Below are 110,932 nucleotides of genomic sequence, written 5' to 3' on the forward strand. Positions count from 1 at the left end.
ACTGCGGCGTGGGCAGCGCGATCGTCGCCGAGGTGGCCCGCAAGGTGGAGGCGGCCGGCCGGGACCTGGCCGCCGTCTACATCGGCGCGATGTTCCCGTTCGCCCGTCCGAAGGGCCCGTTCGCCGCCGCGCGCAACCGGTTGGAGCAGCTCCGCAGCAACAAGCACTACGCGAGCTGGCTCAAGTCGATGGGCGTGGACACCGACGAGCTGGACCCGGAGCAGGCCGACCGGATCATCAGCAACATGCGGGCCGACTCCCGCGCCTCGGAGGAGTACTTCACCCGGCTGCTGGACCGGCAGGCGACGAAGCTGCGCGCGCCGATCATCTCGGTGGTCGGCTCCGAGGACCCGGTCACCGACTACTACCGCGAGCGGTACGCCGAGTGGCAGTTCCTCAGCGACACGCTGGGGTTGGTGGTGCTCGACCAGGCCGGGCACTTCTTCCTGAAGTACCGGGCCGAGGAGCTGGCCGAGATCGTCACCCGCGCGCATCCGGCGGTGGTGGCCGGTGACCTCACCGGACTGGATCCCACAGCCCGGGGCGAGGACGCCGGCTGGGCGGTGCACGACATGCTCCGGGTCGGCGCGGACCGCAAGCCGACCACCACGGTCAAGCCGAGCATGGGCCGGTTCCTGGCGGTCACGATCGGGCAGCTCGTCTCCAGCACCGGGTCGGCGCTGACCGCGTTCGCGTTGCCGATCTGGCTGTTCAACCGCACCGGCTCGGTGGCCGACCTCGGTCTGCTCTGGGCGTTGGCGCTGATCTGCGGCGTGCTCATGCTGCCGGTGGCCGGCGCGCTGGTCGACCGGGTCAGCCGGCGCCGGATCATGATGCTGGCGAGTTCCGTCGCCGGCTCGGTGCAACTGGTGCTGGCCGCCCTGCTGTGGACCGACAACCTGGTGCTCTGGCACATCTACCTGCTGGTGGCGTTCAGTTCGGTGGCCGGGTCGTTCCAACGGATCGCGTTCCAGTCGGCGGTGCCGCAGCTCGTGCCGAAGCGCTACCTCGGGCACGCGATGGGCATCACCCAGCTCTCCACCGGCGTTGCCACGCTGCTCATGCCGGCGTTCGCCGCCGGCCTGCTCGCCGCCATCGAACTCAAGGGCATCCTGATCGTCGACGTGGCCAGCTACGTGGTCGCGGTGCTCACGCTGGCCGTGGTCCGCTTCCCGGACCTGCTCGGCTGGCGCCCCCGGGAACGGCTGCTGGTGGCCATCGCGAACGGGATGCGCTACTCGTGGCAGCACCGCGGGTTCCGGCTGATGCTCGGCTACTTCGCGCTGGGCAACATCTTCCTGGCCCCGGCGCTGGTGCTCACCACCCCGCTGGTGCTGTCGTTCGGCAGCCCGACCCAGGTGGCGCAGGTCGCGCTCGCCGAGGCGGTGGGCGCGGTGCTCGGCGGCGTGCTGATGTCGCTGTGGGGCGGGCCGCGCAAGCGCCGGATGATCGGCGTGCTGATCGGCAACCTGGGCACCGCGATCGGCTGCGTGCTGATCGGGTTGGACGCCTCGATCGTGATGATCTGCGTGGGCTTCTGCTGGCTGGCCATGGCGATGACCACCGCGCAGTCGATCTACGCGACCATCGTCCAGGTGAAGGTGCCGCAGCGTTTCCACGGCCGGGTGTTCAGCCTGAACCAGACCATCTCGTGGTCCACGCTGCCGATCGGGTTCGCGCTGCTGGCGCCGGCCGCCACCGCGCTGTTCGAGCCGATGCTCGCCCCGGGCGGGTCGCTGGCCGGCAGCGTGGGCGCGGTGATCGGCACCGGTCCGGGCCGCGGCATCGGCTTCGCGTACGTCTGCTTCGGGGTGATCCTGATCCTGATCACCCTGGGCGGCTTCGGGATCCGGTTGCTGCGTCGCTTCGACCTGGAGGTCGAGGACTCCCTGCCGGACGACCTGATCGGCGCCCAGGAGCGGGAGAAGCGCCTGGCCGCCAAGGCGGAGACCCGGGAGCCCGTCCCGGCCTGACCGGGCCTGTTCCCGCCCTGTTGATCAAGGAGTTCGCGTCGGTTCCCGAGCCCGGGGCCGACGCGAACTCCTTGATCGTCGGGTCGTTCAGTTCAAGGCGATGTAGAGCCGCTCACCGGCGGGTTGGTAGCCGACGCGTTGGTACACCCGCCACGACTCCGCGCCGCCGGCCTCCAGCCAGGCGACCTCGGCGCCCGCGTCGAAGAGTCGCCGGGTCGTCTCGGCGGTGATCGCGCCGGCCAGCCCCCGGCGGCGGTAGGGCTCGCGGACGGCGATGCCGGCCACCTCGCTCACCCCGTCGGTGGGCCGGGCCGCCCCGCCGCCGCCCGCGCAGGCGCCGGACCCGGTGACCGCCATGACGGCCACGCCGCCGGCCTCCTGCTGGCGCCGGAGCCGGGCGACGTCCGCGGCGGAGGCCGCCGCGGCCTGGCCGAAGGCGTCGTTCTGCGCGCCGATCAGCGCGGCCCGCTGGCCGTCGTCGGCCGGTTCGATCAGTGCGACGTCGTCGGGCGTGGGTGGTGTCCGCAGGGTGTCCGGCACACAGAGCAGGTAGGTGTGCCGGGCTTCCGGGACGAACCCGGCGGCGAGCAGCAGCGACTCCAGGGCGGGGGCGCAACTGGCGACGTACTCCAGGCGGGGGCGACGACCCGCCGCCCGGAAGGCGTCGACCAGCGCGGTGACATCGGCCGCGGTGACGGCCTCGCCCGGACGCGGCGTGGCGTAGTTGATGTGCGGGCTGACCGTGGTCGGGTCGATACCCACCACGAACGGCCCGACTTCCAGGGCCGCGGGTCGCGTCGACAGGGTGGCGACGACGCTCTGTTGGACGCGAGCATCCATGATCAACGTAAAACCTCGATGCGGGAGAGAAACGACGGTGGACGGACACGCGTCGGACCGCCGAACCGTTGCCGTACGGCGCGACGGGTCATCCGTCACGCGGTCGACACTCAGGCGGCCGCTCGGCCTACCTGGATCACAGGCGTCATTCCCTCATGCGCAGTGCCACGCCGATCGCGTGGTCGGGGCAACGGTGCCGCAGCCGGCGGCGGCCTGTCAAGCCTCGGTCGGTGCGGGTGTCGGTGGGGGCTGGCATGGTGGAGGCATGTGCCGGAACATTCGCGTGCTCCACAACTTCGAGCCGCCCGCGACCGATGACGAGATCGAAGCCGCCGCCGTGCAGTACGTGCGCAAGGTCAGCGGCGCCACCCGGCCGTCCGCGGCCAACCAGGCCGCGTTCGACGAGGCGGTCCGTGCCGTCACGGCGGCCACCCGCACCCTGCTGGACAGCCTCGTGACGAATGCGCCGTCCCGGGACCGTGAGGTGGAGGCCGCGAAGGCCAGGGCGCGTGCCGCCGAGCGGTACGGACCCCGGACGGCGTCCTGAGCCGATCCGGCGCCCTCCGACCCGGGGGCCGCGGAACGCGACCCGTCGGCCCGGGGGAATGAGCCGCCCCCGTCAGGCGGCCTCGTCGGCGGGCACCTCCGCCGGGTCCGTGACCCACGCGGAGTAGACGGGCAGGGCGTGCCACGGGCCGCCGCCGGTGTCCGTGGCCACCGCCACCACCGCGTACGGGTGGCCGAAGCGCAGGTCGGCGACCCGGGCCACACCTTCCGGAGGCAGCCCGGCCACCATCCCGAACGCGGTCACCGCGGCGGCCTCGAAGCCGTAGCGGCCGAACCGGGCCACCGCCGACTGCGCCGCGGAGAACGGCGGCTCGGCCAACCCGAGCAGTCCCCCCAGCGCCCGCGCCGCCGCGTCGAAGCCGAACCCGGCCGACGTCAGGTCGTGCCGGCTCTCCGCCGCCCAGCACGGCAGCACGGCGGTGGCGCGCTCCTCCCGGCCGTCCCGGGCGAACGTCCGGGTCGGCTGTTCACGCACCGTCCAGAGCGGGCTCTCGCCCAGCGGCAGGTCGAACAACGACCGCTGCCCGGGCAGCGGCCCGTCCGGCGCGACGGCGGCGGTCACGGCCACCTGCTGCGCGGCGGCCAGCACCGCGTCGGACGGCACCTGCGGCGCGGCGGCCACGGACACCACAAGCATCCCGGCGCCGTCGTCGCCCGCGCGCGCCGGCGCCACGTGCACCGCGACGTCCCCGGCCCGCTCGGTGCCCACCACCGCGCAGCGGTGCCCGACCGGGGGCGTCCGCAGCACCTGCCGCAGCCGGCCGGCCCACGCGCTGCCCGCGCCCAGTTCCCCGGCCGGCGCCAGCTCGAACGGGTCGGCCCAGGACACCCGGGTGGCCAGCGCGCTCGCCAGGACGAGCAGCGTCTCCGGCGCGACGTCGACCGGGAACCGCTGCACCAGGCCGCCGGTGCGTTCCCGGGCCCACGCGTCCAGCGCCGCCTGGTCGGGCAGTGGTCCGCGCTCGGTCCGCCCGGGTAGCCCGGCCCGCCATTCGGTCAACTCCTCGAACGGCGTCCGCTCCCACAGCGCGGTGGCCGCGGCGACCATCGGGTGCGGCGCGCCCAGCAGCGCGCGGGCCGACGCGGCGGCGTCGTCCGGGTCGACCCCGAGGGCCTCGCCGAGCGTCGCCCGGGCCTGCCCGGTGGCGGCCGGACCGGTGAGCGCCAGCAGCAGCCAGGCGCCCAGCGGCGACGCGACGTGGTGGGTGTCGCCGGCGGCGGTGTGCAGCCGCTCGGCGTACCGGGCCAGGGGGGTGTGGAGTGGATTCACCCGTCCCACTCTGCCGGTTGCCGGGCCCGTCGGCACGCCGGCTCAGGACCACAGTTCGAACGGCTCGTCGATCTCCTCGCCGGCCAGGAACGTCGGCAGCAGCTCCGGCAGTCGGCCGGGATAGCAGCGTGGCCGCTCCGCGAGCACCTCGGCCACCGGCCACCAGCGGAATCCGAAGTAGTCCTCCACCTCGTAGTCCATCCGCTGGGCGCCGTCCACGTCCGGCCCCGGCCCGGGCAGCCGCACCGGCACCACCACCTCGTCCTGGAGGTGCCGGCGCTGCCGGTGCCGGAAACTGGCCCGCCGCCGCCAGGTGGGCGCGCCGATCTCCTCCGGCGCGACCACGATGCCCGTCTCCTCGCGCAGCTCGCGCACCGCCGCCTCCCGGTACGTCTCGCCCGGGTCCAGCCCACCGCCCGGCAGTTCCCACCACACGCCCAGGTCGGGATGCTCCGGGTCGCGGGTGTGGAACAGCAGCAGCCGGTCGGCGGTGTCGAGCACCACCAGCCGCACGGCGCGGCGCTCGAACAGCGGCAGATCGCGTGGCAGCTCCATGCCGGGCAGCGTAGACAGGGTCCCGCTCAGCGCCTCCGGGAGCGGAAGGGGACCCGGGTGGCGCGTGCCGCCACGGTTGGCGCGGCCTGTTCGGCGCCGCAACGGGGACAGCGCACGCGGACGCCGGGCGGCCGTTCCGGCGCGCGCAGGCGCTGGCCGCACCGGCAGGCGAACACCACCGACCGCACCATCCGCAGGTACTCCGCCCGGTCCCGCCGGGGCCACCGGCCGTGGCAGCGCCGGCACAGCCGCGGCGGAAAGCTGTGGTACCAGGCCATCGCGGCGGCGCCCGCGAGCATCACCGCCCCGGACACCGCGAGGCCCGGCGGCGCGGCCAGGGCCGGCAGCGCCGCCGCCGGGTCACCCGCCCACGCGGTACGCACCCCGACCGCGACCAGCAGCACGACCACGGGTACGCCGAGTACGGTCGCGGTGAATCCCCACCCGAACACGATCACGCCGAGCACGAACACCGTCGTGGCCCGCCGCGGCGCCCAGCGTGCCACGCCGTACCCACCGCAGCGCGGACAGTCCGGCGGGGCCGGGTGCGGCACGGACCGCAGCACCGTCGGGGCGAGCCACCCGAGAAGCAGCTTCAGCAGCTCCTCGGCCACCTTCGTGACAAGCGCCTGAAGGAATGCACCCACGGTCGTCCCCCTCACCCCTCTGCCATCGTGGCGACCGGAGGCGGGTGGACCGAGCGTGGCGCGTGACGGTCATCCGACACCGTCCGGATCTGGGAGGATGGCGGCCATGTCGCAACTGTTCGGGGAGACGGCCGGCACCTACCACGAGGCCCGACCGGGCTACCCGACCGCGCTCGCGGACGCGATCCGGGACTACCACGGCGGCGAACCCGGCACGCTTGTCGAGATCGGCGCCGGCACCGGGCTGGCCACCGCCGTGCTGCTCGGTCTCGGCGCGACCACGACCTGCGTCGAGCCGGACGCGCGGATGGCCGGCGTGCTCGCCGAGCGGTTCCCGGGCGTCCACGTGGTGACCGCGAGCTTCGAGCAGTGGCCCCCGCCGGCCGGCGGCGTCGACGTGCTGGCCTGCGCGATGGCCTGGCACTGGCTCGACCCGGCCACCCGCAACCGGCGCGCGCACGACGCGTTGCGTCCCGGCGGCACGCTCGCCGTCCTCAGCCACCGCTACGCCTACGTCGAGGCGGCGCAGGCCGAGGCGATCCGGGCCGCGTTCACCGCCGCCGACCCGGACGACCGGGGCGACCGGGCCGACGGCTGGTTCCACGACGACATCGCCGACAGCGGCTGCTTCACCGACCTGCGCCTGTCCCGGTTCCGCCGGTCGGTGCCGCTGGACACCGCCGCCTACCTGCGGCTTGTCGACACGTTCTCACCGCAGTTGCGCCGCCCGCCGGAGCTGCGCGAGCGGGTCCGCGCCGCGGTCGGCGCCGCGGTCGACGGCTTCGGCGGCACGGTCCTGCTGGACCTGCGCACCACGCTCGTCCTGGCCCGCCGCCCGGGCTGACCGCCCGCCGCCCGGACCGCGCGCCGGGGTGCCGCCGGTCCGGCCCGGACGGGTCAGTCGGCGTCGATCACGCGGGCCACCTCCGGCGGCAACGGGTACGGCCGTTCCGGCGGGAGCAGCGCCGCCGCGCCGGCCTCGTCGCCGGCGGTGAGCCGGCCGTGCACCGACCGGGCCAGCGCGGTGACGTCGGTGAGGCCGACCAGCCACTCGTCGACGTACCGCCGGACCGCCTCGCCGGAGAGTCCCACCTGCACCGACCGGTGGGCCAGCGGGGCCAGCCGCAGCGACCGTTCCGGGTCCCACTGCACGCGGACCGGGCTGGCCCGTAGAGCGCTACGCCAGGCGTCCCGGTGCGGGTGCAGCCGCGGGTCGTGGTCGCTGAGGCAGGCGTGCCGAAGCGCCCACTCGAAACCGGCGCGGCTGATCTCGACCGCGAGCACCCGTTCCTGGCCGGGCTTGAGCGCCCAGCCGCAGCGGTACATCATCCAGCGGAACGACGGCTTGATCCAGGTCATCCGCTCCCGCTTGAACGGCGGCACGAACCGGCCGGCGGCCAGCGCCGCGTCGGCGATCTCCGCCGGGTACGCCTGGTAGACGGTGACGGTGCCGTCGGTGAAGGCGGCCCGGATCTGGTGGCGGGGAACGGTCACCGCTGCATGGTGGCGAACCGGGCGGTGGGCCGCCACCGGTTTCCCCCGCGCGCCGACCCGCTAGGCTGCCGGCCGTGGCAGGTCTGTTGAGGAACGTGGCGTCCCGGCTGGGTCGGATCACCGGGGGCGCCGCCGCGCCGGCTCGCCCGGGTGGACCGATCCCGGCCCAGGTCGCGCGCCGGCGCCAGGTCAGCGCGTTGCAGCGCCGCGAGCTGTCGTACGCGCCGGAGCCGGACGGGCAGGCCGATCCCGGGGAGATCGTCTGGACCTGGGTGCCCTACGAGGACGACCCCCGGCAGGGCAAGGACCGGCCGGTGCTGGTGGTGGGCCGACAGAGCCGCACGCTGTTCGGCCTGATGTTGTCCAGTCAGGGCGAGCGGGACGGCCAGCGGCACTGGCTGTCGCTCGGCCCGGGGGAGTGGGACCGGGACCGACGGCCGAGCTGGGTCCGCCTGGACCGGGTGCTCACCATGCGCGAGGACAGCATCCGCCGGGAGGGCGCGGTGCTGGACCGGCCCCGGTTCGACCGGGTCGGCCAGGCGCTGCGCTCCGGCTACGGCTGGCGCTGAGCCACCCGGCCCGGATTCCACGCCCGCCCGGAGGACCGGCCGGCGCTGACCGTGGGGCGGGTCAGTGCTCGGCGACGAGTTGGCGTGGCGGGCGGACGGCGCCGAGCGTCTTCGCCTCGTACATGGCGGCGTCGGCGCGGCACAGCGCGTCCGCGAGCTGGGCGGGGCCGTGCACCGGGGCGAGCCCGACCGAGGCGGTGACCCGGATGCTGCGCCCGCCGAGCGGGATCGGCGCGGCCAGCGCCTCGCAGAGCCGGCGGGTGGCGTGCTCGATCCAGCGCCGGTCGGCGGTGGGGCTGGCCAGCAGGCCGGCGAACTCGTCACCGCCGAGTCGGGCCACCAGGTTGTTGCCGGCGAAGGCGGCCAGTCGTTGGGCCACGCTGACCAGCACCTGATCCCCGGCGGCGTGCCCGTAGCGGTCGTTGATCTGTTTGAAGCCGTTCAGGTCGAGCACCACCGCCACCAGGGGCTGCCCGGCGGGATCGGTGAGCAGGGTGGCGGCCAGCCGGAAGAAGGCGCGGCGGTTGGGCAGCCCGGTGAGCGGGTCGTGGCTGGCGGCGTGCCGCTCGGCGGCCAGCTCCGCCTGGAGCAGTTCCAGCTCGGCCTCGGCGCGTACGGCCCGGCGACGGAGCTGCCAGGCGGAGAGCAGCGCGCCGGCGGCGGAGATGCCGGAGGCGACGGTCATCGGATCCGGCACGCGCCCTCCTCACCAGTCCCCGGCCGCGCGCAGCGGCTTCCGAGGGCCGGGTTCAGGTCACCGAAAGTGAGCGACCCGGCACACCGTAGTTCGGTTATCATGCTCGCTGTCCATTGCAGATGCAATAGCAGATGCACGTGCATTCCAAACCTCAGTCGACAGACGTCGCCACCCACCGCACCTCCCCGCGGCCTCGGCTGGCTCTTCCCGAAGGACGCCCATGCAATCGCCCCCGAACGGCGTACCCGTGACCGAGTTGCCCCCGATGCAGTGGTTGAAGAGTCGCCGTAGCAATCCCAGCGGCAACTGCGTCGAGCTGGCCGAGCTGCCCGGCGGCAGCGGCATCGCGGTACGCAACTCCCGCCACCCCGACGGGCCGGCGTTGATCTACACCGTGGACGAGATCGAGGCGTTCGTGCTCGGCGCCCGGGACGGGGACTTCGACCACCTGATCCCGCCGTCCCGTAGGCGGGACTGATTCCGCCTTCTGGAGGAGTTCACCTCACTGTCGGTTCATGGCATGCTTACTCGTCGGCCGGGAGGGCACCCGGTCGGGAAGCAGCCGGGATGCGAGGGCGGTCAGGTGGTCACGGTGCCCGTCGAGGGTGGACCGACAAGTGGTCCCACGGTGCTGCGCATGCTGCTCGGCGCGCAGCTGCGCCGCCTGCGGGAGGGCGCCGGGGTGAGCCGGGAGGGCGCCGGCTGGGAGATCCGCTCCTCCGAGTCCAAGATCAGCCGGATGGAGCTGGGTCGGGTCGGCTTCAAGGAACGCGATGTCGCCGACCTGCTCACGCTCTACGGCGTCACCGCGCCGGACGAGCGCGCCGCGCTGCTCAAGCTGGCCCGGGACGCGAACAGCCCGGGCTGGTGGCACCGCTACGGCGACGTGCTGCCCGCCTGGTTCCAGTCCTACCTCGGGCTGGAGGCCGCCGCCGCGCTGATCCGCACGTACGAGGTGCAGTTCGTGCCGGGCCTGCTGCAGACCGCCGCGTACGCGCGGGAGGTGATCCTGCTCGGGCACCGCGGCGCCGCGCCGATGGAGCTGGACCGGCGCGTCGACCTGCGGATGGAGCGCCAGGAGCTGCTGCGTCGCGCCAACCCGCCGCAGCTGTGGGCGGTGCTGGACGAGGCGGTGCTGCGTCGGCCGATCGGCGGCGCCGCGGTGATGCGCGAGCAGCTGGACGCGCTGATCGAGGCGACCGCCGCGCCGCACGTGCGGCTCCAGATCGTCCCGTTCACCGCCGGCGGGCACGCGGCCGCCAGCGGCGCCTTCAGCATCCTGCGCTTCGGCGACGAGGACCTGCCGGACATCGTCTACATCGAGCAGTTGACCAGCGCCATCTACCTCGACAAGCGCGACGACCTCGACTACTACGCCGAGGCGATGGAGCGGCTGTGCGTCGAGGCCGCGCCGCCGGAGCGCACCCCGGAGCTGCTGGCCCGGGTCCGCGACGAGCTCTACCCGGCCTGACCCCCGCCCCGGCGGGCTATACCATGACCGGCGACCGGAGACAGTGGACGCACGTCCGCCCCGCAACGGTGGCGTGCGAGTCGTGGAGGCGGCCTTGACCAGCGAGACGAGCGGCACGGCGACCGAGCCGGGCCACCCGGCCGACCGGATCGACACCTCGGTGGCCCACCCGGCCCGGCGGTACAACTACTGGCTCGGCGGCAAGGACAACTTCCAGGCCGACCGGGAGTCCGGCGACGCGATGGCCGCCGCCTTCCCGACGATCCGGCTCAGCGCGCTGGAGAACCGGCGGTTCCTGCGGCGTGCGGTCCGGCACCTGGCCGCCGAGGCGGGCATCCGGCAGTTCCTCGACATCGGCACCGGCATCCCGACCGCGGACAACACGCACGAGGTGGCCCAGGCCGCCGACCCGCGCGCCCGGGTGGTCTACGTCGACAACGACCCGATCGTGCTGGCCCACGCCCGGGCGCTGCTCACCAGCTCACCCGAGGGCGCCACCGCCTACCTCGACGCGGACCTGCGCGACCCGGAGAAGATCCTCGCCCACCCCGACCTGCGCCGCACGCTGGACCTGTCCGAGCCGGTCGCGTTGATGCTCATCGCGGTGCTGCACTTCGTGCCGGACCCGGACGACCCCTACGGCACGGTCGCCCGGCTGCTGGACGCGCTGCCGGCCGGCAGCTACCTGGTCGCCTCGCACGCCACCCACGACCACCTGCCGGCCCCGCTCGCGAACGAGGCGAGGGCGGCGGCCCGGGGCGGCCCGCACGGCACCATCAACCTGCGTGGCCGGGACGAGTTCGTGCGCTTCTTCGACGGCCTCGACATGGTCGAGCCGGGCGTCTGCTCGGTGGCCGAGTGGCGCGCCGACGGCGAGCCCGAGCCGCGGCCCTCGGCGGCCGACGTCAGCATGTACGGCGGGGTGGCCCGCAAGCCCTGACCGACGCGCCGCCCGGCACGAGCCGGATGCGGGTTGGTGCGGCCCGGGGGTGGCCGGGCAGACTGGGGGATCATGTCGCCGTTCACGCCCGACCTCCGGCTGCACGACCGGTACGTCCTGCGCGAGCGCATCGGGCTCGGTGGGATGTCCGAGGTGTGGCGCGCCGACGACGAGGTGCTGCACCGCCCGGTCGCGGTCAAGGCGCTCGCCGGCCGGCTCGCCGCCGACCCGCAGCTGCGCGCCACCATCCAGCGCGAGGCCCGCGCCGCCGCGCGGCTCACCCACCCGCACGTGACCCAGGTGTACGACTACGGCGAGGCCACGCTGCCCGGCGGGGTGGTGACGCCGTACCTGGTGATGGAGCTGGTGGCCGGTCAGACACTTGCCGACCGGCTGGCCGGCGGGCCGCTGGCCTGGCCGGACGCGCTCCGGACGGCCGGGCAGGTGGCCGCCGCGCTGGCCGCCGCGCACCGGATCGGCGTGGTGCACCGGGACGTGAAGCCGGCCAACGTGATGCTCACCGAGACCGGCGCGAAGGTGCTCGACTTCGGCATCGCCGCGCCGGCCGGCCCGCACCAACCGGCTGCCGGGCCGGTCGGCGAACCGCTGGCCGGCACCCCGGCCTACTTCGCCCCGGAACGACTCGACCCCGGGCCCACCCATCCGGCCGGCGACGTGTACGCGCTCGGCGCGCTGCTCTACCGCAGCCTCACCGGCCGGCCCCCGCTGCCGGTGCGGACCTGGGACGACGTGGTCGACCTGCGGGACCGGCGTCCCCCGGTGCCGCCGCTGCGGGTGCCCGGGCTGCCCGCCGACGTCGCCGACCTGGTGCTGGCCTGCCTGGCCCTCGACCCGGCCCGGCGGCCCACCGCCGCCCGGCTCGCCGACCGGCTCGGCGCCGGGCGCCCGGTCGACCCGCCGACCGCGGTCCTGCCCACGGTGTCCCGGGTGGCGCACCCCGCCACGCTGATCGAGCGGCCCGCCGGGGCGGCCCGCCCAGCCCCGCCGACCCGCCCGGAGGTCCCGCCGAACCGGCTCACCGGCGTGCTGGTCGCCGGCGCGGTGGTGCTGTTGCTCGCGCTGGTCGGCGCGTTGGTCTTCGACAGCCGCTCCGGGACGCCGCGGGCCGCCACGCCGCCGGCCGTGGCCCCGCCGCCCGCGCCCGCGTCGAGCAGCGCCCGCCCGGCGCCGACGCGCGTACCGCCGTCGTCGGCGGCCGAGCCGGTCACCGCCCGACAGCTCGCGGACCGTTTCACCGCTCTGCTGGACCGTGCCGAGGCGGCCCGGCTGATCGACCGCAAGACCGCCGACGACCTGCGGAAGAAGGCCGCCGAACTGGACCGGGGCAAGCTCAAGGACCGCGCCAGGCGGGTCGAGGACCTGCACGAGCGGATCGAGGACGCGGCCGACGACGACAAGCTCGACGGTGCGACCGCCGCCGCGCTGCGCCGACTGCTCGACGCCTACGACCGGGTGCGTGGCGGCGGCTGACCGGCCGGCGTCGGATAATCCGGCCTGGTAACCGCGGTTCGGCCGTAACCGGTGCCGCTTTCCGTGGTCGCCGGCCGGGTCGCCCCGTACCGTGGTCGGATGATCGGAAACGCACAGCTGCTCGCCGGCCCCCGGGTGAGTGCCGCGCGGGCCGCGGAGCCGGCCGGCGAAGGACCCGTCGGCTGGGTCACCGGCCTGGTGGAACGCCTCGGCGGCCCCGGGGCCGGGCTCGCGGTGGCGCTGGAGAACCTGTTCCCGCCCATTCCCAGCGAGGTCATTCTGCCGCTGGCCGGGTTCACCGCCAGCCAGGGTCGGATGAGCCTGTTCGGCGCGATCGCCTGGACCACGCTCGGGTCGGTGCTGGGCGCGCTGGCGCTCTACTACGTCGGGGCGGCGCTCGGGCGGGACCGGATGCGCGCCCTGGCCGGCCGGCTGCCGCTGATCAAGCTGGCGGACGTGGACCGCACCGAGGCGTGGTTCCTGCGGCACGGCGTCAAGGCCGTGTTCTTCGGCCGGATGATCCCGATCTTCCGGAGCCTGATCTCGATCCCGGCCGGCGTGGAACGGATGCCGGTGCCGGTGTTCCTGCTCTTCACCGCGCTGGGCAGTCTGATCTGGAACACCGCGTTCGTGCTCGCCGGCTATCTGCTGGGCGAGAACTGGCACGTGGTCGAGGCGTACGTCGGCACGCTCCAGAACGTGGTCATCCTGGCGGTCGTGGGCGGCGTCGGCTGGTTCGTGGTGAGCCGGGTCCGCCGCAACCGCCGGTCCACACCGGACGCGCCGCCCCGGTCGGGCACGGTCTACCGGGGCGGCTGGTACGGCACCGACGACGATCAGCAGGCCGGGTAGAGGCGGCGGGTGCCGGTGCCGGCGGTCCAGGCGGCCGGGTCGCTGAACCGGCAGCCGAAGCCCGGCGCCGCCACCGCCCGGGGATCGGTGACCGGGTCGCCGGCCGGACGCTGGCCGGTGCGTACCCAGCGGGTCAGGTCGTCCCAGGCGGCGCCGGCCTCGGCGGGGCTGAACTCGCAGTGCTGCGTGCTCCGGACCGCGCGTTGCACAAGCAGCCGGGACCGGCCGTGCCGGGCCACGTCGCGGGCGTACGCCTGCTCCATCCGGAACGGCACGAAGAGGTCACCGAGGCCGTGCAGGCTGAGCACCGGCACGGTGGGGCGGCCGGCGATCCGGGGCACCTCGGTCAGACCGGGGGAGAGCCGCTGCCGGAGGTTCTCCGGCGCGACCCGCTGCACGGTCGCGTTCAGGTCCACCGGCTGGTTCGGGGCGTACCTGGTGAACAGGTTCGTGGCGAGCTGGCCGGGCCGCTGGGCGGGGGAGTCGCCGCCGTTGGTGGTGGCGATGCCGAACAGGAAGTCCTTCCACACCGCGAACGCCGCGTCGGCGCCCGGCCGGACGCCGCCGGAGCGGGCCACGGTGACCGCGCGCAGTTGCCTGCCGAGCGCGTTGGTGGTGTCCGGGCCGGTGGGCGTGAGGCCGGCCAGCCCGGTCGCCACCTGGATGCGGGGCACCGCGTTCGTCAGGTAGTCGGCCGGCGGCGGGTAGGCGCGCACGCCGGTCAGCGCCTGCGCGACCAGGTTGTAGTCCAGCAGGTAGTCGAACAGCTCCTGGTCGCCGAGCACCCCGCACATCGGCAGCGCGCCGGCGTAGTAGCCCGGGTACTGCTCCAGCGAGCGGCCGATGACGTGCCCGCCGAGGGAGACGCCGGCGATGAGCACCCGGTGCGGCCGTCGCACGGTGCGGGCGAACAGGTCGGCGAGGGCCCGGGTGCCGAGCACGCCGGAGCGGACGTCGTAGCCGTTGCGGTCGTACGAGGAGGACGCCCAGGCGTACCCCTGGGACAGCAGGCGCTGCCGCAGGTCGAACGCGGGCGGCTCGGGGGAGAGTTCGGTGCCCTGGCCGCGGTAGCCGTGCGCCCACATCACCAGGTCGCCGTTCCACTTCGCCGGGACCTCGACGACGTAGCCGGCGTGCGCGTGCACGCCCTGCCGGACGGTGGTGGCGGCGCCGTCCACGACCAGCGGCGGCAGCGGCGGGTTGACGATGGTGTAGCCGGGCAGCGGCTGGCTGCCGTCGTCGTGGCCGGCGGCGTGCGCGGGCGCCGCGCCGACCAGGCCGAGCGCGAGCGCGAGGGCGGCGCCGGCGGCGAGCAGCCGGCGGGTGGGTGAGGTCTGCATCGCTGCTCCCCGGGGACGGGTGCCGCCCCGGGGCGCGGGGCGGCGGGGCGGGACGGATGCCTACCGGCCGGTAGCGATCTGAACCTAGGCGGGGCGTCGAGGGCTGTCAATCGTTGACGGACCGGCCGCCGCCGGAATGAACCGTGGTGGAAACGGAGACGTATGACCCGGTGGGGACCGGCGAGAGGGGACGACCATGACGGCATCCGGGGACGACGCCGACCTGCCCGACACACGGTGGTCCGGCGCCGCCCGCTGGCTGTCCGCCGCCGCCGTGCTGGTGGTCGTGCTCGGCGCGGTGGCGGTCGCGGTGACGCTGTCCAATCCAGCCCGTCTCGGGGTGGTCTTCTCCGGCGGCCCGCCGCCCTCGCCGGCCGCCGACCCGGGTGGCTCCGGCGGTGTCGGCGGCGCCGAGGAGGCCGCCACCGAGACGCTCACCGCGCCGCGCGGGGACCGCAGGCGGGCCGACTTCGAGCTGGTCGACGGCCTGACCAGCTTCACGCTGCGGGCCGCCGACCTGGGCGACGACCTGTACCGGATCGGCGCGCCGGACGACGCCGGCGTGACGCCCCGCCCGCGGGTGGACGGCGACCGGGTCCGGCTGCGGATCGTCGAGAACGGCCGCGCCGGGCCGGCCGCCGTCGAGGTGGTGCTCAACGCCCGGCTGACCTGGCGGGTACGACTCGTCGGCGGCGTGCGTGAGCAGCGGCTCGACCTGGGCGCGGCCCGGCTCGTCGGGATCGAGCTGATCGGCGGCGCGTCGCGTACCCGATTGCGGTTGCCCCCGCTCGACGGCACGCTCACCGTGCGGATGACCGGCGGGGTCAGCGACCTGACGGTGACCGTGCCGGGCGGGCCGCCGGCCCGGGTGCGGGTGGCGTCCGGCGCCGGCTCGCTGGCCGTGTACGACGAGCGCCGCGCCGGCATCGCCGCCGGGGACGTGGTCAGCTCACCGGGCTGGGACCGGGCGGCGGACCGGCTCTACCTCGACCTGGTGGCCGGCGCGAACGCGGTGAGCGTCACCGCGGACTGAGCGTACAGTTCGGGCGGTGGACCGTACCGAATCCCTGCCCGCGCAGACGCTCCCACCCGGCGTCGGCGCCACCGACCCGGGCAGCGTGCTGCTGCCCGGCCACGACGTCCCGCTCGGCCGCTACACCACGGTGCGTCGGCTGCTGCCGCAGCGGCAGCGGCGGATGGTCGGCGCGTGGTGCTTCGTCGACCACTTCGGCCCGGACGACGTGGCGCAGCGGCCCGGCATGGAGGTGCCGCCGCACCCGCACACCGGCCTCCAGACCGTCACCTGGCTGCTCGACGGCGAGATCCTGCACCGGGACAGCCTCGGCAACGTGCAACCGATCCGCCCCGGCCAGCTCAACGTGATGACCTCGGGCCGGGGCATCGCCCACTCGGAGCGCTCACCGCTGGTCCACCCGCCGCTGATGCACGGCGTGCAGCTCTGGGTGGCGCTGCCCGACCCGGCCCGGGCCGGCGACCCGGGCTTCGCCCACCACGCCGAGCTGCCCCGGTGGCGCGACGGCGACCTGGAGCTGACGCTGCTCGTCGGGGAGTTCGGCGGGGAACGCTCACCGGCCGTCGCGCACACCCCGCTGCTCGGCGCGCAGCTCGAGGCGCGCGGTCCGGCGGCGACCACGCTGCGGTTGCGCCCCGACTTCGAGTACGGGCTGCTGGCGATGTCCGGCTCGGCCGAGGCCGACGACGTGGCGTTCGCCCCGGGGGCGCTGCTCTACCTGGGCGCCGGCCGGACGGCGCTGACGGTGCGCGCCGCGCCGGGCAGCCGGCTGCTGCTGCTCGGCGGCGCGCTGTTCGACGAGCCGCTGGTGATGTGGTGGAACTTCGTCGGCCGCTCGCACGAGGAGGTCGCCGCCGCGCGGGAGGACTGGATGGCCGGTCGCCGGTTCGGCACCGTGGCCGACGACGCCGCCCCTCCACTGCCCGCGCCCGAGCTGCCCACCATCCGGCTCAAGGCCCGCGACCGCAGCGGCGGCGTCCGCGGCTGAGGCACGTGCCGCCGGACACACTTTCCGGAATCTCACCCGTTCGGCTGATGGCCCGCCGTATGATGATCGTGGCAGTGATGCCCGCCCGGTTCGGGCGAACATCCACCGCCTGGTGATCGCGACCCGGTTCGGGCGCGCACCGTCAGGGCCAGGTGTTGCGTGGCGCCCCAGGTCGCGGTTCGTGACCCGGGGCGCCCGCCTGTCGCCGGACCCCGGTGCCCCGCCGCGCACGGCGTCGCGCCCGGCCGCGACGCGACCGGGCGGCGGCGGACGGGCTCAGATGCGGCGCACGTGCTGCGAGACGCGGGAATGGTCGTCCCGGGCCTGGGCGGCCCGCTGCGACCGGCCCACCTCGGGGGCCGCGTCGATGCCGGCCGACCGCGCCACCTCGGTGCCGTTGGCGTAGTCCACCGGCGGCAACGCGCGCAACGCCCGCAACACGTCGGGCGGCGCGCCCTCCCGTTCCGCCTCGCGGATGACGTCGTTCTTCCCGGCCGGGTAGTCCAGCGCGGACAGGTACTCAAGGACGTCCGAATAGCTCGCCATGGGTCGGGCTCCTCGCGCCAGTCGTCGGGGTCGTGACCGCGCGGCGGTTACCCGCAACGCGGCGGCTCACGCCCCGATCCCCCGCGTTTCCGTCGCGCCGGGACGGGTAGCCGCCCTGCGCGCACCGAAGGGGGTACCACCGATGGACCACCACACGTTCGTGGCCCGGGTCGCCGGACGCACCGGCACCGCCGAGGACCGGGCCGCGACGCTCACCGCCGCCACGCTGGGGACGCTGGCCGAGCGGCTGACCGGCGGCGAGGTGCTGGACCTCGCCGCGCAACTGCCGAAGCCGCTGCGGGGGGCGCTCAACCCGCAGCCGCACACCGAGGCGGCCGAACGGTTCGGGGCGGTCGAGTTCGTCGCCCGGGTCGCCCGCCGGGCCGGCTGCGACGAGAACACCGCCCGGGGCGCGGCGCGGGCGGTGTTCGCCACGCTGCGCGAGGCGATCAGCGGTGGCGAGTTCGCCGACGTGGTGGTGCAGTTGCCCCGGGACTACCGGGACCTGGTGGAGCCGGCGCTCGCGCCCGCCACCACCCGCCGGCGCTGACGCCGTCCGGCGCGCCGACGGGCGGCGGCGTCGTCCGGTCCCGGCGTTGGCCGGCGTTGGTCGACGCGGCAGCCCGCACCGAAGGTGGGTGTCGAGGTCCGCGGCGCTCGCTCAGCCGACCGCGCCGGCGGCGCGCAGCGCGGCGATCCGGGCGGCGTCCACGCCGGCGTCGGCCAGCACCTCGTCGGTGTGCTCGCCCGGTCGCGGCGGCGGGCGGCGGACCGCGGTCGGCGTGACCGAGAAGCGTGGCGCCGGGGCCGGCTGCACGACGCCGTCCGGCGCGACGAAGACGTCCCGGGCGGCCAGATGCGGATGCCGGGGCGCCTCCGCCCAGTCGAGCACCGGCGCCACGCAGGCGTCCGTGCCGGCCAGCAGCTCCGCCCACTCGTCCCGGGTCCGCGTCCGGAACAGCCGCGCCCAGGCCGCCCGCAACGCCGGCCAGTTCGCCGGGTCGTCGCGGTCCGGCGCGTCGTCGCCGTCCAGCGGGAAACCGGTGAGCCGGACCAGTTCGGCGTAGAACTGCGGCTCCAACGCGCCCACCGCCACGTAACGCCCGTCGGCGCACTCGTACGTGTCGTAGAACGGCGCGCCGCCGTCGAGCAGGTTCCCGCCCCGCGGGTCCTGCCAGAGGCCGAGGCCGCGCAGCGCGTGGATCTGGGTGGCCAGCACCGAGACTCCGTCCACGATGGCCGCGTCGACCACCTGGCCGGGCGCGCCGCCGCGTACCGCGTACACGGCCGCGACCACGCCCAGGGCCAGCATCATGCCGCCGCCGCCGAAGTCGCCGAGCAGGTTCATCGGCGGCACCGGACGCTCGCCGGCCCGGCCCACCCCGTGCAGCGCGCCGGTCAGCGCCAGGTAGTCGATGTCGTGGCCGGCGGTCCGGGCGAGCGGCCCGTCCTGCCCCCAGCCGGTCATCCGCCCGTACACCAGGCGCGGGTTGGCGGCGAGGCACTCCTGCGGGCCGAGACCGAGCCGCTCGGCCACCCCCGGCCGGAAACCCTCGACCAGCGCGTCCGCGCCGGCCACCAGCGACAGCAGCAGCTCCCGGCCGTCCGGGTGCTTGAGGTCCAGCGCGACCGAGCGCCGGTTGCGGTTCAGCAGGTCGCCGGGGAACGCGCCGAACCCGCCGCCGCCCACCCGGTCCACCCGGACCACGTCCGCGCCCAGGTCGGCAAGCATCATGGCGGCGAACGGCCCCGGGCCGATGCCGGCCAGCTCGATCACCCGTACGCCGGTCAGCGGTCCGGTGTTGGTCACCCGCGTCACCCTAGGGCTCCGGACCCCGGCACGCCACGGTCCCGACCGCCCGTACAGCGGTTGACCAGGGCAATCATCCGGGCCTCGACTTGGCGTCCGGCCTCCGGGTGGCCTAGCCTTGGAACCGCGAGGGGAGTACTTCCCACGAACCATTCCGGTCAGTACGGCGAGCCCCGGGGGCGAGCCTCGGGTGGTTGCCCACGAAATCGTGGGTGAAGGAGACCTCGAACATGACACGGTGTTCGAGGAGGCCCCATGACCGAAGTGTCCTACCTGTCCGCCGCCGGCCTGTCGTCGGTGGGCACGCCCACACTGTGGGCGGTGACGATCGCCGGCGTGCTGGCGCTGCTGGTGCTTGACTTCCTGGTCACCCGCAAGCCGCACGAGGTCTCCATCCGGGAGGCGCTCGGCTGGTCGGCCTTCTACATCGCCCTGCCGCTGGCGTTCGGCGCGTGGATCTGGTCCCGCTACGGCAGCCAGCAGGGCGTCGAGTACCTCACCGGTTACCTGGTCGAGAAGTCGCTCTCGGTCGACAACCTGTTCGTCTTCATGCTGCTGCTGGCCGCGTTCGCGGTGCCCGCCGTGCTCGCCCAGCGGGTGCTGCTCTACGGCATCGCCGGCGCGCTGGTGCTGCGCGCGATCTTCATCGCGCTCGGGGCCGCCGCCCTCCAGACGCTCGACTTCGCCTTCCTGCTCTTCGCGCTCATCCTGATCGCCACCGCGGTCAAGCTGCTGCGCGACGCCCTCTCCGGGCACGAGCAGGAGGTCGACATCAACAAGATGCGGTCCGTGCGGCTGCTGCGCAAGGTCATGCCGGTGGTGGAGGAGTACCACGGCACCCGGATGACCATCCGGCAGCACGGCCGGCGGGCGCTCACCCCGTTCGCGCTGGTCGTGGTCGCGGTGCTGGCCACCGACATCGTCTTCGCGGTCGACTCGGTGCCCGCCGTCTACGGCATCACCGAGGACCCGTACCTGGTCTTCGCCACCAACGCGTTCGCGCTGCTGGGCCTGCGCGCGCTCTACTTCGTGCTGCACGCGGCCCTCAGCCGGCTGGTGCACCTCAGCTACGGGCTCGCCGTCATCCTGGCGTTCATCGGGATCAAGCTCGGCCTGCACTGGGCGCACGGCATCTGGAAGGGCGTGCCGGAGATCCCGACGCTGGCCTCGCTCGGCGTGATCATCGGAGTCCTGGTGATCGTCACCATCACCAGCCTCCGCGCCACCCGGGGCAGCGGCGACGGCGAGCGCACCGTCGTGCACGAGACGCAGGGCGGGGGCCCCGCCTGACGCCTTGCCCGGGAAGCGGTGTGCGGTCGCGGCCGGGGTGGTAGGACTGACGGGTGGGAATCGTGTCGCCGGGATTTCAGGGCCGGCCCCGTTCGTCCGCGCCGGACCTGCCACCGGGGCAGTACCTCACCGAGGACTTCCCGGTGCTCTCCGCCGGCCCGACGCCGCGCGTGGCGCCCGACACCTGGGAGTTCGTGCTGACAAGCGAGACCGGCGCGGAACACCGCTGGTCCTGGGACGAGCTGATGCGCCTGCCGCAGGACACGCCGACGGTGGACCTGCACTGCGTCACCCGCTGGTCCAAGCTCGGCACCACCTGGCAGGGCGTCTCGCTGGACACGCTGCTCGACGGCGTGGACACCGACGCGCGCTACGCGCTGGCGCACTCGTACGGCGGCTACACCACCAACCTGCCCCTGGACGACCTGCGTGGCGGGCGGGCCTGGGTGGTGCACACGTACGACGGGCGCCCGCTGCCCGCCGAGCACGGCGGCCCGGCCCGGCTGCTCGTGCCGCACCTGTACCTGTGGAAGTCCGCCAAGTGGGTGCGCGGCATCCGGCTGCTCGTCGACGACCGGCCCGGTTTCTGGGAGACGGCCGGTTACCACGACTACGGCGACCCGTGGCGCGAGCAGCGCTACCAGGGCGACTGAGGTGACCGCCCCGACCGCCGGCGGCCGGACGGCGCCGCTGACCTGGCGGGTGGCCCGGCTGGTCGAGCGGCGGGTCGAGACGGCGACCGCCCAGACGCTGGTGCTGGACGTGCCCGGTTGGCCCGGGCACCTGCCCGGCCAGCACGTCGACCTGCGGCTGACCGCCGCCGACGGCTATCAGGCGGCCCGCTCGTACTCGCTCGCCGGCCCGGCGCAGGACGGGCGGATCGAGGTGACCGTGCAGCGGGTGACCGACGGCGAGGTGTCGCCGTACCTGGTCGACACGTACGCCGAGGGCGACCCGGTGGAGGTCCGCGGCCCGGTCGGGGGTTGGTTCGTCTGGCGGACCGACGAGACCGCGCCGGTGCTGCTGGTGGCCGGCGGTTCCGGGGTGGTGCCGTTGATGGCGATGGTCCGGGCCCGCCGGGCGGCCGGCAGCCGGACGCCGTTCCGGCTGATCTACTCGGTGCGGACCGCGGACGACGTGCTCTACGCCGACGAGCTGCGCCGCCGGGCCCGCGACGACCAGGGCCTGGACGTCGCGTACGTCTACACCCGGCGGGCGCCCGAGGGCTGGCGGGGCGAGCCGCACCGGATCGGGCTGCCCGACGTGAACAGTCACGGCTGGCCGCCGGCGTTGGAGCCGCTCTGCTACGTCTGCGGTCCGACCGGATTCGTGGAGACCGTGGCCGACCTGCTGGTGGGGCTCGGCCATCCGACGCGGCGGGTGCGGACCGAACGGTTCGGCCCGACCGGCTGACGACCCGAGGAGGGCGCATGACCGAACTGTCCTACCTGGACGGCAACATGCTCGACGGACCGCTGCGGGAACTCCTCGCGGTCGACCTGAGCGCCACCACCGGGCGGTGCGACACCTGCGGCATGACCGGCCCGATGGCCGGCCTGCACGTCTACTCGCACGCCCCCGGCCTGGTCGGGCGGTGCCCGGCGTGCACCGGCGTGATGGTGCGGCTGGTCCGCGCGCCGGAGCGGGCCTGGCTGGACCTGCGCGGCACCACGTACCTCCAGGTTCCCATGCCGCTGGAGCAGCGCCTCCGCCCCGCCCCCTGACCGGACGCGGCCGGCCTCAGGACGCGACGGTCAGGTGGTCCAGCTTCGCCGGCGCGGGTTCGGCGTGGTGGCCCGCGCGTTCGGGGACGCTCCCCGCCGGGGCCACCCCGGGCCGGGGTGGCGCGCCCGCCGGCCGTGTCGCGCCGGAGAGGCGACGTCGTACCCGACTGACGAGCTGCCCCACGGTCACCGGCACCACCGACAGGACGAGCTGCCCGTTGCGCGGGTCGACGGTCGCGGCCACCCCGTACAGCCGGGCGCCGTGCCGCAGCAGCCGGGGCCGGCCGGCGGCCAGTCGGGGCGCCCGGACCGGCGCGCCGCCACGGCCGTGCCCGCCGTCCACGTCGGCGCGGACCGGATGCCGTTGGCCGCTGGCCGCGCTGGCGGCGAGGAGCCGGTCGACCGGGAAGTCGGTGCGCACGGTCCGCCCGGTCGGGTCGGTGGCGTCCAGCCGGGTGGTCCCGGCGACCGGGCCGGCCACCAGCCGGACCGGCCCGGCCTCCACGGCGAACCGGGGGTACGGGCTGCGCGCGGTCACCGTCACGGTGCGCCCGTCGACCCAGCTCACCTCGACGGTGTCCAGCCGGGCCAGCCAGTCGGCGCGGACGTCGGTGACGTCGGTCCACGCCGCCGGGGCACCCGGGTAGCCGGCGTGCCACCGCCCGGCCGCCACCACCGTCGCCGGTACGCCCCGGTCGGTGTCCTGCGCGATGACCGCCAGCAACTCGTCGACGCCGCCGCCGGTCACCGCGCCCAGACGCAGCCGGGCCTCGATGTCGAGCCGGTTGCGGACCCCGTCGGTGACATGCTGGTCGACCAGCCGACGGACCGTCGCGTGGACCCGTTCCTGGGTGGCCCGGTCCAGCCGGCGGAAGTCGTCGCCGACCAGGTGGGCCAGCTCCAGCCCGACGTGCCGGCTCAGCACGGCGTCCCGACGCTCGCCGGCCGGGATCAGGTCGGCGACGAACGCGAACAGCCGCTCCACGCTTACCAGCCGCTGGTCGACCCGGCTGTGGTAGGTGATGTTGCGGGCGTCCAGCCGGCGTACCGCGTGGTAGTAGTCGTAGTCGGCGAGGACCGAGATCCGGCGGGCGTGGTAGCAGGCCGCCAGCGTGAACGGCTGGTCGCTGAGGACCGGCATGTCCTCGGGGAACCGCAGCCCGAGCCGGTCGACGAGGTCGCGGCGGAACAGCTTGGTGTTCGCCAGCGACCAGGGCAGCGCCGAGTCGAACAGGCTCACGTCGACCGCGTTGCCGGCGGCGAACACGTCGGCGAAGACGTGCCGGCCGTTGACGCCGACGACCCTGCCGAGCACCACGTCGGAGCCGTACCGGTCGGCGGCGGCGACCAGTCGTTCCAGCGCCTCGGGGCCGAGCCGGTCGTCCGAGCCGAGGAAGAAGACGTACCGGCCGGTGGCCAGCTCCAGCCCTTGGTTGCAGGGCGCGGCCGGGCCGCCCGAGTTGGCCTGGTGGACCACCCGCAGCGTGCCGGGGTGCCGGGCGGCGAGCCGGTCCAGCAGGCGACCGCTGCCGTCGGTGGACCCGTCGTCCACCGCCACGATCTCCATCCGCTCGGGCCCGATGGTCTGCCGCAGCAGCGAGTCGAGGCAGGGCCGCAGGTAGCGGAGCGTGTTGTAGACCGGCACGACCACGCTCACGTCGGGTCGGGTGGTCGGTGGGCGGTCCGTCGCCTCCTCGACTGCCACAGCTGATCCTCCGTTGGTCGCGCGGCTGGTCCGACGCGACCGAGCGTGGTGGAGCGACCGGTCCGGGTGACGACACCGACGTGACGGCCAGATGACCGGCAGGCAGCCGTTGGATACGCCGAGCGGGCCCGACCCCCGGTGCGTGGGGGTCGGGCCCGCTGGGGGTGTTCCTCAGCTGGTGCTGTAGCCGCGGGTGGCGATCCAGTCGGCGAGGTTGTCGATGCTCATCCGGTAGGAGGCCATGTTCGGGTCGGCGCTGTCGGCGATGGTGACGGTCCTGCCGTCGTCGCGGTAGCCGATGACGCTGATGTAGTGGCCGCCCTCGAAGGAGTGGGTGTTGCCGTCGGTGTCGGTGGCGGTGCCGGCGATGTTGGCGACCACGGCCCGGCCGGCGTCGACGGTGCGGACGACGTCGGCGCGCAGCTTGTCGGTCTGCTTGTCGTCGGCCTTGGGCGTGCTGATCTCGACCGACTTGTAGGCGTCCCTGGCGCCGGTCTCCTTGTTCAGCACGGGAGTGATGTCGTTGATGCTGTTGGTGCCGGCCTCGGTGGTGCCCATCTCCCTGGCCATGGTGTCCACGTCGATGTCCTTGCCCTGCACGGACAGCGCGTTGCGGGCGGCGGCGGGGCCGCAGAAGTAGAAGTTGGGCTGGGCTTCGTAGCGCACGTCCAGCTCCCGCTCGCCGTGACCCTTGCGGTCGGTCACCACGGCGCTGGTCGTGCCGGTGGGGGCGGCGTGGGCGGCGATGGCGGGGCCGGCGACGCCACCGGCGGTCGCGGCGATGCCGGCAGCGGTCAGCACGGTCTTGCGCAGCAGGGTGGTAGCCATGATGGTTGCCTCCCAGGGGTGGGGGATGACGCGGCCCGGGGGCCGCGAAGGGGAAGGGTCCGAGGCTGGGCCCCGCGGCCGGGGCCTGCTCACGGGCCCGGGGCCGGCGCGGGCCGGGCCATCGGGGATGGCCGGCTCGGCGGCTCGGGGATGTAACGACGGCCGGTGGCCGGTCATTCCGACCGGGGCTGCCAGCGGCCCAGGGGCCGGGCTTCACGCGGTCTGCCAGGTGTAACGCCCCGCCCCCGGCCCCGATTCCCCCGAGCCGGTGACCCGGACCACCGCTTAATCACCCAAAACTCACACAAAGGTTGCATCCCCCGGCTCGCACGCCGACCCCGCGGAGGAACGCGCATCTTTGGGTGCTTGATCATCGGGTGGCGGTGGGTGGGGAGGGGTCGGAGAGGGCGTGGGGTGGGGGATGGGTGAGAGTGGTGCACCGTGAGATACCTGCGTAGTGACGGCCGCGTCGCGATCCGCCGCCCCCGGGCCGACGACGAGGCGGAGTTCGTGGCCGCCGCCCGGCGCAGCCGCGACCTGCACCACCCGTGGCTGACCGCACCGGACGACGCCGAACGGTACGCGGCGTACCTGCGCCGGATCCGCCGGCAGGACACCTCCGGCTTCCTGTTCTGCGACCGGGCCAGCGGTGCGATCGCCGGGTACGCGAACATCGGCGGCATCGTGCTGGGCGCGCTGCGCGGCGGATACCTCGGCTACGCCGCGTTCCGCCCGTACGCGGGCACCGGGCACGCCTCGGCCGGTGTGCGGCTGGTGATCGCGCACGCGTTCGGCACGCTCGGGCTGCACCGGTTGGAGGCGAACATCCAGCCCGGCAACGAGCCGTCGAAGCGACTGGCCCGCCGCCTCGGGTTCCGGCTCGAGGGATTCTCCCCGGACTACCTGTTCGTGGACGGCGCGTGGCGGGACCACGAGCGCTGGGCGATCACGGCCCCGCCGACGCCCTGACCGGCGACCCGCCTCAGCTTCCCGGCTTCGGGAACGCGACCGGGCTGCGGTGCCCGGCCCGGTCCACCGCGCGTACGCCGAAGAACACGTTGTCCTTGGACAGGTCGATCGTCACCTCGGTGACGTCACCGACCGCCAGCACCTTCTGCCACTCGGCGGCCGTGGTCTCCCGCCACACCACCTCGTAGCCGGCCAGGTCCGGTTCGGGGCCGCGCTGCCAGCGCAGCGTGGTGTCGTTGGTCAGGTTCGTGGTGACCACGGTGACGCCCTTCGGCGTACCCGGGGCCTGGGCGAGCGACCACAGCGCCGCGCCGTTCACCCGGGCCACCCGGGTGATGTAGTCGAAGTCGCAGAACTCCGGCAGGTCGCCGTACTGCACGCCGTCGACCACCCGGACGTCCTGGTGTTGGTGGGCGAAGTCCTCGGCGGGCTCGGTGAACCGGCCGGCCGGCCAGCCCTCGCGCAGGAACGAGATGTGGTCGCTGCCGCGCAGGTAGCGGTCCCGCCGGTAGATCACCCGGACGTCCATCCCGGTCACGCCGTGGTCCGCCACGTCGGTGACGAACCGGGCGAGCTGCCGGGACGGGGAGTCGTTCTCGCCGCCGACGGACTGCCGCACGCCCGCCTCGGCCGGCGTCTCGGCGGTCGGCACGCCCTCGGCGAACAGCCGCACGGTCCGCGGGTCGCGGGTGCCGTCGTCGGCGGTGCTGCTGCCGACGATGTCGTTGCTGAACATGCCCTGCACGTCCACGCCGGCCGCCTTCAACCGGCCGGCCAGGTACGTCGAGCCGTACAGGCCCTGCTCCTCGCCGGCGACGGCGGCGAGCACGATCGTCGCCTCGGTGCGCCGGCTCGCCAGCACCCGGGCCAGCTCCAGCACCACGGCCACGCCGGAGGCGTCGTCGTCGGCGCCCGGCGCGTCGCTGACCGCGTCCATCACGTCGGTGGCGCGGGAGTCGTAGTGGCCGGTGATCACGTACACCCGCTCGGGCGTGACGTCGCCGCGCAGCGTGGCCACCACGTTGGTGATGGTGGTGGCGGTCGGGATCCGGGAGGCGGGCTCCTGCACGTACGACTGGAGTGCCACGGTCATCCGGCCGCCGGAGGCGGCGGCGTACCCGGTCAGTTGGGCGTGGATCCAGTCGCGGGCGGCGCCGATGCCGCGTACCGGATCGGTCTGGCTGGAGAGCGTGTGCCGGGTGCCGAACGCGGCCAGGCGGCGGACGGTGGCCTCGATCCGGGCCCGGTCGATCTCGCGCAGCAGCGCGGTCAGCTCGCGGTCCGGCGGCTGCGGCCGGGCCGGCCGCCCCGGACCGCGCGGCGCGTCGGTCGCCGCCACCGCCGGGCCGGCGGCGAGCGGCGTCGCGACGGCGGCGGCGGTGGCCGCGGCCGAGGCGGTGAGGAAGGTACGCCGGCTCGACCTCGTGGGTCGGCCCTCGGCGGTCTCGTGGTTTCCCATCCCGGCATCCTCGCGTTGATCAGGAGGAATGTCCATATCGTTCACCGTGGATGGGTGGTCACGACGTTTGTCGGAGGTCTGCCCGGGAACGGCAGCAGACATGACGAAACCACGTGTGGTGATCGTGGGGGCCGGGTTCGCCGGGTACCACGCGGCCAAGACGTTGCGCCGGCTGGCCCGCGACCGGGCCGAGATCGTCCTACTGAACACGACCGACTACTTCCTCTACCTGCCGCTGCTGCCCGAGGTCGCGGCCGGCGTGGTCGAGCCGACCCGGATCTCGGTGCCGCTCGCCGGCACGCTCGACGGCGTCCGGGTGGTGGTCGGCGAGGCCGACCGGGTGGATCTCCAGAACCGCTGGGTCGGCTACCGCTCCGCCGAGGGCGGGCACGGCCAGCTCGCGTACGACCGGCTGATCCTCTCCGTGGGCAGCGTCAACAAGCTGCTGCCCATCCCCGGGGTCACCGAGTACGCGCACGGCTTCCGCGGCCTGCCCGAGGCGCTCTACCTGCACGACCACGTGGTCCGGCAGGTCGAGCTGGCCGAGTTGACCCACGACCCGGCCGAGCAGCGGGCCCGCACCACGTTCGTGGTGGTCGGCGCCGGCTACACCGGCACCGAGGTCGTCGCGCACGGCCAGTTGTTCACCGACCGGCTGGTGGCCCAGCGCCCGCACCTGAACGTCCGGCCGCGCTGGATGCTGCTCGACGTCGCCCCGCGCGTGCTGCCCGAACTGGACCGGCGGATGTCCGTCACCGCCGACCGGGTGTTGCGCCGCCGTGGCGTGGACGTGCGGATGGGCACCTCGGTCGGTGAGGCCACCCCCGACGGTGTGATGCTCACCGACGGCGAGTACGTGCCCACGTGCAGCCTCATCTGGTGCGTCGGGGTACGCCCCGACCCGTTCGTGGCCGAACTGGGCCTGCGCACCGAGAAGGGGCGGTTGGTGGTGGACGAGTTCCTCAACGTCCCCGGCTACCCGGAGGTGTTCGCCTGCGGCGACGCCGCCGCCGTCCCGGACCCGACCCGCCCGGGGCAGGTGTGCGCGATGACCGCGCAGCACGCCCAGCGGCAGGGCAAGCTGGCCGCGCACAACATCGCCGCCTCGTACGGGCAGGGCACCCGCAAGTCCTACAAGCACCACGACCTGGGCTGGGTGGTCGACCTGGGCGGCAAGGACGCGGCGGCCAACCCGCTGCACGTGCCGCTGTCCGGCCTGCCGGCCAAGGCGGTCACCCGCGGCTACCACCTGTTGGCGATGCCCGGCAACCGGCCCCGCGTCGCCGCGGACTGGGCGCTCGACGCGGCCCTGCCCCGGCCGGCCGTGCAGCTCGGCCTCGTGCCGGCCAACGCGGTGCCGCTGGAGAGCGAGTCGCCGGAGCTGGTCCGCCGGCCCTGACACGTCGCCGGAGCTGGTCCGCCGGCCCCGGCCGACACCCGGAAGCTCATCCGCCGGCCGGCGGCCGCTCCCGTGCCACGGGATCCGGCCCGCCGGCCGGACCGTTGTCGATCGGGCCCGTGCTGTCGGCCGGGGCGGGGTGGGCCGGCGTGCCGTCGGCTGGCGTGCCCAGTGCCACCCGCCCGGCGGGGACGAACTCGCGCAGCAGCACCTGCACGACGCCGGCCGCCGGGATCGCCAGCAGCGCACCGACCAGACCGGCCAGCTCGGCCGCCAGTAGCACGCTGACCAGCACCGTCAACGGGTTCAGCCGGACCGCGCGGGCCATGATCACCGGTTGCAGGAGATGGTTCTCCACCTGCTGGTAGACCACGAAGAAGACCAGCACCACGACGCCGGCGGTGGGGGAGTTCGCGAAGCCCGCGCCGGCCGCGACGATCGCGCCCAACGTGGCGCCGACCAGCGGGATCAGGTCGAACACGGCGACCACCAGCGCGATCACCGCGGCGAACGGCACCCCGAGCAGGAGCAGCACCACGAAGGTCAGGCCGCCGCAGATCAGGCTGATCACCAGGTTCCCGCTCAGGTAGCCGGTGACGATCCGGGAGGAGTCACGCCCGATGCGCCGCAACCGCTCGGCTGGGCCGTCCCCGACCAGCCGCAGCGTCGTCGCCACGATCCGGGGCGCCTCCAGCACCATCAGGTACGCCAGCACCACCACGGTGACCAACGCGGCGACGGCCTGCGCCACGCCCCGGACCAGCCCGACGGTCGGCTCGCCGAGCCGGGAACCGTAGCGGCGCAACTGTCCGGGTTCGGCGTACCGGAGCAGGTGCAGGCGGTCCAGCAGCCGGCCGACCGGTCCCCGCCCGGCCTGGGCGTCGTGCACCAGCTCCGGCACCCGGTCGGCGAGCCGACCCAGCTCGTCCACCAGCGGCAGGACGATCACCGTGCCCAACGCCGCGAGCAGCACGAACGTGGCCAGGAAGACCAGCAGGGTGGCCAGCGCCCGCCGGTGCACCCGACGCTCCAGCCGGTCGACGAGCGGCTTGAGCGCGACCGCGAGGAACGCCGCGACCAGGCCCCAGACGAGCACCCGACGGGTCGCCCAGACCAGCGCCAACCCGACCACGGTGGCCAGCACCAGACCGATCACGATCACCGTCCGGCGGGCGGTGGACCGGTCGTCGACGGCGCTCATCCGGCGCGGCTACCCGCCCTGTCGGTGGAGAAACCCGGGGCTCACCGCGGGTCGGCGTCGGTGACCGGCAGGGCGTCCGCGGCGAACGTGTCGAGCGCCGCCGCGTGCAGCACGGTGCCGGGCACCGGGTCACCGGCGACCCGTGCGGCGAGCCGACGTACCGGCAGCCGCCCCGGCCGGAGCACGCCGGCGAGCACCACGTTGCCGTAGCGCCGGCCGCGCAGCATCCGCCGGTCGGTGAGCAGGCACACCTCGGCGAAGACGGCGCGCAGCGTGGCCACCTGCGCTCTGGTGTGCGCCAGCGGCGGCAGGTCGGTCAGGTTCACCAGGTAGACGCCGTCCGGGCGGAGCACCCGGGCCACCTCGGCGGCGAACTCGAGGGCCGCCACGTGCGCGGGCATCCGGGCCGCCCGGTAGACGTCGCCCACCACCACGTCGTAGGCGGCGTCCGGCGCCCCGGCGACCGCGTCGCGGGCGTCGCCCAGCGTGACCACCACCTCGGGCGGCAGCGGCGGCAGCTTCCGGCGGACCAGCTCGACCACGCCGGGATCGCGTTCGACCACCCGCTGCGCCGAACCGGGCCGGGTGGCGGCCAGCCAGCGGGGCAACGTGAGCGCGCCGCCGCCCAGGTGCAGGGCGGTCACCGGCTGCCCGGGCGGGGCGCTCAGGTCGATCACCGTGGCGATCCGCCGCACGTACTCGAAGTGCAGGTGACGGGCGTCGGCGACGTCCACGTAGGACTGTTCGACCCCGTCGGCGAGCAGTGTACGCCCGGTGGGGCGGGCCGGGTCGACGACGATCTCCAACACCTCGGTGTCGCTCTCCACCTTCGGAACGCTACCGGCGCGCGTGCGGTGTCGAGCGGGGCCCCCGCCCCTGCCGGAGGCGTTGAGCGGGGGCCCCTCCGTGCGGGTCAGCCGGCGGCCATGCCGGCGCCGGCCTCGTCGATGGCGTCGTCGACGCGGTGGGCCAGGGCCACGTCCGCCGTGGTGACGCCGTCGGTCTGCTGGGTCCGGACGGTGAGCACCGCGTTGTCCGGGTCCGGCCGGCCGATCTGCGGGCCGCGCCCGCCGTCGGCCCGGAGCCGGTCCAGCCGGTCCAGCACCCGGTCCAGGTTGCCGCCGGGCAACTCGATGGTGCGCACCAGCGAGCGCCGGTCACTGGACCAGTACGGCAGCGTGGCGAGCGCGTCGCGCAGCTCCGACTCGGTCAGCGGCGCGGTGGCGGAGCTGGCGCCCACCAGACCGCCGCCGTAGTCGGCCGGTCCGAGCAGGTCGCGCAACCCGTCGGGTACGCGCAACGACCCGACCAGTTCGGCGTCCGCGTCCGCGAGCGCGGCCAGGGTCGCCTCCGCCTGGTAGCGCGCCTGTTCCGGGGTGAGCCGGCTGCGCCGCCCGACCTCGGCCAGGAAGCCCGGCAGGTCCTGCCGCCGTTCGACGCCGTCCACCGGGACCACGTCGTGCAGCTTCACCGGGACGGCCGCGAGCAGCCGTTCCCGCTCCGCCTCGTCGAGTGCCCGGGCCAGGGCCAGCACGGTGGCCTCCGCCGCGACCTTCGCCTCGGCGAAGTCGACGCCGGCGCGCCGGCTCACGTCGTCGACGAGGTCCCGGTAGCCCAGCGTGACACCCCGGCCGGACGGCGGGTCCGGCAGCGGTCGCGGTCGCTCCGCCACCCCGACCGCGGGCGGCGCCGGCCCACCCCGCGTGCTGTCCGGCTTGTGTCGACCGGCCGGCGGCGGGCCGGACCGTTCGTGCTGGTCCAGCGAGGTGACCTGCTTGGACGCGCTCAGGCTGGCGCCGCTCTGGCTGGGCCGCCGGCCCTGCTCCCGGGCCTGCCGGGCGAGGGCCCGGCGGCGCTGGTTGTCGCCCTCCATCTGCTTGCGCATCGTCGCACCTCGTTCCTGGTCGGTTGCGCTTGCGCCGGTCGCCTTCCCGGCGCCGCCGGGAAGCTAACGACGTCCGGCGGGGCGAGGAGCTTCATTCGCTGCGGGTGAGGGGCGGTCACCCGATGGCGTCGCACGATCGGGGCGGACCGGACAACTTCCGACGCACGCGGAAGGGCAGGTCGTCATGAAACGGATCGTGGAGATCGTCCCCGCTCGTCCCGGTTGGTACGCCCGCTGGCGCGTCGGCCCGGAGGTCACCCGCTGCTACCCGGTGACCCTCTGGGCGCTGCTGGAGGGCACGGACGGCGATGGACGCGAGGTGGTCGGCGTCGACTGCGTCGGGCAGTGGCCCGGCGCGGACGACGACGGGGCCGGAGATTTCGTCCGTTACCTGTTCCAGACGCCTGATTCCGGTGTGCCGGAGGACGCCGACTCGTCGGCGGTGGGGGAGCCGCGTGACGGTGCTTCCCGCCGGCCGGCGGTGGCGCCCGTCGTCTGAGCCCTCCTCCAGGCCCCCGGCCCCTGGTCCCAGGGTCGGGGGCCGCCCCCTGCCCGGGGCGGGACGCGGGTCGGTCAGCCCACCTCGCGGGCGTCGCCGGCCGCCGTGCGGGGCGGGGCGGTGAGCAGTTCGGCCAGCCCGGTGCGGTCCAGAAGCTGTCGGATCTGCGCGTTCATGCCGCGCAGATGGATCGCGCCGGTGCCGGCGCGGTGGATCAGCACCAGCGCGCTCAGGCCGGAGGAGTCGCAGAGCGTCACGTCGGTGAAGTCGAGCCACAGCTCATGGTGGCCGTCGCGGCGCAGCCCGGCGGCGGCCTCGACGAGTTCCGGCGCGGTGTCGAAGTCCAGCTCGCCGGCCAGCCGGAGCCGGGCGGAGCCGGCGTCGGGCCGGTCCACCTCGATGGTCAACAGCGGGGAGAGCACAGGACCATGTTCCCAGCCGCCGGTGGTCGGGAAACCTCCGGGGTCAGGCGGACGCGGTGGAACCGGATGCCCGGCCGTCGGCCGGCCGGCGGTCCAGCAGACCCGTCACGCCGGTCATGTCGAGGATGGTCTCCAGGAAGCGCGGGACCGCCCGGAGTTCGATGCCGGTGCCGGCCTGCTGCCCCTCGCGCCAGGCGTGCACGATCACCGACAGGCCGGTGCTGTCCAGGAAGACCAGGTCGCCGAAGTCCAGCACCAGCCGGGCGGGACGCGCGGCGAGCAGGCGGTCGATCTCGGCGCGCAGCGGCGTCGCGGTGGCGTAGGCCAGGTCACCGCCGACGCGGACGATCGGGACGTCCGGGTCGGAACGGTCCACGGAGATGCTCAGCGGCGTCGCTTCGGGCTTTCTCCGTTGAGGAACCACCATCACGCCTTTCCGCAGGCTGCCGGTCTGGCAGGGACGTCCGGATCGTAACAACCCCACCGCCGGGGCGCTCGGCGTGTGTTCGCGGGCGAGGACCGTCGTCGGGTGGCGCTGGGGGCATACCGGCGTAGGGTGGGGAGCGGAGATATGACCACACGCGCCACTTGCGGCGCTCCGCCGATGTCGACGAGGAGAGTGGGCTCAGCTGGTGACTGCTGCCGACGTCAGGGGTTCCGACCCGGGCGACGGACGGATCTCCACGCCGAGTGCCGACCGGGCTCGGGTGTGGTCCGCCGACGCCCCGACGCCGGCTGCGCTCCCACCGCTGGCCCCCGACCACGACGCGCCGATCGTCCCCGACTGGTCCGAGGTCGTGGAGCACTTCCGTGAGGGTCTCATCGTCTGCGACGCCGACGGCGTGGTGCGGCACGTGAGCCCGGTCGCGGAGCGATTGGTCCCCGAGGTCGTGCCGGGCGAGGTGCTCGCCGCCGCCGGCGTGGCGGCGCTGGGCGGCGACGGTCGGTTCGAGTTCACCCACCACGACCGGCGGCTGCGGCTGCGCCCGGTCGCGCTCTCCCACGCCCGGCGCTGCTGGTACGTGGAGGACGTCACCGAGAGCGTCAGCCGGGCCGACGCCCTGCTCGCCGAGCGGGCCCGCTCGTTGTTCCTCGCCGTGGTCGGCGAGAAACTCGGCAACCCGTTGCACCCCGACCGGGCCGCCGCCGCGGTGGCGCGGCTGGCGGTGCCCACGGCGGCCGACGTGGCGGTGCTGGTGCTGGCGCCGCGTTCCGGCCGGGCCCGCTGGTGGCGGGCGGTACGCGCCGAGGACGAGGCGCCCGCCGTGGACAGTGGTGTGCTGCCCGCCGCCGCGCTGCCCGCGGCCATCGAGGCCGGTCTCGCCGGGACCGAGCCGCACGCGCTGGACTGGCTCGTCGAGCAGGCCGTCGAGGCGGGCTGGCTGCCCGGCCTGGACGCGACCGGCGCCACCGCCCGGGTGGTGCCGCTGCCGGGCCGGGACGCCCCGGTCGGCGTGCTGCTGGTGGCCCGCCGGGCCGGCCGCTGGTACGACGAGGCCGACATCGACCTGGTGCGCGCGTTCGCGGCCCGGGCCGGCGCGGCGCTGACCACCGCCATGCTCTACCGCGACCAGGCCGAGGTCGCCGACACGTTGCAGGCCAGTCTGGTGCCGGTCGAGCCGGCGGCGGCCTCGGGCGTGCAGTGGGGCACGGCGTACCGGCCGGCGCAGGCCGGTCTGCGCATCGGTGGTGACTTCTACGGCTCGCACCGGCTGCCCGACGGCGGCTCGGTCTTCTTCCTCGGCGACGTGTCGGGCAAGGGCGTGGAGGCGGCCGTCTTCACCGGCCAGCTCCGCCAGTGCCTGCACGCGTTGCACCGGGTGGAGACGCAGCCGGGGCGGTTGCTGAAGCTGCTCAACGACGCGTTGCTGGAGACCACCCAGGCCCACGGGCAGGGCCGGTTCGCCACCATGGTGCTCGGGGTGGCCCGACCGCACCGCGACGGCGGGCTGACGCTGACGCTGGCCGGGGGCGGTCACCTGCCGCCGCTGGTGCTGCGCGCCTCCGGCGAGGTCGAGGTGGTGCCGTTGAGCGGCATGCTGATCGGCGTGGTGCCGGACCCGCGGATCGGCGACGCCACCGTGCACCTGGCGCCGGGCGAGACCTGCCTGCTCTACAGCGACGGCGTGACCGAGGCGCGGGGCGGGTGGCGCGGCGACGAGCAGTTCGGCGCGGACCGGCTGCTCACCGCCGTGACCGGCTGCCACCGGATGCCCGCCCCGGCGCTGGCCGAGCGGGTCGAGCAGGTGACCTGCGACTGGCTCGCCCACGGCGACCACGACGACATCGCGGTGCTGGCGTTACGGGCGACCGGTGCGGCCGGCCGCGCGTCCCGCCACCTGCACGCCGTGCCCGGCCCGACGGGCGCCGAACCGACGAGGGAGCTGCCCGAGTGACCGCGACGACCACCGCAGCCGGCCCGGCGCACGCGTTCGCCGGCTATCTGGAGTGCCTGGCCGAGGCCGACGAACAGGGTGCGGTGGCGGTCGCCCGGGGGCTGCTGGAGGCGGGCGTGCCGGCCGAGCGGGTGCTGCTCGACCTGGTCGCCCCGGCGCAGGCCGAGGTGGGCGAGCGGTGGGCACGCAACGAGTGGAGCGTGGCGCAGGAGCACGCCGCCACCCACATCAGCGAGCGGGTGGTGGCGGCGGTCGCCGCGTACGCCGATCCGCGGGTGACCCGCGGCCGGATCGTGATGGCCTGCATGGACGGTGAGTGGCACGCGTTGCCGGCCCGGCTGGTCGCCGAGGTGCTGCGGCTGCGCGGCTGGCAGGTGGTCTTCCTCGGGGCCAGCGTGCCGGCCGCGCACCTGGTGTCCTACCTGCACCGGTACGACGCCGACGCGGTGGCCCTGGCCTGCGCGCTGCCGATGCGGCTGCCGCACGCCCACCGGATGATCGAGGCGTGCCGCCGCTCCGACGTGCCGGTGGTGGTGGGCGGGCGCGGGTTCGGCGCGGACGGCCGCTGGGCCCGGGTGCTCGGCGTGGCGTGGGCGCCGGACGCGCCCGCCGCGGCCGACCTGGTCGCCGACGACCGGGCGCTGCGCGCGACGCCGCCCGCACGGCTGGACCACCTCGCCGACGACGAGTACGCCAGCCTGGTCAAGCGGCGGGGCGAGCTGATCGACAGTGCGCTCGCCGACCTGCGCGAGCGGGTGCCGGCGGTGGTCGACTACACGCCGGCGCAGCTCGACTCGACCGTGGGCGACCTGGGCTACATCGTCGACTTCCTGGCCGCCGCGCTCTACGTGGACGACGGGACGCTGTTCGCCGAGTTCGTCGAGTGGTTGGTGGAGATCCTGGTCAACCGCGGTGTGCCGGCGGGCGCGGTCGGCCTCACGCTCGACCACTATGGACAGCAGCTGCGGGACTTCCCCCGCGCGGCCGGTTTCCTGGAGCGGGCGCGGGCCGTGGTGGGCGGCGGGGTGGCGGCGACGGCGGGCCGCTGATCCGGATCGGGCCGGACGCCCCCTATACTTGCTGCACTGCAAGGGTTCGCCTGCGGTGGGAGCGAGAGGGGCCACGGTGACGTTCACCGTCACGTCCGCCCGGCGGGACCAGGGCGTCACCTGCCTCCGGCTCGCCGGTGAACTGGACCTGAGCACGGCCGGGGAGCTGACCGCCGAGATCGACCGGCTGGTCGCCGACGGCCGCCGCGAGTTGCTGCTCGACCTCACCGAGCTGACGTTCTGCGACTCGACGGGCATCGCCGCCTTCGTCCGTGGGGACAATCTCGTCGCCGCCGACGGTGGCTGGCTGCGGCTCACCGGAGCGACCGGCCGGGTGGCCCGGGTGCTTCAGGTGACCGGGCTGGCCGAGGTGCTGCGCCACGACCGCGACACGGCCGACCCGACGCGGTCGGCCGGCTCCTGATCGGATAGATTTCCCGCCCAGCGTCCGGTCGCGCGGCCGGTGCCCTCCCCGAGACGAAGCAGGTAGCCCCATGGGTCAGCCCAGTTCGAGCCCCGTCCGCATCCTGGTGGTGGACGACGATCCGGGTGACGTCTTGATGATCGAGGAGGCGCTCGAGGAGTCGGACGTCGAGAAGGTCATCGACGTGGTCGCCGACGGCGAGGAGGCGATGGAGTTCCTCCGTCGCGAGGGCCGGCACACCGGGGCGCAGCGACCGGACGTCATCCTGCTGGACCTCAACATGCCGCGGATGGACGGGCGGCAGGTGCTCGGCGAGGTCAAGCGGGACGAGAACCTCCGAAGCATCCCGATCGTGGTGCTGACCACCTCCAACGCCGACACGGACGTGGTGAGCAGTTACACCCTCCAGGCCAACGCGTACGTGACCAAGCCGATCGACCTGGACGACTTCAACGACGTGGTGCGCCGCATCGACGAGTTCTTCGGCCGGGTGGTCGTGCTCCCCAAGCACTCCTGACGACCCGCGCGTCCCGGTGTCCGGATGCTGAACATTTCCGGTGAACGGCCGACGGCGGTCCGGCCCGCCCCGCAGGATCGTCAGGTGGGGGACGCACGCCGGCTGCCTGGGGGGCGACAGCATGAGGTTCTCGGTGGTGGAGGCCGGTTACGACCGGCGCCAGGTGGATGCCTGCCTGGACGAGCTGGATCTCCGGCTGCGCCGGCTGGCGGCGCGTGCGGAGGGCGTCGCGGGGGCGGGTCGGGAGTGGGACCGGATCCGGCTGGACGCCGGGCACCTCTGCGACTATCTGCGGCGCCGCGCCGCGCCGGCTGACCGGCCTGTTCCGGCCGACCCGTCGGACGCCGACGCCCCGGCCGGCCCGTCGGCCGCCGAGCGGGAGGCCGCCGACCTGGTGGCCCGGGCGCGCGCCGAGCTGGACGCCGCGCGCGAGGAGGCCCGCCTGGTGCGGGAGGAGGCGTACGCGGAGGCGCTGCGGGCGCGCCGCGAGTTCGAGGCCGCGCTGCTGGCCCGCCGCCGCCGCGAGGCCCGGGTCGACGAGATCCTCTCCGGCGCCCGCGTGCCCGCCGACACCCCCACCGCCGCCGCCGGCCGGTGAGACGACGCTCCGGGCCTCAGGACAGCGCCGCCACCACCGTGGTGGCCCGCTTCTCGTGCTTCGCGTACGCGTCGGGGAACGCGGAGATCTGCACCGCCTGGGCCGCGCCGGTGACGCTCATGTCCGCCCAGCCCGGCACGTCGGCCAGCGCGGCGTAGAACGCCCGGGCCGCGTACGCCGGTCGCATGAGTTCGGCGACCGTGCCCCACCCGCTGCTCGGGCGCTGCTGGAACAGCCCGACCGAGTCGTGGTCGGAGCCGCTGCCCTGGTGCGGCTGGTCGAACGACTCGGGCAGCACGTCGCTGGCCAGGTTGTACAGGTCGCTCTCCTGCATGGCGGTGGCCACCGCCACCACCATCGCCCGGCGCGGCAGGCGCATGTCCCGGCCGACGTCGACGATGGCCTTCGCGTTGTCCATCTGCCGCTGGTCCAGGCCGGCGACGGGACGCGGGTGCTTCGGGCGGACCACCTTCCGCGGTGGCTTCTTGCGATCCGGCGTCGGGCTCGGCGTGGCGACCGGGACGGGCGACGCCGGGGCGACGGCGGGGGGCGCCGCCCGGGTGAAGTCGCGGGAGGCGCGCTGCTCGACGGCGGCCCGGTCGGCGAGCGCCTCGCGTACCTCCACGGTCGGCTGGGCGGCCTCGCCGACGCCGGCCATGCCGATCAGGCCGAGGCAGCAGGTGACGCCGGTGGCCACCGCGATCCGGCCGGGGACGGAGCGGGCCGCGCCGCGCCGGGGTGGCTCCGGGGCGCGGTGCCGTCCCACTCGCCGTTCGGCCGATGCCGGGTCGATCGTTCGGCCAACCGGGCGGTTCGCGGGCGATGACTGGGGGGCGCGGTGGTCGGGATGCACCCGCCGAGGCTAGAAAGCTTCTCGGCGCTTGCCATCGGGGTGGTTGGTGGCATGCGCCACAGTTTGCCGGAATCCGCTCCGGCATAACCGTCAGTGAATCACCAAACTGTCGAACCTCTTGTCTCCGTAAAGTCGGTCGTGGCGGATTCGACGGGACGATCCGGGCGCGCGACCGTCAGCGCGTCGCGGCGTGGCGATCTCCTCCGATCGGGGGAGGAGCCGCCGGTCGCCCGGCCACGTGATCGACTCCGACCCGCCGAGGCCGGCCATCTCCACCCCGCCACCGGCGGGACCGGTGCGGGCACCGGAATCCGGCGCACCGGGCGCCCGGGCGCTCGATACGATTCCGACGGTGACGGAGCAGATGGTCGACGACCGGGCCGCCGGTGAGCCCGCCGGCCGGCGGGGGCGACGGGGCCTGATCATCGTTTCCTGCGCCGTGCTGCTCACCGTGCTGCTGGTCGGGCACCGGGCGGTGCCCAACGTGCACGGCCTGGGCAGCCTGGTGGACAGCGCCACCCCGCTGCTCGGTCTCGGCGTACCCCTGCTCGGGCTCGCGGCGCTGCTGCGCCGCTCCCGCCGCGCGCTGCTCGCCGTGCTGGTGCCGGCGCTGGTCTGGGCCGGGATCTTCGGCCGGGCCTGGCTGCCCCCGGCGGCCGGCGCCGACGGGACCGCGGTGCGGGTGGCCAGCCAGAACCTGCGGGCCGGTAACCCCGACCCGGCCGCCACCGTCGGCGCGCTGGCCGCCGACGCCCCGGACCTGATCGGGTTGCAGGAGGTCGACGACGGGGAGCGGATCGCGCCCGCGCTGGCCGGCCGATACCCGCACCGGACGGCCGTCTCCACCGTGGCGCTGTGGAGCCGCTGGCCGATCCGCGAGACGCACGGCGTGGACACCGGCCTGGGCTGGGACCGCGCGCTGCGTGCCGTGGTGGCCGCCCCGCAGGGCGACCTGACCGTGTACGTCGTCCACCTCGGCTCCGCCCGCGCCGGCCACACCACCACCCGCGACGAGACGGTGGCGGCGCTGGCCCGCGCCGTCCGTGCCGACCCGGCCGACCGGCTGGTGGTGCTCGGCGACCTGAACACGGCCACCACCGACCGGGTCTTCGACCCGCTGACCCGACTGCTCGGCGACGCGCAGGCCGAGGCCGGGCAGGGTTTCGGCTTCACCTGGCCGGCGGAGGTGCCGGTGACCCGCCCGGACCACGTGCTCTACCGGGGGCTCACCCCGACCGCCGCCGGCGTGGTGCACACGCCGGACACCGACCACCGCGCGGTGACCGCCGGCTTCCGGTGGTGAGTCGGGTGCTCAGTGGCGGCCGTTCTCGGCCGGGGTGACCGTGAGCCGGTGCCGGCTCGGGTCACCGCTGGAGAACGGCCACAGCCGGTCGGCGTACGCGACCAACTCGGCGAGCTGGTCCCGGCTGAGCCCGGCCGAGGAGATCTCGGCGTGCACGTCGGCCCGGTAGCGGCCGTCGTCGTCGCGACCCAGCTTCGCCTCGGCGGTCACCTGCACGGTGTGCGCCTCGTCGGTGATCTCGCCGGCCGCCTCCACCGCGGCGTGGTGCAGGCAGGAGGCGAACGCGGCGGCCAACAACTGCTCCGGCGTCAGGCCGGAGCAGTGCGGCGCCAGCGGGGACGCCAGGGCGGAGGACAGACCGCCGTCGTCGGTGCGTACGTGACCGCCCGCCGCGGTCGCCGTGGCCGTCTCGGCCAGCCAGGAACTCGGATCCGGCATCGCGTTCCTCCCGTCACTCACCGGCCCGCGTTCCCGGCCGCCGACGGGCGAAACCGCAGTACGCTCAGCGGATCCGCCCGCTCGTGGCGGCGTCCACGGCCATCGCCTCGGTCGCCTCGGCGGCGGCCCGCCCGGTCCACGGCGAGGTCTCGCCGATCCGCTGCCGGGGCAGCACCACGGTCATCGGCACGTAGATGCGGGCGTCGACCGCCTCGGCCAGCAGCAGCGCGGCCATCGGGCTGGTCGGCCTCGCGGCGGGGTCGGCGTCGAGGCAGCGCTCGCACAGCTCGGCCACCTCGGCCGGCAGCCCGGGGACCTCCGGCAGCGGTCGGGGCGGCAGGCGGCGGCGCGCGCCGAGCAGTTGGCTGGTGCTGGCGGCGTCGTACGGTAGCCGGCCGCTCAGGCAGTAGTAGAGCAGCACGCCGAGCGCGTACATGTCGGCGGCCGGGGTGGCCGGCTGCCGGTCGAGCTGCTCCGGGGCGAGGTACGCCGGGGTGCCCACCACGACCCCCTCCGGGGTGTGGTCGGGCGCGCCGGCCGGGGTGGCGATGCCGAAGTCGAGCACCTTCACACCGGACGGGGTGAGGATCACGTTCGCCGGCTTCACGTCCCGGTGCACGATGCCGTGCCCGTGCGCGGCGGCCAGCGCGGCGCACACCTCGGCGCAGACCCGCACCGCGATGCGCCAGTCCAGCGGGCCGGCGCGCAGGTGCGCGGCGAGCGTCTCGCCCTCGGCCAGCTCCATCACGATGTAGGGCACCGGCCGGCCGTCCGGCAGCGTGGCGGTGCCGAAGTCGTGCACGCTGGCCACGTTCGGGTGGACCAGTCGCGCCGCCGAGCGGGCCTCGGCCCGGATCCGTTCCACCGAACCGGCGTCGCCGTCCAGCCCCGGCGAGATCAGCTTGATCGCCACGGTCCGGTCCAGCACCCGGTCGTGTGCCCGCCACACCTCCGACATGCCGCCCACGGCCGCGCGCTGTTCGAGCTCGTACCGCCCGCCCAGCGTCCTCATCGACCACTCCCTGTTCTCGTCCGGTCCCCCCGGACCCGCTACCCGGGCTCCGAGCTGTGCAAACCGCCGGGAGCGGCCCGGCCGGCGGGGTAGCTTCGCGAGCGGGAGTGTCGACGTCGGAACGGAGAGTGAGCGGTGGCGCTGGTGCGCGTACGGTTCGTCGGCGGTCCGGCCGACGACGTGGCCAGGGACCTGCCGGCGGATCCGGACGGCGCGCCGCCACGCCGGTGGATCCTGCGCCACCCCGAGCAGCCGCCCACCGACGTGGCGGACCATCTCTACGAGCGGGGTGACCGGGCCGGCCCGGAGGGCTGGACGATGCGCTACGTGCGCACCGACCCGTTCGGCGCCACCGAGTAGTCCCGGTCGCGTCCGGCGAGGGTGCGGCGTGGCCGCCGGCCCCGGGTGCGGCGTGGACGGCTCAGGCCGGCCGGACACCTGTGGTGCCGAGGATGACGGCGGCGACCAGCTCCGGGTCGTCGTGCATCGGCACGTGCCCGCAGCCGGGGAGGTCGAGGTGCCGGGCGGTGGGCAGCCGGGTGCGGGCCAGCGCGGCCTGCCGGTGGGGCAGGATGCGGTCCCGGGTGCCCCAGGCGACCGTCACCGGGACGGTGGGCCGCCCGGCGAACGCGTACCCCCGGCCGGCCCGGGCGACGGCGCGGAACGCGCGCGCCCGGCGCAGCGCGCGGGCGTCCGCGAGCGCCACGTCCGGCGTCAACCGGTCCGGCCGGGCCAGGATCATGCCCATCGCCAGGGCCCGCAGCGCCGGCGCGGCGAACAGGTGACGCAGCACCGGCTCGGGCAGCCGGGCCGCGCTGCGGTGCAGGCTGAGCACGGTGAGCGCCCAGCGCAGCTCGCGTGCGGTGCAGAAGCCGGCCGGCGACAGCGCGGTGGCCGAGGCGACCGCGCCGATGGCGGCCAGCTCCAGCGCGATCGCCCCACCGAGGCTGTTGCCGGCCACGTGCGGCCGGTCCAGCCCGAGCGCGGCGAAGAGGTCGACCATGCCGGCCACCAGCCCGGGCATGTCGGCGGGCAGGCCGGCGGCGGGCACCGGGGAGCGGCCGAAGCCGGGCAGGTCGACGGCGATCACGTCGTGCGTCCCGGCGAGCCGGTCCAGCACCGGCAGCCAGGCGCCGCCGTGGTGGCCGATGCCGTGCAGCAGCACCAGCGCCGGCCCGGCGCCGCGCCGCTCGAAGACCACCTCCACGTCGGGGCGGGGAGCCGGCGTGGTCACGGCCCGGCCGGCGACGTGCGGGCGCCGGAGCCCCGGGCCGCGCCGGTCGCCGACGTCAGCCCGTCGGCGGGGCGGCCATCGATGGACATGCCCGGCAAGTTACCACCGGGTAGCCCGGTCGGGGAAGACCGGATCGCTGCGCCGGATGGCCACGCGCCGCCGGCACAGCTGGTACACAGGAACGGGACAGCGCCGGTACAGTCGGCGCGCCCACGATGGGGAGCATGGTCATGAACGGGCAGGCCGCGCAGGGCCGGATCGAGCTGCGCCGACCGGACGGCGAGCCGGTGCGCGTGCTGGTGGTGGACGACGAGCCGACGCTCACCGACCTGCTCTCGATGGCCCTGCGCTACGAGGGCTGGCAGGTCACCACCGCCGGCAACGGGATGGCGGCGATCAGCGCGGCCCGCCAGTTCCGGCCGGACGCCGTGGTGCTCGACGTGATGCTGCCCGACCTGGACGGCTTCCAGGTGCTGCGTCGCCTGCGCGAGCAGTCGCCGAGCGTGCCGGTGCTGTTCCTGACCGCCCGGGACGCGGTGGAGGAACGCGTCGCCGGGCTCACCGTCGGTGGTGACGACTACGTCACCAAGCCGTTCAGCCTGGAGGAGGTGATCGCCCGGCTGCGCGCCCTGCTGCGCCGCTCCGGGTTCGCGGTCGCCGCCCGGGAGGAGGCGGTGCTGACCGTCGGTGACCTCAGCCTCGACGAGGACAGCCACGAGGTGCGCCGCGGCGACGCCCTGATCACGCTCACCGCCACCGAGTTCGAGCTGCTGCGCTACCTGATGCGCAACCCGCGCCGGGTGCTCAGCAAGGCGCAGATCCTCGACCGGGTCTGGAACTACGACTTCGGCGGCCAGGCCAACGTGGTCGAGCTGTACATCTCGTACCTGCGCAAGAAGATCGACGCGGGCCGCGCGCCGATGATCCATACGCTGCGCGGCGCGGGCTATGTCCTCAAGCCCGCGGAGTGACCACGGCGGGCGGCTGCGTCGCCGGCTGGCCGGCTGGTCGCTGCGCCGCCGCCTGGTGCTCTCCGTGGTGGCGCTGCTGGCGCTGGTCAGCGTCGGCATCGGCGGCCTGACCACGGTCGCGCTGCGACACTTCCTCATCGGGCGGATCGACGACCAGCTCACCGGCGGCGAGTCCCGCCGGCACGTGCGGCAGCCCTCGCCGTTCGAGCTGCCGCAGGAGCGACCGAGCACCTTCCGTCCGGGTTTCCCACCCGGCTACCCGGCCGAGTCCGTGGCGGCGCGGGTCGTCGACGGGAAGGTCGACCTGGCGTTCCGGCAGGCGGCCACGCAGCCGGCCACGGTGCCGGTGGGGGAGGTGGCGCCACTGGCCCGGCTCCGTCCCGACGCCGCGCCGCGCACGATCGCGCTGGCCGGGCGCGGTGACTACCGGGCGGTGGCTCGGCAGATGCCCGACGGCGACGTCCTCGTCTTCGCCATCCCGCTGTCCGAGGTCGACGAGACGGTCATGTGGATGGTCGTCGCCCAGGCCGGGGTGATCGGGGCCGGCCTGGTCATCGCCGGCGGCCTCGGCGCGCTGATCGTCCGGGGCACGTTGCGGCCGCTGACCCGGGTCGCGGCCACCGCGGCCCGGGTCGCCGAGCTGCCGCTGGACCGGGGCGAGGTGGCGCTGTCGGTCCGGGTGCCGGCCGCCGACACCGACCCGCGCACCGAGGTCGGGCAGGTCGGGGGCGCGCTCAACCGGATGCTCGGCCACGTCGCCGCCGCGCTCGCCGCCCGGCAGGCCAGCGAGACCCGGGTACGCCAGTTCGTCGCCGACGCCAGCCACGAGCTGCGGACGCCGCTGGCCGCCATCCGGGGGTACGCGGAGGTGGCCCGGCGCGGCCGGCAGGAGGTGCCACCGGACGTGGCGCACGCGTTGCGCCGGGTCGAGTCGGAGAGCACCCGGATGACCAGCCTCGTGGACGACCTGCTGCTGCTCGCCCGGCTGGACTCCGGCCGACCGCTGGCCGCCGAGCCGGTCGACCTGACCGCCATGGCGGTGAACGCGGTCAGCGACGCGCACGTGGCCGGCCCGGAGCACCACTGGCAGCTCGACCTGGCGGACGAGCCGCTCACCGTCACCGGCGACGGCCACCGGCTGCACCAGGTGCTGACGAACCTGCTCGCCAACGCGCGGGTGCACACCCCGGCCGGCACCACCGTCACCACCCGGCTGTCCCCCGCCCCGGACGGCGTGGAGCTGCGGGTCACCGACGACGGGCCGGGCGTCCCGGCCGAGCTGCAACCGGAGGTGTTCGAACGGTTCGCCCGCGGTGACAGCTCCCGCTCCCGCGCGCACGGCAGCACCGGCCTGGGGCTGGCCATCGTCGCCGCCGTGGTGGAGGCCCACCACGGCCGGGTCGAGGTGGCCAGCCGCCCCGGCCACACCGCGTTCACCGTCTGGCTGCCGGGATCCACAGCGGACGCATAGGTCGTTCACGGGGGTGGGTCAGCGGGCCCTCCGAGGCTTGCCGGCATGGACAGAACCGAGAGCCTGCTGACCGCGCCGACGGGTGGACCGTCCGCGACCGGGCCGGCCACCACCCCCGTACCGGAGTCGGCCCCGACCGCGGCGGAGCCGCCCGGCCGCGACCCGCGCTGGGCGCGTCCGGCCCTGGTCGGCCTGCTGGTCGCCACCGGCCTGCTCTACCTGTGGGGACTGGGCGCCTCCGGCTGGGGCAACGCGTTCTACTCGGCCGCCGCGCAGGCCGGCTCGGAGAGCTGGCAGGCGTTCTTCTACGGCTCCTCGGACGCGGCCAACTCGATCACCGTGGACAAGACGCCGGCCTCGCTCTGGCTGATGGCGCTGTCGGTCCGCGTCTTCGGGCTGAGCAGCTGGTCGATCCTGGTGCCGCAGGCGCTGCTCGGCGTCGCCTCGGTCGCCGTGCTGTACGCGACCGTCCGCCGCTGGTACGGCCCGACGGCCGGCCTGCTCGCCGGCGCGGTGCTGGCGCTCACGCCGGTGGCCACGCTGATGTACCGGTTCAACAACCCCGACGCGTTGCTGGTGTTCCTGCTGCTGGCCGCCGCGTACGCCACGGTCCGGGCGGTCGAGACCGCGAGCACCCGGTGGCTCGCGGTGGCCGGCGTGCTGGTCGGCCTCGGCTTCCTCACCAAGATGCTCCAGGCGTTCCTGGTGATCCCGGTGTTCGCCGCCGTCTACCTGCTGGCCGCGCCGACCGGACTCGGCCGGCGGATCCGGCAACTGCTGCTGGCCGGGCTGGCGGTGCTGGTCTCCGCCGGCTGGTGGGTGGCGGTCGTGGAACTGGTGCCGGCGAGCGCCCGCCCGTACATCGGCGGCTCGCAGCACAACAGCATCCTGGAGCTGACGCTCGGGTACAACGGCCTGGGCCGGATCACCGGTGACGAGGTGGGCAGCGTCGGCGGGGGCGGTCGGCCGGGCGGTGGGGGCGGCGGACCGTTCTCCGGCCAGACGGGTCTGCTGCGGATGTTCGACACCGAGGTCGGCGGGCAGATCTCCTGGCTGCTGCCGGCCGCGCTGGTCCTGCTGGTGGCCGGCCTGTGGCTGGCCGGGCGGGCGGCGCGCACCGACCGGCGGCGGGCCGGCCTGCTGCTCTGGGGCGGCTGGCTGCTGGTCACCGGGTTGATCTTCAGCTTCATGTCCGGCATCTTCCACGCCTACTACACGGTCGCGCTGGCGCCCGCCGTCGGCGCCCTGGTCGGCATCGGGGTCACCCAGCTCTGGCGGGCCCGCACGGCGCCCACCCGGTCCGCTGCCGGCTACACCCCGGCGACCACGCCCGCCGGGCACGTCCCGGCCGGGAACCGCTGGCGTGGATACGCCGCCACGCTGGTGCTGGCCGGCGCGCTGGCGGTCACCGTCTGGTGGTCCTGGCGCCTGCTCGGCCGCAGCCCCGACTGGCAGCCCTGGCTGCGCCCGGCCGTGCTGGCGACCGGCCTGACCGCCGCCGTCCTCCTGGCGCTCCTCGACCTCCCGGTGATCAAGGGCTTCGGGTCGGCCAGGGCGCCGCACGATGACGCGAACTCCTCGGTCACCTCGGGCCGGGCGGGCCGATGGTGGACGCGCGGGGTGGTGACCGGGGTGGCGGCGCTGGGGATGGCGGCGGGAGTGGCCGGGCCGGCCGCGTACGCGGCGCAGACCGCGGCGACCCCGCACACCGGCTCGATCCCGACCGCGGGCCCCGACGTGGTGGGTGGCTTCGGGCCGGGCGGCCGGGGCGGCTTCCCCGGCGGGCGGATGCCGGGCGGCGGGGAGTTCCCCGGCGGCGCGTTCCCCGGCTTCCCGGGCGGCGGGAACGGTCAGTTCCCGGGTTTCCCGGGCGGCCGGAACGGCGCATTCCCGGGTTTCCCCGACGGCGGCCAGGCACCCGGCACTCCCGGCGGACCGAACGGCGGGACCGGACCGAGCGGCGGGATCGGACCGAACGGCGGCGCCGGTCAGGACGGCGGGCGTGGGCAACGCGGCGGCGGCATGGGCGGACTGCTCGACGCGCGCGAGCCGAGCGCCGAGATGACGGCGCTGCTCACGGCCGACGCCGAGGACTACACCTGGGTCGCGGCCACGATCGGCTCGAACAACGCCTCCGGCTACCAGCTCGCCACCGGCGAGCCGGTGATGCCGATCGGCGGCTTCAACGGCAGCGACCCGTCGCCGACGCTCGCCGAGTTCCAGCGGTACGTGGCCGACGGCCGGATCCACTGGTTCCTCGGCGGCGGCGGGTTCCGGGCCAACGGCGGCAGCAGCGCGTCGACCGAGATCGCCGCCTGGGTCGCCGACAACTTCACCGCGACCACCGTCGACGGGGTGACCGTGTACGACCTGAGCAGCGGAAAGCAGGGCTGATCCATGATCCTCATGCCGGAGCCCCGGGCCGCCGTGCAGGCCCGGCCCACCGCCGAGGGCGCGGTGCTGGACGTGGTGGTCCCGGTCCACAACGAGGAGGTCGACCTCGGCCCCTGCGTCCGGCGGCTGCACGCGTACCTGACCGCCCAGTTCCCGTACCCGTTCCGGATCACGGTGGCCGACAACGCCAGCTCCGACGGCACCCTGGCGGTGGCCGAGGCGCTCGCCGCCGAGCTGCCCGAGGTCGGTGTGCTGCACCTGGCGGAGAAGGGCCGGGGCCGGGCGCTGCGGGCCGCCTGGTCGGTGTCGCCGGCGCCGGTGCTGGCGTACCTGGACGTGGACCTCTCGACCGACCTGGCCGCGCTGCTGCCGCTTGTCGCGCCGCTGCTGTCCGGTCACTCCGACCTGGCCATCGGCACCCGGCTGGCCCGCACCAGCCGGGTGGTCCGGGGCGCCAAGCGGGAGGTGATCTCCCGCGGCTACAACCTGCTGCTGCGCGGCACGCTGGCGGTGCGTTTCTCCGACGCGCAGTGCGGGTTCAAGGCGATCCGCGCCGACGTGGCGGCCGAGCTGCTGCCGCTGGTCCAGGACACCGGCTGGTTCTTCGACACCGAGCTGCTGGTGCTCGCCCAGCGGGCCGGGCTGCGGATCCACGAGGTGCCGGTGGACTGGGTGGACGACCCGGACAGCCGGGTCGACATCGTCGCCACCGCCCTGGCCGACCTGCGCGGCATCGGGCGGCTGGTCCGGGCGTTGGTCACCGGCGCGTTGCCGCTGGCCCGGCTGCGCGCCCAGCTCGGCCGGGCGCCGCTGCCGGCGCCGCCGGCACAGGTGCCGGTCGGGCTGCCCGGCCAGCTCGTCCGCTTCGCCGCGGTCGGGGTGGCCAGCACGCTCGCGTACCTGGTGCTCTTCCTGCTGGCCCGCGGCCCGCTCGGCGCGCAACCGGCGAACCTGCTGGCGCTGCTGCTGACCGCGGTGGCGAACACGGCGGCCAACCGCCGGCTCACGTTCGGCGTCACCGGTCGCCGACACGCCGGCCGGCACCACCTCCAGGGGCTGCTCGCGTTCGCGCTCGGTCTGGCCCTGACCAGCGGCTCGCTGGCCGTCCTGCACGCCGTGACGGTCCCGCCGCGCGCGGTCGAGCTGGCCGTCCTGGTGGCGGCGAACCTGGCCGCCACCGCGCTGCGCTTCCTGCTGCTGCGGCTGGCGCTGCACCACCGCCCCTGACCCCACCTCGTCGATCATGAGGTTGGCGGCCGCGACACGCCGCGACGCCTGCCGCCAACCTCATGATCGACGGTGGGTGGCAGGGTGGACGGATGTACCGGGAACGGGCGGCGGTGGGGATTCCGGCGGCGGTGCGCTGGGCGAGCGTCTCGTCCGGCGCGGGGCCGGTCCGCGTGCTGCCGGACGGGTGTCTGGACCTGCTCTGGTCCAGTCGGGCCGGGCTGCTGGTGGCCGGGCCGGACCGGGTGGCCCAGGTGTCGTGGTCGGCGCCGGGGGAGCGGTGGATCGGGCTGCGCCTGCCGCCGGGCGTCGGCCCGGCCGTGTTCGGGGTGCCCGCCGAGGAGTTGCGGGACCGCCGCGTCCCGCTCGCCGACCTGTGGGGCCGCGCCGCCGTGGAGCCGGCCGACCGGATCCGGGCGGCCATCGACCCGGGCGGTGCGCGGTGCGCGGCCGACTGGTGCGACGCCGGCGCCACGATCCTGGAGGAGGTGGCGCGGGCGCGCTTGCGGGCTGCCGGTGGGCCCGACCCGCTCGGCGCGCACGTGGCCGCCCGGCTGGCCGCCGGCGCCACGGTCGCGGCGACCGCCGCCGAGGTCGGCCTCGGCGCGCGGGCGCTGCACCGGCGCAGCCGGGCCCTCTTCGGGTACGGCCCGAAGACGCTGGCCCGCATCCTGCGCATGGGGCGCGCGCTGGACCTGGCCCGACGCGGCGTGCCGCTCGCCGAGGTCGCCGTGCGATCCGGGTACGCCGACCAGGCCCACCTCACCCGTGACGTGCGCGAGCTGACCGGCGTCCCACCGACCCGGCTGCTCACCCCGTCCGCCGACTGACCGGCGGGCCGGAGCGCGACGGCTGGCGGGCCGACCGGGTGGCCCGGCCGGTCGGCCGGCGAACGATGCGGCGGGTGCCGGTCAGTCGGTCGTCAGCGGCGCGAACAGGTCCACACCGTTGCCGTCCGGATCGTGCAGGACCGCGTACCGCTGGCCCCAGACCGCGTCCCACGGCGGCAGTTCCCCGTGGTGGCCGGCGGCGGTCAGCTCGGCGTACCAGCGGTCCACCTCGGCCGGGTCGGCGCAGCGGAAGGCCAGGCTCATCCGCGGGCTGCCGGCGGGCGGTGTGAAGCCGGGATGGAAGCCGCGGATGGTGTCGACGGTGTCCCAGGCCAGCCGTACCCCGTTGGGGAGGGCGACCTCGACGTGCGGTTCCGTCTCGGCGCCGGCCGGGATCGGCAGCCCCAGCCGGCGGTAGAAGTCGAGCGTGCGGGCCATGTCGGTGACGACGGTCCCGACGAGATCGAACTGCGGTGTCATGCCGCCACGGTAGGCGGCCCCGGGCCGGCCCGTCTTGAACGGATCGGACGGGGGAGGAGTGCCCGGTGTGGCCGCGCGTGTCCGGTCAGGCGCGTACCGTAGGGGACAAGTCCGGCGTTGAGGAGTAAAGCTCGCGTTCCGGGCGGTGCTCCGATGACCGGCGAGGGAAGGAAAGCAGCCGTGACGCACCTGGCCTACCTGGACGCGGGATCCGGCAGTCTCATCGTGCAGGCGGTGGTCGGCGGGGTGGCCGGAGTGGCCGTGGCCGCCAAGCTCTACTGGCGGCGCCTGGTGACCCGGTTCCGTCGCCAGCCCACCGACCGGGGCTGACGGCATGACGGTTCCCGACACCGGCGTCCGTGTCGAACCCGGCTCCTTCCGCGACCCCGGCAACCAGGTCTTCCACCGGGCCGGGGAGGTGCTGCGCGGCCTCGACGAGCGGTCCGCCCGGGACTGGCGGGCGTTGTCCGCCAGCGACTTCTTCCGCGACCTCACCGCCGCCGGCCACCTGGTCGGCACCGAGGAACTCGTCCCGACCCCGGTCGACGTGCCCTGGGCCGCGGTGCTGCGGCACGACCGCATCCCGTTCGTCTCCCACCCCTACGAGTGGCCGTACGCGATGCTGCGCGACGCGGCACTGCTGCACCTGGACGTGCTGCGCGCCGCACTGGAGGCCGGCTTCACCACGAAGGACGGGTCGGCCTACAACGTGCAGTGGCGCGGCGTCCGGCCGGTGTTCATCGACGTCGGCTCGTTCGAGGCGCTGCGCGACGGCGAACCCTGGGCCGGCTACCGGCAGTTCTGCCAGACGCTGCTCTACCCGCTGCTCATCCAGGCCCACCTCGGGCTGGACTTCCAGCCGTTCCTGCGGGCCCGGATCGACGGCGTCGAGCCGGACCAGATGCGCCGCCTGTTCGCCGGCGCCCGCCGCTGGCGGGCCGGGGTGCCCACCCACGTGCACCTGCACGGCGCGATGCAGGCCCGCCACGCCGACGCCAGCAGCAGCGCCGTCCGCGCCCAGCTCCGCGCCGCCGGGTTCTCCCGCGAGCTGGCCCTGGCCACCGTACGCGGGCTGACCCGGCTGGTCCGCCGGCTCGACCACCGGCCCCGCGACAGCCACTGGGCGGACTACCAGCGCACCTGCGCGTACTCGGTGCCGGACCGGCAGGCCAAGGAGGACTTCGTCGACCGGGCGGTGGCCGCCACCGCCCCGCACTCGGCGTTGGACCTGGGCGCCAACGACGGCCGGTACGCCCGCGTCGCGGCCCGGCACGCCGCGTACGTGGTCGCCGTCGAGCAGGACCCGGGCGTGGTCGACGCGCTCTACCGCGCGTTGTGCGACGAGGGCGAGGGGCGGATCCTGCCGCTGGTGATGGACCTGGCCGACCCGTCGCCGGGCGGCGGCTGGCGCGGCGTCGAGCGGGCCGCGTTCGTCGACCGGGCGCGCGCCGACCTGGTGCTCGCCCTGGCCCTGGTGCACCACCTGGCGATCGGTCGGAACGTGCCGCTGCCCGACGTGCTCGACCAGCTCGCCGCGCTCACCGAGCCCGGCGGCAGCCTGGTGGTGGAGTTCGTCCACCCGGACGACCCGATGGCCCGCCGGCTGCTGGCCAACAAGCCGGACGGTCTCTTCCCCGACTACCGGCGGGACGCGTTCGAGGCGCTGCTGGCCCGGCGCGGGCGGGTGGTGGCGCGCGCCGAGCTGCCCTCCGGCACCCGCACGCTCTACCAGGTGGTGGTGGGTGGCTGAGGACACCCTCGCCCCACCACGGGACCGTCCGGCCGGCACCGACGCGCCCCGGCGGCGGGGCCCGTGGCGGGCCGAGGCGGCGCGGCTGGCCGAGGTGACGGCGCTGGTCGGCCTCGTGGTCACCCAGCCGCTGCTCGACGTGCTCGGTCGCAGCCCCGACTTCTTCCTGTTCCACCGCGCCTCCCGGACCGACGTGCTGCTCCTGGTCGCGCTGGTCGCGCTGGCGCCCACGCTGCCGTTCGCGGCGCTCGGCGCCCTGGCACTGCTCGGCGGCCGGGTCACCCGGGCGGCGGTGCACACCGTGCTGGTCGGGCTGCTGCTCGCCGCGCTCGCGGTCCAGGTGGGCCGCCACCTGACGCCGCTTCGGGGCGTACCGCTGCTGGTGGTGGCCGGCGGGGCCGGCGCGCTCGCGGCGGTCGCGCACCGGCGGTGGCGGGCGCTGCGCCGGGTGCTGCGGGTGGCCGCGGCCGGCCCGGTGGTCTTCGTCGGGCTGTTCCTGTTCGCGTCGCCGGCCTCGGCGGTGGTGCTGCCCCCCGGCGACGGCGGCGCCGCCGGCACGGCCGGCGCGGGCAGCCACCCGCCGGTGGTCATGATCGTGCTGGACGAGCTGCCGCTGGTGTCGCTGCTCGGCCCGGACGGGCGGATCGACGCCGCCCGCTACCCGAACTTCGCCGCGCTGGCCGCCGGCTCGACGTGGTACCGCAACGCCACCGGCGTCAGCGGCTGGACGCCCTACGCGCTGCCGGCCATGCTCACCGGCCGTTACCCGGACCGGGCCGTGGCGCCGCACTACTCGCAGTATCCGGACAACCTGTTCACCGCGCTCGGCGGCCTCTACCAGATCAGGGCGCAGGAGAGCATCACCCGGCTCTGCCCGCCCAGCCGCTGCGAGCAACCGGCCAGCCCGCAGCAGGGGATCGGCGTGCTGGCCCGGGAGAGCGGCAAGCTGCTGCGCCAGCTCACCGCACCGGTGGACAGCCGGGTCGACCCGGAGGACTCGTACCGGGAGCAGACCGCGGCCGAGGCCGGGCTCGACGCCGCCGAACCGGTGCCCGACGACCCGAAGTTCCGCTGGGACACGCTCGACGACAACCAGCCGGCCCGGTTCACCTCGTTCCTCGCCGGGCTGCGCCCCGCCGACCGCCCCACGCTGCACTTCCTGCACCTGCTGATGCCGCACTCACCGTGGGCGTACCTGCCGTCCGGGGCGCACTACGACGCGCCGGAGGACCTGCCCAACGACGGCGCCGGCTGGGTGGACGTGGCCCGCGCCCGGCACCTGGCCCAGCTCGGCTACACCGACCGGCTGATCGGCGAGACGCTGCGGACGCTGCGCGCCACCGGCCTCTACGACCAGGCGCTGGTGCTGGTCACCGCGGACCACGGGGTGAGCTTCCGCCAGGGCTGGCAGGGCCGGGGGATGGACGCCATCAACCACGCCGCGAACGAGGTGGCCTGGGTGCCGATGTTCGTCAAGGAGCCCGGCCAGCGGGCCGGCCGGGTCGACGACCGCAACTGGGAGCACGTGGACCTGCTGCCCACCATCGCCGACGAGACCCACGTCCGGGTGCCCTGGCGGATGGACGGCGTCCCGGCGAGGGCCGCCCCGCGCGGGCGGGCCGACAAGCGCTTCTACGACCGGCCCGGCCAGCCGGTGACGATCACCGGCGGGGTGCCCGCACCGGTGCCGCTGCCGGCCGTCGACCCGTTGGTCGGCACGCGGCTCTCCGACGCGCCCCCCGGTGGCACGGCCACGGTCGCGAACCGGGCCGCGTTCGCCGCGGTCGACCCGGCGCGGGGGCTGCCGGCGCTGGTCTGGGGCACCGTGCCCGACACCGTGCCGGACGGCACCCGGCTCGCGGTGGCGGTCAACGGCACGGTCGGCGCGGTGGTGCCGGTGGTGTCGCGGGACGCCGGCGGCCGGCGGTTCGCCGCGTTCCTCCACGACGACCGGCTCTTCGCCGCCGGCGCCAACCGCCTCGACCTGTACCGCCTCGACGCCGGCGGGACGCCGCGGCGGCTCGACCTGTCCTGACCGGCCCCGCGGCCGGTTTCCGCCCCGGCAACTCGGGAATCAGTGACGCATACCTCACCTGCGAAACCATGCCGAGCGTTGTCCCCCATACCGTGATTACGGTAGAAGCGAAGGCAATTCAACGAAGATCTTGCCGGCGAAGCGAGGAACAGATGACGGAAGTCAAGCTCGACCACCCCGGTGGGCAGCTGTCGATGCCGGTGCAGTCCGCGGTCGAGGGCCCCGCCGGGATCGGGGTGAGCAAGCTGCTCAAGGAAACCGGGATGACCACGTACGACCCCGGTTTCGTCAACACCGCGTCCTGTTCGTCCGCGATCACCTACATCGACGGTGACGCGGGCATCCTGCGGTACCGCGGCTACCCGATCGACCAGTTGGCCGAGAAGTCCTCCTTCCTGGAGGTCTCCTACCTGCTGATCTACGGCGAGCTGCCGTCCCAGACGGAGCTCACCGAGTTCAGCGAGCGGATCCGGCGGCACTCGCTGCTGCACGAGGAGATGCGTCGCTTCTTCGACGGTTTCCCCCGCGACGCGCACCCGATGGCGGTGCTCTCCTCGGCCGTCAGCGCCATCTCGACGTTCTACCAGGACAGCCTGGACCCGTTCGACTCCGAGCACGTCGAGATGTCCATGGTGCGGCTGATGGCGAAGGTCCCGACCATCGCCTCGTACGCGTACAAGAAGTCGATCGGCCAGCCGCTGCTGTACCCGGACAACTCGCTCGGCTACGTCGAGAACTTCCTCCGGATGACGTTCGGCGTGCCGGCCGAGCAGTACGAGGTCGACCCGGTCGTCGCGCGCGTGCTGGACATGCTGTTCGTTCTGCACGCCGACCACGAGCAGAACTGCTCCACCTCGACCGTGCGGCTGGTCGGCTCCAGCAACGCCAACCTGTTCGCCTCCGTCTCGGCCGGCGTGAACGCGCTGTTCGGCCCGCTGCACGGCGGCGCCAACCAGGCCGTGCTGGAGATGCTCCAGAAGATCCAGGCCGACGGCGGCGACGTCCGCACCTTCGTGCAGAAGGTGAAGGACAAGCAGGACGGCGTGAAGCTGATGGGCTTCGGCCACCGGGTCTACAAGAACTACGACCCGCGGGCCGCGATCGTGAAGAAGGCCGCCCAGGACGTGCTCGGCCGGATGGCCAAGCCGGACCCGCTGCTGGACCTCGCGATGCAGCTGGAGGAGATCGCGCTCGCCGACGACTTCTTCGTCTCCCGGCGGCTCTACCCGAACGTGGACTTCTACACCGGCCTGATCTACAAGGCCATGGGCTTCCCGACGAAGATGTTCACGGTGCTGTTCGCGCTGGGCCGGCTGCCCGGCTGGATCGCCCAGTGGCGCGAGATGATCAACGACCCGGAGACCAAGATCGGTCGCCCGCGGCAGATCTACACCGGCGCCCCGGAGCGGGACTACGTCCCCGCCGCCAACCGCTGACGTGTAAGGAGGGGCCCCCTGTTAACGCCTCAGGCATAGATGGGGCCCCTTCTCAAACGACGGCCGACGCGAAGGCCGCCGACCCGATCGGGTCGGCGGCCTTTTCCGTGCTCCGGGGCGCGGGGTGGTGAGAAGGGGCCCCTGCTATACCGCAGGCGTTAACAGGGGGCCCCTCCTTTCACCGCAGGCCGGCGGCGGTGAGGAGGTTGCCGGCGGGGAGCGGGGGCAGGGCGCGGCCGGCGGCCATTCGCTGCTCGGTGCGGGCGGCGGTGAACGCCGGGTCGCCGGCGATCGCGGCGGCGTACGCAGCGGCCGTGCGGGACGCGATGGCCGACCAGCCGTACTGCTCGTGCACCATGGCGCGGGCCCGCCGGGCCAGCGCGCGGGCCCGGTCGGTGTCGGAGAGCAGCGCGTGCACCGCCTCGGCCAACCCGTCCGGGTCCTGCGGGGCGAACGTCATCCCGGTGACGCCCGGCTCGACGATCTCGGCCAACCCGCCGGTACGCGACACCGCCAGCGGCGCGCCCGCGGCAGCGCCCTCCAGCGCGACCATGCCGAACGGCTCGTAGATGCTGGGCACCGCGAAGCAGTCCGAGGCGGCCATCACCGCGGGCAGGTCGGTGCCGCCGAGGAACCCGGGCATGCTGACCGTGTCGCCCAACCCGAGCCGGTGCACCTCGGCCTCCAGCTCCGCCTTGTACGGCCCGTCGCCGACGATCACCGCGCGCAGCCCGGGGTGCCGTTCCCGCAGCCGGGGCAGCCCGGCCAGCAGGTGCTGCACGCCCTTCTCGTAGACCAGCCGACCGGCGAACGTGACAAGCGGCCCGTCGGCGGCGAAGCGGGTCCGGGCGGCGGCGACCGCCGAGGCGGGCACCCGCCAGCGGTGCGGCTCGACGCCGTTGGGGACCACGTCGACCCGGGCCGCGTCCACGCCGAACAGCGCGCCGACCTCGTCGCGCATGTAGCCGGAGCAGACGATCACCCGGCCGGACTCGCTGGCCAGCCAGTGCTCGACGCCGTGGATGGTGCGGTTCATCTCCTCGGGCAGCCAGCCCTGGTGCCGGCCCGCCTCGGTGGCGTGGATGGTGGTCACCAGCGGCACGTCCAGGTGCTCGCGCAGCGTCATGGCGGTGTGCGCGACCAGCCAGTCGTGGGCGTGGATCACGTCGTACGCGCCGGACTCGGCGGCGCGCAGCGCGGCCCGGGTGAGCGTGTGGTTGAACGCCATGGTCCAGGCCAGCAGCGACCCGGTGGCGAGCGGGAAGCGGACCGGGTCCTCGGCGGCACGCAGCACGCGCACGCCGTCGGCGTACTCCTCCAGCGGCGCGCCCTCGGCGTGCCGGGTGACCACGGTGACCTCGTGCCCGGCGGCGGCCAGGGCGACGGAGAGCGCGTGCACGTGGCGGCCGAGGCCACCGACGAGCACCGGCGGGTACTCCCACGACAGCATCAGGATGCGCCGTTTGCGGGACGCGGCGCCGGACTGCGGCGGCACGGTCGGGCGGGAGGTGAGGGTGGGCCGGTGGAGCCGGTCCGTCGCGGTGGCGGTCTGTGCGCCGACCCGCAGCGTGGTCACGTGTCGTTCTCCGTCCATGCAGGGTGGGACACGCCGGCATCGGTGGCGGCGGTGGGGCGGGTGGTGAGGATTGGCCGAGCGGCCGGGCGGACACGCGCGGGCGCGCGTCCGCGGTCCAGGAAAGTCCATCCGGCGCGAACCCGCACCTCGAAACGGTCGATCGTGACGGACGACACCCGAACCTTTCGGTTACCGTCCGAACGGGTGGATTGGCGGCGGGTACGGCGGGGCATCAACGGCGTGCGCGTCGGCCGCCCGTCCGGCGCGCTCACGATCATGGGCCGAAGGAGCGACATGCAGGTCTGGCCGGGCGAGAGCTACCCCCTCGGCGCCACCTACGACGGGATGGGCACCAACTTCGCGATCTTCTCCGAGGTGGCGGAGCGGGTCGAGCTCTGTCTGTTCGACGAGTGGGACATCGGCACCGAGCGCCGGGTCGAGCTGCGCGAGGTCGACGCGTACGTCTGGCACGCCTACATTCCCGGCGTCGAACCCGGCCAGCGGTACGGTTTCCGGGTGCACGGCCGGTGGGACCCGGCCAACGGGGTGCGGTGCAACCCGCACAAGCTGCTGCTCGACCCGTACGCGAAGGCGGTCGACGGCGAGGTCTCCTGGGACCCGGCGGTCTACGACTACGAGGTGGGCGGCGACCCGGACCGGATGAACACCACCGACTCGGCGCCGTTCATGCCGAAGTCGGTGGTGGTGAACCCGTACTTCGACTGGGGCAACGACAAGCCGCCGCGTACGCCCTACCACCACTCGGTCATCTACGAGGCGCACGTGCGCGGGCTGACCATGCGCCACCCGGACATCCCGGAGGAGCTGCGCGGCACGTACGCGGCGATCGCCTCGCCGGTGATGATCGAGCACTTCCAGCGGCTCGGGGTGACCGCGGTCGAGCTGATGCCGGTGCACGAGTTCGTGCACGACCACCGCCTGGCCGACCTGGGGCTGCGCAACTACTGGGGCTACAACACCATCGGCTTCTTCGCCCCGCACCACGGCTACTCCGCGCTGGGCCGGCTCGGCCAGCAGGTGCAGGAGTTCCGCGGCATGGTCAAGGCGCTGCACGCCGCCGGCATCGAGGTCATCCTCGACGTGGTCTACAACCACACCGCCGAGGGCAACCACCTCGGGCCGTCACTGAGCTTCAAGGGCATCGACACGCCGAGCTACTACCGGCTCTCCGAGGAGGACCGGCGCTACTTCGTCGACTACACCGGCACCGGCAACAGCCTCAACGTGCGCAGCCCGCACTCGCTCCAACTGATCATGGATTCGCTGCGCTACTGGGTCACCGAGATGCACGTCGACGGCTTCCGCTTCGACCTGGCCGCCACGCTGGCCCGCGAGTTCTACGAGGTGGACCGCCTCTCCACGTTCTTCGAGGTGGTGCAGCAGGACCCGGTGGTCGGCCGGGTCAAGCTGATCGCCGAGCCGTGGGACATCGGCCCCGGCGGCTACCAGGTGGGCAACTTCCCGCCGCAGTGGACCGAGTGGAACGGAAAATACCGCGACACGGTCCGCGACTTCTGGCGCGGCGAGCCGGCCACGCTCGCCGAGTTCGCGTCCCGCATCTCCGGCTCCGCCGACCTCTACCAGGACGACGGCCGCCGCCCGTTCCACAGCATCAACTTCGTCACCTGCCACGACGGGTTCACGCTCACCGACCTGGTGTCGTACAACGACAAGCACAACGAGGCCAACGGCGAGGAGAACCGGGACGGGGAGAGCCACAACCGCTCCTGGAACTGCGGCGTCGAGGGCGACACCGACGACCCGGGCGTACGCGCGCTGCGGGAGCGGCAGCGGCGCAACTTCCTGGCCACGCTGATCCTGTCCCAGGGCGTGCCGATGCTCGGCCACGGCGACGAGCTGGGCCGCACCCAGCACGGCAACAACAACGCCTACTGCCAGGACAGCGAGCTGGCCTGGGTGGACTGGGACCGGGCCGACGAGGAGCTGCTCTCGTTCGTGCGGCGGCTCACCGAGTTCCGCAACCGCCACCAGGTGTTCCGCCGTCGACGGTTCTTCACCGGGCTGCCGGTCGGCGGTCGGGCCGCCGGCTCCGGCCTGCCGGACCTGGCCTGGTACACCCCGGACGGCCGGGAGATGACCGGCGAGGACTGGGGCAACGACTTCGGCCGCTCGGTGGCCCTGTTCGTCAACGGCGACGGCATCCCGGAGCGCGGCCAGTACGGCCAACGCCACCGGGACAGCTCCTTCCTGCTGCTGTTCAACGCGCACGACGCGGCGTTGGACTTCACGCTGCCCGGGGAGGAGTTCGGGCCCCGGTGGGAGCTGGTGATCAGCACCGCGGAACCGGATCCGGAGAAGACGACACTGGTCGAGGCGGGTGGCACGGTGTGCGTGCCGGACCGCTCGCTGCTGGTCCTGGAGAGGACGCCCTGACCATGCCCGACACCCCCCGTTCGACCTACCGCGTCCAGGTGCGGCCCGGCTTCGACCTGGACGCCACCGCCGAGCTGACCGACTACCTGGCCGCGCTCGGCGTCACCCACCTCTACACCGCGCCGCTGCTCACCGCCACCCCCGGCTCGCAGCACGGCTACGACGTGGTCGACCACCGGGCGGTCAACCCGGAGCTGGGCGGCGAGGCCGGTCGGCAACGCCTGGTCCGGGCGCTGCGCGCGGCCGGGCTGGGCCTGGTCGTGGACATCGTGCCGAACCACGCCGGGGTGGCCCGGCCGGCGGCCAACCCGGCCTGGTGGGACGTGCTGCGGGCCGGGCGCGACTCGGCGTACGCGGACTGGTTCGACATCGACTGGGACCGCGGCCGGCTGCTGCTGCCGGTGCTCGCCGACGCCCCCGACGCGCTGGACGACCTCAAGCTGGTCGACGGGGAGCTGCGCTACCACGAGCACCGCTTCCCGATCGCGGACGGCACCGGCGACGGCACACCCCGCGAGGTGCACGACCGGCAGCACTACGAGCTGGTGGACTGGCGGCGCGGCGACACCGAGCTGACGTACCGCCGGTTCTTCGCCGTCTCCGACCTGGCCGGCCTGCGGGTGGAGGACCCGGCGGTCTTCGACGCCACCCACGCGGAGATCCTGCGCTGGTCCGACGCCGGGGACGTCGACGGCATCCGGGTGGACCACCCGGACGGGCTGCGCGACCCGGCCGGCTACCTGGCCCGGTTGCGCGCCGCCGCGCCGCAACGCTGGCTGGTGGTGGAGAAGATCCTGGAGTACGGCGAGGACCTGCCGGACTGGCCGGTCGACGGCACCACCGGCTACGACGCGCTGGCCGCCGTGTCCGGCCTCTTCGTCGACCCGGCCGCCGAGCCGGACTTCACCGCGCTCGACGGGCGGCTCACCGGCCGGCACACCTCCTGGGAGGACCTGACCCACGGCACCAAGCTGGAGGCCGCCACCCGGCTGCTCGCCGCCGAGCTGACCCGCCTCGCCGCGCTCGTCCCCGAGCTGCCCCGCGAGCAGGTCCGCGACGCCCTCGCGGAGCTGGCCGCCTGCTTCCCGGTCTACCGCGGCTATCCGCCGGAGGGGGCCCGGCACCTGGCCGCCGCCCGCAGCGAGGCCGGTCGCCGCCGGCCCGACCTGACCGCCGTGCTGGACCAGGTCACCGCCCGGCTCCGCGACCCCGGTCACGAGCTGGCCGCCCGGTTCCCGCAGTTGACCGGCGCGGTGATGGCCAAGGGCGTGGAGGACACCGCCTACTACCGGTGGAGCCGGTTCGTCGCGCTGAACGAGGTGGGCGGCAGCCCGGCCCACTTCGGGGTGCCGCCGGCCGAGCTGCACCGGTTCGCCGCCGCCCGCCAGGTGCGCTGGCCGGCGAGCATGACCGCGCTCTCCACCCACGACACGAAGCGCGGCGAGGACGTCCGCGCCCGGCTCGCGGTGCTGAGCGAGCTGCCCGGCCGGTGGGCCGACCGGGTCACCGACTGGATGTCCCGGGCGCCGCTGGCCGACCCGGCGCTGGCCCACCTGCTCTGGCAGACCGCCGTCGGGGCCTGGCCGCTCGACCGGGACCGGCTGCACGGGTACGCGGAGAAGGCCGCCCGGGAGGCGTCGGTCAGCACGAGCTGGGCCGACCCCGACCCGGCCTTCGAGCACGAGATGCACGCCCTGGTCGACCGGATGTACGACGACCCGGAGCTGCACGCCCAGATCACCGCGTTCGTCGACGAGATCACGCCGGCCGGCTGGTCCAACGCGCTCGGGCAGAAGCTGGTGCAGCTCGCCATGCCCGGCGTGCCGGACACCTACCAGGGCACCGAGCTGTGGGAGAACTCCCTGGTCGACCCGGACAACCGCCGCCCGGTCGACTTCGCCGTACGCCGGGAGCTGCTGACCCGGCTCGACGCCGGCTGGCAGCCGACGGTGGCCGCGGACGGCGCGGCCAAGCTGCTCGTGGTCTCCCGCACGCTGCGGCTGCGCCGGGACCGTCCGGAGCTGTTCACCGGCTACCGGCCGCTGCCGGCGCGCGGCCCGGCCGCCGCGCACGCGGTGGCGTTCGACCGGGGCGGCGCGATCGCGGTGGCCACCCGGCTGCCGGTGCGGCTGGCCCGCGACGGCGGCTGGCGGGGCACGACGTTGTCACTTCCCGTTCATCCGGTGACCGACGTGTTCACCGGTCGGGTCTACAGTGGTGAGGAGGTGCTCCTGGAAGATCTGTTGAGCACCTGTCCCGTCGCCCTCCTCGCACCCACCGACCCAGCGGAGGCCGCCGCATGACCGAGTTCACGGTGTGGGCGCCCGAGGCCGCCCGGGTGCGGTTGCGCCTGCCCGGCGTGGCCGACCACGACATGCGGCCCGGTCCGGACGGCTGGTGGCGGGTCGAGGCGCCCGACGCCGGGCCGGGCGCCGACTACGCGTTCCTGCTCGACGACGACGAGCAGGCGCTGCCGGACCCGAGGTCGGCCTGGCAGCCGGTCGGCGTGCACGGCCCCAGCCGGGTGTACGACCACGCGGCGTTCCCCTGGACCGACACCGCGTGGACCGGCCGGCAGTTGCCCGGCAGCGTGCTGTACGAGCTGCACATCGGCACGTTCACCCCGGAGGGCACGTTCGACGGGGCCATCGCCCGGCTCGACCACCTGGTGGAGCTCGGTGTCGACCTGGTCGAGCTGCTGCCGGTCAACGCGTTCAACGGCGAGCACAACTGGGGTTACGACGGCGTCTGCTGGTACGCCCCGCACGAGCCCTACGGCGGGCCGGACGGCCTGAAACGCTTCGTCGACGCGGCTCACGCCCGAGGGCTGGGGGTGATCCTCGACGTCGTCTACAACCATTTCGGGCCCTCCGGGGCCTACGCGCCGCGCTTCGCGCCGTATCTCGCCGAGCAGAGCAACACCTGGGGCCGCACGGTCAACCTGGACGGCCCGCACTCCGACGGCGTGCGCCGCTACATCGTCGACAGCGTGCTGATGTGGCTGCGCGACTACCACGTCGACGGGCTGCGGCTGGACGCCGTGCACGCGATGCCGGACGGCCGGGCCACCCACTGGCTGGAGGAGGTGGCGGTCGAGGTCGAGTCGCTGTCGACCGCGCTGGGCCGGCCGCTGTCGCTGATCGCCGAGTCCGACCTGAACGACCCGACGCTGATCACGCCGCGCGAGGCCGGCGGCTACGGCCTGCACGCCCAGTGGAACGACGACGCGCACCACGCGCTGCACACGCTGCTCACCGGCGAGCGGCAGGGCTACTACGGCGACTTCGGCTCGTTGGAGTGCCTCACCGACGTGCTGACCGGCGCGTTCTTCCACGCCGGCACCTGGTCCAGCTTCCGCAACCGCAGCCACGGCCGCCCGGTCGACCGGCAGCGCACGCCCGGCCACCGGTTCGTCGCCTACCTGCAGAACCACGACCAGATCGGCAACCGGGCCACCGGTGACCGGATCTCCGCCACGCTCTCGACCGGGATGCTGCGGGTCGGCGCCACGCTGCTGATGACCGCGCCGTTCACCCCGATGCTGTTCATGGGGGAGGAGTGGGCCGCGACCACGCCGTGGCAGTTCTTCACCAGTCACCCCGAGCCGGAGCTGGCGGTTGCGGTCGCCACCGGCCGCCGACGCGAGTTCGCCGACCACGGATGGGTCACCGACGACGTGCCCGACCCGCAGGACCCGCAGACGTTCCTGCGGTCCCGGCTGGACTGGGCCGAGCTGGACAAGCCCGACCACCGCGAGATGTACGAGTTCCACCGGCGGCTGATCGTGCTGCGCAAGTCGTGCCCGGACCTGTCCGACCCGCGGCTGCACCGGGTCGAGGTGCGCCACGGCGACCAGTTCCTGGTGGTGCGACGCGGCGACACGCTGGTGGTGGCCAACCTGGCGGAGCGACCGCAGCGGGTGAACCTGCCCGGGGCGGTACGCCGGGTGCTGCTCGCCTCCTCCGAGGGGGCCACGGTGATGCGCGGCGGCATCGAGCTGCCGGCGGAGAGCGCGGCGATCGTCGCGCTCTGACGTCGCGCCCCGGTCCTCGCGGCGTCGAGGCATGCCGTTTGCCGGTCCAGCTGCGCCGGTCGCCCGCTGAGGGCCGGCAGCACGTCAACGCACTGCCCGACCGGGAGTCGGGCGGGCGGGGGAGTCGACATCCTGCCGACGAACCTGATGGCCCGAACGACTCACGCCGGAGGCGGACGGCATCGCGCCGGCCGAGACTCGGCTGCGGCCGGTGGCGCGTACCGTCGTCGCGGAGATCGCCCGCCCCCACCCGCCACGGCCCGCCTGGTCGGCCTGACCGGTGCACGGGTTCGCGCCGATCTTGGAGTTGTGGTGGTTCGCAAAGCCGACATCCGGCGCTTTCCCTGGCACCACAACTCCAAGATCGACGAGAGGGGAAGGGCGGCGAGGCGGCGGGGCGATGAGTTCGGCGGGTGGGGGCGGTCTGAGCGGGGACGGGGCCGACAACTGGGGGTTTTCATGTCCGACACGCTGAGCCGGGACGAGTTGTGGACGCTCGCGCACGCCGAGCGGGCGGCGCTCGCCGAGGATCTGGCCGGGCTGGAGGCGGCGCGGTGGGCGCAGCGTTCGCTGTGCGGACGGTGGACGGTGGAGGAGGTGGTCGCGCACCTCACCGCGGCGGCGAGCGTCGGCCGGGCACGCTGGGTGGCCAGCGTGCTGGGCGCGCGCTTCGACTTCGACAAGCACAACGACCGTCGCCTGGCCGAGCACCGGGGCGCCGACCCGGCGGAGACGCTCGACCGGTTCCGTCGGATCATCCGCAGCACCACGTCCACGTTCGGCCCGACCGAGGCGTGGCTCGGTGAGGTGGTCGTGCACGCCCAGGACATCCGGCGACCGCTCGGCCTCGGCCGTACGCCGCCGGTCGAGGCCGTGACGCCGGTCGCCCGATTCTTCGCCGGTCGGGACTTCACCGTGAGCGGACGCAGCGCCATCCGGGGGCTGCGGGTGGCGGCCACCGACGGACCGTTCGCCACCGGCGCCGGCCCACTGGTCAGCGGCACCACGCTGGCACTGACCATGGCGATGGCCGGCCGGGCGGCATACTGCGATGACCTGACCGGGCCCGGTGTGCCCACGCTGCGTCAGCGGTGCGCCCCCGCCTGAGGACGGGCGACGCCGCCGGTGTGCCGGCGTGGAGAGGAGCACCATGAAGCACGTCCAGCGGGCAGTGGCGGCGCTCGCGATCGTCCTGTTGGCCGGCTGCACGTCCACCCCGGCCGCGCCGCGCGCCGGCACGGCTCCTGCCGCCGGCACGGCTCCCGGCGCGTCGACGGGTGCCCCGGTTCCGGTGCCCGGGGAACTCGCCGCGCTGGAACGGCGGTTCGGAGCGCGGATCGGCGTCTACGCGGTCGACACCGGCACCGGCCGCACGCTGGCCCACCGGGCTGACGAACGGTTCGCGTACGCGTCGACGTGCAAGGCGCTCGCGGCCGGCGCGTTGCTGGCCGCCACGTCCGACGCCGACCTGGACCGGGTGGTGCGTTACCGGCGGGCGGACCTGGTGTCGTACTCGCCGGTCACCGAGCGGTACGTCGGGTCCGGGATGACGCTGCGGGCGGTCGCCGAGGCGGCGGTGCGGCAGAGCGACAACACCGCCGGCAACCTGATGTTCGCCGAACTCGGCGGCCCGGCCGGGTTCGAGCGCGCGCTGCGGGGCGTCGGCGACCGGGTCACCGACCCCGCCCGCACGGAGCCGGACCTCAACGAGGCCGCGCCGGGCGACGTCCGCGACACCAGCACCCCCCGCGCGTTGGTCGGTTCCCTGCGGGCGTACGCGCTGGGCGACGTGCTGCCGCCGCCGGACCGGGCGGTGCTGCTCGACTGGATGCGGAGCAGCACCACCGGCGCGGGCCTGGTCCGGGCCGGCGCGCCGGCCGGTTGGCGGGTCGCGGACAAGAGCGGCACCGGCGGGTACGGCACCCGAAACGACATCGCCGTGGTGTGGCCGCCGGACGCCGCGCCGATCGTGCTGGCGGTGCTCACCACCCGGGCCGACCGGCACGCGACGCCGGACGACGCGCTGGTGGCCGGTGCCGCGGCGGCGACCCTGGCAGCGATGCGCTGACTGCATACCGAGTATGCTCGCCGTCATGCCGCCGACCCGTCGCATCCTGGCGCTCGTCGCCCCCCTCGCCGGTTTCCTGCTCGGCTTCCTCGACTTCGTCTGGATCACGAGGGTGCCGTACCCGCTGGCCGAACTCGGCAACTCCACCGCCACCTGGGCAATCGCCGCGTTCGCGCTCGGCTGGTGGGTCCGGGTGGGCGAGCTGCGGGCGGCGGTGGCGGGCGTGGTCCTGCTGGTCGTCGCCGTGCCCAGCTACTACCTGGCGGCGGCGCTGCTCCAGGGGGACGACCTGGCCGTGATCACCGCGCCCACCTCGTTGCTCTGGATGGCGTCCGGGGTGCTCGCGGGCGTGGTGTTCGGCGTCGCCGGTGTCTGGGCCCGGTCGTCCGGGTGGCGGCGGGTGGTGGCGACCGCGTTGCCGGCGGCCGTGTTCGTCGAGGAGGCGCTGCGCTTCGCCGACCGGGCCCGCACCGGCTACTACCCCGGCGCCTGGTGGAACGTGGCCATCGACCTCGGGCTCGCCGCGCTCGTGATCCTGCTCGTCGCCCGCGCCGCCCGGACCCGGTTGCTCGCGACGACGGTGGCGTTGCCGCTGGCCGCGCTCGGCGCGTTTGTCTTCGTCGCCGTCTCCGGCTGAGGCCCCACGTCGCTCGCCGCGCGCGGGCACGACGTGCTGCTGGTCGACCGTCGGCCCGCCCTGAGCGGGGCGATCCGGACGACCGGTATCTTCGTTCGGCCGCGTAGACCGCCTGCGGGCCGTCCTCCGGTCACCGGGGGACGGCCCCGGACCCGTCAGGGGATCGGCCACTCGTGCACCGGGCGGTTGCTGTGCATCAGGTCGACGTAGTGCCGGACCACCTCGCGCAGCGCGGCCGGCCGGTCCAGGTGGTCGGCGGACTCCAGCCGGTGCAGCGTCTCCACCTGCCAGGTCGCGCCGTTGCGGCCGGTCAGGCAGCGCTGCTCGATGACGCCGAGCAGCCGGTCCCGTTCGGCCGGGTCCAGGCCCCACCGGTCGAGCCCCTGGTGGGCCATCGGCAGCAGCCGACGCAGCACCAGCTCGGTCACCGGCAGGTAGCCCAGGCCCGGCCAGAACACCTGGGCGTCGATGCCGTGCCGGGCGCAGGCGTTGAAGTTCTCCTCGGCGGCGCTGAACGACATCTGCGACCAGAGCGGACGGTCCGACTCGGCCAGCGCCCGGACCAGTCCGAAGTAGAAGGCGCCGTTGGCCACCGTGTCCAGCACGGTCGGGCCGGCCGGCAGCACCCGGTTCTCCACCCGCAGGTGCGGACGCCCGCGCGACACGTCGTAGACCGGCCGGTTCCAGCGGTAGATGGTGCCGTTGTGCAGGCGCAACTCGGCGAGTTTCGGCACACCGCCGCTGGCCAGCGTCGCCGCCGGATCCTCCGGGTCGCACACCGGCAGCAGCGCGGGGAAATAGCGCACGTTCTCCTCGAACAGGTCGAACACCGAGGTGATCCACCGTTCCCCGAACCACACCCGCGGGCGTACCCCCTGGGCTTTTATCTCTTCCGCCCGGGTGTCGGTGGCCTGCTGGAACAGCGGGATGCGGGTCTCCCGCCACAGCTCCCGGCCGAAGAACAGCGGAGAGTTCGCGCCGAGCGCCACCTGGATGCCGGCGATCGCCTGGGCGGCGTTCCAGTAGTCGGCGAAATGCGCCGGGCTGACCTGGAGGTGGAACTGGGTGCTGGTGCAGGCCGCCTCCGGCGTGATGGTGTCGGCGGTGGTGGCCAGCCGCTCCACCCCGCTGATCGCGATCGGCAGGTCCTCCCCGCGGGCGGCGAAGATCTGCTCGTTGAGCAACGCGTACCGGGGGTTGGCGGAGAGCGATTCGGCGGTCAGGTGCTCCGGGCGCAGCGTCGGCAGGACGCCGATCATCACCATGTGCGCGCCGACCGTGCGGGCCTTCTCCTCGGCGGCGTTGAGGCTGGCCCGCACGTGCTCCTCGAACTGGGCGGTGCCGGTGCCGGTGAGCCGGCGCGGCGCCACGTTGATCTCCACGTTGAACTGGCCCAGCTCGGTCTGGAAGGCCTCGTCGGCGATCGCCGCCAGCACGTCGGCGTTGCGCATCGCCGGGTCGAAGCGCTCGTCGACCAAATTTAGCTCGATCTCCAGGCCGGTCATCGGCCGCTCCACGTCGAACCGGGACTCGCGCAGCATCTCGGCGAAGACGTCCAGACAGCGCCGGACCTTCTCCCGGTAGCGGGCCCGATCCTCCCGGCTGAAGGTGCGTGCGCCGACGTCTTCGCCCATGGTCACCACCTTGTCACCGTTGGTCTTCCCAACCTCGCACGGAGTGACGGGTCAGGAAAAGGTCTAAGGAACCTTTTCTGTACCCCGAACCGCCCGGAGGAAAGCACGGGCCCCCGCTTGACGCCTCCCGTAGAGGCAGGCGCCCCGCTTGCCGGCCGGTCGCCAGGTGGGCCGGCTACCATGGCCGCCGCGACGGAGAAGGAGTGACTGATGCGCGACGGGTGGATCCGGGCGTTCGTGTGGGCGGCGATCGCCGAGGCGTGCTCCTGGGCGGCGCTGCTCGCCGGCATGGCGGTCAAGTACGGGCCGCCGCGCAACGAACTCGGCGTGCAGGTGTTCGGCCCGATCCACGGCGCGCTCTTCGTCGCGTACGGGCTGCTGGTCCTCGTGGTGGCCCGACGGCGACGCTGGTCGCTGGTGTGGACCGGGCTGGCGCTGGCCAGCGCGGTGCCGCCGTTCGCCACCGTGCTGTTCGAGCGCTGGGCGCGCCGCCGCGGGCTGCTCGACGCCCCCGCTCCCGACGCGCGTCCGCTCGCGAAGGTCGGTGGTTGAGCGGAGCCCCGCCGTCACCGGAGGCGTCAGGCGGGGCGTCGGCCTCTACCGGAGGCGTTGGGCGGGGGCCCGTCCTTTCACGTCAGGGCGGAGCAGGCGGCTACGCCGAGCACCAGGAGGGCGCCGAGGGTCGCCTGGAGCAGCAGGGCCGGGCCCAGGTGCGACCAGAGCGTCGCGGTACGCGGGGTGAGCAGCTGACCGGTGGTCAGGTTGACGATCCGCTCGATCCGGGGCGGCAGGTCCGCGTCGCGCTGCGGGCGCAGCGTGAGCTGCACGTGGTCGCCGGGGTGCAGCGCGCTCTGCGGCAGATGACCGTGCAGTTCGACCTCGACCAGCCGGTCCGCGGCGTCGCGCACCCGGACCGGGGTGACCAGGAACTCGGGCCCCTTCTTCAGGTCCTTGAAGCTGCGCTTCGCGCCGCCACCGCCGCTGCTGAGCAACGCGCGGACCACCCGTAGCAGCAGCCCCACCACCCCCGCCGCGGTCAACACCGTGACCAGCACCGGCTGGCCCACGCGCACCTCGCGGGCGTACCCCTCCATCAGCCGGACCAGCCGTCCGGTGACGACGCGTTCCGTCGGACGGACGACGCGTCGGGTGTGTAGCTCCGTGTCCATGTTCACCACCGAGAGTTCCGTTCCGTGCACAGATGGTATCGGCCCTTCAGGTTGAACGACGTGAATGAACGAACGGTCACGCCCGACGGACCGGAAGGTGACATCGGCCGGGGCGCGGGTATGCGTGCGGCCGAGCTGGAAAGGGGTCGAGCATGCAGCTGTCCTTCCTGCGCCCGCTCTACGACCGTCCCGGGCCCTGGTGTTCGGTGTACCTGGACGCCTCCCGGGACACCCACGACTCGCGCCCACAGGTCGACCTGCGCTGGCGGGCCCTGAAGGGGGACCTGCTGGCCCAGGGCGCCGATCAGGTCACCGTCGAGGCGGTGGAGGAGGTGGTCCGCCGGCACCAGCCGATGCCCGGCGACTACGGCATCGCGGTCTTCGCCAGCCGGGGCCGGGTGGTGCTCACCGAGTACCTCTCCGCGCCGCCGCTGCGCGACCTGGCCACCTGGGCCGCGCTGCCGCACACCATGCCGCTTGTCGCCCAGCGCGGCGAACAGGTCGCCTGGGTGCGGGTGCTGGCCGACCGCACCGGCGCCGACGCGATGGCGGTCAGCGCCGGCGGGGTGCCCCGGCGGGCCCAGGTGACGGGCCGGCAGAGCCGCCAGGTGCGCCGGGTGCAGCCCGGCGGCTGGTCGCAGTCCCGCTACCAGCGGGCCGCCATGGAGGCGTGGCACCACAACGCCGGCGACGCCGCCGCGGCCACCGCCGAGCTGGCCGACCGCGTCGGCGCCGACGTGGTCGTGGTGGCCGGCGACATCCGGGCCACCGGCATGATCGCCGCCCAGCTCCCGGAACGCTGGCAGGACGTGCTGGTCCGCACCGACGCCGGCTCCCGGGCCGGCGGCGCCGAGGACACGCTGATGGACGACCTCACCGTGCAGACCGTCGCCGAGGTCGCCGACCGGCGGATCGCCGCCGCGCTCGACCGGTTCGGCGTGCAGGAGGACGTCGGCGCCGGGCTCGACGCGGTGGTCGCCGCGCTGCAACGAAACCAGGTCGACACCATGCTGATCGTCGACGACGCGTCCGCCGACGGCGAGCTGTGGGTCGGCCCCGAGCCGACCGAGATCGCCACCGACCCGGCGCAGCTGGCCGACATGTCGGTGGCCGACCCGCAGAAGGTACGCGCGGACGCCGCGCTGCTGCGCGCGCTGATCGGCACCGACGCGGAGCTGACCGTGCTCGCGCCGGAGGAGGCGCCGGAACTGACCGACGGGGTCGGCGCGGTGCTGCGGTACGTCGACGCCGGCACCCCGGGGCGGGACGATGGCTGACCGTACCGTCGCCGACCTGGTGGTCGAGCGGCTACGGGCCTGGCGGGTGCCGCGGGCCTTCGGCTATCCCGGCGCGGCGCTCGCCCCGCTGGTGGCCGCGCTCGACGACGCCGGTGGCGACCCGGCGTTCGTGCCGGCCCGGCACGAGGAGACGGCCGCGTTCATGGCCACCGGCCACGCCAAGTTCACCGGCGGGATCGGGGTGTGCCTGGCCACCCAGGGGCCCAGCGCGGTGCATCTGCTCAACGGCCTCTACGACGCGAAGCTGGACAGCAAGCCGGTGGTGGCGATCATCGGCGAGGACGTCAGCGGCCCGCTCGGCGGCGCGCACGAGGAGATCGGGCTGAGTCGCCTCTTCGGTGACGTGTGCAACCAGTTCGTCCGGTACGGCCGCACTCCCGACCACGTACCGGCGCTGCTGGACCAGGCGTTCCGGACCGCGGCGGCGACCCGCAGCCCGACCTGCGTGGTGCTGCCCCGGGCGTTGCAGGTGACGCCCGTGCCCGACCGGCTGCCACCGACCGCCGGCGTCATCACCGCGACGCCCGGCGAGCCGCTGGCCCGGGTGCTGCCGCACGACGCCGACCTGGACGCCGCCGCCTCGCTGCTCAGCGCCGGGCAGCGGGTGGCCGTGCTGGTCGGCCAGGGAGCGCACGGCGCGGCTGGGGAGATCGTCGCGCTCGCCGACCGGCTCGGCGCGGGCGTGGCCACGTCGCTGCTCGGCAAGCCGGTGCTGGACGAGCGGCTGCCGTTCCACACCGGCGTGCTCGGCGAGGTCGGCACCACCGCCGCCGCGCAGCTCATGGGCGGCTGCGACACGCTGGTGCTGATCGGCACGAACGACCCGTGGACCGACTGGTTCCCGCTGCCCGGGCAGGTGCGCACCATCCAGATCGACATCGACGGTCGGCGGATCGGCACCCGTTACCCGATCGACGTTCCGCTGGTCGGCGACGCCGCCGAGACGCTGCGGGCGCTGCTGGACCGGGTGCCGGAACGGCCCCACGCGCAGTGGCGTGGCGTGGTGGAACGCTCGGTGGACCGTTGGCGGACGCTCGCCGCCGACCGCGCCGCCGCCCCGGCCGAGCCGATCAACCCGGAACTCGTGCTCCGCGAGCTGTCCGCCCGGCTGCCGCGACGCGCCGCGGTCGCCGTCGACATCGGCTCGGTCCTCTACTGGTACGCCCGCCAGGTGGAGTTGCCGCCCGGCGTGCAGGCCCGGCTCTGCGGCACGCTCGGCTCGATGGGGTGCGCGCTGCCGTACGCGGTGGCCGCCAAGCTGGCCTGGCCGGACCAGCCGGTGCTGGCGCTGCTCGGCGACGGCGCGATGCAGCTCAACGGCCTGGCCGAGCTGATCACCGTGGCGCACCACTGGACGGAGTGGCCCGACCCCCGGCTGGTCGTGCTGGTGCTGAACAACCGCGACCAGTCCGGGGTGGGCGGCGGCCGCCCCCCGGGCACACCGCCCTACCGGCGACCCGGCGTGCCGTACGCCGGCTGGGCCCGGCTGCTCGGCCTGCACGGCGTCCGGGTGGACCGGCCGGACCTGATCGGCCCCGCCTGGGACGAGGTACTCGCCGCGGACCGGCCCAGCGTGCTGGAGGCGGTGGTGGACCCGGCCGTGCCGCTGAACGCGCCCGAGCCGGCGCTGGCCGACCTACGCGGCCTGATGACGGACGGCGACGCGGCCCGGCGGGTGCGGGACCGGGTGATCCAGACCGAGGCCATCGCCGCCGAGGACCTCGTTTAGCCGGACCCGGGTGGGGCACTGCGACCAGGCATTCGCCGGTCCCCGGGAGGTCCCGCTTGTCCACCGTCACCGATCGTCGCTACGGTCCCGCCCCGCTGCCGGCGGCCCGCGGGCCGGTCTCGGCCGGGCTGCTCACCGCGCTGCGCGGGTCGCCCGGCGCGCTGCCGTCCGGGTTGGGCGACCGGTTCGACGAGGCGGCGGCGCCGCTGACCGACGAGGACCTCCAGCTCACCCTCTTCCTCTGCTACGAGCTGCACTACCGCGGGTGGCAGGGCGTGACCGACGAGTGGGAGTGGGAGCCGTCCCTGCTGGCGCTGCGGGCCCGGGCGGAGCGTCCGTTCACGGCGGCGCTGCGGGAGCTGGCCGGGCCACTGCCGGCGGTGCTGCCGGCCGCCCTGCCGGCGACGCTGATCGACGTGGTGGCCGCGGACGACGGTCCCGCGCTCGCCGCCACTCTGCAACGCCGCGCCGACCTGGCGCAGTTCCGCGAGTTCGTCACGCACCGCTCGATCTACCACCTCCGGGAGGCCGACCCGCACAGCTGGGCGTTGCCCCGGCTCGGCGGCCCGGCGAAGGCGGCGCTCGTCGAGATCCAGATGGACGAGTACGGCAACGGCCGGCTGGACCGGATGCACGCGGAGCTGTTCCGCGCCACCATGGACCGGCTCGGCCTGGACACCGGTTACGCCGCCCACCTGGACCGGGTGCCGGCGGTGACGCTGGCGCTCAACAACCTGATGTCGCTGTTCGGGCTGCACCGGCGGCTGCGCGGGGCGTTGCTCGGCCACCTGGCCGCGTACGAGATGACCTCGTCGCTACCGAACCGCCGGTACGGCAACGGGTTGCGCCGGCTGGGCTTCGACGCGGTCGCCACCCGCTTCTACGACGAGCACGTCGAGGCGGACGCGGTGCACGAGCAGATCGCCGCGTACGACCTGTGCGGCGGGCTGGTCCGCGCGGAGCCGGCGCTCGCCGGGGACGTGCTGTTCGGGGCCGCCGCCGCGCTGGCGCTGGACCGTCTCTTCGCCACCCACCTGCTGTCCGCCTGGTCGGCGGGGCGTTCGTCGCTGCGGCCGGCCACCGGCGCGCTGGCCGCCGCCTGACTCCCTGCTGTTCCCACCGGCCCCCGAGCGGTCAGGGCGCCCGGAAGCCGGCGACCTTGTGGGTGCCGTCGCAGAACGGCTTGATCGCGCTCTTGCCACAGCGGCACAGCGCCACCGTGCCCCGGCGCGCCTCGATCGGCTCGCCCTCCGGCGTGACCAGCGCGAAGTCGCCGCGCACCAGCAGCGGTCCGTCCCGGTACGGGGTGATGGTCGCCGCCGGGGCGCTCTGGTCGTCGGGCATGCGCGGTGCAGTGCCCGTCCCGCCGCGGCCCAAACCCGCACCCGGCGTGCCGTTGCGCCCGTGGCGGCGGGGGAGCGGCGCGACGGCACCCGACCGGGGGTTGGTCCGGCGCGTGGGGAGATGACCCGTTTAGACCCCAGACGGACGGGAAGCCGGCCCGCGTGGTGAGCGAACGAGTCGAGCGCGGACCGGCGGCCGGCACCGCGTTGCCCGGTGACCGGGTGGTCGCGGCGGGCAGCGCGGCCCGGATCCTGGTCGCCGCGACGGCCCGGGCGCTGCGCGGCGACGACTGCGGCGACCTCGGTCACGCCGGCTCGCTGTCCCGGCTCGGCGGGGCGCCGGAGGCGGTACGGCGCGTCGCCGCCGGCCGCGCGGCCGGTCGGGCGGCGCTCACCGCCGCCCAGATCGCCCGCGTCGACGCCGAGCGGGTGGCCGACTGGTTCGTCGCCCAGTACCCGGGCCGGCGCTGGCCCGGGGCGGTGCTCGGCTCGCCGCACGGTGCCGCGGCCCACCTCGCGGTGGCACTCGGCGTGCCCTGGCTGCCCGCCGGCTTCGAACTCGCCGGGCAGTGGGGCCGGGGCGCGGTGGACCGTCCGGACGCCGCGCTCGACCACGGTGCCGCGCTGGCCGGCCGGCTGCTCGCCGGCAACCCCCGGGTGCACGTGCGGCAGGTGCACTGCCCCGCCAGCCGGGGCGTGGCGGTCGGCGCCGCGGTCACGCTCGCGGTCCGCTGGCGGACCCTGCCCGAGGCGTACGCGCGGTTCCTGGCCGATCGGCTGGAGCCGGCCGCGCCGGTGCTGCTGTTGCACGACGCGCGTACGTGGCCGGTGCGGGACGACGGCGGCGGCCACAGCTTCCAGGCCGGCTGCCCGGCCAGCGGCCTCGACCCGGTCGACTTCCACCCGGACGCCCCGGCGCTGCGCCACGTGCTGCGCGCGGCCGGTGGCGACGAGACGCGCTGGCGTGCCCCGGAGGTCACGGCGTCGGCGGCGTTCGCCGAACACGGCGTGGAGTCCGGTTTCGAGCACGGCGCCCGGGAGTGGGGCGACACGCGGGGCCACCCGCTGCACCGGGTGGTCGTGCCGCAGCCGGACGCGCTGAGCGCGGCCACCGCGGACCTCTACCGACGCTGGCTGCGCCGGGCCGGAAAGACCGGCGACCGGCTGGTGGTGGAGTGCGGCCGGCTGCTCGACCCGGGACAGGTGCTGCGCGCCGGCCTGGTGCCCTACTGGTGCGAGAACGCCACCCGGCGCCGGGTGCAGGGCGCCGAGTGGTGGCTCGCCGGCAGTGAGCCGTTCAGCTCGGTGGACGTGCTGCCGGAACCGCCCGGCCTGCGTTCGCCCGCGCTCGCCGGCCTGTCCCAGTGGCTGGCGGTGGCCGGCTTCGGGCGCCGGCGGCGGGCCCTGGACCGGGGCGCGGCCCGCGGATACCCGGTCACCTCGGTACCGACCCGACGTGCCACGGAGGTGTTGCGCAACCAGCCCTGCGACCTGCCCGCGCCGCCGCCGATGCCGATGGCGGAGGCGCTCGCCGCGCTCCGGGACGCGGGCGCCCACCAGGGCCTGCTGGTCTGCTGAGCGCGGGCCACCACGCCGACGGGCACGGCCCGCCGGCCAACCTGGCGAAACATCCTCGCGAACCGACGGTCCGTGATTGAGTACCTACGGAGCGGGAAGACCGCTCGCCGCGACTCGGCCCACGACGCCGCGCGGCGGGCAGCCACCGCTTCCGACGTATCCGTCACGTAACCAACGTCCTCACCCGGGGCGTGGCCCGACCACGCGCGCAACCGGTTCCGGCCGGGCGGGGGATCTTCGGCGAGGGAGGCGCGGATGTTCGGACAGACCACCACACCCACCCCACCGACCACCGAGCGGGGCCTGGAGGACCTCGACGCGGCGGCGCTCGCGTACGCGGCCCGGATCGAGGGGCTGCCACCCGAGCGGCGGCAGGAGGCACGGGACGACCTGGTCCGCTTCGCGTTGCCGTTCGCCGGGCGGCTGGCCCGCCGGTACCGGGGTCGCGGGGAGCCGTTGGAGGACCTGGAACAGGTCGCCCGCCTCGGCCTGGTCAACGCCGTCGACCGGTACGACCCGGAGCGCGGCTCGTTCACCGCGTACGCGGCGATCACCATCGTCGGTGAGATCAAGCGACACTTCCGCGACCGCACCTGGGGCGTGCACGTGCCACGCCGGCTGCGCGACCTGATCCTCGAGGTGGGGCAGGCGACCGCGACGCTGACCAGCGAGCTGTCCCGGGCCCCGTCGGTCGCCGAGTTGGCCGAGCGGCTGGAGACGCCGGAGGAGGAGATCCTCGCCGCGCTGGAGTCGGCCGCCGGCTACAGCCCGGCCTCGCTCAACGCGCCGGTCGGCGGCGAGAGCTCGGCCGAGTTCGGCGACCTGGTCGGCGAGTCCGACAACGCGCTGGAGTCGGTCGACGACCGGGTCACGGTCAGCGGCCTGCTGCACCGACTGCCCTGGCGGGAGCGGCGGATCCTCGCCATGCGCTTCTACGGCAACCAGACCCAGGCCGAGATCGCGGCCCGGTTCGGCATCTCCCAGATGCACGTGTCCCGGCTGCTGTCCCGGGCGCTGACCTGGCTGCGCCAGGCGATGCTCGCCGACGCGCCGCCGCCCTGGCAGAACGGCACGGCCGAGGCGGAGCCGGCGAGGTCCCGGATCTCGGTGCGGCAGAACGGCGACCGGGTGGTCGTCGAGGTCGGCGGCGAGGTGGACCGGGCCGGCGCGGACCAGTTGCGCCGGGCGGTGCTGGAGGCGGTCACCGGGCAGCCCCGCGAGGTGGTGGTCGACCTGGTGGGCGCGGGCGGCTTCGACGCCGGCGGAATCGCCGCGCTGATGGCCGGCCGGGACGCCGCCGCCCGGACCGGGGTGCCGCTGCGGCTGACCCGGGTGCAGCCCGCGGTACGCCGCTCGCTCACCGCCGCCGGCCTGCCCGCCGCCGACTGAGCTGCCGCACGCCACGTGCCGGCCCGTTGACGACGACGGGCCGGCACGGTGCGCGTCCTACGTGGTGTTAAGCGGGGCCCCCTGCTCTGCCGGAGGCGTTAACAGGGGGCCCCTCCTTTCAGTTCTCCGGGGTGTCGCCGTGGCCGCGCGGGTGCCGCCAGCGCTCGTTCGGCTGGTCCTCGCGCGGGGCGCCGAGGATCGTCTCCTCCGGCTCGTCGGTCTCCTCGAAGCTGGGGCGGCGCACGTCCTCCGGCTCCGGCACCACCACCGGCCGGGCGCCGGACTGCGGCGCGGGCTGGTACTCGACGGCCTCCCGGGCGCCGTGCGCGCCCTCGGCGGCCGGCGACTCCTTCGCGTACCGGACGTGGTGGAACTCCTCGGCGAAACTCTGCGGCGGCTTGGTGGTGCGCTGGGGCAGGTCACGGCCGAGGTCGGAGACGAGCGGGCCGTACTTGGCGTCGAACGCCGGCCGCTCCGAGCGGATCCGGGGCATCCGGTCGAAGTTGCGCAGCGGCGGCGGGCAGGTGGTGGCCCACTCCAGCGAGTTGCCGAACCCCCAGGGGTCGTCCACGGTGACCATCGCGCCGTACCGCCAGGACTTCCAGACGTTGTAGATGAAGAACAGCGTGGACGCGCCGAGCACGAACGACCCGACGGTGGAGATCTCGTTGAGCCCGGTGAAGCCGTCGCTGGGCAGGTAGTCGGCGTACCGGCGGGGCATGCCCTCGTTGCCGAGCCAGTGCTGCACCAGGAACGTGGCGTGGAAGCCGAGGAACATGGTCCAGAAGTGCATCTTGCCCAGCCGCTCGTCGAGCAGCCGGCCGGTCATCTTCGGGAACCAGAAGTAGATGCCGCCGAACGCGGCGAACACGATGGTGCCGAAGAGCACGTAGTGGAAGTGCGCCACCACGAAGTACGAGTCGGTGACGTGGAAGTCGACCGGCGGGCTGGCCAGCAGCACGCCGGTCAGGCCGCCGAGCAGGAACGTGACCAGGAAGCCGACGGCGAACAGCATCGGCGTCTCGAACGTGAGCTGCCCCTTCCACATGGTGCCGATCCAGTTGAAGAACTTCACCCCGGTCGGCACCGCGATCAGGTAACTCAGGATGCTGAAGAACGGCAGCAGCACCTGGCCGGTGGCGAACATGTGGTGCGCCCAGACCGCCATCGACAGCACCGTGATGGCGAGCGTGGCGAGCACCAGCCCGGTGTAGCCGAAGATCGGCTTGCGGGAGAAGACCGGGATGATCTCGGTGATGATGCCGAAGAACGGCAGCGCGATGATGTAGACCTCGGGGTGCCCGAAGAACCAGAACAGGTGCTGCCACAGCATCGGCCCGCCGGTGGTCGGATCGTAGACGTGCGAGTGCAGGATCCGGTCCGAGGCGAGCGCGAACAGCGCGGCCGCCAGCAGCGGGAACACGAAGATCACCAGAACGCTGGTGAGCAGCAGGTTCCAGGTGAAGATCGGCATCCGGAACATGGTCATGCCGGGCGCGCGGAGGGTCAGGATCGTGGTGATCATGTTGACCGCGCCGAGGATCGTGCCCAGACCGGAGACGGCCAGCCCGACCACCCACATGTTCGCGCCCACGCCCGGCGAGTGCTGCGCGGTGCTCAGCGGCGTGTACGCGGTCCAGCCGAAGTCCGCCGAGCCCTGCGGCGTGAAGAACCCGCCCACCGTGATGGCCGCGCCGAAGAAGTAGAGCCAGTACGCGAACGCGTTGAGCCGGGGGAACGCCACGTCCGGCGCGCCGATCTGCAACGGCACCAGATAGTTGCCGAACCCGAACACCATCGGCGTCGCGAACAGCAGCAGCATGATCGTGCCGTGCATGGTGAACATCTGGTTGTACTGCTCGGGGGAGAGCAGTTGCATCCCCGGCCGGGCCAGCTCGGCGCGGATCAGCATCGCCATGAAGCCGCCGATGATGAAATACGCGAACGACGTGCCCAGGTAGAGCAGGCCGATCAACTTGGCGTCGGTGGAGCGCAGCAACCGCCACAGCGAGTTGCCCTTCACCGCCTCCCGGACCGGGCCGGGATATCCGCCGAACCGGGCCGGCGCGAGGATCGCCGGCCCCCGGTCGTGTGCCGGATCCGTGACTACTCGCTTGGGCATCGCATCTCACCCCAGGTGACGACAGACAGGACGGGCGCGCGTACCCGTCCCCTCTGCCCATGAAACCAGGCGAGAGCGGAGAATTCGGTCAGTTTGCCGGGAGCATGGCCCAGACGACCTTGCCGGCGCCGACCGGCGTGCTGCCCCACCGCTGGGTCAGCTCCCGCACCAGCATCAGCCCCCGGCCGCCCTCCGCGCGGGGATCACGGTCGGTCGCCGCGTACGCCTCGGCGGGGCTGCCGTCCATCACCGCCACCCGCAGGTACGGTCGGCGCAGCGTCAGCGTGACGTGCATCGGCGTGCCGGCGTGCCGGACCACGTTGCCGACCAGCTCGCTGAGCACCAGCGAGGCCGGACCGGCCAGTTCCGGCACGTTCCACCGGCCGCACGCCTCGGTGACCAGCTCCCGGGCCCGCCGGCAGGCCCCGGCGACCGGTTCCAGCCGGGCCCGCAGCCGTGGTGACGCCGCGGTGCCGGCCAGCGCCGTCGCCTCCGCGCAGTCCCGGCGCACCGGCACCACCCGGCAGGCGGTGGTCTCGCTCAGCCAGGCGGCGGTCTCCCGGGGCGGGGCGGAGAGCACCATCGGCACCGCCGGCCAGTCGGCCGCCCGCCGGGCCGCCGCCGCGAACACCGACAGCGCCAGCGGGTCGGTGACGTCTATCTCCTCCAGGTCGACCACGAGCGCGTCCGGTTGCGCGGCGAGGCAGCGGTCGAGCACCTCGTGCACCGCACGCATCGTGCCCAGGTCGAGCGCACCGGCCAACCGTACGACGGTGACCGGGGACTCGTCGCGGACCTCGCACCTGATCCGGGTCGACATCGGGCCCTCGTTTCCAACTCGTCGGGAGGCTCTCGACGTACCCGCCCCCCGGACCACCGAAACCGGCCATCCGGCGCGTGCCGTCGCAGGTCACGCTGGCGGCGCACCGCAGCCGCGCCGGGACGGTCAGCGGCGGTGGTGGTGGTCGCGGCGGCCGGCGAGCAGGCCCAGCGTCAGCATGGCGGCGCCCAGCAGCAGGTGCAGCCAGGTGTCGGCGCCGTTCACCGCCAGCACGTTCGCCTCGGTACGCCGGTCGACGGCCAGGCCGAACAGCCAGAGCACCAGGTAGACCGCGCCACCGCCGAGCAGGAACGCCCGGGCGCCGGCGACCGTCCGGGACAGCAGCAGGCCGGCGACGCCGAACGCCAGGTGGACGACGTTCTGCACCACCGACACCTGGAACAGCCCGAGCAGTCGGGCGCCGGACGCCGGTCCGGCGAACCGCAGGTCGGCGAAGGAACTGGTGACGCCGGGCACGAAGCCCAGCACGCCGAGCAGCAGCAGGAGCACCGCGACGCCGGAGGCGGCCCGGCGCACCGGCGCCCGGCCGTCGGCCGGGTTGCGCCGCGCCCGGGAGTGCGCCATCGAGTTGGTCACGCCGGCCTCCTCGCCACCGCGGGGAAGCTGACGATTTCCCCGGCCCACCGGCGGCAAACGCCGGCCCACCCGCGCCGAAGGCCGGGCCACGCCGGCCCACCCGCGCCGAAGGCCGGGCCACGCCGGCCCACCGGCGGCAGACGCCGGCCCGGCCACGGGAGGCGGCCGGGCCGGCGGTGGTGCCGTCGATCAGGCGGGCTGCAACGGTCGTGCGGCGCCCTGTCGGACCCGGTCGTAGAGCGCGACGTAACGCTCGGCCATCCGGGCCGGGGTGAACCTGTCGGCCGCCTCGCGCCGGCACTCGTCGGCGTCCAGCCGGCCGGCGGCGAGCACCAGATCGCCCAGCTCGTCCTCGTCGGCGGTGAGCAGGCCGGTGCGGCCGTGCTCGATCAGCTCCGGCAGGCAGCCCCGCGAGGTGGCCACCACCGGAGTGCCCAGCGACAGGGACTCGACCACCGCCGTGCCGCCCGGCTCCTCCCAGCGCAGCGGGAACAACGACGCGCGCGCGGAGGCGACCAGGTCGTCGCGCTCCTGCCCGGCCACCGTGCCGACCCAGCGCACCCGGTCACCGTCGACGTACGGGGCGACGTGGTCGTGGAAGAACCGCACGTCCGGGTTCTGTCGCGCCTCGTCACCGGCCGCGGCCAGGTCCTCCGGGCGGTGGTACGGCCCGACCGGGCCGGCCAGCACCAGCCGGAAGCCGGCCTCCCGGGCCAGTCGGGCGCCCAGGTCCTGCCCCTTCCCCGGGTTGATCCGACCGAGGATCACCACGTGGTCGCCCTTGGGCGTCGCCGGGCGGCGGTCCGCGTCGACCGCCAGCGGGGTGGACAGGTGCACGTGGCCGACCGAGTGCTCCCGCAGCGCGCGGGGAGCGCGGGCGAGCTGCGAGGCCGACACCCCGTTGACCCGCACCCGGTCCCCGCCGTCGAGGTTGCCGTACAGCTCCGGATGCTTGGCCAGGTCCCAGTGCAGGGTGTGCAGCACCGGCGGCGCGTCCGGGCCCATCGCGGCCAGCGTGGCCAGCCCGACCGCCTCCACGTGGTCGTGCACCAGGTCGATGTCGTCGCGGGCGTGCACCGCCCGCACCACGTGCGCCAGGTGCGCCTGGGACACGCCGCAGACCTGGTTGTACGGCCGCTGCAACGCGTGGAACTGCCCGTCCGGGAAGACCGCGATCTTCTCGTCGACCGGCAGCGTGCTGCTCTGCACCGAGGCGAGCACCACCCGTACGCCGAGGCGGCGCAGCTCCGGCACCAGCGTGGCCACCACGTTCTCGATCCCGCCGTATCCGGGCGGTGGCACGGACAGCCACGGCCCGGCGTTCATCAGCACGGTGAACGTCATGCGCTGCCTCTTCTCTCGGCTGTCGGATTCACGCGGCGACCCGGCGGCGCGGGACGCGGTGCCGCAACTGGGCCAGCGGCGGGCGTTCCTCGACCGAGACGTCGTTGACCACGATCTCCCGGTCCAGGTTGGGCAGCGCCTCCGAGCCGCCCCGACGGAACTGGGTGAGCAGCGGGGTCGGCATCGTCCCGGGCGTCGCCCAGCCGCGCCGCTGGAGCCGGGACCAGGCGGTCAGCATGATCTGCGCCGACATCCGGCCCAGCGCGGCGGTGTCCTGGTGCCGGTGCTTGCGCTCGCCCAGGTCGACCTGGGCCAGCGCGTCCAGCCCGACCAGCTCCAGCAGGTCGATGAGCATCGCCGTCTCGACGCCGTACCCGGTGACGAACGGCACCCGCTCCAGCACGGTGCGGCGGCCCGCGTACTCGCCGGCCAACGGCTGCACGAAGCCGGCCAGCTCCGGCCAGAACAGGTTGAGCAGCGGTCGGGCCATCAGCTCCGTCACCCGGCCGCCGCCGTCGGGCTCGACCCCGGTGGCACCGACCAGCGGCCGGTGGTAGAAGCCCTTGACGAACTCCACACTCGGGTCGGTGAGCAGCGGCCCGAGCAGCCCGGTGACGAAGTGCGGCCGGAACTCCCGCAGGTCGGCGTCGACGAACGCGACCACGTCCCCCTCGGCCGCGGCCAGCCCGGCCCACAGCGCGTCGCCCTTGCCGGTCAGCCGCGGCAGCCCGCGCGTCATCGCGTCCTGCCCCACCACCTCGGCGCCGGCCGCGCGGGCCACCTGGGCGGTCCGGTCGGTGGACCGGGAGTCCACCACGATCAGCTCGTCGACGAGCGGCACGCGGTCCATCAGGTGCTCACGGACGGTCGACACGATCGCGCCGACCGTGGCCTCCTCGTTACGCGCCGGCAGCACCACGCTGACCCGGCTGGTCCCCTTGGCCCGCACCAGCCGGTCGGCCGGCCAGTCGCCGGCCGCACTGGTGCGGTACGTGGCCCACGCCTCCACCACAGGTGAGACGATCGAATCTGATTCCCGCACGGGCACCCCCCATTAGTTGCGGAATCGCAAGTATGTGTTTCCCAGTTCTGAACCCGCGCTAACCGATCCTGCCCACCGCTGTGATCACGGGGATGAACGTCACGTTGCGCGCGAGGTCGCGTTTGCCGCGTCAGCACCGGGGGGAGTGCTGTCCGCAGTCTTTCAGTCACGTCGAGAGGGCGGCAGCATGCGGGTGGGACTGGTCGGGGCCGGTGGGGTGGCGCAACGCCACGCCCGGGTGCTCACGGGCTTCGAGGACGTGGAACTACTCGGCGTGACGGACGTCGCGCCGGAGGCGGCGGAGGCGCTCGCCGGCACGTACGGCGGCCGGGTCTTCGCCGACGTGGCCGAGCTGCTCGCCGCCGGCCCGGACGCGGTGTACGTCTGCGTGCCGCCGTTCGCGCACGGCCCGGCCGAGGAGGCGGTGATCGCCGCCGGCGTGCCGATGTTCGTGGAGAAGCCGGTCGCGGTCGACCTGGAGACGGCCGAGCGGGTCGCCGCGCTGGTGGAGCAGCGCGGGCTGCGCACCGGCGTCGGCCACCACTGGCGCTACCTGCGCGTGGTGGAGGAGGCCCGGCGGCTGCTCGCCGACCGTCCGGTGCGGATGGTCAACGGGGCCTGGCTGGACAAGGTGCCGCCGGTGGCCTGGTGGGCACGGCGGGACCGGTCCGGTGGTCCGGTGGTGGAGCAGGCCGCGCACGTGCTCGACCTGATCCGGGTGCTGGTCGGCGAGGTCACCGAGGTGACCGCGTACGGCGACGGCACCCCGCCGCCGGTCGACGGCGCCGACATCGACTCGGTGACCGCGGCCACGCTGCGGTTCGCCTCCGGAGCGGTCGGCACGCTCGCCGCGGCCTGCGTGCTCACCTGGAAGCACCGGGCCGGCCTGGAGATCCTCGCCGACGGGCTGGCGCTGTCGCTGGCCGAGGACGGCCTGACGATCTCCGACGCCGACGGCGAGCGGCACGTGCCCGCCGACCCGGACGACGCGCGGGTCGCCGTCGACCGGGCGTTCGTCGACGCGGTCCGGGGCGTCGGCGACGACGTGCGCGTCCCGTACGCCGAGGCGCTGCGCACCCAACGGCTGGCGCTCGCGGTGGCCGAGTCGGCGCGGACCGGCCGGCCGGTGGCGCTGCCGACCGGCCCGGCGGCCCGGCCCACCGCCGCGGTGGCCGACGCGGGGGTGACCGTCGATGCGTGACCGGGTGGTGGTGGTCAGCGGCCCCGGCCGGGTCGAGCTGGTCGAGCAGGACGCGCCCGAGCTGCGCGAGGGCACGTTCCGGGTGGAGACGCTCTACAGCGGCGTCTCCGCCGGCACCGAGCTGAGCTACGTCAAGGGCACCAACCCGTACCTGCACGTCACCTGGAACGCCGGTCTCGGCCTGTTCCAGCCGGGCGGGGCGAGCACCCCGTACCCGGTGACCCGGCTCGGCTACATGCAGGTCGGTCGCGTGGTGGAGAGCCGCACCCCGGCGGTCGCGGTGGGCACGGTCGGCGCGATGACGTACGGGCACCGCAGCGGCTGGGTGGCCGATCCGGTCGCCGAACGGTTCGTGCCGCTGCCCGACGACCTCGATCCGCTGCTCGGCGTCTACGTGGCGCACATGGGACCGATCTGCGCCAACGGTCTGCTGCACGCCGCCGCCGACCTGTGCGGCACCGACGTCCGGACGCTTGGCGACGGGGTCCGGGGCCGCCGGGTGGCGGTGGTCGGCAGCGGCGTGGTCGCGCTGCTCACCGCGCTGTTCGCGCGCCGCCACGGGGCCGCCTCGGTGGTCGTGGTGGACCCCACCCCGGCCCGCCGGCAGGTGGCCGAGGCGCTCGGCCTGGAGACGCTCGACCCGGAGGCGGACGACCCGGCCATGGTGCTCAAGACGCGGTGGAACCACGCCGCCGGGGACCGCGGCGCGGACGTGGTCTTCCAGTGCCGCGGCCAGGACTGGGCGTTGCAGCTCGCGCTGCGGCTGCTGCGGCCCCAGGGCACGGTGATCGACCTGGCGTTCTACCAGGGCGGCGCGGACGCGGTCCGGCTCGGCGAGGAGTTCCACCACAACGGACTGTCGCTGCGCTGCGCGCAGATCGGCCGGGTGCCGCGCGGGCTGGCCCCGACCTGGGACCGGGAGCGGCTCTCCGCGGAGACGGTGGAGCTGCTGCGCCAGTACGGCGACCAGATCCGCAAGCATCTCGTCTCCGCGGTGGTGCCGCTGGACGAGGCGCCGGCGCTGCTCACCGACCTGGCCGAGCGGCGCCGCTCGGAGTTGCAGGTGGTGCTGACCGGCTGACCGGGGCACGACCCCGGCCGAACCCGGTGCGGTGCCCGGCTACCGTTCGGTCATGACCGCCGACGCCGGCCCGACGCCGGGACTCGCCGCTCTGCTGCCCTACCTGCGCGCCCACCGCGGCACCCTCGTCGCGGTGGGCGCGTTGTCGCTCACCGGGGCCGCCGCCGCGCTGGCCCAACCGCTGCTCACCCGCACCGTGCTGGACCGGATCACCGCCGACCGCCCGGCCGCCCCGCTGGTGGTGGCGCTGGTCGCGCTGGTGCTGGTCGGCGCGTTGCTCGGCGGGCTCCGCGACTACCTGTTGCAACGCACCGCCGAAGGGCTCGTGCTGGGCCTCCGGCGGCGGCTCGCCGGCCACCTGCTGCGCCTGCCGATCGCCGAGTACGACCGGCGCCGCACCGGCGACCTGCTGTCCCGGGTGGGCGCCGACACGACGTTGCTGCGGGCGGTGGTCACGTCCGGCCTCTTCGAGACCGTCACCGGGGCGGTGATGGTGGCCGGCGCCGGCACGGCCATGCTGCTGCTGGACCCGCTGCTGTTCGGCGTGACGCTGGCGTCGGTAGCGGTCGGCGTGGGGTTCGCCGTCACGGTCGCCCGCCGGGTGCGCGGGCTGTCCCGCCGCGCCCAGGAACGCGTCGGTGAGATGACCTCGGCCGTCGAGCGGGCCATCTCCGCGGCGCGGACCATCCGGGCCAGCCGCGCCGAGGAACGGGAGACCGGCACGGTGGTGGCCAGCGCGACGGCGGCGTACGACGCCGGGCAGCGGGTGGCCCGTGCCCAGGCGGTGGTGGGACCGGTCAGCGCGGTCACCGTGCAGGGCGCGTTCCTGCTGGTGCTGGCCGTGGGTGGGGCGCGGGTGGCGGCCGGGGCGATCAGCGTGGGCGACCTGGTCGCGTTCGTCATGTTCCTGTTCTTCCTGGTGCTGCCGCTGGGCCAGGCGGTGCACGCGTACACCCAGTTGCAGAGCGGGCTGGGCGCGCTGGCCCGGATCGAGGAGATCCTCACCGTGCCGGGCGAGAGCGCCGGCGACCGGCCCGGGCGGGTGGACGTGCCGGCCGCCGCCGCGCCGGCCCGGGTGGAGTTCGACCGGGTCGGCTTCGGTTATCCCGGTGGCCCGCCCGTGCTGCACGAGGTGAGCTTCACGGTGCCGGCCGGCACCCGCACCGCCCTGGTGGGCCCGTCCGGCGCCGGCAAGTCCACCCTGCTGGCGCTCGTCGAGCGCTTCTACGAGGCGGGCGAGGGCGCGGTCCGCCTGGACGGCGTGGACGTGCGGGAACTGCCCCGGGACGCGCTGCGCGCCCGGCTCGGCTACGTGGAGCAGGAGGCGCCGGTGCTCGCCGGCACGCTACGGGACAACCTGCTGATCTCCACGCCCGGCGCCACCGACGACCGGCTGCGCGCGGTGCTCGACGAGGTCAACCTGGGCCACCTCGCCGACCGGACCGCGGACGGGCTGGACGTGCAGGTGGGGGAGGGCGGCGTGCTGCTCTCCGGCGGGGAGCGGCAGCGGCTGGCCATCGCCCGGGCGCTGCTGGCCGGGCCGCCGGTGCTGCTGCTCGACGAGCCGACCAGCAACCTCGACGCCCGCAACGAGGCGGCGCTGCGGCGGGCGATCGACGCGGTGGCGGTGCGCCGTACCCTGCTGATCGTGGCGCACCGGCTCTCCACGGTGGTGGACGCCGACCAGATCGTGGTGCTCGACGGCGGCCGGGTGGTGGCGGTCGGCACCCACGACGAGTTGACCACCACCAGCCCGCTCTACCGGGAGTTGGCCGCCCACCAACTGCTCGTGGCCTGATCCGCCCGGACGGTCGGGAACCGGTCGGGCCGGTGATTTCCGGACACGGTCCGGCTCCGACGGTGGGCGGGGGTCACAATCGGCTGCGGTTCGCGTACCGTTGCGGCTCATGGGTGTGTCGCAACGGTTCAAGACCAGGTTCCGCCGGTTCCTCCAGCGCCCGGGGACGACGGTCGACCTGGCCCCGCTGGAGAAGCTGCTGCCGGCGATCGAGTCCCGCGAGGCCGAGCTGGAGCAGCTCTCCGACGCCGAGCTGACCGAGGCCGCCGGCCGGGCCGAGAAGTACGAGGAGATCTGCGCGATCGGCCGCGAGGCGGCCCGCCGCGGGCTCGACCAGCGCCCCTACGACGTGCAGCTGCTCGGCGCCATGGCGCTGCTCTCCGGCAAGGTCGCCGAGATGGCCACCGGTGAGGGCAAGACGCTCACCGCGACCGTCGCCGCGTACGGGCACGTCCGGCTCGGCAACGGCCCGGTGCACGTGCTCACCGTCAACGACTACCTGGCCCGCCGCGACGCCGAGTGGATGCAGCCGGTCTACACGCTGCTCGGGCTCACCGTCGGGTGGGTCAACGAGGCGTCCACGCCGGAGGAGCGCCGCGCCGCGTACCGCTGCGACGTCACCTACGTGTCGGTCAGCGAGGCCGGCTTCGACTACCTGCGCGACCAGCTCGTCACCGACGTGGCCGAGCGGGTGCAGCCGCCGCTGAAGACCGCGATCGTGGACGAGGCCGACTCGATCCTGATCGACGAGGCGCGGGTGCCGATGGTGCTCGCCGGCGCGGTCCCGGGCGAGCAGGACCCGGTGCACGCCGCCGCCGCGCTTGTGCGTGGCCTGCGCAAGGGCAAGCACTACACGGTGGCCGAGGACGGCCGCAGCGTGGCCTTCACGTCGGTCGGTCTGGCCACGGTCGAGGCGAAGCTCGGCGGCATCGACCTCTACGACGAGGAGCACGTCGGGCAGCTCTCCGCGGTGAACGTGGCGCTGCACGCGCACGCGCTGCTGCACCGCGACGTCGACTACATCGTGCGGGACGACTCGGTCGAGCTGATCGACGAGATGCGCGGCCGGGTCGCGCAGCGCCGCCGCTGGCCGGACGGGCTCCAGGCCGCGGTCGAGGCGAAGGAGGGGCTGGACGCCAGCGCCGAGGGCGAGGTGCTGGGCACCGTCACCGTGCAGGCGTACATCGCGCTCTACCCGACCGTCTGCGGGATGACCGCGACCGCGGTGCTCGTCGGCGACCAGCTCCGGGAGTTCTTCGGCCTCGAGGTGGCGGTGATCCCGCCGAACACCCCGTGCGTCCGGGAGGACGAGCCGGACCGGATCTACGCCACCCGCGCCGAGAAGGAGGAGGCGCTGGTCGACGAGATCACGCGCTGCCACCGGGCGGGGCGTCCGGTGCTGGTCGGCACGCTCGACGTGAAGGAGTCCGAGGGGCTGGCCGCCGCGCTGCGCGCCGCCGACGTGCCGTGCGTGGTGCTCAACGCCAAGAACGACGACGAGGAGGCCGGCATCATCGCCGAGGCCGGCGCGCACGGCTCGGTGACGGTCTCCACCCAGATGGCCGGCCGGGGTGTCGACATCCGGCTCGGCGGCAGCGACCAGTCCGACCAGGAGCGGGTCGCCGAACTGGGCGGCCTCTACGTGATCGGCAGCGGCCGGCACGACAGCCGCCGGGTCGACGACCAGCTTCGCGGCCGGGCCGGCCGGCAGGGCGACCCGGGCGGCTCGGTCTTCTTCGTCAGCCTGGAGGACGACCTGGTCGTCCGGCACGCCGGCGACACCGTGCCGGCGTCACCCCGGATGAACGCCGACGGCCTGGTCACCGACCCGCAGGTGGACTACGCGGTCGAGCACGCCCAGCGGGTCGCCGAGGGCGTCAACCACGAGATCCACCGCAACACCTGGCGTTACAGCCACGTGATCGAGCAGCAGCGCAAGGCGCTCGCCGAGCGGCGGGAGCGGCTACTGACCACCGACATCGCCGCGCTGATGCTGTTGGAGCGGGTGCCGGAGAAGGCCGGCGAGATGGACGAGGACCTGCTCGCCGAGGTGTCCCGTTCGATCGCGCTCTACCACCTGGACCGGCTGTGGGCCGAGCACCTGGCCGAGCTGTCCGAGGTTCGGGAGGGCGTGCACCTGCGGGCGCTGGGCCGGCTCGACCCGCTCGACGAGTTCCACCGCAGCGCGGTGCCGGCGTTCAACGCGTTGATGCCGGAGATCGAGACGCGCACCATCGCCACGTTCGAGGAGACCGAGTTCGACGAGGGGTGGGAGCCGGACGCGTCGAAGCTGGTGCGGCCGAGCGCCACCTGGACGTACCTCGTGCACGACAACCCGTTCGGCTCGGAGCTGGACCGGCTGATCGCCTCGGTGGGCCGGCGGCTCATCTCCGGGTCCCGCTGACCCGGCGCGCAGGCCCCTTCCAGCCGAGTACGGCCGGAAGGGGCTTTTTGCGCGGTTTCGAGGTCGGTCGGCGGGGGTAGTAGGCCGAGGCTCCGTCGAAGAGAGGACGAACATGGCACAGGCAACGGCGCCGGACGGGAACACCGCGCGGACGGACGCGGGGGCGGTGGGGGCCGTGGTGCGGTGAACCTCGACACCCGTCTACCCATGACCGAGGACCTGGGCGTGCTGGAGACCGCCGCGCTGCTGCGCGAGTTGACCGCCGGCCTGATCGGTGTCGCCGAGTTCGACGAGGCGCTGGACCGCCTGGTCCGGATCGCCCGGGACGCGGTGCCCGGCGTGGACTGCTGCGGTTTCACCGCGCTGCGCGCCGGCGGGCCCGCCGGGGTGGCCGCCTCCGACCCGCGGTGCGCCGAGTTGGACGACCTGCGGCACGGCCCGGACACGCCGGCCCTGACCGCGATCCGCCGCCGCGAGATGATCATCGCGGGCGGGCTGGCGGAGGAGTCGCGCTGGCCGACCTGGAGCATCCGCGCCCGCGCGCTCGGCGTGCACGGTGTGATCTCCGCGCCGGTCGACGTGGACGAGCAGGTCATCGGCGCGATCAACCTGTACGCGTCGGCACCCGGCGCGCTCACGCCGAGTCACCAGCTCACCGCGATGCTGCTCGCCGAACACGCCGGCCTGCTGCTCGCTGCGGTCCGCGACCGGGAGCGGGCGGCCGCCCGGGCCGACCAGCTCGACGGCGCGTTGCTGGCCGAGGGAGTGATCGGGCAGGCCGTCGGGGTGATCATGACACAGCGGGGCTGTCCCGCGGCGGAGGCGCTGGGCGTGCTCCGCAGCGCCGCGTCCTCGTTGGACATCCCGCTGCGCGAGGTGGCCCAGCGGCTGGTGCTCACCGTCTCCCGTCCCCGGGACAACTGACCGACAGTCGTTTCGTCCCACCGGGGGTCGGGTAGCACCCTGGACTGGTGAGCCGCGCCGACGTGGGGAGGACGCGATGGAGAGCCGACTTCGGGTGCACGGGCACCCCATCCAACCGATGCTGGTGACGTTCCCGTTCGGGCTCTTCGTCAGCGCCGCGGTGTTCGACCTGGCCGACGTGGCGGGCGGTCCGGCCTTCCTCGGCGAGGTGGGCTACTGGACGGCGGTCGCCGCGCTGGTCGCCGCCGGGCTCGCCACGGTCGCCGGGCTGGTCGACCTGTGGGACGTGCGGATCGGCCGCGCCAACCGGACCGCCATCACGTTCAACCTGGTCAACGCCGTGATGGCGGCGATGTTCCTGCTCACCTGCCTGATCCGGGCGCACGCGCCGCAGCGCGGCGCGACCGGTGGCCAGCTCGCCACCGAGCTGGTGGCGTTGGCGGTGGGCGCGGTCGGGGTGGGCCTGGGCGCGCGGCTGATGCAGCAGTCCGACCGGGGCCGCGCCGCCGAGCCGACCGGCCTGGAGACGATCCCCGGCGCCACCACCGAGCCCTCGCCTCCATGGTTTCGGTGAGGCCACTCCCGGGCGTGTCGCGGCGGGGAGAGTGGACGAGGTGAAACCGGTATGCCTCCTGGTCATAATTATGACCAGGAGGCATACCGCATACCGGGCCGCGTCTCCCCCGGGCTGTGACTCTGTGTAACCGCACCGCCGGACGCGCCGTCACGCTTGCCGGGTGCCGGGTGCCGGGTGCCGGGTGCCGGGTGCCGGGCGGCGCGAATCCGAACAGGCGGGCCCGCCGAGATCGGAGCCCGGGCACGGAAATCGTGTTGCCGGCCGTCGTCGACCGACGGCAGGCTCGGGCCCATGGTCACCGAACGCGGGTTCGACGAACTGGTCGCCGAGGCCGAAGCGGCGCCGGTCGAGGGATGGGGCTTCTCCTGGCTGGCCGGGCGGGCCACCGAGGAGCGCCCGCCGTGGGGCTACGCCCGTCTCGTCGGGGCCCGGCTGGCGGCCGTCGACGCCGCCCTGGACATCGACACCGGCGGCGGCGAGGTGCTGGCCGAGGCGGCGTCCGCGCCGCCACCGCTGCTGGTCGCCACCGAGGCCTGGCCGCCGAACGTGCCGGTGGCCCGGCGCAACCTGAGCCGCGTCGGTGGTCACGTCGTCCGGGTCGGCGACCGGCCGCCGCTGCCGTTCCGCGACGCGGCGTTCGACCTGGTGGTCAGCCGGCACCCGGTGGACACCCGGTGGGACGAGGTGGCCCGGGTGCTGCGCCCCGGCGGCAGCTTCCTCTCCCAGCAGATCGGCCCCGGCACGGTCCGGGAACTCAGCGAGGCGATCCTCGGGCCGCTGCCACCACCGGAGCACCGTCACCCGGAGCACGCGGTCGCCGCCGCCGAGGCCGCCGGACTGACCGTGGTGGACCTGCGGACCGCCACGCTGCGTACCGTCTTCCAGGACATCGGCGCGGTGGTCTGGTTCCTGCGCAAGGTGGTCTGGACCGTGCCCGGCTTCACCGTCGGCCGGCACCGGGCCGCGCTGCGCCGGCTGGACGAGCGGATTCGGGCCGAGGGGCCGTTCGTGGCCCACGCCCGGCGGTTCCTCATCGAGGCGCGTCGCCGCTGACCGGGCGGTGCGCGGCGGCGTGGTGCGCGGCCAGCACGTCGGCGCCGAAGTCGCCGGCCGGGCGGCGCAGCACGGTGTGCGCGTGGTTGCCGTCGTCGGTGGTGTTGTCGTACTCGATCAGCAGGTCGTCGCCCTGCACCCGGTAGTAGTGCCGCCGGCCCGGCTCCACCGGCCCGGCCCAGGCGAAGTGCAGCTCACCGCCGTCGAGTCGGGCCGCCTCCCGGGCGGCCAGGTCGGCCGGGAGCCGGTCGAGGTAGAGCGCGACCAAGCGGTCGAGCAGCGCGCGCCCGCTCGGCCCGAGCCGGCCCCGGGGCACGCCGAGCGGGTCGAGCCGGCCGGGCGCGGTGGCCCGGGTGGCGCTGATGATGTCGGCCGGGGCCTCCTCGGCGATCACCGCGGCGGCCCGCCCGCCGGGGCCGAGCGCATCCAGCAGCTCGCGGGCCAGGTCCTCCTCCGGGCCCAGCGGCCGGGAGACCGGGCGGCCGGCGTGCCGCACGGTGGCCGGGTTCGCGCCGAGGAAGATCGGGGCGGGGGAGACCTGGTCGTCGGCGACCGTCATGCTCACCGACAGGTGGTGCCCCTCGAACCGCCACGCCCAGCGGTCGTCGCGGGCCGGGTCGCCGAAGATGGCGACCCAGTAGTCGCCGCTGTGCCGGCCGCGCCGCCAGCCCTCCGCCCGGTCCAGCACCTCTTCGAGCGCCACCACGGCCATGGCCTGCGCGTACGCGGCGGGGCTGAGCGCGGTGGCGAGCAGCCGGTGGGCGGCCTTGCGGGCGGCGACGTCGAGGTCGGCGACCGGGACGCCGGGCCGTGGCCGGGGCCGGTACTCGAGCCACCGGCGGGCCGGCTCGTCGTCGAACTCGTGCCGGGCGCGTCGCCGGGCCGGCTCGTCCAGCGCCGCCAGCAGCGCCGTGGCCGCGGTGCGCATCTGCTCGGGTACGGGATCCTCCACCGCACCTGTATACGCCCCGCGCGGCGGCCCCGGGTGCTCAGTCGCGCCCGAGCTGCGTCAGCATCTCCGGCAGCGTGAAGAACCGGGCGGTCTCCACCGCCGAGGGGGCGCCGTGGTCCGGGTCGGCGCCGGCGTCGAGCAGCGCCCGGACCGCTGCCGCGTTCTGCCGGAACACGGCCGCGGCCAGCGCGGTCTGCCCCCGGTCGTTGACCCGGCCCGGGTCGGCGCCACGGTCGAGCAACGCGGCCACGGTCTCCGGCCGGGCATGGTAGGCGGCCAGGATCAGCAGCGTGTCGCCCTTGGCATTGGTCAGGTTGACCGGCAGTCCCGCGTCCACGTTGGCCGCCAGTTCCGCGGTCTCGCCGGCGCGGGCCAGGTCGAACATCCGGTGGGCGAAGGCGACGGTCTCGGCGTCCAGTTCGTCGGGCACCCGCCCAGGTTAGGGCGTCGCGGCCGGCGCCGCCTGGTAGCTTGCGCAGCCGGCACGGGAGGCGAGATGGACGATCGGGTCTACGTGGGCAACGCGGCGGTGGACGGGGCGACCGACGCGGGGTGGCTGCTGGGGCACTTCAAGCCGGCCGGCGACGTCCGGCGCAGCGCCGAGGTCGAGGTGAAGTGGGGCGTGCACCCGGCGGGGGAGACCCGGTCCCGGTGGGCCACCGGGGAGCGGCGTACCGCGCTGCTGGTGCTGATCAGCGGCGCGTTCCGGGTCGAGCTGCCGGACCGGACGGTGGTGCTGCGCGCGCCCGGGGATTACGTGGTCTGGGGCCGGGGCGTGGACCACTCCTGGTACGCCGAGCGGGCGTCCACCGTGCTCACCGTCCGCTGGCCCTCGGTGCCCGGCTACCGGGTGGACCCGCCGGTGGTCCGCTGACCGCGTCCCGCCATGTGGTATTACCTACTAAACCTATAGGCTTTGCCGTCTAAAGTGTGTGAGCACGCTCCGCCCCGCACCGTGAGGACGCTCCGCCGATGACCAGCTCCGACCCGACCGACCTGCTCACCGTCGCCGCCCGTTGGGTCGACCCGGCCGGCTGGCCGGTGCCGCTGTGCTTCGACCGGTCCGAACGGTGGTACGCGCGGCTGCACGCCGACGCCGCGTACGAGGTGTGGGCGCTGAGCTGGCTGCCCGGACAGGGCACCGACCTGCACGACCACGGTGGTTCGTCCGGCGCCTTCCTGGTCGTCGCCGGCGTGCTCGTCGAGGAGACGGTCAGCGGTGGCCGGCTGCGTCCGCACCGCCTCGCCGCCGGCGCCGGCCGGCGCTTCGGCGCCCGGCACGTGCACCAGGTCACCAACCGATCCGCCGAGCCGGCGGTCAGCGTGCACGTCTACCGGCCGGCGCTGCGCCGGATGACCCGCTACCACCTCGACGCCGGCCGGCTCCGGGTCGCCGAGGTGGCCGAGGCCGGCGTCGCGTGGTGAGCCCGGCGACCCCGCCCCCGATTCCCGCCGAACGGAAGGACGCCATCATGGCGCAGAACCCCGCCCCCGCCGAGAGCTGTCCGGTCCCTCCGTCCGGCTCGCGCGGCATCGACGAGATCCTCGCCGCCGCCCGCGCCCGGCTGCGTCGCCTCGACCCCGAGCAGGCGCACCTCGCCCACCGGGGCGGCGCGCTGCTCGTCGACATCCGCCCGGCCGGCCAGCGGGCCGCGCACGGCACCGTGCCCGGCGCGCTCACCGTCGAGCGCAACGTGCTGGAGTGGCGCTTCGACCCGCGGTGCGCGGCCCGCCTGCCGCAGGCGGTCGACTACGACGTGCCGGTGGTCGTCCTCTGCCAGGAGGGCTACACCTCGTCGCTGGCCGCCGCCGCCCTCCAGGACCTCGGCCTGCACCGCGCCACCGACGTGGCCGGTGGCTTCGCGGCCTGGCGCATCGCCGGCCTGCCCACCCTCGGCCCCACCCCGCCGCCCCGACCCTCGTCCACCGCGCCCCCGGTCACCGCCGGCCGGGCGCTCCGCTGACCGTCCCGCCGCACCCGGCGGGGCGGGGCGACCGCCCGCACAGGAGGCTCCCATGTCCGTCGTCGCCCTCAACACCCGTCCGGCCCGTACCGGCCGCCCCGACCGGGCGCCCGCGCCCCGGCCGCGTACCGCACCGACCCTGACCATCACGCTCGACCTGAGCGCCGGTCCGCTCACGCCCGGCCTGGCCCGGCTGGCCGACCTGCTGGACGAGCTGGCCGCCTCCGGGGAGGGACTGGTCCGGCCGGACGAGCACCGGGCCGCCCGGGCCGTGCTCGACCTGCGCCGCGTCCCCGCGGCACCGGCCGAGCCGACACCGGCGTCACCGGCCACCGGGCCGGGCGGGATACGCCTGCTCACCGGCACCCGACGGGTCCGGCACGGCGGCGTCGAGGTCGGCCTGACCCGGATCGAGTTCGACCTGCTGCTCTTCCTCGCCGAGCACCCGCGCCGGGTCTTCACCCGGCTGCAACTGCTCAGCAACGTCTGGGGCTACGAGCACGCGGTGGCCCGCACCGTGGACGTCCACATCCGGCGTCTGCGGGCCAAGTTCGGCCCGGACACGCCGCTGGTGACCACCGTCTACGGCGTCGGGTACCGGCTCGCCGACGACGCCCCGATCGAGGTGGACCGCGACGCCTGAGCCGGCCCGGACCGACCCGCGGCGCACCCGGATTCCGGGTGCGCCGCGTTCACGTCGCCGTCGCGCCCGCCACAGTGAACCGGCCGGGGACCCCCGATACCGGCGCGTGTCGTCGCTCTGCTGTAATCAACGGACCTCGTACGCAGAGCGAGCACTCGGCTCCGATGTGTTCGCCAATTGTCACATTCATGCAACGCAGTGGCCCCTTGACCCTCGCACAAGCGCCGGGAAGCATCGATGCAGCGGCGTCCCGGGCCGTGGGGAGATACCCGGACCAGCCAAGGAGGACCATGTCGGTCAGCCCCGCCTCGTCGCGCGCCGGATGGCATACGTCCCAACCCGCGGTCCCCGGCCGTCCGCCCGGCGGCCAGCGTCGCCCCGCCAACGCCGCCACCCCCGTGCTCACCGTCACCCTCAACATCCCGCTGGCCTGCGAGGAGTCGCTCACCCCGGCCGCCCGCCGGCTCCTCGACGCGGCCCGTGAGCTGCTCGAAGGCGGCGACGCGGTGGTCAGCACCGGCCCCGCCGGCGCGGACCGCCGGCCCGACGTGCCGGCCGGGCGCAGCCCGGCCCGTCCGCTGGCCCCGACCATCCCGACGCTGCACATCCTGGCGTCCTCCCGGTCGGTGCTGCGCGACGGCGAGCCGCTGCCGCTGACCCGCCTGGAGTTCGACCTGCTGCTGCACCTGGTCGCCCATCCGCGCCGGGTGTTCACCCGGCTGCAACTGCTCAACGCGGTCTGGGGGTACGAGCACGCCGGCGTCCGCACCGTCGACGTGCACGTACGCCGGCTGCGCGGCAAGGTCGGGGTGGACGTCCCGCTGGTCACCACCGTCTACGGCGTCGGCTACCGGCTCGCCGACGACGCCCGGGTGACCATCGACCGCACCGGCTGACCACCGCGCCCGCCACCGTCGACCGCGCACCGGACGGAGCCCCGACCGCCCGGATGCGAACCGGTGGTGGACCGACGCCGCCGGCCGGGCAGGATGGACGGATGCGCGTCCGCCCGATCAGCCCCGACCGGCTCGTCGCCGAGCTGACCGGTCGCCTCGCCCGCACCGAGGCGTCCGGCCGGTTACGGGTCGCCGTCGACGGGCCGCCCGCCGCCGGGCCGGACGCGCTCGCCGCCGCGCTCGTCGACCCGCTGCGCGCCGCCGGCCGGCCGGCCCTGCACGTCCGCGCCGCCGACTTCCTCCGCCCCGCCTCGGTCCGCCTGGAGCAGGGCCGCACCAACCCGGACGCGTACTACGAGGGGTGGCTCGACGAGCCTGGCCTGCGCCGCGAGGTGCTCGACCCGGCCGGCCCGGACGGCACCGGCCGGGTGCTGCCGTCGCTCTGGGACGCCGACGCGGACCGGGCCAGCCGGGCCGCGTACCAGGATCTGCCGGCCGGCGGGGTGGTCCTGGTCAGTGGCGCGTTGCTGCTCGGCGGCACGCTGGCGTTCGACGTCGCCGTGCACCTGGTGCTCTCCCCGGCGGCGCTGGCCCGGCGCACCGACCCGGCGTGGCGCTGGACGCTGCCGGCGTTCGCCCGCTACGCCGACGAGGTCGACCCGGCCTCCTTCGCCGACGTGGTGGTCCGCGCCGACGACCCGCGCCATCCGGCGCTCGTCGAACGGGCCTGACCAGGCGGTCCGAACTCACGGGAAAGTGCCAGGAAATCTCCGGTTTGGCCCGCCGGGGGCAGGGGTAATCGCCCGGCTCACAGAGCACGGGCGATCTCGCCCGTGCGTTCCCGTTCGGACCGGGCCGTCGGCGTCGCCGCCAGGGCCGGGTCGAGCCGCAGGAAAGGCAGGCAGCGATGCTCGTCCACGACACGACAGCCACGGGCCGCTCCCAGGCGGAGGCCGACCAGATCCGGCAGTCCCTGCGGTCCCGGTACGACGAGCTGACCGCGGAGTACGACCAGGCCGTGATGCAGAGTCAGGTGCTGCGGCTGGTCGAGGTCGGCGACACCGCCGGCGACGACCAGGCCGACAGCGGCACCAAGACCGCCGAGCGGGACACCGCCCAGTCCCTGCTGCGCACCATCCTGGACCGACGGGCCCAGTTCGAGCGCGCGTTGACCCGACTCGACGAGGGCACGTACGGCTTCTGCGAGGGCTGCGCCGCGCCGATCCCGGTGGAGCGGCTGGAGATCTTCCCGTCGGCCACCTCCTGCGTGGCCTGCAAGCAGACCCGCGAGCGACGCGCGGCCTGAGGTTCCGCGCACTCACCCGCTCCGGGTGAGGCCGGCTCACCCGGCCGCCGCGCAGCATGGATGGTGCGCGCGGACGCACCGGCCCGCGCGCCCCGACGAGGAGGTGGGGTCATGACGGTACGGGTGGTGGCGGATCGACGCCGCGGCGGCGTCCTGCACGTGGTCGGCAGCGCCGACGTGCCGGAGCGGCGCGGGCGGCCCGGCCGGTTCAGCCCGACCCGGCTGTGGCGGGGGCCCAGCGGCCCACCGCGACGCGCCGACGACCGACGCTGGGAGACCGACACCCGGGGGTGAGCCGGATGGCTGAGCAGTTGATGTCCGCGTTCGAGTCCTCGCTGGACAAGACGAACGTGATCCTGAAGGAGATCGAGTCGGCGTACGGCTGGCCGCCGGAGCGCCGCAACCAGTCGTACGCGGCCCTGCGCACCGTGTTGCACCTGCTGCGCGACCGGTTGCCGGTGCCGGAGAGCGCCGAGTTCGCCCAGCAGTTGCCGGTGCTGCTGCGCGGCATCTACTTCGACGGCTGGCAGCCGGAGAACGTGCCGATCAAACTCAACCGCGACGACTTCCTCTACGAGGTCCGGCAGGGCTTCCCGTACGACGTGTCGGGCGGCGCGCAGCGGGTGGTGCAGGTGGTGCTGGACACGCTGCGCCGGCACGTCACGCAGGGCGAGTGGCAGGACGTGAAGTCCGCCATGCCGCGAGACCTGGCTCAGCTCATTCCCTGAGCCGGCGCCACCCCGGTCCGTCCCGCCCCCTCGGCGGGGCGGGCCGTCGGCGTCCGGGAGACCGGCAGCCCGGCCCGCCGGGCCGACCGGGCCGGCCGCCTTCGCCAGCGAACCGTCCGTGCGCCCGGGTTCGGGCGTCTACGGTGGGGTTAGAGACGATCGGACGTGGGGTACCACCCGCTGCACACGGACCCCGGGAACAGGCGGGGCGGCACACCGAGGGAGCACCCATGGCTTTGAACGACGACGACATCCAGACCAGCGGCGGCAGCGGCCTGGAGGGCCCGGCCGACGGCGGTGCGACCCCGGGTCAGCACGACGGTGGCGCGGACGGTGGCGCGGAGGGCCCGGCCGACGGCGGTGCCACTCCGGGTCAGCACGACGGTGGCGCGGACGGTGGCGCGGAGGGCCCGGCCGACGGCGGTGCCACTCCGGGTCAGCACGACGGTGGCGCGGACGGTGGCGCGGAGGGCCCGGCCGACGGCGGCGCGACCCCGGGTCAGCACGACGGTGGCGCCGACGGCAGCGCCTGACCGATGAGCCTCACGCACGTCGACCCGCCGGGTGGCCACGGCCACCCGGCGGGTTCGTCCTCCGCCGCCGCGGCGTTGGCCCGCTGCGTGGCGGTCGAGCCGGCCAAGTTCGCCGCCGACCACTGGGGGCGCAGCCCGCTGCTGTCCCGGGCCGCCGAACTGCCCAACCCGGACGGCTTCACCGACCTGCTCAGCCCCGCTGACGCCGACGAACTGCTCAGCCGCCGCGGCCTGCGTACCCCGTTCCTGCGGGTGGCCAAGGACGGCCAGCTCGTGCCGGCGGCGCGGTACACCGGCGGCGGTGGCGCCGGCGCCGAGATCGGCGACCAGGTGCTGGACGAGAAGGTGCTGGCGCTCTATGCCGACGGCGCCACGTTGGTGCTCCAGGGCCTGCACCGCACCTGGCCGGCGATCGTCGACCTGGCCCGCGACCTGGGCGCGGCGCTGGCCCAGCCGTTGCAGGTCAACGCCTACCTGACGCCGGCCGGCAGCCAGGGCTTCGCCACCCACTACGACACCCACGACGTGTTCGTGCTCCAGGTCGACGGCCGCAAGCACTGGCGCATCCACCCGCCGGTGCTCGCCGACCCGCTGGAGCGCCAGCCGTGGGGCGGCCGGGCCGACGAGGTCGCCGCCACCGCTGACGGCCGGCCCGCGTTGAACGTGGTGCTGGAGCCGGGCGACGCGCTCTACCTGCCGCGCGGCTGGCTGCACAGCGCCCAGGCGCAGGAGTCCAGCTCGCTGCACCTGACCGTGGGCATCCGGGCGCTGACCCGGTACGCCATGGTGGAGGAACTGCTGGCCCTGGCCGCCGAGGACGCCCGGCTGCGCGCCGGCCTGCCGTTCGGGCTCGACCTGGCCGACCCGGACGCGATCGAGCCGGAACTCACCGAGACCGTCGAGGCGCTGCGCGACTGGCTGCTGCGGGCCGACCCGGGGGCGGTGGCCGCGCGGCTGCGGTCGCGGGTGTGGCCGGCCGCCCGACCGGCCCCGATCCGCCCCCTCGCGCAGGCCGACGCGCTGGCCCGGCTCGTCCCGGACAGCCGGGTCGCGCTCCGGGACGGCCTGCGCTGGCAGCTCACCCGGACCGACGCCGGCACGGTCGCGCTGCGCCTGACCGACCGTACGCTCACGCTGCCCGGCACCTGCGAGCCGGCGCTGCGCGCGCTGCTCACCGGCGCGGCCACCCGGGTCGGCGACCTGCCCGGCCTGGACGACGACGCCGACCGCCTGGTCCTCACCCGCCGCCTGCTCAAGGAGGCGGTCCTGACCCCCGCCTGACCGCGGGGGTCAGCGGGTGTAGGTGACCGCCAGCAGGAGCAGCGTGGTGGCCAGCCCGCTGGCGGCCACCAGGATCATCGGGCGGGGGGTCAGCACCGCGTGCCGGCGGTCGGCCAGCAGGCGGGCCGGCGCCAGGCCGACCAGCGGCCCGAGCAGCGTCACCACCAGCGCCAGCACCGGCAGGCCGACCGCCAGGTCACCGCCCGAGCCGGCGCCCAGCGCCCGCGCCCCGGTCCCCAGCAGGAACGCCACCAGCGCGCCGCCGACCCCGCACGCGATCAGCAGCGGGTTCACCGAGCCGGGCAGCTCGCCCGGCGTCCCGGTGCGGTCCAGCAGCTCGCGTACGCCGCGCAGCAGCGGCACCGGGTCACCGGCGGCGTCCCGTACCGGCCCGGGCGGGTCGCCCAGGCGCCGGGTGCCGCCGCCGAGCCGGGCCCGTAGCTGCGCCCACAGGTGGGTCACCTCGCCGTCCACCCGGTCCACCATCCGCTGGGCGTCGGCCAGCTCCGCCTCGGCGAGCCGGACCTGCTCGGTCGCCTCGGCCACCGCCCGGTCGGCGGCGGCGACCTGTTGGGCGTACCAGGTGTGCGCCTCGGCCCGCTGGGCGGCCACCCGGGCGGTCAACTCGGCGAGCCGGCGGATCTGGGCAGGGTACGTCTCACTGGAGACCGGTTCGTTCATCGGGAGGGACCATAAGGGATGATCACCTGTCCGGTGCGGTGCACCGCGCGGTCGAAGTAGAGACCGCGCCACGGTCGGGGATACCAGTCCGGCCCGCCGCTGCCCGGGTAGAGCGACGAGCCCAGCTCGCCGCCCTGCACGTCGAGCGCCACCCACGCGCCGATCTGGTCCGTGCGCGCGCCGGCGCCGCCCAGGTCGGCCCGCATCCGGGCCACGCCGCGCCACCAGGCCAGCACGTGGGTCCGCCGCTCCGGCCCGTCGTGCAGGATGCGGCGCAGCTGCTCCAGCCCGCTCCGGGCGCCGGCCCGGCCGGCCAGCGCGCCGGCCGCCGCGTCCACCGCGTACAGCAGCAGGAAGTGCGGGGTACGCGGGGTGCCCGGCGCGCCCAGCCCGTCGCCCACCTCGGCCATCAGCTCGGCGACCGTCTCCTCGTCGTACCAGGAGGCGTCGCCGGCCAGGTCCTCGTAGAGCGCGCGGGCGGCAGGGTCGGCGTCCGGGTCGAGACAGGCGATGGAGAACCGGGCCGCGCCGGGCGGGTACTGCCGGGCCAACGAGCGGGCGGCGGCGTCGAGCACCGCGCACGCCTCGTCCACCCGGGTGCCCAGCACGGCCAGGTTGCGGCCCGGCGCCCGGGGCAGCCGCAGCGCCGCCGAGCGCGACTGCACGTCGATGATCTCGCCGAGCAGCGCCACCGGACTCCGCGGCGCGCCCTGCTCCGGCGCGGCCAGGGCACGGAAGTCCGGCGCCTCGGCCAGCCGGGGGATCGCGTCGCCGTCGAAGAGCCGGGCCGGCGCGGCGTCCTGCGGGCGCATCCGCCACAGCCGGTGTTGCAGCTCGCTCCAGGTCTCCCAGTCGCTCGCCGACGGGATGCGGGCCACCTCGTTGCCCTCGGTCAGGCCGGACTCGGCGTTGACCACGGCGTGGTGTCGGGGCAGCGACTGCGCGGCGTCGTTGCGTTCGGCCAGGATGCGCAGCGCCTTCGGCAGCGCGATCCGCAGGGTGAACTGGGCGACCAGCGCGGGCCGGCCCCAGAGCGCCTCGATGCCGCGGACGTCCTGGGAGGCGAGCACCAGGTGGATGCCCTGCGAGCGACCCCGCCGGGCCAGGTCCTCCAACAGGTCGGCGGCCTCCCGGGCGACCACGTCCCGGCCGGCGAGCAGCGCCTGGAACTCGTCGACCACCGCGACGATCCGCGGCCAGTGCCCGGTCGGGTCCACCGCCCGCAGCTCGGCCAGCTTGGTGACCTCGTGCTTCTTCGCCGCGTCGGCCCGCCGGCGCAGCTCCTCGGCGAGGAACCGCAGCAGCGCCAGGCCGAACTCCCGGTCGGTGTTGACGTTGATGCCGACCAGCCGCATGTGCGGCAGCCAGCTCGGATCGCGCCGACCCTGGGCGAACCGGGCGAAGGACACCCCCTCCTTGAAGTCGAGCAGATAGAACTCCAGCTCGGCGGGGGAGTAGCGGGCGGCGAGCGCGCCGATCCACGCGAAGATCAGGTTCGTCTTGCCGGTGCCGGACGGGCCGCCGATCAACGCGTGCGGCGGGTAGTCGCCGAGCGTCAGCAGCACCGGCCGCCCGTGCGGGCCCTCGCCGATCGGCGCGGTGAGCCCGTGCGCCGAGTCCTCCCGCCAGTAGTCGTCCGGCGGGGGCAGCAGATCGGTGAAGGGCGTCGGTGGCGGCCCGGCGGCGACCCGGGAGGCGACCGTCCGGCAGGTCTCGGTGACCAGCGTGGGCGGTGGTGGGGCGTCGAGCACCACCGGCAGCCCGGCGATGCGGGCGTCGTCCGGGTCGACCACGATCCGGGTGACGGTCGGGTCGTCGGGCAGGTCGATGCCGCGAACCACCAGGTGCACCCCGCACGCGGCCCCGGTGCGGACCACCCGGTCGAGCTGCCCGCGCTCGTGCCGGGACAGCTCGTCGCCGCCGAGCAGCACCGCCACCCGCCACGGCTCCGGGCGCCGGCCGGTGGCGGCGGCCAGCTCGCGCAGGGACGCGTACTCGCCGGCCAGCACCGTGGCGTTGATCCGGCGGATCTGCTCCACCAGGTCGTCCAGCAGCCGGCCCAGCCCACCCGGGCCGACGAAGGTGAGCAGGCCGGCGGTGCCCAGCGGCGCGAACCCGGCCAGGCCGCCGCCCAGGTGCTCCGGGTCGTAGCCGTGCAGCCGGACCGCGCCCGGGTCGGCCCGGCCGACGGAGCGCAGCAGCAGCGCGGGCACCACCGCGGCGAGGCCGTCCCGGTCGCCGCCGGCCAGGTGCGCGTGCCCGGCGTCGAGCAGCGGGACCAGCGCCGGCACCGGTTCGGCGCCGGTGATGCGTACCGTGCCGATCCGGACCGCGCCCGGCGGCTCGGCCCGGCCGGCGGGGGTGACCGTCCACCGGTCCCAGGGCGCGGACGCCGCGCCCGGCGCCTCCCGCTGGGCCGCGGCGGCGGCGCGGCGCGCCAGCTCGGCCAGGCGGGCCGTGTGCCGGGCGTCGATCTCGGCGAGCCGCCGGTCGCGGGCCGCGCCGACCCGGCCGGGCACCGCCGCGGCGGCACGCCGGGTACGGGTCAGCCGTTCCCGGCCGGCGGCCAGCTCCGCCTCGGCGGCGGTGAGCCGGTTCCGGGTGGCGCCCAGGGCCTCGGAGAGCATGCCCCGGACCCGCGTCACCAGTTGGGCGCGGACGTCAGCCACGCGACGGCTCCCGTTCCTCGGTGTCCTTCGGCAGGTCCCGGCCGAGCCGGTCGAGCAGTACGCCGGTCAGCACCCCGGCGGTGACCGCCGGGTCGGCCGCGTGCGGCTGCTCCTGCCCGTCGTCGCGGCGCGGCGGGGGCATCCGGCAGATCCGGGTGAGCAGCGTGTCCAGCACCGGCGGCGGCAGCCCGGGCAGCAGGTCGCGGACCCGCCCGTCCAGCTCGCGGCGCAGCCGGGCCAGGTCCTCCGCGCGGGGCGGGTGGCCGAGCAGTTCGCCGGCCAGGTCGCGCAGCATCGGCGGGGCGATCGCGGCCAGTCCCAGCCCGACGTCGGCGTGGGCCCGCCGCAGTTCGGCGTGCAGCCGGTCCCGGTCGCCGGAGCGGATGCCGACCACCACCCGGCGCAGCAGCTCGTGGGCGTTCTCGACGCGCTCGTCCGGCTCGTCCGGCGCGCCCTCCCGTCCGCCGGTCAGCTCCGCCACCCGGACCGCCCACCAGCGGCGTACCGCCGGCTGCTCGCCCGGTTCGGGCGCCGGGCCGGGCGCGGGCGTCGCCTCGCCGCGTGGCGCGTCGTGCCGGGGTCGCCGCTCGCCCGTCGTCGCGGCCGGCGCGCCGTCGGCGGCCAGCCCGATCGCGGCCAGGTACGCGCTGAGCTGCTCCTGGGCCACGCGCAGCGCGTAGCCGGCGGTCTCGGCGTGTTCGGTGGCGGCGGTCAGCTCCGGCACGCCCATCGGGTCGGCCGACTCCTGGCGCACCCAGCGCAGCCGTTCCTGCGCCTGGCCGAGCTTCTCCAGCGCGGCGGCGAGCTGCGCCAGCGGCAGCTCCTCGGCGGCGGCGCGGACCTGCGCGCCGATGTCCTCGACGATGGACACGGCCGGCCCTTCAGAGCGTCGCGACGTAGAGCTGTGCCTGCTCCACCGCCACCAGCGTCGCGGCGAGGCACTCCTCCAGCTCCTGGCTGGCCTGGGTCAGCGAGGCCTGGGCCGCCTCGACCGTCTCGTGGCCGCTGCCCTCCAGCGCGCCGGCCAGGGTCTGCTGCGCCTCGGCCAGCTTCTCGCCGGCCGCCTGCACCGCTGTCTGGCCGTCACCGATCTGCTGGAGAGCGACATCGATGGCGGCCTTCAGCTCGGCGACGCTCGCCACAAGGACCTCCTGGGGGCAGGGGAGATCTCCATTACAACCCATCCCATCCGGTGGGCGAACATCCACCCTCGCGCCGTTCCTGCCCGGGTGTCCGATTGCGGCCCTGACGTGCGGGAAGGCCGGGCAGGGGCAGGGTCGGCGGTCCCGCCGACGGTCGGCTCGGTCCCGTTGACGGGACTCGGCGCGTCAGCGGCCGAGCCAGCGCGGGCCGCGTACCTCCGCGCCCAGCGCGCTGACCCGGGCCCGCAGCTCCCGGTCCGCGGTGACCACCACCCGCCGGCGCTCCGGCGCGGCGGCGACCAGCTCCACCACGGTGTCGTCGCCGGACCCGGCCGCGGACACCACGTCGACCCCGGGCGCCGGCGCCACGTGCCGGGCCGCGCCCTCCACCACCAGCACCACCTGCACCGGCGGCGGCAGCTCCGGCGGCACGCCGGCGCCGGCCAGCGGGGCCAGCGCGTCGCGCAGCCGCACCGCCGCGCCGGCCCGGTCGCGCCACCAGCCGTCCGGCCGGGAGCCCACCACGTTCGCGCCGTCCACCACCAGCAGCGGTCTGCTCTCCATCCGCCCAGCCTGCCATCCGCGGGCGTTTGTCGCGCACACCGCCGGGTAGCCACCGCCGACCGTGCCGCGCGTGCCGCGTCCCGGTCGTGCCGACCGACTGCGGAGGACGAAACATGATGGGACCCGGCGACTTCGGCAACGACCCGTGGGACGAGTTCCTGGCCCGGTACTTCGGTCGGGGCGAGGGCGGTCGCCGGCCGGCCCACCGGGTGGACATCACCCGCCTGATGACCGCCGACGCCCGGGAGATGCTGGCCGACGCGGCCCGGCGGGCCGCCCAGAAGCACAGCAACGACCTGGACACCGACCACCTGCTCTGGGCCGCGTTGCAGCGTGAGCCGCTGCGGGACCTGGTCCGCCGCGCCGGCGCCGACCCGGACGCGCTGGTCAACGCGCTGGGCGGACGCGCCGAGGGGGGCGCGCCCGGCGGCGAGGTGCCGCCGAACCTGTCGCTCACCCCGGCCGCGAAACGGGCGCTGCTCGACGCCCACCAGCTCTCCCGCGCCATGGGCGCCAACTACATCGGCCCCGAGCACATCCTGATGGCGCTGCCGCTCAACCCGGAGTCGCCGGCCGGCCGGATGCTGGCCGCCGGCCGGATCCAGCCGGAGTCGTTGCAGGCGGCCAGCGCCGAGCGTGGCGCCGCGAACGGCCCCCGTCCGGACCGCGGCACGCCCACCCTCGACCAGTACGGGCAGGACCTCACCGAGCTGGCCCGGCTGGACCAGATCGACCCGGTGATCGGCCGGGCCGACGAGATCGAGCAGGCGGTGGAGATCCTGTCCCGGCGCACCAAGAACAACCCGGTGCTGATCGGTGAGGCCGGCGTCGGCAAGACCGCCATCGTGGAGGGGCTCGCGGAGCGGATCTGCGACGGCGACGTGCCGCAGACCCTGATCGGCAAGCGGGTCATCCAGCTCGACCTCTCCGGCCTGGTCGCCGGCACCCGCTACCGGGGCGACTTCGAGGAACGCCTGAAGAAGGTGATCGACGAGATCCGGGCCCACCGCGAGGAACTGATCATCTTCCTGGACGAGATCCACACGCTGGTCGGGGCCGGCGGCGCCGGCAGCGAGGGCGGGATGGACGCGTCCAACATGCTCAAGCCGGCGCTGGCCCGCGGCGAGCTGCGGGTGATCGGCGCGACCACGCTCGACGAGTACCGGCGCACCATCGAGAAGGACGCCGCCCTGGCCCGCCGGTTCCAGCCGGTGCTGGTGCCCGAGCCGGGCGTCGAGGACACCGTCGCCATCCTGCGCGGCCTGCGCGACCGCTACGAGGCGCACCACCAGGTCCGCTTCACCGACGAGGCGCTGGTCGCCGCCGCCGAACTCTCCGACCGGTACGTCACCGACCGGTTCCTGCCGGACAAGGCGATCGACCTGATCGACCAGGCCGGCGCCCGGGTCCGGCTGCGTACCCGCACCCCCGCCTCCGACGTACGGGACCTGGAACAGCAGCTCGACGAGGTGCGCCGGGACAAGGAACAGGCGGTCTCCGACGAGCAGTACGAACGCGCCTCCTCGCTGCGCGACAGGCTCGCCGAGCTGGAGGACCAGATCCGCCGCGCCCGCGGCGACGAGGGGCCCAACCACGTGCCGGAGGTCGGTCCGAAGGAGATCGCCGAGGTGGTGTCCCGGGCCACCGGCATCCCGGTCACCCAGCTCACCGAGGAGGAACGCGACCGGCTGCTGCGCCTGGAGGGGCACCTGCACCAGAAGGTGATCGGGCAGGACGACGCGGTCGGCGCGGTCGCCGAGGCGGTCCGGCGCTCGCGTACCGGCCTGGCCGACCCGAACCGGCCGATGGGCAGCTTCCTGTTCCTCGGCCCCACCGGCGTCGGCAAGACCGAGTTGGCCCGCGCGCTGGCCGAGGCGCTGTTCGGCGAGGCGGACCGGATGGTCCGGGTGGACATGAGCGAGTTCCAGGAGCGGCACACCGTCAGCCGGCTGGTCGGCGCCCCGCCCGGCTACGTCGGCTACGAGGAGGCCGGCCAGCTCACCGAGGCGGTCCGCCGCCGCCCGTACGCGGTGGTGCTGCTCGACGAGATCGAGAAGGCGCACCCCGATGTGTTCAACATCCTGCTCCAGGTGCTCGACGACGGCCGGCTCACCGACAGCCAGGGCCGGACCGTGAACTTCAAGAACACCGTCCTGATCATGACCAGCAACCTCGGTTCCGAGCTGATCACCGGCACCCAGCGCACGGTCGGGTTCGCCACCGGCGAGCCGGGCGAGCAGGAGTCCACCGAGCTGCGGGAACGGCTGATGCGCCGGCTCCAGGAGAACTTCCGCCCGGAGTTCCTCAACCGGATCGACGAGGTGATCATCTTCCAGCGGCTGGAGGCCGAGCAGCTCCGGGAGATCACCGGCCTGCTGCTGGAGGAGACCCGCCGCCGGCTGCACGCCCAGGACATCCAGGTCGAGATCAGCACCGCCGGCGTCGACTGGCTCGCCGAGCACGGCTACCAGCCGGAGTTCGGGGCCCGTCCGTTGCGCCGGGTGATCCAGCGCGAACTCGACAACCGGCTGTCCCGGATGCTGCTGGAGAACGAGATCTCGCCGGGGCAGAAGGTCACCGTCGACGCCCGCGACGACCAGCTCGTCCTCGACGTGTCCGCCGGTGAGCGCGGCTACTCGGCCGCCACCACCTCCCATCCCCGGTGAGGGGACGGCCCGTCGCGCAAGGATCGGAGGGCGGACATGACCGAACCCGAGGAGACCCGGGAGGACGCCGCGGCCGGTGAACCGATCGAGGCGCCGCCGACGGCGAACCCGTCCCGGGTCCGGGTGCCACCGGAGGGACTGACCCCGCAGACACCGAGCGGCGAGGGCGAGCCGGAACCGTCCGGGCCGCCGCCGGGAGAGGAGGCGTGATGGTACGCGAGGCGCGACTCGACCCCGAGGTCGAGATCATCTGGGACGACTTCCACGCCGAGGTGAACGTTCCCTCCGAGCAGCTACGGCAGTGGCTGCTGACCCGCGGGTCGGGGGAGGAGGCGTTCGGCCCGGACCCCGACCTGGACCTGCCCGAACCCGGCCGGCAGATCCTCGCCGTGCTGCGCAAGCGCAAGGTGGACCTGACCCCGGAGGACATCGAGGTGATGCGCGAGGCGATCACCCGGATCCGGGAACTCGCCGCCGACCGGCCGGACCGGGGGGCCGCCGACGACGAGTGGCGGCACGCGCTGCTCGACCTCGGTCACGACGTGCTTGTGGAACGCTGACCCGTCGCCGGACGCCCGGGCGGACACCCCGCCCGGGCCGACCGGGTTCGGCCTATTCGGACTCCATGCTGGGCAGCTCCAGGCCGGCGGCGTCGGCCGCGGCCTGCCGGTCCATCCGCGCCCGCTCCTCCCGGCTGAGCAGGGTGGCGTACTCGGTGACGTCCGCCGGGTCCGGCACCTCGGGCAGCCGGCGCAGGAACGCCTCGACGTCGGCGGCGGCGGCGGTGTGCGCGGCAGCCGCCTGACGCAGCAGCTCCCGCTGGTCGGCGGCCGGATACAGATCAGTCATGCCGCCGGTGATACCCGCGTTCAGGCGGTTCGCACCCCACCGGTGCCGGTGGGCTGCACGCCGAAGTCCGGATGGGCCAACAGCCAGCCCAGATAGTCCGGATGGTTGGCCAACGCGTCGGTGTACGCCGCCACCGCCTGCTCCAGCACCGGCTCGGCCACCACCGCGGCCGGCGCCTCCGGATGCCAGCCGAACAGCAGCCGCCAGCGCAGCGGCACCCCGGCCAGCCGGCGGGTCACCAGCCCCGCCACCGGACGGAAGGTGGCCTGGCACAGCGCCACCGCGGTGCCCGCGTCCACCAGGTCCAGCGCGGCGCGCACGTCCGCCTCGTACACCTTGCGGGGGGTGAAGCCGGCGCGCGCGCACGCGGCGGCGAAGCAGTCGCCGAAGCAGCCGTCGCCCGGCGCGGCCACCCACTGCTCCCGGCGCAGGTCGAGCAGGTCGATCTCGTCGCGGGCGGCCAGCGGATGGGTCTGCGGCAGCAGCACGAAGACCGGGTCGACGGCCACCTCCCGCCAGCTCAACCCGAACACCGGCGACGGCGTGGCGTCCCCGCACACCCCGGCCAGGGCGAAGTCGAGCCGACCGCCGGCCACCAACTGGGCCAGCTCGTCCACCGACCACGACGCGTACGTGGAGATCTGCGCGTCGGAGCGCTCGGCGGCGAGCCGGTGCACCAGCCGGCCCAGGATCGGGCTGTTCACCCCGCCGAACCGGTAGCGGCGCAGCGGGTCGCCCGCGCCGGCCAGCCGGGCCGCCTCGTCCTGCAGGCCCTTCATCGCCGGCAGCAGCACCCGGGCCCGGTCCAGCACCAGCTCACCCAGCGCGGTGGGCCGGGCGCCCCGGCGGTCCCGTTCGAACAGCGGCCCGCCGAGGACCCGCTCGATCCGCTGGAGCTGGGCGGTCAGCGCCGGCTGGGCCAACCCGAGCAGGGACGCCGCCTTGGTGACGCTCCCCGTCTCGGCGATCGCGCAGACCACCCGCAGGTGTCGCAGCTCCAGATTCATACGGTGACGGTAGGACCACGAACGGGTGTCCGGGAAGGGGCGGATCGGCTCATGCCTCCCGGCGGGGCTCCAGGTCGGCCAGGCGGGTCCGCCGCCCGCTGACCGCGTCGCGCACCTTGTCCAGCACCCCCACCGCCGGCTCGACGATCTTGTTCCACGGCGGCGTGGCCGGGGTGCCCGGGTGCGGCCGGGTGGGCGCCGCCTCCTCCGCGATCTCCCACCGGTTGCCCAGCCGGATCAACTCGGCGTCGCTGGCGACCTCGCGCAGCGGCGTGACCAGCGCGGCCACCCGGCTGACGTGCCGGCGGACCCGCTCCGCCACGTCGGCCAGCGCCGCGTCGTCCGGACCGGACAGCCCCTTCAACGCGGTCAGCAGCGCGGCGTCCGCCTCGATCTCCCGGGTGACCAGCTCGGCGCTCTCCGGCACCGCGGCCCGGGCGGCGGGGAAGAGGTACTGCTCCTCGGCGGAGAGGTGCCGCGACACCGCGGCGGTCAGCACGTCCAGCACCCGAGCGCGGTCGGCCGGGTCCTGCCCGGCGTCGGTCACCCGGTCGGCCAGGTCGAGCAGCGCGCGGTGCTCGGCGTCCACGAGGTCGGCCAGGCTCCGCCCACCCGGCCGGTACCGGTCGTCGGCGGCGGGTGGGAGCGGCGGCAGGGGGACGGTCATGGTGCCCTCCTCGTGGATGGCCGGAATCGTGGTGGCCGGAATCGATGTTCGGCGTTACCCTGCCGCGCGTCGGGCGAAACCGGGCCGCACCGCGCCGGTCGCCGCGACCGGTCCGACTGGTATAAGGAAGCGATGACGACCTCCGCCTCACCCGAGCCCACCGACGAGGTCGTGGACCTCTGCCGGGACCTGCTGCGCATCGACACCACCAACACCGGGGACAACGACACCAGTGTGGGGGAACGGCGCGCGGCGGAGTACGTCGCGGAGAAGCTCGCCGAGGTCGGCGTGGCCGCCGAGATCCACGAGTCGGCGCCCGGCCGGGCCAACCTGGTCGCCCGCATCCCCGGCACCGAGCCCGACCGGGACGCGCTGCTGGTGCACGGCCACCTCGACGTGGTGCCCGCCGACCCCGACGAGTGGTCGGTGCACCCGTTCTCCGGCGAGATCCGCGACGGCTACCTGTGGGGCCGCGGCGCGATCGACATGAAGGACTTCGACGCCATGGTGCTGGCCGTGGTGCGTGACTGGCAGCGCGCCGGCGTCCGACCCCGCCGCGACATCGTGCTCGCCCTCACCGCCGACGAGGAGGCCGGCAGCGACTACGGCGCGCACTTCCTGGCCCAGCGCCACCGGGGCCTGTTCGACGGCTGCACCGAGGCGATCGGCGAGGTGGGCGGCTTCTCCTACTCGGTCGACGAGCAGCGCCGGCTCTATCTGATCGAGACCGCCGAGAAGGGCATCGACTGGTTGCGCCTGCACGCCCGGGGGCGGCCCGGCCACGGCTCGATGATGCACGACGACAACGCGGTGACCGCGCTCGCCGAGGCGGTCGCCCGGATCGGCCGGCACCGCTTCCCGGTGGTGATGACCGACACGGTGCGCGCGTTCCTGGCCGAGGTCTCCGAGGTGCTCGGCATCGAGATCGACCCGGACGACCCGGAGACCGCGATCGCCAAGCTCGGCCCGATCGCGAACATCATCGGCGCGACGATCCGCAACACCGCCAACCCGACCCGACTGGCCGCCGGCTACAAGGACAACGTCATCCCCGGCCGGGCCACCGCCACCATCGACTGCCGTAGCCTGCCCGGGCAGAGCGAGGAGCTGGAACGGCAGTTGCGTGAGCTGGTCGGGCCGGACATCGCGATCGAGTACGTGCAGCGCCAGCCGGCCCTGGAGACCACGTTCGACGGGGACCTGGTGGCGCAGATGTCCGCCGCGCTGCGCGCCGAGGATCCGGGCGCGCACCCGGTGCCGTACATGCTCTCCGGCGGCACCGACGCCAAGGCGTTCTCCCAGCTCGGCATCCGCTGCTTCGGGTTCGCGCCGCTGCGGCTGCCGGCCGACCTCAATTTCTCCGGCCTGTTCCACGGCATCGACGAGCGGGTTCCGCTGGACGGACTACAGTTCGGCGTGCGGGTTCTCGACCGCTTCCTCCGCAACTGCTGACCGCGCCCGCCGCGGCGCCGTCGGCGCGGAACCTGCCCCCATCGCGAAGGGACTGCCTCACATGACCGACCAGCACGGTGAGCTGGACGCCGCCCTCGAGCGGGTGATCGACGCGGCCCGCGCCCACCTGGCCGCCGTCCGGGCCGCCCAGGGCCGGATCGACGACGACGCCGTCTGGCAGGCGTACGTCGCGTTGAACAACGCCTCCTTCGCCTACG

111 protein-coding genes (2 of these 111 only partly in view) are annotated in these 110,932 nt (G+C 74.8%); 70 read left to right on the top strand and 41 right to left on the bottom strand.

What is annotated here, in order from left to right; all coding sequences use genetic code 11:
* A protein-coding gene (locus tag TPA0908_RS21210) for a non-ribosomal peptide synthetase/MFS transporter (RefSeq protein ID WP_281940527.1) crosses the window boundary here: on the top strand, positions 1–1,973 show its final stretch. It extends 3,514 nt beyond the left edge of the window; the window shows 1,973 of its 5,487 coding nt (coding positions 3,515–5,487); its start codon lies off the left edge, out of view; it ends in the stop codon at positions 1,971–1,973.
* An 87-nt stretch (positions 1,974–2,060) separates the two neighbouring features.
* On the opposite strand, the gene TPA0908_RS21215 is transcribed toward TPA0908_RS21210, so the two are convergent.
* Complete coding sequence (locus TPA0908_RS21215) at positions 2,061–2,813, bottom strand: GNAT family N-acetyltransferase (protein WP_281940528.1); 753 nt, start codon at positions 2,811–2,813, stop codon at positions 2,061–2,063.
* Between the two features lie 265 nt (positions 2,814–3,078).
* Between TPA0908_RS21215 and TPA0908_RS21220 the strand changes: the two genes are divergently transcribed.
* Positions 3,079–3,360, top strand: a complete 282-nt coding sequence (locus tag TPA0908_RS21220; RefSeq protein WP_281940529.1) for a DUF2277 domain-containing protein — start codon at positions 3,079–3,081, stop codon at positions 3,358–3,360.
* Between the two features lie 72 nt (positions 3,361–3,432).
* On the opposite strand, the gene TPA0908_RS21225 is transcribed toward TPA0908_RS21220, so the two are convergent.
* The 3 genes from TPA0908_RS21225 to TPA0908_RS21235 are packed head-to-tail and all read right to left on the bottom strand — an operon-like array spanning position 3,433 to position 5,852.
* Positions 3,433–4,650 (bottom strand): serpin family protein, encoded by a 1,218-nt coding sequence (locus TPA0908_RS21225; protein WP_281940531.1) that lies wholly within the window; start codon positions 4,648–4,650, stop codon positions 3,433–3,435.
* 42 nt (positions 4,651–4,692) lie between these two features.
* The gene (locus tag TPA0908_RS21230) at positions 4,693–5,205 is read right to left on the bottom strand and encodes an NUDIX hydrolase (RefSeq protein WP_281940532.1); all 513 of its coding nucleotides are present in this window, start codon (positions 5,203–5,205) and stop codon (positions 4,693–4,695) included.
* A 26-nt stretch (positions 5,206–5,231) separates the two neighbouring features.
* Positions 5,232–5,852, bottom strand: coding sequence for a hypothetical protein (locus TPA0908_RS21235; RefSeq protein WP_281940534.1), 621 nt, complete (start codon positions 5,850–5,852; stop codon positions 5,232–5,234).
* Between the two features lie 106 nt (positions 5,853–5,958).
* On the opposite strand from TPA0908_RS21235, the gene TPA0908_RS21240 reads away from it, so the two are divergent.
* Complete coding sequence (locus TPA0908_RS21240; RefSeq protein ID WP_281940536.1) at positions 5,959–6,696, top strand: class I SAM-dependent methyltransferase; 738 nt, start codon at positions 5,959–5,961, stop codon at positions 6,694–6,696.
* 53 nt (positions 6,697–6,749) lie between these two features.
* Here the strand turns inward: TPA0908_RS21240 and TPA0908_RS21245 are convergent, their stop codons facing one another.
* Positions 6,750–7,346 (bottom strand): DUF4291 domain-containing protein, encoded by a 597-nt coding sequence (locus TPA0908_RS21245; protein ID WP_281940538.1) that lies wholly within the window; start codon positions 7,344–7,346, stop codon positions 6,750–6,752.
* A gap of 74 nt (positions 7,347–7,420) precedes the next feature.
* On the opposite strand from TPA0908_RS21245, the gene TPA0908_RS21250 reads away from it, so the two are divergent.
* Positions 7,421–7,915 carry a type II toxin-antitoxin system PemK/MazF family toxin gene (locus tag TPA0908_RS21250; protein WP_281940540.1) on the top strand — a complete coding sequence of 165 codons (495 nt, stop codon included), beginning with the start codon at positions 7,421–7,423 and terminating at the stop codon, positions 7,913–7,915.
* Positions 7,916–7,976: 61 nt separating this feature from the next.
* Here TPA0908_RS21250 and TPA0908_RS21255 read toward each other — a convergent pair whose 3' ends face one another.
* Positions 7,977–8,612: a GGDEF domain-containing protein gene (locus TPA0908_RS21255; RefSeq protein WP_281940543.1), complete on the bottom strand. Its 636-nt coding sequence runs from the start codon at positions 8,610–8,612 to the stop codon at positions 7,977–7,979.
* Positions 8,613–8,832: 220 nt separating this feature from the next.
* Between TPA0908_RS21255 and TPA0908_RS21260 the strand changes: the two genes are divergently transcribed.
* From TPA0908_RS21260 to TPA0908_RS21280, 5 genes are all read left to right on the top strand, one after another.
* The gene (locus TPA0908_RS21260; protein ID WP_281940544.1) at positions 8,833–9,090 is read left to right on the top strand and encodes a DUF397 domain-containing protein; all 258 of its coding nucleotides are present in this window, start codon (positions 8,833–8,835) and stop codon (positions 9,088–9,090) included.
* Positions 9,091–9,195: 105 nt separating this feature from the next.
* Positions 9,196–10,083 (top strand): helix-turn-helix domain-containing protein, encoded by an 888-nt coding sequence (locus tag TPA0908_RS21265; RefSeq protein WP_107155467.1) that lies wholly within the window; start codon positions 9,196–9,198, stop codon positions 10,081–10,083.
* Between the two features lie 94 nt (positions 10,084–10,177).
* On the top strand, positions 10,178–11,023 hold the full coding sequence (locus TPA0908_RS21270; RefSeq protein ID WP_281940547.1) for an SAM-dependent methyltransferase: 846 nt from the start codon (positions 10,178–10,180) through the stop codon (positions 11,021–11,023).
* Between the two features lie 72 nt (positions 11,024–11,095).
* Entirely contained in the window at positions 11,096–12,514 is a 1,419-nt protein-coding gene (locus TPA0908_RS21275; protein WP_281940549.1) for a serine/threonine-protein kinase, read from the top strand.
* Positions 12,515–12,613: 99 nt separating this feature from the next.
* Positions 12,614–13,366, top strand: coding sequence for a DedA family protein (locus tag TPA0908_RS21280; protein WP_281940551.1), 753 nt, complete (start codon positions 12,614–12,616; stop codon positions 13,364–13,366).
* Here TPA0908_RS21280 and TPA0908_RS21285 read toward each other — a convergent pair.
* Positions 13,351–14,706, bottom strand: coding sequence for an alpha/beta hydrolase family protein (locus tag TPA0908_RS21285; protein ID WP_281940552.1), 1,356 nt, complete (start codon positions 14,704–14,706; stop codon positions 13,351–13,353). The two genes, TPA0908_RS21280 and TPA0908_RS21285, sit on opposite strands and share 16 nt — an antisense overlap.
* Positions 14,707–14,902: 196 nt before the next feature.
* Here TPA0908_RS21285 and TPA0908_RS21290 point away from each other — a divergent pair, with 196 nt between their 5' ends.
* Positions 14,903–15,739: a hypothetical protein gene (locus TPA0908_RS21290; protein ID WP_281940554.1), complete on the top strand. Its 837-nt coding sequence runs from the start codon at positions 14,903–14,905 to the stop codon at positions 15,737–15,739.
* Between the two features lie 16 nt (positions 15,740–15,755).
* The gene (locus TPA0908_RS21295) at positions 15,756–16,727 is read left to right on the top strand and encodes a pirin family protein (RefSeq protein WP_281940556.1); all 972 of its coding nucleotides are present in this window, start codon (positions 15,756–15,758) and stop codon (positions 16,725–16,727) included.
* Positions 16,728–17,003: 276 nt separating this feature from the next.
* On the opposite strand, the gene TPA0908_RS21300 is transcribed toward TPA0908_RS21295, so the two are convergent.
* Complete coding sequence (locus TPA0908_RS21300; protein WP_281940558.1) at positions 17,004–17,273, bottom strand: DUF2795 domain-containing protein; 270 nt, start codon at positions 17,271–17,273, stop codon at positions 17,004–17,006.
* A 142-nt stretch (positions 17,274–17,415) separates the two neighbouring features.
* Between TPA0908_RS21300 and TPA0908_RS21305 the strand changes: the two genes are divergently transcribed.
* The gene (locus TPA0908_RS21305) at positions 17,416–17,823 is read left to right on the top strand and encodes a DUF2267 domain-containing protein (protein WP_281940560.1); all 408 of its coding nucleotides are present in this window, start codon (positions 17,416–17,418) and stop codon (positions 17,821–17,823) included.
* Positions 17,824–17,934: 111 nt separating this feature from the next.
* Here TPA0908_RS21305 and TPA0908_RS21310 read toward each other — a convergent pair whose 3' ends face one another.
* A complete protein-coding gene (locus TPA0908_RS21310; RefSeq protein ID WP_281940562.1) occupies positions 17,935–19,092 on the bottom strand; it encodes a CaiB/BaiF CoA transferase family protein in 1,158 nt (385 codons plus the stop codon).
* Between the two features lie 246 nt (positions 19,093–19,338).
* Between TPA0908_RS21310 and TPA0908_RS21315 the strand changes: the two genes are divergently transcribed.
* From TPA0908_RS21315 to TPA0908_RS21330, 4 genes are all read left to right on the top strand, one after another.
* Positions 19,339–20,373 carry a TerC family protein gene (locus tag TPA0908_RS21315; protein WP_281940564.1) on the top strand — a complete coding sequence of 345 codons (1,035 nt, stop codon included), beginning with the start codon at positions 19,339–19,341 and terminating at the stop codon, positions 20,371–20,373.
* A 62-nt stretch (positions 20,374–20,435) separates the two neighbouring features.
* The gene (locus TPA0908_RS21320) at positions 20,436–21,026 is read left to right on the top strand and encodes a sulfite oxidase-like oxidoreductase (protein WP_281942630.1); all 591 of its coding nucleotides are present in this window, start codon (positions 20,436–20,438) and stop codon (positions 21,024–21,026) included.
* 1 nt (position 21,027) lies between these two features.
* Positions 21,028–21,786, top strand: coding sequence for a ferredoxin reductase (locus tag TPA0908_RS21325; protein ID WP_281940566.1), 759 nt, complete (start codon positions 21,028–21,030; stop codon positions 21,784–21,786).
* Between the two features lie 17 nt (positions 21,787–21,803).
* On the top strand, positions 21,804–22,097 hold the full coding sequence (locus TPA0908_RS21330; RefSeq protein ID WP_107155648.1) for a DUF6510 family protein: 294 nt from the start codon (positions 21,804–21,806) through the stop codon (positions 22,095–22,097).
* Positions 22,098–22,113: 16 nt separating this feature from the next.
* Here the strand turns inward: TPA0908_RS21330 and TPA0908_RS21335 are convergent, their stop codons facing one another.
* Positions 22,114–23,802 carry a glycosyltransferase family 2 protein gene (locus tag TPA0908_RS21335; protein WP_281940568.1) on the bottom strand — a complete coding sequence of 563 codons (1,689 nt, stop codon included), beginning with the start codon at positions 23,800–23,802 and terminating at the stop codon, positions 22,114–22,116.
* Positions 23,803–23,973: 171 nt separating this feature from the next.
* Positions 23,974–24,630, bottom strand: coding sequence for a C39 family peptidase (locus TPA0908_RS21340; RefSeq protein ID WP_281940570.1), 657 nt, complete (start codon positions 24,628–24,630; stop codon positions 23,974–23,976).
* Positions 24,631–25,071: 441 nt separating this feature from the next.
* On the opposite strand from TPA0908_RS21340, the gene TPA0908_RS21345 reads away from it, so the two are divergent.
* A complete protein-coding gene (locus TPA0908_RS21345; protein ID WP_281940572.1) occupies positions 25,072–25,599 on the top strand; it encodes a GNAT family N-acetyltransferase in 528 nt (175 codons plus the stop codon).
* A 13-nt stretch (positions 25,600–25,612) separates the two neighbouring features.
* Here TPA0908_RS21345 and TPA0908_RS21350 read toward each other — a convergent pair whose 3' ends face one another.
* The gene (locus TPA0908_RS21350; RefSeq protein ID WP_281940573.1) at positions 25,613–27,058 is read right to left on the bottom strand and encodes a M20/M25/M40 family metallo-hydrolase; all 1,446 of its coding nucleotides are present in this window, start codon (positions 27,056–27,058) and stop codon (positions 25,613–25,615) included.
* A 100-nt stretch (positions 27,059–27,158) separates the two neighbouring features.
* Between TPA0908_RS21350 and TPA0908_RS21355 the strand changes: the two genes are divergently transcribed.
* The gene (locus TPA0908_RS21355) at positions 27,159–28,457 is read left to right on the top strand and encodes an NAD(P)/FAD-dependent oxidoreductase (protein WP_281940574.1); all 1,299 of its coding nucleotides are present in this window, start codon (positions 27,159–27,161) and stop codon (positions 28,455–28,457) included.
* A 46-nt stretch (positions 28,458–28,503) separates the two neighbouring features.
* On the opposite strand, the gene TPA0908_RS21360 is transcribed toward TPA0908_RS21355, so the two are convergent.
* The 3 genes from TPA0908_RS21360 to TPA0908_RS21370 all read right to left on the bottom strand — a co-directional run bounded on the left by TPA0908_RS21360 (position 28,504) and on the right by TPA0908_RS21370 (position 31,543).
* Positions 28,504–29,658 carry an AI-2E family transporter gene (locus tag TPA0908_RS21360; RefSeq protein WP_281940576.1) on the bottom strand — a complete coding sequence of 385 codons (1,155 nt, stop codon included), beginning with the start codon at positions 29,656–29,658 and terminating at the stop codon, positions 28,504–28,506.
* A gap of 41 nt (positions 29,659–29,699) precedes the next feature.
* Positions 29,700–30,485, bottom strand: coding sequence for a spermidine synthase (locus TPA0908_RS21365; protein WP_281940578.1), 786 nt, complete (start codon positions 30,483–30,485; stop codon positions 29,700–29,702).
* Between the two features lie 86 nt (positions 30,486–30,571).
* Complete coding sequence (locus TPA0908_RS21370) at positions 30,572–31,543, bottom strand: DUF2267 domain-containing protein (protein WP_281940580.1); 972 nt, start codon at positions 31,541–31,543, stop codon at positions 30,572–30,574.
* Between the two features lie 184 nt (positions 31,544–31,727).
* Here TPA0908_RS21370 and TPA0908_RS21375 point away from each other — a divergent pair, with 184 nt between their 5' ends.
* Complete coding sequence (locus TPA0908_RS21375; RefSeq protein ID WP_281940582.1) at positions 31,728–32,042, top strand: hypothetical protein; 315 nt, start codon at positions 31,728–31,730, stop codon at positions 32,040–32,042.
* Between the two features lie 74 nt (positions 32,043–32,116).
* Here the strand turns inward: TPA0908_RS21375 and TPA0908_RS21380 are convergent, their stop codons facing one another.
* Together TPA0908_RS21380 and TPA0908_RS21385 are read right to left on the bottom strand one after the other, a co-directional pair.
* On the bottom strand, positions 32,117–32,464 hold the full coding sequence (locus TPA0908_RS21380; protein WP_281940584.1) for an STAS domain-containing protein: 348 nt from the start codon (positions 32,462–32,464) through the stop codon (positions 32,117–32,119).
* A 43-nt stretch (positions 32,465–32,507) separates the two neighbouring features.
* Positions 32,508–32,840, bottom strand: a complete 333-nt coding sequence (locus tag TPA0908_RS21385) for an STAS domain-containing protein (protein WP_281940585.1) — start codon at positions 32,838–32,840, stop codon at positions 32,508–32,510.
* A 256-nt stretch (positions 32,841–33,096) separates the two neighbouring features.
* Between TPA0908_RS21385 and TPA0908_RS21390 the strand changes: the two genes are divergently transcribed.
* The 5 genes from TPA0908_RS21390 (at position 33,097) to TPA0908_RS21410 (ending at position 37,448) form a co-directional block, all read left to right on the top strand.
* Complete coding sequence (locus TPA0908_RS21390; protein ID WP_281940587.1) at positions 33,097–34,860, top strand: PP2C family protein-serine/threonine phosphatase; 1,764 nt, start codon at positions 33,097–33,099, stop codon at positions 34,858–34,860.
* Positions 34,857–35,909: a cobalamin B12-binding domain-containing protein gene (locus tag TPA0908_RS21395; RefSeq protein ID WP_281940589.1), complete on the top strand. Its 1,053-nt coding sequence runs from the start codon at positions 34,857–34,859 to the stop codon at positions 35,907–35,909. Before TPA0908_RS21390 ends, TPA0908_RS21395 begins: the two co-directional genes overlap by 4 nt.
* Positions 35,910–35,985: 76 nt before the next feature.
* A complete protein-coding gene (locus tag TPA0908_RS21400; RefSeq protein WP_281940591.1) occupies positions 35,986–36,333 on the top strand; it encodes an STAS domain-containing protein in 348 nt (115 codons plus the stop codon).
* A gap of 70 nt (positions 36,334–36,403) precedes the next feature.
* The gene (locus TPA0908_RS21405) at positions 36,404–36,850 is read left to right on the top strand and encodes a response regulator (protein WP_281940593.1); all 447 of its coding nucleotides are present in this window, start codon (positions 36,404–36,406) and stop codon (positions 36,848–36,850) included.
* A gap of 121 nt (positions 36,851–36,971) precedes the next feature.
* Positions 36,972–37,448, top strand: coding sequence for an ATPase (locus TPA0908_RS21410; RefSeq protein ID WP_281940595.1), 477 nt, complete (start codon positions 36,972–36,974; stop codon positions 37,446–37,448).
* Positions 37,449–37,464: 16 nt separating this feature from the next.
* Here TPA0908_RS21410 and TPA0908_RS21415 read toward each other — a convergent pair whose 3' ends face one another.
* Positions 37,465–38,301 carry a hypothetical protein gene (locus TPA0908_RS21415; protein WP_374709236.1) on the bottom strand — a complete coding sequence of 279 codons (837 nt, stop codon included), beginning with the start codon at positions 38,299–38,301 and terminating at the stop codon, positions 37,465–37,467.
* Between the two features lie 352 nt (positions 38,302–38,653).
* Here TPA0908_RS21415 and TPA0908_RS21420 point away from each other — a divergent pair, with 352 nt between their 5' ends.
* On the top strand, positions 38,654–39,604 hold the full coding sequence (locus tag TPA0908_RS21420) for an endonuclease/exonuclease/phosphatase family protein (protein ID WP_281940597.1): 951 nt from the start codon (positions 38,654–38,656) through the stop codon (positions 39,602–39,604).
* Positions 39,605–39,613: 9 nt separating this feature from the next.
* Here TPA0908_RS21420 and TPA0908_RS21425 read toward each other — a convergent pair whose 3' ends face one another.
* On the bottom strand, positions 39,614–40,042 hold the full coding sequence (locus TPA0908_RS21425; RefSeq protein ID WP_107155495.1) for an OsmC family protein: 429 nt from the start codon (positions 40,040–40,042) through the stop codon (positions 39,614–39,616).
* A gap of 64 nt (positions 40,043–40,106) precedes the next feature.
* Positions 40,107–41,054, bottom strand: coding sequence for a serine/threonine-protein kinase (locus tag TPA0908_RS21430; RefSeq protein WP_281940599.1), 948 nt, complete (start codon positions 41,052–41,054; stop codon positions 40,107–40,109).
* Positions 41,055–41,189: 135 nt separating this feature from the next.
* On the opposite strand from TPA0908_RS21430, the gene TPA0908_RS21435 reads away from it, so the two are divergent.
* The gene (locus TPA0908_RS21435) at positions 41,190–41,414 is read left to right on the top strand and encodes a hypothetical protein (RefSeq protein WP_281940601.1); all 225 of its coding nucleotides are present in this window, start codon (positions 41,190–41,192) and stop codon (positions 41,412–41,414) included.
* Between the two features lie 61 nt (positions 41,415–41,475).
* Here TPA0908_RS21435 and TPA0908_RS21440 read toward each other — a convergent pair whose 3' ends face one another.
* Entirely contained in the window at positions 41,476–42,288 is an 813-nt protein-coding gene (locus TPA0908_RS21440) for an alpha/beta fold hydrolase (RefSeq protein ID WP_281940603.1), read from the bottom strand.
* A 224-nt stretch (positions 42,289–42,512) separates the two neighbouring features.
* On the opposite strand from TPA0908_RS21440, the gene TPA0908_RS21445 reads away from it, so the two are divergent.
* The 5 genes from TPA0908_RS21445 to TPA0908_RS21465 all read left to right on the top strand — a co-directional run bounded on the left by TPA0908_RS21445 (position 42,513) and on the right by TPA0908_RS21465 (position 49,181).
* Positions 42,513–43,259, top strand: a complete 747-nt coding sequence (locus TPA0908_RS21445; protein ID WP_374709253.1) for a response regulator transcription factor — start codon at positions 42,513–42,515, stop codon at positions 43,257–43,259.
* Complete coding sequence (locus TPA0908_RS21450; RefSeq protein WP_281940607.1) at positions 43,237–44,730, top strand: sensor histidine kinase; 1,494 nt, start codon at positions 43,237–43,239, stop codon at positions 44,728–44,730. Before TPA0908_RS21445 ends, TPA0908_RS21450 begins: the two co-directional genes overlap by 23 nt.
* A gap of 45 nt (positions 44,731–44,775) precedes the next feature.
* Positions 44,776–47,124: an ArnT family glycosyltransferase gene (locus tag TPA0908_RS21455; protein WP_281940608.1), complete on the top strand. Its 2,349-nt coding sequence runs from the start codon at positions 44,776–44,778 to the stop codon at positions 47,122–47,124.
* 3 nt (positions 47,125–47,127) lie between these two features.
* The gene (locus TPA0908_RS21460; RefSeq protein ID WP_374709237.1) at positions 47,128–48,351 is read left to right on the top strand and encodes a glycosyltransferase; all 1,224 of its coding nucleotides are present in this window, start codon (positions 47,128–47,130) and stop codon (positions 48,349–48,351) included.
* A 92-nt stretch (positions 48,352–48,443) separates the two neighbouring features.
* Positions 48,444–49,181, top strand: coding sequence for a helix-turn-helix transcriptional regulator (locus TPA0908_RS21465; protein WP_281940610.1), 738 nt, complete (start codon positions 48,444–48,446; stop codon positions 49,179–49,181).
* Between the two features lie 81 nt (positions 49,182–49,262).
* Here the strand turns inward: TPA0908_RS21465 and TPA0908_RS21470 are convergent, their stop codons facing one another.
* Positions 49,263–49,661, bottom strand: coding sequence for a VOC family protein (locus TPA0908_RS21470; protein WP_281940612.1), 399 nt, complete (start codon positions 49,659–49,661; stop codon positions 49,263–49,265).
* Between the two features lie 180 nt (positions 49,662–49,841).
* On the opposite strand from TPA0908_RS21470, the gene TPA0908_RS21475 reads away from it, so the two are divergent.
* The 4 genes from TPA0908_RS21475 (at position 49,842) to TPA0908_RS21490 (ending at position 54,882) form a co-directional block, all read left to right on the top strand.
* Entirely contained in the window at positions 49,842–49,991 is a 150-nt protein-coding gene (locus tag TPA0908_RS21475) for a hypothetical protein (protein ID WP_281940615.1), read from the top strand.
* A 4-nt stretch (positions 49,992–49,995) separates the two neighbouring features.
* Positions 49,996–51,411, top strand: a complete 1,416-nt coding sequence (locus TPA0908_RS21480) for a class I SAM-dependent methyltransferase (RefSeq protein WP_281940618.1) — start codon at positions 49,996–49,998, stop codon at positions 51,409–51,411.
* Positions 51,404–53,446, top strand: a complete 2,043-nt coding sequence (locus tag TPA0908_RS21485) for a sulfatase-like hydrolase/transferase (protein WP_281940620.1) — start codon at positions 51,404–51,406, stop codon at positions 53,444–53,446. Before TPA0908_RS21480 ends, TPA0908_RS21485 begins: the two co-directional genes overlap by 8 nt.
* 152 nt (positions 53,447–53,598) lie before the next feature.
* On the top strand, positions 53,599–54,882 hold the full coding sequence (locus TPA0908_RS21490) for a citrate synthase (RefSeq protein WP_281940622.1): 1,284 nt from the start codon (positions 53,599–53,601) through the stop codon (positions 54,880–54,882).
* 178 nt (positions 54,883–55,060) lie between these two features.
* On the opposite strand, the gene TPA0908_RS21495 is transcribed toward TPA0908_RS21490, so the two are convergent.
* A complete protein-coding gene (locus TPA0908_RS21495; protein ID WP_281940624.1) occupies positions 55,061–56,458 on the bottom strand; it encodes a glycosyltransferase family 4 protein in 1,398 nt (465 codons plus the stop codon).
* 294 nt (positions 56,459–56,752) lie between these two features.
* On the opposite strand from TPA0908_RS21495, the gene glgX reads away from it, so the two are divergent.
* From glgX to TPA0908_RS21525, 6 genes are all read left to right on the top strand, one after another.
* A complete protein-coding gene (gene glgX / locus TPA0908_RS21500; protein ID WP_281942636.1) occupies positions 56,753–58,873 on the top strand; it encodes a glycogen debranching protein GlgX in 2,121 nt (706 codons plus the stop codon).
* Between the two features lie 2 nt (positions 58,874–58,875).
* Entirely contained in the window at positions 58,876–61,176 is a 2,301-nt protein-coding gene (treY, locus tag TPA0908_RS21505) for a malto-oligosyltrehalose synthase (RefSeq protein ID WP_281940626.1), read from the top strand.
* Positions 61,173–62,906 carry a malto-oligosyltrehalose trehalohydrolase gene (gene treZ, locus TPA0908_RS21510; RefSeq protein ID WP_281940628.1) on the top strand — a complete coding sequence of 578 codons (1,734 nt, stop codon included), beginning with the start codon at positions 61,173–61,175 and terminating at the stop codon, positions 62,904–62,906. The genes treY and treZ overlap by 4 nt, the downstream gene beginning before the upstream one ends.
* Before the next feature lie 459 nt (positions 62,907–63,365).
* Positions 63,366–64,013, top strand: coding sequence for a maleylpyruvate isomerase family mycothiol-dependent enzyme (locus TPA0908_RS21515; protein ID WP_281940629.1), 648 nt, complete (start codon positions 63,366–63,368; stop codon positions 64,011–64,013).
* 43 nt (positions 64,014–64,056) lie between these two features.
* Positions 64,057–64,974: a class A beta-lactamase gene (bla, locus tag TPA0908_RS21520; protein WP_281940630.1), complete on the top strand. Its 918-nt coding sequence runs from the start codon at positions 64,057–64,059 to the stop codon at positions 64,972–64,974.
* A 25-nt stretch (positions 64,975–64,999) separates the two neighbouring features.
* Positions 65,000–65,611, top strand: a complete 612-nt coding sequence (locus TPA0908_RS21525; RefSeq protein WP_281940632.1) for a DUF6518 family protein — start codon at positions 65,000–65,002, stop codon at positions 65,609–65,611.
* A gap of 155 nt (positions 65,612–65,766) precedes the next feature.
* On the opposite strand, the gene TPA0908_RS21530 is transcribed toward TPA0908_RS21525, so the two are convergent.
* Entirely contained in the window at positions 65,767–67,245 is a 1,479-nt protein-coding gene (locus TPA0908_RS21530) for a glutamate--cysteine ligase family protein (RefSeq protein WP_281940634.1), read from the bottom strand.
* A 210-nt stretch (positions 67,246–67,455) separates the two neighbouring features.
* Between TPA0908_RS21530 and TPA0908_RS21535 the strand changes: the two genes are divergently transcribed.
* Positions 67,456–67,797 (top strand): DUF3817 domain-containing protein, encoded by a 342-nt coding sequence (locus TPA0908_RS21535; protein ID WP_281940636.1) that lies wholly within the window; start codon positions 67,456–67,458, stop codon positions 67,795–67,797.
* A gap of 77 nt (positions 67,798–67,874) precedes the next feature.
* On the opposite strand, the gene TPA0908_RS21540 is transcribed toward TPA0908_RS21535, so the two are convergent.
* Positions 67,875–68,423 carry a hypothetical protein gene (locus TPA0908_RS21540; protein ID WP_281940638.1) on the bottom strand — a complete coding sequence of 183 codons (549 nt, stop codon included), beginning with the start codon at positions 68,421–68,423 and terminating at the stop codon, positions 67,875–67,877.
* 143 nt (positions 68,424–68,566) lie between these two features.
* Between TPA0908_RS21540 and TPA0908_RS21545 the strand changes: the two genes are divergently transcribed.
* From TPA0908_RS21545 to TPA0908_RS21555, 3 genes are read left to right on the top strand one after another with little or no spacing between them, the layout of a single operon-like run.
* Positions 68,567–69,691, top strand: coding sequence for a baeRF2 domain-containing protein (locus TPA0908_RS21545; protein WP_281940640.1), 1,125 nt, complete (start codon positions 68,567–68,569; stop codon positions 69,689–69,691).
* Positions 69,684–71,441 (top strand): thiamine pyrophosphate-binding protein, encoded by a 1,758-nt coding sequence (locus tag TPA0908_RS21550; RefSeq protein WP_281940642.1) that lies wholly within the window; start codon positions 69,684–69,686, stop codon positions 71,439–71,441. Before TPA0908_RS21545 ends, TPA0908_RS21550 begins: the two co-directional genes overlap by 8 nt.
* Before the next feature lie 56 nt (positions 71,442–71,497).
* A complete protein-coding gene (locus TPA0908_RS21555; protein WP_281940644.1) occupies positions 71,498–72,544 on the top strand; it encodes an iron-containing redox enzyme family protein in 1,047 nt (348 codons plus the stop codon).
* A gap of 31 nt (positions 72,545–72,575) precedes the next feature.
* On the opposite strand, the gene TPA0908_RS21560 is transcribed toward TPA0908_RS21555, so the two are convergent.
* The gene (locus TPA0908_RS21560) at positions 72,576–72,785 is read right to left on the bottom strand and encodes a CDGSH iron-sulfur domain-containing protein (RefSeq protein ID WP_281940646.1); all 210 of its coding nucleotides are present in this window, start codon (positions 72,783–72,785) and stop codon (positions 72,576–72,578) included.
* 161 nt (positions 72,786–72,946) lie between these two features.
* Between TPA0908_RS21560 and TPA0908_RS21565 the strand changes: the two genes are divergently transcribed.
* The gene (locus TPA0908_RS21565; RefSeq protein ID WP_281940648.1) at positions 72,947–74,362 is read left to right on the top strand and encodes a hypothetical protein; all 1,416 of its coding nucleotides are present in this window, start codon (positions 72,947–72,949) and stop codon (positions 74,360–74,362) included.
* Positions 74,363–74,617: 255 nt separating this feature from the next.
* A complete protein-coding gene (locus tag TPA0908_RS21570; protein WP_281940650.1) occupies positions 74,618–75,751 on the top strand; it encodes a SigB/SigF/SigG family RNA polymerase sigma factor in 1,134 nt (377 codons plus the stop codon).
* Positions 75,752–75,869: 118 nt separating this feature from the next.
* On the opposite strand, the gene ctaD is transcribed toward TPA0908_RS21570, so the two are convergent.
* The 5 genes from ctaD to TPA0908_RS21595 form a co-directional block, all read right to left on the bottom strand.
* Positions 75,870–77,873 carry an aa3-type cytochrome oxidase subunit I gene (gene ctaD / locus TPA0908_RS21575; RefSeq protein WP_281940652.1) on the bottom strand — a complete coding sequence of 668 codons (2,004 nt, stop codon included), beginning with the start codon at positions 77,871–77,873 and terminating at the stop codon, positions 75,870–75,872.
* An 88-nt stretch (positions 77,874–77,961) separates the two neighbouring features.
* Positions 77,962–78,693, bottom strand: coding sequence for an ATP-binding protein (locus TPA0908_RS21580; protein WP_281940654.1), 732 nt, complete (start codon positions 78,691–78,693; stop codon positions 77,962–77,964).
* 126 nt (positions 78,694–78,819) lie between these two features.
* Positions 78,820–79,278 carry a DUF4383 domain-containing protein gene (locus TPA0908_RS21585; RefSeq protein WP_281942638.1) on the bottom strand — a complete coding sequence of 153 codons (459 nt, stop codon included), beginning with the start codon at positions 79,276–79,278 and terminating at the stop codon, positions 78,820–78,822.
* A gap of 201 nt (positions 79,279–79,479) precedes the next feature.
* On the bottom strand, positions 79,480–80,634 hold the full coding sequence (locus TPA0908_RS21590) for a glycosyltransferase (protein ID WP_281940656.1): 1,155 nt from the start codon (positions 80,632–80,634) through the stop codon (positions 79,480–79,482).
* A gap of 28 nt (positions 80,635–80,662) precedes the next feature.
* Entirely contained in the window at positions 80,663–81,643 is a 981-nt protein-coding gene (locus TPA0908_RS21595) for a glucosyl-3-phosphoglycerate synthase (protein ID WP_281942640.1), read from the bottom strand.
* 220 nt (positions 81,644–81,863) lie between these two features.
* Here TPA0908_RS21595 and TPA0908_RS21600 point away from each other — a divergent pair, with 220 nt between their 5' ends.
* From TPA0908_RS21600 to TPA0908_RS21630, 7 genes are all read left to right on the top strand, one after another.
* Positions 81,864–82,877, top strand: coding sequence for a Gfo/Idh/MocA family protein (locus TPA0908_RS21600; RefSeq protein ID WP_281940657.1), 1,014 nt, complete (start codon positions 81,864–81,866; stop codon positions 82,875–82,877).
* Positions 82,870–83,958 carry a zinc-binding dehydrogenase gene (locus tag TPA0908_RS21605; protein WP_281940658.1) on the top strand — a complete coding sequence of 363 codons (1,089 nt, stop codon included), beginning with the start codon at positions 82,870–82,872 and terminating at the stop codon, positions 83,956–83,958. Before TPA0908_RS21600 ends, TPA0908_RS21605 begins: the two co-directional genes overlap by 8 nt.
* A 52-nt stretch (positions 83,959–84,010) precedes the next feature.
* Positions 84,011–85,756 carry an ABC transporter ATP-binding protein gene (locus TPA0908_RS21610; protein WP_281940660.1) on the top strand — a complete coding sequence of 582 codons (1,746 nt, stop codon included), beginning with the start codon at positions 84,011–84,013 and terminating at the stop codon, positions 85,754–85,756.
* 109 nt (positions 85,757–85,865) lie between these two features.
* Positions 85,866–88,160: an accessory Sec system translocase SecA2 gene (gene secA2 / locus TPA0908_RS21615; RefSeq protein WP_281940662.1), complete on the top strand. Its 2,295-nt coding sequence runs from the start codon at positions 85,866–85,868 to the stop codon at positions 88,158–88,160.
* A gap of 183 nt (positions 88,161–88,343) precedes the next feature.
* On the top strand, positions 88,344–89,084 hold the full coding sequence (locus tag TPA0908_RS21620) for a GAF and ANTAR domain-containing protein (RefSeq protein WP_281940664.1): 741 nt from the start codon (positions 88,344–88,346) through the stop codon (positions 89,082–89,084).
* Between the two features lie 76 nt (positions 89,085–89,160).
* Entirely contained in the window at positions 89,161–89,658 is a 498-nt protein-coding gene (locus TPA0908_RS21625; RefSeq protein WP_281940666.1) for a DUF2231 domain-containing protein, read from the top strand.
* A gap of 294 nt (positions 89,659–89,952) precedes the next feature.
* Positions 89,953–90,714, top strand: a complete 762-nt coding sequence (locus tag TPA0908_RS21630) for a class I SAM-dependent methyltransferase (protein ID WP_281940668.1) — start codon at positions 89,953–89,955, stop codon at positions 90,712–90,714.
* Here the strand turns inward: TPA0908_RS21630 and TPA0908_RS21635 are convergent.
* Positions 90,692–91,666 carry a DUF3500 domain-containing protein gene (locus TPA0908_RS21635; RefSeq protein ID WP_281940670.1) on the bottom strand — a complete coding sequence of 325 codons (975 nt, stop codon included), beginning with the start codon at positions 91,664–91,666 and terminating at the stop codon, positions 90,692–90,694. The genes TPA0908_RS21630 and TPA0908_RS21635 overlap by 23 nt on opposite strands.
* Before the next feature lie 37 nt (positions 91,667–91,703).
* Positions 91,704–92,096 carry an ankyrin repeat domain-containing protein gene (locus tag TPA0908_RS21640; RefSeq protein ID WP_281940672.1) on the bottom strand — a complete coding sequence of 131 codons (393 nt, stop codon included), beginning with the start codon at positions 92,094–92,096 and terminating at the stop codon, positions 91,704–91,706.
* Between the two features lie 66 nt (positions 92,097–92,162).
* Here TPA0908_RS21640 and TPA0908_RS21645 point away from each other — a divergent pair, with 66 nt between their 5' ends.
* The 11 genes from TPA0908_RS21645 (at position 92,163) to TPA0908_RS21695 (ending at position 99,017) form a co-directional block, all read left to right on the top strand.
* Entirely contained in the window at positions 92,163–92,540 is a 378-nt protein-coding gene (locus TPA0908_RS21645; protein WP_281940674.1) for a cupin domain-containing protein, read from the top strand.
* Between the two features lie 98 nt (positions 92,541–92,638).
* Positions 92,639–93,091, top strand: a complete 453-nt coding sequence (locus TPA0908_RS21650; protein WP_281940675.1) for a cysteine dioxygenase — start codon at positions 92,639–92,641, stop codon at positions 93,089–93,091.
* A 47-nt stretch (positions 93,092–93,138) separates the two neighbouring features.
* Positions 93,139–93,630, top strand: a complete 492-nt coding sequence (locus TPA0908_RS21655; protein WP_281940676.1) for a rhodanese-like domain-containing protein — start codon at positions 93,139–93,141, stop codon at positions 93,628–93,630.
* A gap of 52 nt (positions 93,631–93,682) precedes the next feature.
* Positions 93,683–94,273 carry a winged helix-turn-helix domain-containing protein gene (locus tag TPA0908_RS21660; protein ID WP_281940678.1) on the top strand — a complete coding sequence of 197 codons (591 nt, stop codon included), beginning with the start codon at positions 93,683–93,685 and terminating at the stop codon, positions 94,271–94,273.
* A 290-nt stretch (positions 94,274–94,563) separates the two neighbouring features.
* Positions 94,564–95,169 (top strand): winged helix-turn-helix domain-containing protein, encoded by a 606-nt coding sequence (locus TPA0908_RS21665; RefSeq protein WP_281940679.1) that lies wholly within the window; start codon positions 94,564–94,566, stop codon positions 95,167–95,169.
* Positions 95,170–95,270: 101 nt separating this feature from the next.
* The gene (locus tag TPA0908_RS21670) at positions 95,271–95,900 is read left to right on the top strand and encodes a nucleoside/nucleotide kinase family protein (protein ID WP_281940680.1); all 630 of its coding nucleotides are present in this window, start codon (positions 95,271–95,273) and stop codon (positions 95,898–95,900) included.
* 176 nt (positions 95,901–96,076) lie between these two features.
* Positions 96,077–96,475 carry a TraR/DksA family transcriptional regulator gene (locus TPA0908_RS21675; protein WP_281940681.1) on the top strand — a complete coding sequence of 133 codons (399 nt, stop codon included), beginning with the start codon at positions 96,077–96,079 and terminating at the stop codon, positions 96,473–96,475.
* A gap of 111 nt (positions 96,476–96,586) precedes the next feature.
* Positions 96,587–96,769 (top strand): hypothetical protein, encoded by a 183-nt coding sequence (locus tag TPA0908_RS21680; protein ID WP_281940683.1) that lies wholly within the window; start codon positions 96,587–96,589, stop codon positions 96,767–96,769.
* A 5-nt stretch (positions 96,770–96,774) separates the two neighbouring features.
* Positions 96,775–97,203 (top strand): DUF2267 domain-containing protein, encoded by a 429-nt coding sequence (locus TPA0908_RS21685; RefSeq protein WP_281940685.1) that lies wholly within the window; start codon positions 96,775–96,777, stop codon positions 97,201–97,203.
* A 230-nt stretch (positions 97,204–97,433) separates the two neighbouring features.
* On the top strand, positions 97,434–97,736 hold the full coding sequence (locus TPA0908_RS21690) for a hypothetical protein (protein WP_107155543.1): 303 nt from the start codon (positions 97,434–97,436) through the stop codon (positions 97,734–97,736).
* Between the two features lie 3 nt (positions 97,737–97,739).
* On the top strand, positions 97,740–99,017 hold the full coding sequence (locus TPA0908_RS21695) for a cupin domain-containing protein (RefSeq protein ID WP_281940687.1): 1,278 nt from the start codon (positions 97,740–97,742) through the stop codon (positions 99,015–99,017).
* Positions 99,018–99,026: 9 nt separating this feature from the next.
* On the opposite strand, the gene TPA0908_RS21700 is transcribed toward TPA0908_RS21695, so the two are convergent.
* The 5 genes from TPA0908_RS21700 to TPA0908_RS21720 all read right to left on the bottom strand — a co-directional run bounded on the left by TPA0908_RS21700 (position 99,027) and on the right by TPA0908_RS21720 (position 104,073).
* Complete coding sequence (locus TPA0908_RS21700; protein WP_281940689.1) at positions 99,027–99,698, bottom strand: hypothetical protein; 672 nt, start codon at positions 99,696–99,698, stop codon at positions 99,027–99,029.
* On the bottom strand, positions 99,695–102,367 hold the full coding sequence (locus tag TPA0908_RS21705) for an FtsK/SpoIIIE domain-containing protein (protein WP_281940690.1): 2,673 nt from the start codon (positions 102,365–102,367) through the stop codon (positions 99,695–99,697). Before TPA0908_RS21705 ends, TPA0908_RS21700 begins: the two co-directional genes overlap by 4 nt.
* Positions 102,360–103,238, bottom strand: coding sequence for a hypothetical protein (locus TPA0908_RS21710; protein ID WP_281940692.1), 879 nt, complete (start codon positions 103,236–103,238; stop codon positions 102,360–102,362). The genes TPA0908_RS21705 and TPA0908_RS21710 overlap by 8 nt, the downstream gene beginning before the upstream one ends.
* 10 nt (positions 103,239–103,248) lie before the next feature.
* Positions 103,249–103,509 carry a hypothetical protein gene (locus tag TPA0908_RS21715; RefSeq protein ID WP_030504016.1) on the bottom strand — a complete coding sequence of 87 codons (261 nt, stop codon included), beginning with the start codon at positions 103,507–103,509 and terminating at the stop codon, positions 103,249–103,251.
* A gap of 186 nt (positions 103,510–103,695) precedes the next feature.
* Positions 103,696–104,073 carry a hypothetical protein gene (locus tag TPA0908_RS21720; protein ID WP_281940694.1) on the bottom strand — a complete coding sequence of 126 codons (378 nt, stop codon included), beginning with the start codon at positions 104,071–104,073 and terminating at the stop codon, positions 103,696–103,698.
* A gap of 113 nt (positions 104,074–104,186) precedes the next feature.
* Here TPA0908_RS21720 and TPA0908_RS21725 point away from each other — a divergent pair, with 113 nt between their 5' ends.
* Genes TPA0908_RS21725 through TPA0908_RS21735 form a run of 3 tightly spaced genes read left to right on the top strand, consistent with a single transcriptional unit; the run spans position 104,187 to position 107,299 of the window.
* Positions 104,187–106,739: an ATP-dependent Clp protease ATP-binding subunit gene (locus tag TPA0908_RS21725; protein ID WP_281940695.1), complete on the top strand. Its 2,553-nt coding sequence runs from the start codon at positions 104,187–104,189 to the stop codon at positions 106,737–106,739.
* 36 nt (positions 106,740–106,775) lie between these two features.
* The gene (locus TPA0908_RS21730) at positions 106,776–106,949 is read left to right on the top strand and encodes a hypothetical protein (RefSeq protein WP_281940697.1); all 174 of its coding nucleotides are present in this window, start codon (positions 106,776–106,778) and stop codon (positions 106,947–106,949) included.
* On the top strand, positions 106,949–107,299 hold the full coding sequence (locus TPA0908_RS21735; protein ID WP_281940699.1) for a DUF3140 domain-containing protein: 351 nt from the start codon (positions 106,949–106,951) through the stop codon (positions 107,297–107,299). The genes TPA0908_RS21730 and TPA0908_RS21735 overlap by 1 nt, the downstream gene beginning before the upstream one ends.
* A 52-nt stretch (positions 107,300–107,351) precedes the next feature.
* Here the strand turns inward: TPA0908_RS21735 and TPA0908_RS21740 are convergent, their stop codons facing one another.
* From TPA0908_RS21740 to TPA0908_RS21750, 3 genes are read right to left on the bottom strand one after another with little or no spacing between them, the layout of a single operon-like run.
* The gene (locus TPA0908_RS21740; RefSeq protein ID WP_281940701.1) at positions 107,352–107,588 is read right to left on the bottom strand and encodes a hypothetical protein; all 237 of its coding nucleotides are present in this window, start codon (positions 107,586–107,588) and stop codon (positions 107,352–107,354) included.
* A 20-nt stretch (positions 107,589–107,608) separates the two neighbouring features.
* A complete protein-coding gene (locus TPA0908_RS21745) occupies positions 107,609–108,595 on the bottom strand; it encodes a LysR family transcriptional regulator (protein WP_281940703.1) in 987 nt (328 codons plus the stop codon).
* 49 nt (positions 108,596–108,644) lie between these two features.
* Positions 108,645–109,262 (bottom strand): hemerythrin domain-containing protein, encoded by a 618-nt coding sequence (locus tag TPA0908_RS21750; protein ID WP_281940705.1) that lies wholly within the window; start codon positions 109,260–109,262, stop codon positions 108,645–108,647.
* 132 nt (positions 109,263–109,394) lie between these two features.
* Between TPA0908_RS21750 and TPA0908_RS21755 the strand changes: the two genes are divergently transcribed.
* On the top strand, positions 109,395–110,714 hold the full coding sequence (locus TPA0908_RS21755) for a M20/M25/M40 family metallo-hydrolase (protein ID WP_281940707.1): 1,320 nt from the start codon (positions 109,395–109,397) through the stop codon (positions 110,712–110,714).
* 61 nt (positions 110,715–110,775) lie between these two features.
* On the top strand, positions 110,776–110,932 hold the beginning of the coding sequence (locus tag TPA0908_RS21760; RefSeq protein WP_107155555.1) for a hypothetical protein. Its footprint extends 497 nt past the window's final position; the window shows 157 of its 654 coding nt (coding positions 1–157); it begins with the start codon at positions 110,776–110,778; its stop codon lies beyond the right edge, outside the window.

Source organism: Micromonospora sp. AKA38 (genome assembly GCF_027925725.1).
Taxonomy (GTDB): domain Bacteria; phylum Actinomycetota; class Actinomycetes; order Mycobacteriales; family Micromonosporaceae; genus Micromonospora.

What these genes read in the sequence shown, in the direction of transcription:
- TPA0908_RS21425 (WP_107155495.1), bottom strand. Translation starts at nt 40,042, where the DNA reads ATGCCGGATCCGAGTTCCTGGCTGGCCGAGACGGCCACGGCGACCGCG.
- TPA0908_RS21530 (WP_281940634.1), bottom strand. Translation starts at nt 67,245, where the DNA reads ATGGGCGAAGACGTCGGCGCACGCACCTTCAGCCGGGAGGATCGGGCC.
- TPA0908_RS21375 (WP_281940582.1), top strand. Translation starts at nt 31,728, where the DNA reads ATGAAACGGATCGTGGAGATCGTCCCCGCTCGTCCCGGTTGGTACGCC.
- TPA0908_RS21650 (WP_281940675.1), top strand. Translation starts at nt 92,639, where the DNA reads ATGACCAGCTCCGACCCGACCGACCTGCTCACCGTCGCCGCCCGTTGG.
- TPA0908_RS21755 (WP_281940707.1), top strand. Translation starts at nt 109,395, where the DNA reads ATGACGACCTCCGCCTCACCCGAGCCCACCGACGAGGTCGTGGACCTC.
- TPA0908_RS21465 (WP_281940610.1), top strand. Translation starts at nt 48,444, where the DNA reads ATGTACCGGGAACGGGCGGCGGTGGGGATTCCGGCGGCGGTGCGCTGG.
- TPA0908_RS21605 (WP_281940658.1), top strand. Translation starts at nt 82,870, where the DNA reads ATGCGTGACCGGGTGGTGGTGGTCAGCGGCCCCGGCCGGGTCGAGCTG.
- TPA0908_RS21410 (WP_281940595.1), top strand. Translation starts at nt 36,972, where the DNA reads ATGAGGTTCTCGGTGGTGGAGGCCGGTTACGACCGGCGCCAGGTGGAT.
- TPA0908_RS21230 (WP_281940532.1), bottom strand. Translation starts at nt 5,205, where the DNA reads ATGGAGCTGCCACGCGATCTGCCGCTGTTCGAGCGCCGCGCCGTGCGG.
- glgX (WP_281942636.1), top strand. Translation starts at nt 56,753, where the DNA reads ATGCAGGTCTGGCCGGGCGAGAGCTACCCCCTCGGCGCCACCTACGAC.
- TPA0908_RS21680 (WP_281940683.1), top strand. Translation starts at nt 96,587, where the DNA reads ATGACGGTACGGGTGGTGGCGGATCGACGCCGCGGCGGCGTCCTGCAC.
- TPA0908_RS21220 (WP_281940529.1), top strand. Translation starts at nt 3,079, where the DNA reads ATGTGCCGGAACATTCGCGTGCTCCACAACTTCGAGCCGCCCGCGACC.
- TPA0908_RS21215 (WP_281940528.1), bottom strand. Translation starts at nt 2,813, where the DNA reads ATGGATGCTCGCGTCCAACAGAGCGTCGTCGCCACCCTGTCGACGCGA.
- TPA0908_RS21745 (WP_281940703.1), bottom strand. Translation starts at nt 108,595, where the DNA reads ATGAATCTGGAGCTGCGACACCTGCGGGTGGTCTGCGCGATCGCCGAG.
- TPA0908_RS21670 (WP_281940680.1), top strand. Translation starts at nt 95,271, where the DNA reads ATGCGCGTCCGCCCGATCAGCCCCGACCGGCTCGTCGCCGAGCTGACC.
- TPA0908_RS21740 (WP_281940701.1), bottom strand. Translation starts at nt 107,588, where the DNA reads ATGACTGATCTGTATCCGGCCGCCGACCAGCGGGAGCTGCTGCGTCAG.
- treY (WP_281940626.1), top strand. Translation starts at nt 58,876, where the DNA reads ATGCCCGACACCCCCCGTTCGACCTACCGCGTCCAGGTGCGGCCCGGC.
- TPA0908_RS21735 (WP_281940699.1), top strand. Translation starts at nt 106,949, where the DNA reads ATGGTACGCGAGGCGCGACTCGACCCCGAGGTCGAGATCATCTGGGAC.
- TPA0908_RS21550 (WP_281940642.1), top strand. Translation starts at nt 69,684, where the DNA reads ATGGCTGACCGTACCGTCGCCGACCTGGTGGTCGAGCGGCTACGGGCC.
- treZ (WP_281940628.1), top strand. Translation starts at nt 61,173, where the DNA reads ATGACCGAGTTCACGGTGTGGGCGCCCGAGGCCGCCCGGGTGCGGTTG.
- TPA0908_RS21275 (WP_281940549.1), top strand. Translation starts at nt 11,096, where the DNA reads ATGTCGCCGTTCACGCCCGACCTCCGGCTGCACGACCGGTACGTCCTG.
- TPA0908_RS21655 (WP_281940676.1), top strand. Translation starts at nt 93,139, where the DNA reads ATGGCGCAGAACCCCGCCCCCGCCGAGAGCTGTCCGGTCCCTCCGTCC.
- TPA0908_RS21490 (WP_281940622.1), top strand. Translation starts at nt 53,599, where the DNA reads ATGACGGAAGTCAAGCTCGACCACCCCGGTGGGCAGCTGTCGATGCCG.
- TPA0908_RS21560 (WP_281940646.1), bottom strand. Translation starts at nt 72,785, where the DNA reads ATGCCCGACGACCAGAGCGCCCCGGCGGCGACCATCACCCCGTACCGG.
- TPA0908_RS21360 (WP_281940576.1), bottom strand. Translation starts at nt 29,658, where the DNA reads ATGAGCGCCGTCGACGACCGGTCCACCGCCCGCCGGACGGTGATCGTG.
- TPA0908_RS21525 (WP_281940632.1), top strand. Translation starts at nt 65,000, where the DNA reads ATGCCGCCGACCCGTCGCATCCTGGCGCTCGTCGCCCCCCTCGCCGGT.
- TPA0908_RS21750 (WP_281940705.1), bottom strand. Translation starts at nt 109,262, where the DNA reads ATGACCGTCCCCCTGCCGCCGCTCCCACCCGCCGCCGACGACCGGTAC.
- TPA0908_RS21515 (WP_281940629.1), top strand. Translation starts at nt 63,366, where the DNA reads ATGTCCGACACGCTGAGCCGGGACGAGTTGTGGACGCTCGCGCACGCC.
- TPA0908_RS21695 (WP_281940687.1), top strand. Translation starts at nt 97,740, where the DNA reads ATGAGCCTCACGCACGTCGACCCGCCGGGTGGCCACGGCCACCCGGCG.
- secA2 (WP_281940662.1), top strand. Translation starts at nt 85,866, where the DNA reads ATGGGTGTGTCGCAACGGTTCAAGACCAGGTTCCGCCGGTTCCTCCAG.
- TPA0908_RS21290 (WP_281940554.1), top strand. Translation starts at nt 14,903, where the DNA reads ATGACGGCATCCGGGGACGACGCCGACCTGCCCGACACACGGTGGTCC.
- TPA0908_RS21330 (WP_107155648.1), top strand. Translation starts at nt 21,804, where the DNA reads ATGACCGAACTGTCCTACCTGGACGGCAACATGCTCGACGGACCGCTG.
- TPA0908_RS21585 (WP_281942638.1), bottom strand. Translation starts at nt 79,278, where the DNA reads ATGGCGCACTCCCGGGCGCGGCGCAACCCGGCCGACGGCCGGGCGCCG.
- TPA0908_RS21240 (WP_281940536.1), top strand. Translation starts at nt 5,959, where the DNA reads ATGTCGCAACTGTTCGGGGAGACGGCCGGCACCTACCACGAGGCCCGA.
- TPA0908_RS21625 (WP_281940666.1), top strand. Translation starts at nt 89,161, where the DNA reads ATGGAGAGCCGACTTCGGGTGCACGGGCACCCCATCCAACCGATGCTG.
- TPA0908_RS21685 (WP_281940685.1), top strand. Translation starts at nt 96,775, where the DNA reads ATGGCTGAGCAGTTGATGTCCGCGTTCGAGTCCTCGCTGGACAAGACG.
- TPA0908_RS21535 (WP_281940636.1), top strand. Translation starts at nt 67,456, where the DNA reads ATGCGCGACGGGTGGATCCGGGCGTTCGTGTGGGCGGCGATCGCCGAG.
- TPA0908_RS21690 (WP_107155543.1), top strand. Translation starts at nt 97,434, where the DNA reads ATGGCTTTGAACGACGACGACATCCAGACCAGCGGCGGCAGCGGCCTG.
- TPA0908_RS21340 (WP_281940570.1), bottom strand. Translation starts at nt 24,630, where the DNA reads ATGGCTACCACCCTGCTGCGCAAGACCGTGCTGACCGCTGCCGGCATC.
- TPA0908_RS21445 (WP_374709253.1), top strand. Translation starts at nt 42,513, where the DNA reads ATGGTCATGAACGGGCAGGCCGCGCAGGGCCGGATCGAGCTGCGCCGA.
- TPA0908_RS21610 (WP_281940660.1), top strand. Translation starts at nt 84,011, where the DNA reads ATGACCGCCGACGCCGGCCCGACGCCGGGACTCGCCGCTCTGCTGCCC.
- TPA0908_RS21645 (WP_281940674.1), top strand. Translation starts at nt 92,163, where the DNA reads ATGGACGATCGGGTCTACGTGGGCAACGCGGCGGTGGACGGGGCGACC.
- TPA0908_RS21570 (WP_281940650.1), top strand. Translation starts at nt 74,618, where the DNA reads ATGTTCGGACAGACCACCACACCCACCCCACCGACCACCGAGCGGGGC.
- TPA0908_RS21355 (WP_281940574.1), top strand. Translation starts at nt 27,159, where the DNA reads ATGACGAAACCACGTGTGGTGATCGTGGGGGCCGGGTTCGCCGGGTAC.
- TPA0908_RS21450 (WP_281940607.1), top strand. Translation starts at nt 43,237, where the DNA reads ATGTCCTCAAGCCCGCGGAGTGACCACGGCGGGCGGCTGCGTCGCCGG.
- TPA0908_RS21405 (WP_281940593.1), top strand. Translation starts at nt 36,404, where the DNA reads ATGGGTCAGCCCAGTTCGAGCCCCGTCCGCATCCTGGTGGTGGACGAC.
- TPA0908_RS21460 (WP_374709237.1), top strand. Translation starts at nt 47,128, where the DNA reads ATGATCCTCATGCCGGAGCCCCGGGCCGCCGTGCAGGCCCGGCCCACC.
- TPA0908_RS21660 (WP_281940678.1), top strand. Translation starts at nt 93,683, where the DNA reads ATGTCCGTCGTCGCCCTCAACACCCGTCCGGCCCGTACCGGCCGCCCC.
- TPA0908_RS21305 (WP_281940560.1), top strand. Translation starts at nt 17,416, where the DNA reads ATGGACCACCACACGTTCGTGGCCCGGGTCGCCGGACGCACCGGCACC.
- TPA0908_RS21590 (WP_281940656.1), bottom strand. Translation starts at nt 80,634, where the DNA reads ATGACGTTCACCGTGCTGATGAACGCCGGGCCGTGGCTGTCCGTGCCA.
- TPA0908_RS21315 (WP_281940564.1), top strand. Translation starts at nt 19,339, where the DNA reads ATGACCGAAGTGTCCTACCTGTCCGCCGCCGGCCTGTCGTCGGTGGGC.
- TPA0908_RS21730 (WP_281940697.1), top strand. Translation starts at nt 106,776, where the DNA reads ATGACCGAACCCGAGGAGACCCGGGAGGACGCCGCGGCCGGTGAACCG.
- bla (WP_281940630.1), top strand. Translation starts at nt 64,057, where the DNA reads ATGAAGCACGTCCAGCGGGCAGTGGCGGCGCTCGCGATCGTCCTGTTG.
- TPA0908_RS21545 (WP_281940640.1), top strand. Translation starts at nt 68,567, where the DNA reads ATGCAGCTGTCCTTCCTGCGCCCGCTCTACGACCGTCCCGGGCCCTGG.
- TPA0908_RS21300 (WP_281940558.1), bottom strand. Translation starts at nt 17,273, where the DNA reads ATGGCGAGCTATTCGGACGTCCTTGAGTACCTGTCCGCGCTGGACTAC.
- TPA0908_RS21665 (WP_281940679.1), top strand. Translation starts at nt 94,564, where the DNA reads ATGTCGGTCAGCCCCGCCTCGTCGCGCGCCGGATGGCATACGTCCCAA.
- TPA0908_RS21370 (WP_281940580.1), bottom strand. Translation starts at nt 31,543, where the DNA reads ATGCGCAAGCAGATGGAGGGCGACAACCAGCGCCGCCGGGCCCTCGCC.
- TPA0908_RS21725 (WP_281940695.1), top strand. Translation starts at nt 104,187, where the DNA reads ATGATGGGACCCGGCGACTTCGGCAACGACCCGTGGGACGAGTTCCTG.
- TPA0908_RS21430 (WP_281940599.1), bottom strand. Translation starts at nt 41,054, where the DNA reads ATGAGGACGCTGGGCGGGCGGTACGAGCTCGAACAGCGCGCGGCCGTG.
- TPA0908_RS21580 (WP_281940654.1), bottom strand. Translation starts at nt 78,693, where the DNA reads ATGTCGACCCGGATCAGGTGCGAGGTCCGCGACGAGTCCCCGGTCACC.
- TPA0908_RS21600 (WP_281940657.1), top strand. Translation starts at nt 81,864, where the DNA reads ATGCGGGTGGGACTGGTCGGGGCCGGTGGGGTGGCGCAACGCCACGCC.
- TPA0908_RS21285 (WP_281940552.1), bottom strand. Translation starts at nt 14,706, where the DNA reads ATGCAGACCTCACCCACCCGCCGGCTGCTCGCCGCCGGCGCCGCCCTC.
- TPA0908_RS21480 (WP_281940618.1), top strand. Translation starts at nt 49,996, where the DNA reads ATGACGGTTCCCGACACCGGCGTCCGTGTCGAACCCGGCTCCTTCCGC.
- TPA0908_RS21675 (WP_281940681.1), top strand. Translation starts at nt 96,077, where the DNA reads ATGCTCGTCCACGACACGACAGCCACGGGCCGCTCCCAGGCGGAGGCC.
- TPA0908_RS21260 (WP_281940544.1), top strand. Translation starts at nt 8,833, where the DNA reads ATGCAATCGCCCCCGAACGGCGTACCCGTGACCGAGTTGCCCCCGATG.
- TPA0908_RS21455 (WP_281940608.1), top strand. Translation starts at nt 44,776, where the DNA reads ATGGACAGAACCGAGAGCCTGCTGACCGCGCCGACGGGTGGACCGTCC.
- TPA0908_RS21720 (WP_281940694.1), bottom strand. Translation starts at nt 104,073, where the DNA reads ATGGAGAGCAGACCGCTGCTGGTGGTGGACGGCGCGAACGTGGTGGGC.
- TPA0908_RS21700 (WP_281940689.1), bottom strand. Translation starts at nt 99,698, where the DNA reads ATGAACGAACCGGTCTCCAGTGAGACGTACCCTGCCCAGATCCGCCGG.
- TPA0908_RS21280 (WP_281940551.1), top strand. Translation starts at nt 12,614, where the DNA reads ATGATCGGAAACGCACAGCTGCTCGCCGGCCCCCGGGTGAGTGCCGCG.
- ctaD (WP_281940652.1), bottom strand. Translation starts at nt 77,873, where the DNA reads ATGCCCAAGCGAGTAGTCACGGATCCGGCACACGACCGGGGGCCGGCG.
- TPA0908_RS21630 (WP_281940668.1), top strand. Translation starts at nt 89,953, where the DNA reads ATGGTCACCGAACGCGGGTTCGACGAACTGGTCGCCGAGGCCGAAGCG.
- TPA0908_RS21470 (WP_281940612.1), bottom strand. Translation starts at nt 49,661, where the DNA reads ATGACACCGCAGTTCGATCTCGTCGGGACCGTCGTCACCGACATGGCC.
- TPA0908_RS21350 (WP_281940573.1), bottom strand. Translation starts at nt 27,058, where the DNA reads ATGGGAAACCACGAGACCGCCGAGGGCCGACCCACGAGGTCGAGCCGG.